The organism is Actinomyces sp. zg328 (genome assembly GCF_009829635.1).
Lineage (GTDB): Bacteria > Actinomycetota > Actinomycetes > Actinomycetales > Actinomycetaceae > Actinomyces > Actinomyces marmotae.
On sequence record NZ_VWPE01000001.1, the window covers coordinates 169,844 to 285,186 of the forward strand.

96 protein-coding genes and 1 pseudogene (1 of these 97 cut by a window edge) are annotated in these 115,343 nt (G+C 71.0%); 37 read left to right on the top strand and 60 right to left on the bottom strand.

All coding sequences use genetic code 11. The features are described from left to right. The first annotated feature begins 15 nt into the window (after positions 1–15). Complete coding sequence (locus tag GVV75_RS00715) at positions 16–351, top strand: DivIVA domain-containing protein (protein WP_159522135.1); 336 nt, start codon at positions 16–18, stop codon at positions 349–351. 16 nt (positions 352–367) lie between these two features. On the opposite strand, the gene GVV75_RS00720 is transcribed toward GVV75_RS00715, so the two are convergent. Then, on the bottom strand, positions 368–2,062 hold the full coding sequence (locus tag GVV75_RS00720; RefSeq protein ID WP_159813029.1) for a lysine--tRNA ligase: 1,695 nt from the start codon (positions 2,060–2,062) through the stop codon (positions 368–370). Between the two features lie 153 nt (positions 2,063–2,215). Here GVV75_RS00720 and GVV75_RS10200 point away from each other — a divergent pair, with 153 nt between their 5' ends. Continuing rightward, the gene (locus GVV75_RS10200) at positions 2,216–3,166 is read left to right on the top strand and encodes a hypothetical protein (protein ID WP_235904892.1); all 951 of its coding nucleotides are present in this window, start codon (positions 2,216–2,218) and stop codon (positions 3,164–3,166) included. Positions 3,167–3,250: 84 nt separating this feature from the next. Here the strand turns inward: GVV75_RS10200 and GVV75_RS00730 are convergent, their stop codons facing one another. The 11 genes from GVV75_RS00730 to GVV75_RS10205 all read right to left on the bottom strand — a co-directional run bounded on the left by GVV75_RS00730 (position 3,251) and on the right by GVV75_RS10205 (position 17,625). Next, positions 3,251–3,643, bottom strand: coding sequence for an aspartate 1-decarboxylase (locus tag GVV75_RS00730; protein WP_159625157.1), 393 nt, complete (start codon positions 3,641–3,643; stop codon positions 3,251–3,253). A gap of 53 nt (positions 3,644–3,696) precedes the next feature. Beyond that, the gene (gene panC / locus GVV75_RS00735) at positions 3,697–4,656 is read right to left on the bottom strand and encodes a pantoate--beta-alanine ligase (RefSeq protein ID WP_159813031.1); all 960 of its coding nucleotides are present in this window, start codon (positions 4,654–4,656) and stop codon (positions 3,697–3,699) included. A 114-nt stretch (positions 4,657–4,770) separates the two neighbouring features. Beyond that, on the bottom strand, positions 4,771–5,739 hold the full coding sequence (locus GVV75_RS00740) for a Rossmann-like and DUF2520 domain-containing protein (protein ID WP_236266015.1): 969 nt from the start codon (positions 5,737–5,739) through the stop codon (positions 4,771–4,773). Positions 5,740–5,752: 13 nt separating this feature from the next. Then, complete coding sequence (locus GVV75_RS00745) at positions 5,753–7,408, bottom strand: PH domain-containing protein (RefSeq protein ID WP_159813033.1); 1,656 nt, start codon at positions 7,406–7,408, stop codon at positions 5,753–5,755. Between the two features lie 116 nt (positions 7,409–7,524). After that, entirely contained in the window at positions 7,525–8,094 is a 570-nt protein-coding gene (locus GVV75_RS00750; protein WP_159624967.1) for a PH domain-containing protein, read from the bottom strand. 170 nt (positions 8,095–8,264) lie between these two features. After that, the gene (locus GVV75_RS00755; RefSeq protein WP_159717487.1) at positions 8,265–8,771 is read right to left on the bottom strand and encodes a DUF3180 family protein; all 507 of its coding nucleotides are present in this window, start codon (positions 8,769–8,771) and stop codon (positions 8,265–8,267) included. Next, positions 8,771–10,957 (bottom strand): 2-amino-4-hydroxy-6-hydroxymethyldihydropteridine diphosphokinase, encoded by a 2,187-nt coding sequence (folK, locus tag GVV75_RS00760; RefSeq protein WP_159717485.1) that lies wholly within the window; start codon positions 10,955–10,957, stop codon positions 8,771–8,773. The genes GVV75_RS00755 and folK overlap by 1 nt, the downstream gene beginning before the upstream one ends. Further along, positions 10,954–11,823, bottom strand: a complete 870-nt coding sequence (folP, locus tag GVV75_RS00765) for a dihydropteroate synthase (protein ID WP_159522119.1) — start codon at positions 11,821–11,823, stop codon at positions 10,954–10,956. The genes folK and folP overlap by 4 nt, the downstream gene beginning before the upstream one ends. 366 nt (positions 11,824–12,189) lie before the next feature. Further along, complete coding sequence (gene folE, locus GVV75_RS00770) at positions 12,190–12,762, bottom strand: GTP cyclohydrolase I FolE (protein WP_159522117.1); 573 nt, start codon at positions 12,760–12,762, stop codon at positions 12,190–12,192. After that, positions 12,759–14,879, bottom strand: coding sequence for an ATP-dependent zinc metalloprotease FtsH (ftsH, locus tag GVV75_RS00775; RefSeq protein WP_159717483.1), 2,121 nt, complete (start codon positions 14,877–14,879; stop codon positions 12,759–12,761). The genes folE and ftsH overlap by 4 nt, the downstream gene beginning before the upstream one ends. Before the next feature lie 136 nt (positions 14,880–15,015). Then, the gene (locus GVV75_RS10205) at positions 15,016–17,625 is read right to left on the bottom strand and encodes a hypothetical protein (RefSeq protein ID WP_236266016.1); all 2,610 of its coding nucleotides are present in this window, start codon (positions 17,623–17,625) and stop codon (positions 15,016–15,018) included. Positions 17,626–17,806: 181 nt separating this feature from the next. Here GVV75_RS10205 and GVV75_RS00785 point away from each other — a divergent pair, with 181 nt between their 5' ends. The 5 genes from GVV75_RS00785 to GVV75_RS00805 are packed head-to-tail and all read left to right on the top strand — an operon-like array spanning position 17,807 to position 26,167. Further along, complete coding sequence (locus tag GVV75_RS00785) at positions 17,807–19,576, top strand: hypothetical protein (protein ID WP_159813035.1); 1,770 nt, start codon at positions 17,807–17,809, stop codon at positions 19,574–19,576. Next, entirely contained in the window at positions 19,573–21,555 is a 1,983-nt protein-coding gene (locus tag GVV75_RS00790; protein WP_159813037.1) for an RAMP superfamily CRISPR-associated protein, read from the top strand. The genes GVV75_RS00785 and GVV75_RS00790 overlap by 4 nt, the downstream gene beginning before the upstream one ends. Continuing rightward, positions 21,552–23,273 carry an RAMP superfamily CRISPR-associated protein gene (locus GVV75_RS00795; protein ID WP_159813039.1) on the top strand — a complete coding sequence of 574 codons (1,722 nt, stop codon included), beginning with the start codon at positions 21,552–21,554 and terminating at the stop codon, positions 23,271–23,273. Before GVV75_RS00790 ends, GVV75_RS00795 begins: the two co-directional genes overlap by 4 nt. After that, positions 23,266–23,817 carry a hypothetical protein gene (locus GVV75_RS00800; protein ID WP_159813041.1) on the top strand — a complete coding sequence of 184 codons (552 nt, stop codon included), beginning with the start codon at positions 23,266–23,268 and terminating at the stop codon, positions 23,815–23,817. The genes GVV75_RS00795 and GVV75_RS00800 overlap by 8 nt, the downstream gene beginning before the upstream one ends. Before the next feature lies 1 nt (position 23,818). Next, on the top strand, positions 23,819–26,167 hold the full coding sequence (locus GVV75_RS00805; protein ID WP_159813043.1) for a TIGR03986 family type III CRISPR-associated RAMP protein: 2,349 nt from the start codon (positions 23,819–23,821) through the stop codon (positions 26,165–26,167). A 276-nt stretch (positions 26,168–26,443) separates the two neighbouring features. Here GVV75_RS00805 and hpt read toward each other — a convergent pair whose 3' ends face one another. From hpt to dacB, 3 genes are all read right to left on the bottom strand, one after another. Then, positions 26,444–26,998 (bottom strand): hypoxanthine phosphoribosyltransferase, encoded by a 555-nt coding sequence (gene hpt / locus GVV75_RS00810; RefSeq protein WP_159522101.1) that lies wholly within the window; start codon positions 26,996–26,998, stop codon positions 26,444–26,446. A gap of 227 nt (positions 26,999–27,225) precedes the next feature. Beyond that, complete coding sequence (locus GVV75_RS00815; protein ID WP_159813045.1) at positions 27,226–28,458, bottom strand: zinc-dependent metalloprotease; 1,233 nt, start codon at positions 28,456–28,458, stop codon at positions 27,226–27,228. Positions 28,459–28,499: 41 nt separating this feature from the next. Continuing rightward, a complete protein-coding gene (dacB, locus tag GVV75_RS00820; RefSeq protein WP_159522097.1) occupies positions 28,500–29,900 on the bottom strand; it encodes a D-alanyl-D-alanine carboxypeptidase/D-alanyl-D-alanine endopeptidase in 1,401 nt (466 codons plus the stop codon). 206 nt (positions 29,901–30,106) lie between these two features. Here dacB and GVV75_RS00825 point away from each other — a divergent pair, with 206 nt between their 5' ends. Continuing rightward, the gene (locus tag GVV75_RS00825; protein ID WP_073451538.1) at positions 30,107–30,598 is read left to right on the top strand and encodes an inorganic diphosphatase; all 492 of its coding nucleotides are present in this window, start codon (positions 30,107–30,109) and stop codon (positions 30,596–30,598) included. A 205-nt stretch (positions 30,599–30,803) separates the two neighbouring features. Here the strand turns inward: GVV75_RS00825 and GVV75_RS00830 are convergent, their stop codons facing one another. After that, on the bottom strand, positions 30,804–32,195 hold the full coding sequence (locus tag GVV75_RS00830; RefSeq protein ID WP_159813171.1) for a C40 family peptidase: 1,392 nt from the start codon (positions 32,193–32,195) through the stop codon (positions 30,804–30,806). A gap of 493 nt (positions 32,196–32,688) precedes the next feature. Between GVV75_RS00830 and GVV75_RS00835 the strand changes: the two genes are divergently transcribed. The 3 genes from GVV75_RS00835 (at position 32,689) to GVV75_RS00845 (ending at position 36,615) form a co-directional block, all read left to right on the top strand. Beyond that, on the top strand, positions 32,689–34,029 hold the full coding sequence (locus tag GVV75_RS00835) for an O-acetylhomoserine aminocarboxypropyltransferase/cysteine synthase family protein (protein ID WP_159813047.1): 1,341 nt from the start codon (positions 32,689–32,691) through the stop codon (positions 34,027–34,029). A gap of 28 nt (positions 34,030–34,057) precedes the next feature. Further along, entirely contained in the window at positions 34,058–35,356 is a 1,299-nt protein-coding gene (gene metX, locus GVV75_RS00840; RefSeq protein WP_159624989.1) for a homoserine O-acetyltransferase MetX, read from the top strand. Positions 35,357–35,559: 203 nt separating this feature from the next. Further along, positions 35,560–36,615, top strand: coding sequence for an alpha/beta fold hydrolase (locus tag GVV75_RS00845; RefSeq protein WP_159624991.1), 1,056 nt, complete (start codon positions 35,560–35,562; stop codon positions 36,613–36,615). 152 nt (positions 36,616–36,767) lie between these two features. On the opposite strand, the gene GVV75_RS00850 is transcribed toward GVV75_RS00845, so the two are convergent. From GVV75_RS00850 to GVV75_RS00865, 4 genes are all read right to left on the bottom strand, one after another. Continuing rightward, positions 36,768–37,337 (bottom strand): zinc transporter, encoded by a 570-nt coding sequence (locus GVV75_RS00850; RefSeq protein WP_159813049.1) that lies wholly within the window; start codon positions 37,335–37,337, stop codon positions 36,768–36,770. A gap of 251 nt (positions 37,338–37,588) precedes the next feature. Continuing rightward, positions 37,589–38,485: a DUF6318 family protein gene (locus tag GVV75_RS10490; RefSeq protein WP_328703528.1), complete on the bottom strand. Its 897-nt coding sequence runs from the start codon at positions 38,483–38,485 to the stop codon at positions 37,589–37,591. A 170-nt stretch (positions 38,486–38,655) separates the two neighbouring features. Beyond that, positions 38,656–39,489 carry a hypothetical protein gene (locus tag GVV75_RS00860; RefSeq protein WP_235925194.1) on the bottom strand — a complete coding sequence of 278 codons (834 nt, stop codon included), beginning with the start codon at positions 39,487–39,489 and terminating at the stop codon, positions 38,656–38,658. Between the two features lie 500 nt (positions 39,490–39,989). Then, complete coding sequence (locus tag GVV75_RS00865; protein ID WP_159624995.1) at positions 39,990–40,664, bottom strand: histidine phosphatase family protein; 675 nt, start codon at positions 40,662–40,664, stop codon at positions 39,990–39,992. A gap of 85 nt (positions 40,665–40,749) precedes the next feature. Here GVV75_RS00865 and dapD point away from each other — a divergent pair, with 85 nt between their 5' ends. Next, positions 40,750–41,721 carry a 2,3,4,5-tetrahydropyridine-2,6-dicarboxylate N-succinyltransferase gene (gene dapD, locus GVV75_RS00870; RefSeq protein WP_159522087.1) on the top strand — a complete coding sequence of 324 codons (972 nt, stop codon included), beginning with the start codon at positions 40,750–40,752 and terminating at the stop codon, positions 41,719–41,721. 92 nt (positions 41,722–41,813) lie between these two features. Here the strand turns inward: dapD and GVV75_RS00875 are convergent, their stop codons facing one another. The 9 genes from GVV75_RS00875 to GVV75_RS00915 all read right to left on the bottom strand — a co-directional run bounded on the left by GVV75_RS00875 (position 41,814) and on the right by GVV75_RS00915 (position 53,864). Next, complete coding sequence (locus tag GVV75_RS00875; protein ID WP_159522085.1) at positions 41,814–43,235, bottom strand: citrate synthase; 1,422 nt, start codon at positions 43,233–43,235, stop codon at positions 41,814–41,816. A gap of 164 nt (positions 43,236–43,399) precedes the next feature. Then, positions 43,400–44,605: a succinyldiaminopimelate transaminase gene (dapC, locus tag GVV75_RS00880; protein WP_159813173.1), complete on the bottom strand. Its 1,206-nt coding sequence runs from the start codon at positions 44,603–44,605 to the stop codon at positions 43,400–43,402. A gap of 143 nt (positions 44,606–44,748) precedes the next feature. Next, positions 44,749–45,102 (bottom strand): ferredoxin, encoded by a 354-nt coding sequence (fdxA, locus tag GVV75_RS00885; protein WP_159522083.1) that lies wholly within the window; start codon positions 45,100–45,102, stop codon positions 44,749–44,751. A gap of 173 nt (positions 45,103–45,275) precedes the next feature. Further along, the gene (locus GVV75_RS00890; protein ID WP_159813051.1) at positions 45,276–47,969 is read right to left on the bottom strand and encodes a VanW family protein; all 2,694 of its coding nucleotides are present in this window, start codon (positions 47,967–47,969) and stop codon (positions 45,276–45,278) included. A gap of 27 nt (positions 47,970–47,996) precedes the next feature. Next, positions 47,997–49,919 (bottom strand): translational GTPase TypA, encoded by a 1,923-nt coding sequence (gene typA / locus GVV75_RS00895; protein WP_159522080.1) that lies wholly within the window; start codon positions 49,917–49,919, stop codon positions 47,997–47,999. A 153-nt stretch (positions 49,920–50,072) separates the two neighbouring features. Then, on the bottom strand, positions 50,073–50,771 hold the full coding sequence (locus GVV75_RS00900) for a PH domain-containing protein (protein ID WP_159813053.1): 699 nt from the start codon (positions 50,769–50,771) through the stop codon (positions 50,073–50,075). Positions 50,772–50,878: 107 nt separating this feature from the next. Further along, the gene (locus GVV75_RS00905; RefSeq protein WP_175994061.1) at positions 50,879–51,886 is read right to left on the bottom strand and encodes an MsnO8 family LLM class oxidoreductase; all 1,008 of its coding nucleotides are present in this window, start codon (positions 51,884–51,886) and stop codon (positions 50,879–50,881) included. A 174-nt stretch (positions 51,887–52,060) separates the two neighbouring features. Continuing rightward, positions 52,061–52,618, bottom strand: a complete 558-nt coding sequence (locus GVV75_RS00910) for a biotin transporter BioY (protein WP_159522078.1) — start codon at positions 52,616–52,618, stop codon at positions 52,061–52,063. A 211-nt stretch (positions 52,619–52,829) separates the two neighbouring features. Beyond that, entirely contained in the window at positions 52,830–53,864 is a 1,035-nt protein-coding gene (locus GVV75_RS00915) for an alpha/beta fold hydrolase (protein ID WP_159813055.1), read from the bottom strand. A 3-nt stretch (positions 53,865–53,867) separates the two neighbouring features. On the opposite strand from GVV75_RS00915, the gene GVV75_RS00920 reads away from it, so the two are divergent. Continuing rightward, positions 53,868–54,437 carry an NUDIX hydrolase gene (locus GVV75_RS00920; protein ID WP_159813057.1) on the top strand — a complete coding sequence of 190 codons (570 nt, stop codon included), beginning with the start codon at positions 53,868–53,870 and terminating at the stop codon, positions 54,435–54,437. 123 nt (positions 54,438–54,560) lie between these two features. Here the strand turns inward: GVV75_RS00920 and GVV75_RS00925 are convergent, their stop codons facing one another. Next, positions 54,561–55,505 (bottom strand): patatin-like phospholipase family protein, encoded by a 945-nt coding sequence (locus GVV75_RS00925; protein ID WP_159813059.1) that lies wholly within the window; start codon positions 55,503–55,505, stop codon positions 54,561–54,563. A 293-nt stretch (positions 55,506–55,798) separates the two neighbouring features. Here GVV75_RS00925 and GVV75_RS00930 point away from each other — a divergent pair, with 293 nt between their 5' ends. After that, on the top strand, positions 55,799–56,896 hold the full coding sequence (locus GVV75_RS00930) for an oxidoreductase (protein ID WP_236266017.1): 1,098 nt from the start codon (positions 55,799–55,801) through the stop codon (positions 56,894–56,896). Between the two features lie 101 nt (positions 56,897–56,997). On the opposite strand, the gene GVV75_RS00935 is transcribed toward GVV75_RS00930, so the two are convergent. After that, the gene (locus GVV75_RS00935) at positions 56,998–57,414 is read right to left on the bottom strand and encodes a YchJ family protein (protein ID WP_159813061.1); all 417 of its coding nucleotides are present in this window, start codon (positions 57,412–57,414) and stop codon (positions 56,998–57,000) included. Beyond that, positions 57,411–58,769: a M18 family aminopeptidase gene (locus tag GVV75_RS00940; protein ID WP_159813063.1), complete on the bottom strand. Its 1,359-nt coding sequence runs from the start codon at positions 58,767–58,769 to the stop codon at positions 57,411–57,413. Before GVV75_RS00940 ends, GVV75_RS00935 begins: the two co-directional genes overlap by 4 nt. A 376-nt stretch (positions 58,770–59,145) precedes the next feature. Between GVV75_RS00940 and GVV75_RS00945 the strand changes: the two genes are divergently transcribed. Continuing rightward, positions 59,146–59,736 (top strand): GtrA family protein, encoded by a 591-nt coding sequence (locus GVV75_RS00945; RefSeq protein ID WP_159522070.1) that lies wholly within the window; start codon positions 59,146–59,148, stop codon positions 59,734–59,736. A 106-nt stretch (positions 59,737–59,842) separates the two neighbouring features. On the opposite strand, the gene GVV75_RS00950 is transcribed toward GVV75_RS00945, so the two are convergent. Further along, positions 59,843–60,565 carry a peptidyl-tRNA hydrolase gene (locus GVV75_RS00950; protein ID WP_159813177.1) on the bottom strand — a complete coding sequence of 241 codons (723 nt, stop codon included), beginning with the start codon at positions 60,563–60,565 and terminating at the stop codon, positions 59,843–59,845. 65 nt (positions 60,566–60,630) lie between these two features. Beyond that, complete coding sequence (locus GVV75_RS00955) at positions 60,631–61,878, bottom strand: hypothetical protein (protein WP_159813065.1); 1,248 nt, start codon at positions 61,876–61,878, stop codon at positions 60,631–60,633. Positions 61,879–62,060: 182 nt separating this feature from the next. Between GVV75_RS00955 and GVV75_RS00960 the strand changes: the two genes are divergently transcribed. Beyond that, complete coding sequence (locus GVV75_RS00960) at positions 62,061–63,227, top strand: M48 family metallopeptidase (RefSeq protein ID WP_159813067.1); 1,167 nt, start codon at positions 62,061–62,063, stop codon at positions 63,225–63,227. Positions 63,228–63,266: 39 nt separating this feature from the next. On the opposite strand, the gene GVV75_RS00965 is transcribed toward GVV75_RS00960, so the two are convergent. After that, positions 63,267–63,959, bottom strand: a complete 693-nt coding sequence (locus GVV75_RS00965; RefSeq protein WP_159522064.1) for a hypothetical protein — start codon at positions 63,957–63,959, stop codon at positions 63,267–63,269. A 1,199-nt stretch (positions 63,960–65,158) separates the two neighbouring features. Here GVV75_RS00965 and GVV75_RS00970 point away from each other — a divergent pair. From GVV75_RS00970 to GVV75_RS00990, 5 genes are all read left to right on the top strand, one after another. Then, a complete protein-coding gene (locus tag GVV75_RS00970; protein WP_159813069.1) occupies positions 65,159–66,952 on the top strand; it encodes an MBL fold metallo-hydrolase in 1,794 nt (597 codons plus the stop codon). A 102-nt stretch (positions 66,953–67,054) separates the two neighbouring features. Continuing rightward, a complete protein-coding gene (locus tag GVV75_RS00975) occupies positions 67,055–68,350 on the top strand; it encodes a variant leucine-rich repeat-containing protein (protein ID WP_159522060.1) in 1,296 nt (431 codons plus the stop codon). 99 nt (positions 68,351–68,449) lie between these two features. Continuing rightward, positions 68,450–69,310: a variant leucine-rich repeat-containing protein gene (locus GVV75_RS00980; RefSeq protein WP_159625024.1), complete on the top strand. Its 861-nt coding sequence runs from the start codon at positions 68,450–68,452 to the stop codon at positions 69,308–69,310. 172 nt (positions 69,311–69,482) lie between these two features. Then, a complete protein-coding gene (locus tag GVV75_RS00985; protein ID WP_159813071.1) occupies positions 69,483–70,655 on the top strand; it encodes a glucosaminidase domain-containing protein in 1,173 nt (390 codons plus the stop codon). 352 nt (positions 70,656–71,007) lie between these two features. Continuing rightward, positions 71,008–71,523, top strand: coding sequence for a tetratricopeptide repeat protein (locus GVV75_RS00990; protein ID WP_159813073.1), 516 nt, complete (start codon positions 71,008–71,010; stop codon positions 71,521–71,523). On the opposite strand, the gene GVV75_RS00995 is transcribed toward GVV75_RS00990, so the two are convergent. Further along, complete coding sequence (locus GVV75_RS00995) at positions 71,514–72,485, bottom strand: diaminopimelate dehydrogenase (protein ID WP_159813075.1); 972 nt, start codon at positions 72,483–72,485, stop codon at positions 71,514–71,516. The two genes, GVV75_RS00990 and GVV75_RS00995, sit on opposite strands and share 10 nt — an antisense overlap. Before the next feature lie 796 nt (positions 72,486–73,281). Here GVV75_RS00995 and GVV75_RS01000 point away from each other — a divergent pair. Then, complete coding sequence (locus GVV75_RS01000) at positions 73,282–73,986, top strand: sunset domain-containing protein (protein WP_236266018.1); 705 nt, start codon at positions 73,282–73,284, stop codon at positions 73,984–73,986. Between the two features lie 159 nt (positions 73,987–74,145). Here the strand turns inward: GVV75_RS01000 and GVV75_RS01005 are convergent, their stop codons facing one another. Beyond that, positions 74,146–74,331 (bottom strand): YegP family protein, encoded by a 186-nt coding sequence (locus tag GVV75_RS01005; RefSeq protein WP_159522048.1) that lies wholly within the window; start codon positions 74,329–74,331, stop codon positions 74,146–74,148. 446 nt (positions 74,332–74,777) lie between these two features. On the opposite strand from GVV75_RS01005, the pseudogene GVV75_RS01010 reads away from it, so the two are divergent. Then, positions 74,778–74,988, top strand: a pseudogene (locus GVV75_RS01010) (macro domain-containing protein); the annotation flags it as partial. Positions 74,989–75,351: 363 nt separating this feature from the next. Here the strand turns inward: GVV75_RS01010 and GVV75_RS01015 are convergent. From GVV75_RS01015 to GVV75_RS01025, 3 genes are read right to left on the bottom strand one after another with little or no spacing between them, the layout of a single operon-like run. Then, positions 75,352–75,984, bottom strand: coding sequence for an ATP-binding cassette domain-containing protein (locus GVV75_RS01015; protein ID WP_159625038.1), 633 nt, complete (start codon positions 75,982–75,984; stop codon positions 75,352–75,354). A 42-nt stretch (positions 75,985–76,026) separates the two neighbouring features. Beyond that, positions 76,027–77,193: an ABC transporter permease gene (locus tag GVV75_RS01020; RefSeq protein WP_159813079.1), complete on the bottom strand. Its 1,167-nt coding sequence runs from the start codon at positions 77,191–77,193 to the stop codon at positions 76,027–76,029. Between the two features lie 3 nt (positions 77,194–77,196). Next, positions 77,197–78,528 (bottom strand): ABC transporter permease, encoded by a 1,332-nt coding sequence (locus GVV75_RS01025; RefSeq protein WP_159717421.1) that lies wholly within the window; start codon positions 78,526–78,528, stop codon positions 77,197–77,199. Positions 78,529–78,702: 174 nt separating this feature from the next. Here GVV75_RS01025 and GVV75_RS01030 point away from each other — a divergent pair, with 174 nt between their 5' ends. After that, the gene (locus tag GVV75_RS01030; protein ID WP_159522039.1) at positions 78,703–78,909 is read left to right on the top strand and encodes a hypothetical protein; all 207 of its coding nucleotides are present in this window, start codon (positions 78,703–78,705) and stop codon (positions 78,907–78,909) included. A gap of 63 nt (positions 78,910–78,972) precedes the next feature. Here the strand turns inward: GVV75_RS01030 and ychF are convergent, their stop codons facing one another. Beyond that, positions 78,973–80,085, bottom strand: a complete 1,113-nt coding sequence (gene ychF, locus GVV75_RS01035) for a redox-regulated ATPase YchF (RefSeq protein ID WP_159522038.1) — start codon at positions 80,083–80,085, stop codon at positions 78,973–78,975. A 131-nt stretch (positions 80,086–80,216) separates the two neighbouring features. Beyond that, on the bottom strand, positions 80,217–82,154 hold the full coding sequence (locus GVV75_RS01040) for an alpha/beta hydrolase (protein WP_159813080.1): 1,938 nt from the start codon (positions 82,152–82,154) through the stop codon (positions 80,217–80,219). An 87-nt stretch (positions 82,155–82,241) separates the two neighbouring features. On the opposite strand from GVV75_RS01040, the gene rmuC reads away from it, so the two are divergent. Then, complete coding sequence (gene rmuC / locus GVV75_RS01045; RefSeq protein WP_159813082.1) at positions 82,242–83,537, top strand: DNA recombination protein RmuC; 1,296 nt, start codon at positions 82,242–82,244, stop codon at positions 83,535–83,537. Positions 83,538–83,589: 52 nt separating this feature from the next. Here the strand turns inward: rmuC and GVV75_RS01050 are convergent, their stop codons facing one another. Continuing rightward, positions 83,590–84,645 carry a 4-hydroxy-3-methylbut-2-enyl diphosphate reductase gene (locus GVV75_RS01050; RefSeq protein WP_235904879.1) on the bottom strand — a complete coding sequence of 352 codons (1,056 nt, stop codon included), beginning with the start codon at positions 84,643–84,645 and terminating at the stop codon, positions 83,590–83,592. Positions 84,646–84,697: 52 nt separating this feature from the next. Between GVV75_RS01050 and xseA the strand changes: the two genes are divergently transcribed. The 3 genes from xseA to GVV75_RS01065 all read left to right on the top strand — a co-directional run bounded on the left by xseA (position 84,698) and on the right by GVV75_RS01065 (position 87,408). Next, on the top strand, positions 84,698–86,008 hold the full coding sequence (gene xseA / locus GVV75_RS01055; RefSeq protein ID WP_201288677.1) for an exodeoxyribonuclease VII large subunit: 1,311 nt from the start codon (positions 84,698–84,700) through the stop codon (positions 86,006–86,008). 131 nt (positions 86,009–86,139) lie between these two features. Then, the gene (locus tag GVV75_RS01060) at positions 86,140–86,379 is read left to right on the top strand and encodes an exodeoxyribonuclease VII small subunit (RefSeq protein WP_159522035.1); all 240 of its coding nucleotides are present in this window, start codon (positions 86,140–86,142) and stop codon (positions 86,377–86,379) included. Between the two features lie 45 nt (positions 86,380–86,424). Beyond that, positions 86,425–87,408 (top strand): PfkB family carbohydrate kinase, encoded by a 984-nt coding sequence (locus GVV75_RS01065; protein ID WP_159522034.1) that lies wholly within the window; start codon positions 86,425–86,427, stop codon positions 87,406–87,408. 64 nt (positions 87,409–87,472) lie between these two features. Here GVV75_RS01065 and GVV75_RS01070 read toward each other — a convergent pair whose 3' ends face one another. Then, positions 87,473–88,261, bottom strand: coding sequence for an isoprenyl transferase (locus tag GVV75_RS01070; RefSeq protein ID WP_159522033.1), 789 nt, complete (start codon positions 88,259–88,261; stop codon positions 87,473–87,475). Positions 88,262–88,440: 179 nt separating this feature from the next. Here GVV75_RS01070 and trhA point away from each other — a divergent pair, with 179 nt between their 5' ends. From trhA to msrA, 3 genes are all read left to right on the top strand, one after another. Then, a complete protein-coding gene (trhA, locus tag GVV75_RS01075) occupies positions 88,441–89,178 on the top strand; it encodes a PAQR family membrane homeostasis protein TrhA (protein WP_159813084.1) in 738 nt (245 codons plus the stop codon). A 334-nt stretch (positions 89,179–89,512) separates the two neighbouring features. Then, on the top strand, positions 89,513–90,004 hold the full coding sequence (locus GVV75_RS01080; RefSeq protein ID WP_159522029.1) for a GreA/GreB family elongation factor: 492 nt from the start codon (positions 89,513–89,515) through the stop codon (positions 90,002–90,004). A gap of 92 nt (positions 90,005–90,096) precedes the next feature. After that, positions 90,097–90,795 carry a peptide-methionine (S)-S-oxide reductase MsrA gene (msrA, locus tag GVV75_RS01085; protein WP_159522027.1) on the top strand — a complete coding sequence of 233 codons (699 nt, stop codon included), beginning with the start codon at positions 90,097–90,099 and terminating at the stop codon, positions 90,793–90,795. Positions 90,796–90,959: 164 nt separating this feature from the next. On the opposite strand, the gene GVV75_RS01090 is transcribed toward msrA, so the two are convergent. Continuing rightward, positions 90,960–91,574 (bottom strand): LysE/ArgO family amino acid transporter, encoded by a 615-nt coding sequence (locus GVV75_RS01090; protein ID WP_175994064.1) that lies wholly within the window; start codon positions 91,572–91,574, stop codon positions 90,960–90,962. Between the two features lie 116 nt (positions 91,575–91,690). On the opposite strand from GVV75_RS01090, the gene GVV75_RS01095 reads away from it, so the two are divergent. Then, a complete protein-coding gene (locus GVV75_RS01095) occupies positions 91,691–93,514 on the top strand; it encodes an ABC-ATPase domain-containing protein (RefSeq protein WP_159813086.1) in 1,824 nt (607 codons plus the stop codon). A gap of 130 nt (positions 93,515–93,644) precedes the next feature. On the opposite strand, the gene GVV75_RS01100 is transcribed toward GVV75_RS01095, so the two are convergent. Continuing rightward, positions 93,645–94,199, bottom strand: a complete 555-nt coding sequence (locus tag GVV75_RS01100; RefSeq protein WP_159522021.1) for an NADPH-dependent FMN reductase — start codon at positions 94,197–94,199, stop codon at positions 93,645–93,647. Between the two features lie 329 nt (positions 94,200–94,528). After that, positions 94,529–95,068: an NADPH-dependent FMN reductase gene (locus tag GVV75_RS01105; protein ID WP_159522019.1), complete on the bottom strand. Its 540-nt coding sequence runs from the start codon at positions 95,066–95,068 to the stop codon at positions 94,529–94,531. Between the two features lie 236 nt (positions 95,069–95,304). On the opposite strand from GVV75_RS01105, the gene GVV75_RS01110 reads away from it, so the two are divergent. Next, positions 95,305–96,372, top strand: coding sequence for a hypothetical protein (locus GVV75_RS01110; RefSeq protein WP_159813088.1), 1,068 nt, complete (start codon positions 95,305–95,307; stop codon positions 96,370–96,372). 170 nt (positions 96,373–96,542) lie between these two features. On the opposite strand, the gene ilvA is transcribed toward GVV75_RS01110, so the two are convergent. The 4 genes from ilvA to GVV75_RS01130 form a co-directional block, all read right to left on the bottom strand. Continuing rightward, on the bottom strand, positions 96,543–98,129 hold the full coding sequence (ilvA, locus tag GVV75_RS01115) for a threonine ammonia-lyase, biosynthetic (protein WP_159813090.1): 1,587 nt from the start codon (positions 98,127–98,129) through the stop codon (positions 96,543–96,545). Positions 98,130–98,332: 203 nt separating this feature from the next. Beyond that, the gene (gene ilvD / locus GVV75_RS01120) at positions 98,333–100,198 is read right to left on the bottom strand and encodes a dihydroxy-acid dehydratase (RefSeq protein WP_159813092.1); all 1,866 of its coding nucleotides are present in this window, start codon (positions 100,196–100,198) and stop codon (positions 98,333–98,335) included. A 706-nt stretch (positions 100,199–100,904) separates the two neighbouring features. Then, complete coding sequence (locus GVV75_RS01125) at positions 100,905–101,312, bottom strand: FKBP-type peptidyl-prolyl cis-trans isomerase (protein WP_159524416.1); 408 nt, start codon at positions 101,310–101,312, stop codon at positions 100,905–100,907. A gap of 138 nt (positions 101,313–101,450) precedes the next feature. Continuing rightward, positions 101,451–102,434, bottom strand: a complete 984-nt coding sequence (locus tag GVV75_RS01130; RefSeq protein ID WP_159524417.1) for a Bax inhibitor-1/YccA family protein — start codon at positions 102,432–102,434, stop codon at positions 101,451–101,453. Positions 102,435–102,882: 448 nt separating this feature from the next. Here GVV75_RS01130 and GVV75_RS01135 point away from each other — a divergent pair, with 448 nt between their 5' ends. From GVV75_RS01135 to GVV75_RS01150, 4 genes are read left to right on the top strand one after another with little or no spacing between them, the layout of a single operon-like run. Continuing rightward, the gene (locus GVV75_RS01135; RefSeq protein WP_159717399.1) at positions 102,883–103,830 is read left to right on the top strand and encodes an ABC transporter ATP-binding protein; all 948 of its coding nucleotides are present in this window, start codon (positions 102,883–102,885) and stop codon (positions 103,828–103,830) included. A 26-nt stretch (positions 103,831–103,856) separates the two neighbouring features. Further along, entirely contained in the window at positions 103,857–104,693 is an 837-nt protein-coding gene (locus GVV75_RS01140) for an ABC transporter permease subunit (RefSeq protein ID WP_159813094.1), read from the top strand. Between the two features lie 10 nt (positions 104,694–104,703). Continuing rightward, positions 104,704–106,332, top strand: a complete 1,629-nt coding sequence (locus GVV75_RS10210) for a sensor histidine kinase (RefSeq protein ID WP_235905655.1) — start codon at positions 104,704–104,706, stop codon at positions 106,330–106,332. Continuing rightward, on the top strand, positions 106,314–107,063 hold the full coding sequence (locus GVV75_RS01150; protein WP_268891766.1) for a response regulator: 750 nt from the start codon (positions 106,314–106,316) through the stop codon (positions 107,061–107,063). Before GVV75_RS10210 ends, GVV75_RS01150 begins: the two co-directional genes overlap by 19 nt. A gap of 57 nt (positions 107,064–107,120) precedes the next feature. Here GVV75_RS01150 and pth read toward each other — a convergent pair whose 3' ends face one another. The 9 genes from pth to mfd form a co-directional block, all read right to left on the bottom strand. Beyond that, positions 107,121–107,717: an aminoacyl-tRNA hydrolase gene (gene pth / locus GVV75_RS01155; RefSeq protein WP_159524420.1), complete on the bottom strand. Its 597-nt coding sequence runs from the start codon at positions 107,715–107,717 to the stop codon at positions 107,121–107,123. A gap of 23 nt (positions 107,718–107,740) precedes the next feature. Continuing rightward, positions 107,741–108,346: a 50S ribosomal protein L25/general stress protein Ctc gene (locus GVV75_RS01160; RefSeq protein ID WP_159524421.1), complete on the bottom strand. Its 606-nt coding sequence runs from the start codon at positions 108,344–108,346 to the stop codon at positions 107,741–107,743. A gap of 213 nt (positions 108,347–108,559) precedes the next feature. Further along, positions 108,560–109,507: a type I 3-dehydroquinate dehydratase gene (locus GVV75_RS01165; protein WP_159813096.1), complete on the bottom strand. Its 948-nt coding sequence runs from the start codon at positions 109,505–109,507 to the stop codon at positions 108,560–108,562. Next, entirely contained in the window at positions 109,500–110,480 is a 981-nt protein-coding gene (locus tag GVV75_RS01170) for a Ppx/GppA phosphatase family protein (protein ID WP_159813098.1), read from the bottom strand. The genes GVV75_RS01165 and GVV75_RS01170 overlap by 8 nt, the downstream gene beginning before the upstream one ends. A 26-nt stretch (positions 110,481–110,506) precedes the next feature. Then, the gene (locus tag GVV75_RS10215; protein WP_159813100.1) at positions 110,507–111,085 is read right to left on the bottom strand and encodes a DUF501 domain-containing protein; all 579 of its coding nucleotides are present in this window, start codon (positions 111,083–111,085) and stop codon (positions 110,507–110,509) included. Next, positions 111,082–111,792 (bottom strand): FtsB family cell division protein, encoded by a 711-nt coding sequence (locus GVV75_RS10495; RefSeq protein WP_159813102.1) that lies wholly within the window; start codon positions 111,790–111,792, stop codon positions 111,082–111,084. The genes GVV75_RS10215 and GVV75_RS10495 overlap by 4 nt, the downstream gene beginning before the upstream one ends. Positions 111,793–112,039: 247 nt before the next feature. Then, positions 112,040–113,326, bottom strand: a complete 1,287-nt coding sequence (gene eno, locus GVV75_RS01185) for a phosphopyruvate hydratase (protein ID WP_159813104.1) — start codon at positions 113,324–113,326, stop codon at positions 112,040–112,042. 171 nt (positions 113,327–113,497) lie between these two features. Beyond that, positions 113,498–114,085 (bottom strand): hypothetical protein, encoded by a 588-nt coding sequence (locus GVV75_RS01190; RefSeq protein ID WP_159813106.1) that lies wholly within the window; start codon positions 114,083–114,085, stop codon positions 113,498–113,500. A 931-nt stretch (positions 114,086–115,016) separates the two neighbouring features. Continuing rightward, positions 115,017–115,343, bottom strand: the 3' end of a protein-coding gene (gene mfd, locus GVV75_RS01195; protein ID WP_159813108.1) for a transcription-repair coupling factor. 3,357 nt of this gene lie beyond the right edge of the window; 327 of the gene's 3,684 nt are visible here — the last part of the coding sequence; the start codon falls outside the window, past its right edge; its stop codon occupies positions 115,017–115,019.

Genomic DNA, 115,343 nt, shown 5'->3' on the forward strand with positions numbered 1-115,343 from the left:
CCCGATTGGATATCCGTGACCCCTACCGTCACCAGCCGCGACGTCCAACTCAAGTCCTTCAAGAAAACTCGTCTGAGGCCCCGCTACGCCGTCGAGGATGTGGAGGCAACGATGGAGAGGGCCGAACAGGCCCTGCGCTCCTGGGAGGCGAGGAGGGAACCGACTCTCCTGGCCTCGATGAGCGCCACCTCGGGTGGGGCGGGCATCCTGACCGCCGATCAACTGCTGAACGCCGTCTTCGACCCGCTGTGGATGCCCCTGCGGGCCGGATACGATCAGGAGGATGTCGATGAGTACCTCGACGAGGTGATCGATGCCCTCAAGGCGTGGGAGTCCGAAGCCTCGAGTTGAGGCGCCTCACGGGTGATCAGCCGCGCTTAACGATGGGGAAGGTGATGGTCTCCCGGATGCCCTGACCGGTCAGGGCCATCAGCAGGCGGTCGATGCCCATGCCCATGCCGCCGCAGGGCGGGAAGCCCTGCTCCATGGCCACCAGGAAGTCCTCGTCGAGGACCATGGCCTCCGGGTCGCCGTTGGCCGCCGCGAGGGCCTGCGCCTCGAAGCGCTCGCGCTGGACCACCGGGTCCGCCAACTCGGAGTAGGCGGTGCCCAGCTCGAAACCGCGCACGTACAAGTCCCACTTCTCCGTCAGCCCCGGCTTGGAGCGGTGGTAGCGGGTCAGCGGCGAGGTGTCCTCGGGGAAGTCGTAGACGAAGGTGGGGGCCCACAGGGAGTCGCCGACGGTCACCTCGAAGATGTCCTCGGCGATCTTGCCGGCCACCGCGTAGTCGTCGACGTCCAGGCCCAGCCTCTCGGCGATGCGGACGAGATCCTCGCGGGGGGTAGTCACGGTGATCTCCTCGCCGACGGCCTCGGAGATGGAGGTGTAGAGATCGATCTTGGCCCACTCGCCGGACAGGTCGTACTCGGTGCCATCCGCGAGTGTGACGACCTCCCCGCCCTCGGGCAGGCCGAAGGCGTCGCGGGCCGCCTGCTGGACGAGATTGCGGGTCAGCTCCGCCATGCCGTTGTAGTCCGAGTAGGCCTCATAGGCCTCCAGGGCGGCGAACTCCGGGGAGTGGGAGGAGTCGACCCCCTCGTTGCGGAAGTTGCGGTTGATCTCGAAGACGCGGTCCACGCCCCCCACGACCGCCCGCTTGAGGTAGATCTCCGTGGCGATGCGCAGGTAGAGGTCCATGTCGAAGGCGTTCATGTGGGTGATGAACGGGCGCGCGGCGGCTCCGCCGTGGATGACCTGGAGCATGGGGGTCTCCAGTTCCACGTAGTCGCGACGGTGGAAGTTCTCGCGCAGGGAGCGCACGACGGCGGCGCGGATGCGCACCATGTCGCGGGCCGCCGGGCGGGTGAGGAGATCGAGCTCACGGCGCCGCACCCGCTGCTCCTCGGACAGGGTGACGGCCTCGCCGGCCTCGTTGGTCCAGGTCTTGGGCAGGGGGCGCAGGGCCTTGGAGGCGATGCGCCAGGCGGGGACCTCCAGGGCGTCATCGCCCGCTGCGGCCAGGTCGGCGGCGTCGTGCTCCTCGCACAGGACCGGCTCGGCGAAGACGGAGAGCTCGCCGCGGCGGGAGGTGCCCACGTGGCCGTGGACGAAGAGGTGGTCACCGAGGTCGACGTCCGCCTTGAAAGCGGCCAGCGAGGAGTGGCCCTGGCCGGGCAACGACTTGGCTGACAGCATCGCCTGCAGGGTGGTTCCGGCGCCATCGGCCAGGGTAACGAAGCAAAGCTTGCCGGTGTTGCGCAGGAAGACGACGCGGCCGGCCACGCCCACGACGTCCTCGGTCTCCTCACCGGCGGCCAGGTCCGCATACTTGGAGCGGACGGCGGCGATCGTGGTGGTGATCGGGAGCTGGACGGGGTAGGGCTCCCAGCCCTCGGCGCGCAGGCGCTCGCGCTTGCCGGCGCGGATGGCGAACTGCTCACCGGGGCTCGGCTCGGCCTTGGGCTGCTTCGGCTTTCCCTGCGCGGGGGGCTCAGCAGCGGGAGTCGCAGGAGCGTCTGCCAGGGGGGATGCCTCGGGGGCAGTGGGGTTCTCGTCGATCACGGCCCGAGTCTACGGCTCCTCCACGCGCGCCGGACCGGGCCCGCACCGTGATCCGCGTCGAAGTCAGTCCGCGGGCCTGTGGATGAGTGGCGTCCTCCTCGGGAATCCACAACCAGCGGTTCCGAGTGATCGACGACCGCGCATGATGGATGGATGCTCCACACCGATTCAGCCACCAACGACGACCTTCCAGCGCTGATCGCCGCGGTCGAGGACCATTGGGGAGCCGCGCACCTGGACGAGCTTCCCAAGACGCTGGCCGACAAGGATCTCGTGAGCGCCGCAGTGACCGCTGGAGCCCTGAGCCTCGTATCGAGGACGCTTCTGGTCGCGCCGGGCGCCGATCACCGTGTCGTGCGCGCGAGACGGTTCCGCGGTCGCCTCACATGCGCCAGCGCCGCCCAGATCCTGGGCTACCCCCTCGATCACCCACCAAGCCGCACCCATATCGCCATCCCCGCTAATCACGGGTTCCGCCCCAGCCGGAGCCGTACTCTCGATGACGTCGTCCTGCATAGGAAGTCAACGATCACGCCGATCACCGTTGAGGGAGCCCCGCTGGTGATCCCGAGCGAGGTGGTGGCCTGCGCGCTGCGATGCCTCGACGAGCTGGAGGCGATCACGGTCGCCGATGCCGCCCTGGGCAGGGGTGACACCACCGTTGAGGAACTGCGGAATCTACTGACCAGTCGTTATGACGCCACCGCCCGGAGGCGACTGGAGGAGGTTGAGCCGAGGACGCGCTCCCCTCTGGAGACTCCTGTCCGAATCTGGCTGCGACGCGCTGGTTTCGAGGTTGAGTGCTGCGTGCCCATCGAGGGCGTTGGCGAGGTGGACCACCTCATTGACGGCTGGCTGATCCTCGAGGAGGACGGCTTCGAGTTCCATCGCTCTCAGGAGCAGTTCCTGGCCGATCGCAGGCGGGTCAGCGCGGCGGGGGCGCTGGGGTACCCAACGCTGCGACTCACGTACGAGGATGTCCGGGCCGGGGAGGAGCACGTGGTGAGGATCGTCAGCGGCTTCATGATCGGGTTGGCACGCTCACCACGCATCTCTCTTCCCAAGAACGTTGAAATTCTGCGGAAACGAGGGATCCAAATCTGAAGGGCGCGAGCTCGGATGTGCATTCACGCCCTGTTTGCACATGGGAGACTCCGAGCGCCTGTCCAGCGGTGGCGGCCGATCACACTATTCCGCGAGATTGCAACGTTTCGCTGCTGGAGCGAAAGAAGTGTCCCGGGGCTGAGCGTGCAGAAGCGCGCCGCGGCTGGTAGCGCGGGCCTCCCCATCGCTCATCCGCCCGTAGGCGATGAGGATGACGGCATCGCCCGGGCTGACCAGGTGGGCGTCGGCGCCGTTGACGCGGATCTGGCCGCTGCCGCGCTCGCCGGGGATGACGTTGGTGAGCAGGCGATCGCCGTTGGCGCCATCGCGGATGCCCGCCCCCTCATCTGGCAGGGGATCGGCGGCCTCCAGGAGCGCGGCATCCACCGTGATCGAGCCGACGCGGTCGAGGTCGGCCGGGGGGCACGGCGCGCAGTGGATCCTGGGGGTCATCATCGTCCGGGCGCGGGTGGTCACCGCGAATCAGCCGGGATGGCCGCGGGGGCGGAGGGCGCGGGCATCAGTGCCCTTCAGCGCGTCAGGGGCACGCGGGCGTTGTCGATGAGGCGGGTGGAGCCCACTCGGGCCGCGAGCGCGAGCAGTCCCTGGCGCGGCTCGCCCTGCGCCTGCTCCTCCCCCGTCTCGGGGCCACCGGCCAGCCCGAGCCCGGCGCCCGCCAGGTCCACGAAGGTCTCCGGGTCCACGATGGCGACGTAGTCGACCTCGACGCCGGGGGCGGCCTCGAGGTGGGCCAGCGCGGCGGCACGGATGCGCGACGCGCCCGCCCCCGCGTCGGCCGCCGCCCGGCCGGCCTCCAGGGCAGCGGACAGGGCGAGGGCCTGCTGGCGCTGCTCGGGGCCGAGGTAGGCGTTGCGCGAGCTCATGGCCAGGCCATCGGGCTCGCGACGGATGTCCACTGGCACGATCTCCACGGGCACGGCGAGGTCGCGGACCATGGCGCTGACGATGGCAAGCTGCTGGGCGTCCTTGCGCCCGAACATCGCCCACCTGGGGGCTGTCAGATGCAGGAGGGCGAGCACCACCTGACACACGCCGCCGAAGTGCGTGGGCCGTGAGCGCCCCTCCAGGACCGTGGCGATGGGGCCGGGGTCGATGCGCACCCGCGGCTCACCGTCCGGGTACATGACCTCTGGGGTGGGCGCGAAGACGATGAGCCTGCCCACGCGCAGGACGCCGTCATCCCTCGTGAGCGCGCCAGTGAGCCCGGCGACGTCGGCGTCGAGGGTGCGCGGGTAGGCGTCGAGGTCCTCTTCGGGGGCGAACTGGAGGGGGTTGACGAAGATCGTGACGACGACAGTGCCGGACTCCCCCACGCGGCGCGCGGCCTCGATGACGAGGTCGAAGTGGCCCTGGTGGAGGGCGCCCATGGTCATCACCACGGCGCGCGGCGCGGCGTCGCCCGCGAGGGCGTCGGCGAGCTCCGCGCGGGTGCGGGCCAGGACGGGGGACGGTACGACGGAGCCAGTCATGGCGCTCACACTACTGCGGACGGGCGCCCGAGCCGATCCCGCCCGGGCGCGCTTGGCAGAGGCCGGGCCGCTGACGGGGTGCGTGAGCCGGGCGCGAGCGGGCGCCCTTCCTCGTCAGGCCCCTGGCTCGCCGGCCTCCAGCGCGCGTCTGATGGCACCGGCCTGCTCGGCGCCGAGCAGGCCGACGGCCTCCCTGCGATCCACGGTGGCGCGGGCCAGCGCTCGGTAGGTGGCGGTGACATCGTTGAGGCCGCGGCCCGAGGAGTCCTCCAGCGCTTCGAGGGCGGTGAGGTGGCGGGTGATCGTGCCCGCGTCCCCCCGGGCGATGGGACCGGTCAGAGAGGACTCCCCCTCGTGGAGGGCCCCGTCGAGCGCGGCGGTGAGCAGCGGGCGAAGAGTGGTGGCGCCATCGGGGACGCCGGAGGCCTCCAGGGCGCGCACGGCCTGGGTGACGAGGGTGACGAGGTGGTTGGCGCCGTGGGCGAGTGCGGCGTGGTAGGCGGGGCGCGCGGATTCCCCCAGGACGAAGGGCTCGCCGCCGAGCTCGACGGCGAGGGCCTGGGCGATCGGCAGGACGGCGGCGGGCGCGGTGACGGCCATGGGGCATCCGGTGAGGCGGGCGATGTCCGTGGACCAACCGCTGAAGGTCATCGCCGGGTGGATCGCCAGGGGGATCGCCCCGCACAGGCGCGCGGGCTCGAGAATGGCGATGCCGTGCGTGCCCGAGGTGTGGACGACGAGCTGTCCCGGCTGCCAACGGCGCAGTTCGGCCAGGCCCTGGACGAGGGGCCCCAGGGCGTCATCGGGGACGGCGAGGAGGACGAGTTCGGCGCGCTCGACGATGCTCTCGACCTCCAGGATGGGCACGCCGGGCAGGAGCATCTCGGCGCGCTCGCGCGAGGCCTGGGAGACGGCGTGGACGCCGATGACCTGATGCTCGACGGCGCGCAGGGCCGAGCCGAGAACCGCTCCCACGCGCCCGGCGCTGATGACCCCCACCCCGAGGCGCCCGGGGCGGGCCGCTCCCCCTCCTGGAGAAGGGCCGGGGGACTCGGGGATGCCGGGTTCGGATGCGTCGCTCATGGCCAGGATCGTCTCACGACCTGGAGGCGGTGACGCGGGCGAGCCAGCGGTCGAGGCGCTCATCGTGGCCCCGCCTGGCCACCCGCGCGGCGATATGCGCCGAGAGCTCGGTGACATGCTGGGCGTCGAGGTTCGACAGGATGACGGGCACATCGGAGTCGACCATGTCGAATCGGAGGGTCGCCAGGCCGCGGCGCCGCGCGAGGGGCCCCTGGAGGACGCGGAAGGACTGGATGCGCTCGTAGGGGATGACGCTCACGCGCCGCGCCCATCGGTTGAGGCGCAGGATGACGCAGGTGCCGGTCAGGGCGATGGCCTTGCGGCGCCAGGCGATCGGGTTGAAGAGCCGGGCGCGGCGGGGCGCGCCGATGAAGCCGCGCTCCGTCGAGCCGATGGGCGCGGCGGTGGGACCGGCGCCGTCACCGTCGATGCCGGTCAGCGCCGCGGCGAGGAGACCATCGGGGTCGGGGGTCCCCAGGTCGGGCGCCACCAGCCACAGTGCCCGCAGGGCGTGGTCGCGCGGGCCGACGGGCAGCAGCCGTGTGGAGACCTTCCTCGCGCTTTTCGAGGCGGAGGGGGTGACGGCGCGGCCGGCGACGGTCGCGTCCGCGCGCCACCAGTCCTTGCCCCGCCACAGCACTGATTGGACGAGCCCGACGGCGTGCACACGGCCCGGGGGCAGCGTCGTGGAGGTGGCGTCGGTGAGGCCGTAGCGCACGCGGATGCCCGCGGGCGTCGCCGCCGCGCGGAACCCCCAGCCATGGGTGAGGGTGTCCCATTGCAGGGAGATGAGCGCCATGGGAAGCGTGAGGACGCCCATGATGACGGGCAGGGCGGTCAGGACGTCCGCTTCCTGCCGGAGGATGAAGAACAGCGCGATAGCTGTCAGGATGCCGGACAGGAGCACGGACACCGCGATCCCCGAGCGCATGAGGGAGCCGATGAGGACGCGGGGCTCGACGGCGTAGAGGGGGTGCTCGGTCTCGCTGAGGGCGCCCTCGGGCATCCGGGGCGCGCCCACGACGTCGTCGAAACCCTTGATCTCGGGGATTGAGCCGGCTCCCGCGCCGATGCCCGCGCCCGCCGGGGGGCCGGGTTCCACCGCCGTGGAGGCGCCCGCGGCGAGGTCGAGGATCTCCCGTCGCAGGGCCTCGAGCTGGCGGGTGCGCAGGTAGCCGATGAGAACCTTGGAATCCGCGCCGCCCGCGACCTCGACGGAGAGCTGTCCCAGACCGACGATGCGCCCGAGCAGCGGGTGGGTGATGTCGATGCTCTGGATGCGCGGCAGCCGGGCGATCCGCAGCTGCTTGGCAAGGATCCCTGAGCGCAGGTAGACGGCGTCGGCGTCGACGGCGTAACTCATCGCCCGCCAGGACAGGAACGGGATCATGAGGATCGTGAGCACGATCAGGCCGAGGATGATCCCAGCGCCGATGAGCCAGGTCGTGGGGTCTCCGCCGGAGGCCTGCGCGGCCCAGTCGCGCACGGTCTGGCTGTACTGGCCGGGGTCGACCTCGCGCAACTGGTGGTAGAGCTCGATAGCGACCTTGATGTCGTCCAGCGCCTGCCAGGAGACGATGGCGAAGACGGCGGCGACGCCCCTCCACCCGCGGACCAGCGGGGTGATGGGGTGGACGTGGCGCCAGTTCAGGCCCTTGGGGAGGCTCATGGCGCGCTGGCGCGCGCGCTTCGGCGCGCCGCCTCTCGCGCTCCGGCCGCGAGCGGGGGCAGCGGTCCTGGCCGGGCTCGGACCGCGGGAGGCGCCACCCGCCTTGGCGGCCCCGTTCACAGGCCGGCCATCCTCTCCTCGCCGCGCTCGGCGAGGATCTGGCGCAGGTGCTCGGCCTCGGCCACGGGCAGTCCGTTGATGGTGGCATCGGTGGCGGCGCTCGCGGTGTGGAGCTTGACCTCGGCGATGCCCAGGCGGCGCGCGATGGGCCCCTGGGAGGTGTCGACGTACTGCATGCGGCCGTAGGGGATGACGGACATGCGGCGCCACATGATCCCCTTTCGCCACAGGAGGTGCTCCCCGGCCAGGGCGTAGCCCATGGCCCGCACCTGGCGGGGGATCATCCACAGCAGGAAGGCGAGGATGACGATCGCGGCGCCGGTTCCCGCCCAGAACCAGGGGCTCACGAGGACCGCGGGGATGGCGAGTCCCGCGGCCAGGAGGAGCAGGAGGGGGAGGACCGCCATGACGCGGGCGGTGGCCAGGGAGGGCGAGACCGGGGAGAAGGAGACGCCCCGGGGGGCGAAGGGCCCTCCGGCGCCGGAGGCGGCGTCGGCGAGGCGGGAGGTCCTGGGCGCGGCGGCCCGGCGCTGATTGGCAGGGCCTGGGATCGGTTGGGCGGTCATGCGGCTCCTCGTTCTCACAGGAGTATCCATCATGCCCGAGGCCCGGCAGTGGCTCTCTCCTCCCGCGGGAGGAAACACGGCGAGCCCGGTGGCGCCCACAGGGCCGGGGGCCGGTAGCGGGGGCCGACCGGTGGGATCCGGGCGTTGCCCGTCATCCTCTAGCGCGGTGTTCAGGCGGCGGCCCCGGGGGTGGCGGCTCCGCCCGATCGCGCGGGGCCGGTGGAGTGGTCATCGTCATCGTCGGATGAATCGATGGCGCACCAGTGCTCCACGAGGAGGCCGACGCCGCACCAGACCGCGCAGGCGGCCAGGCAGAGCCCACTAGTGAGGGCCAGGTCGCTTATCGCCGGTGAGGCTGGAGCGAGGAGCGCGCAGGCCAGCCCCCCTGCGTAGACGCCGCCGATGCAGGAGCCCGCCAGCGCGGAGGCCTGCGCGCCGGCGGCGGTCGCCGCGGCGCCGGTGGGGGTGATCCAGGTCGCCTGCCTGGCGCGCAGGCGCCTCACCGCGAGCCCTGCGACGAGGATGACCATGGCGATGACGAGGCCTGTCGCCGCGCCCCACGCGGTGAGGGCCGGGATCCAGCCGCGGCTGCGCAGGATGAGATCAAGGGCGACCAGGGAGAGGACGGTCGTCGTGGCGAAGCACGCGAGGACCGTCGTCCAGCGCGTGCGGCGCATCAACTCCCCTGCCTGCCTTGGCCCAGGACGTCCTCCCAGCCGGAGGAGGCCGACCAGGTGTGGTCATCCGAGCGCTGGGAGCCCTCGACCCCGCTCCCGCCCTGCGGCGTCCTGCCCGGTTGGCCGGGCCGTCCCGGCGCGGCCCCGCTGATCGGCTCGGCGATCTGCGGGGTCTGATCGACGAAGGGGCTGGGTGCGGGAGGGGCGGGCGGCACCGGCACGGAGGGGGCGCCGGGCATCCCGGGGCCGAGGGGCGCGGCGTCGGCGATCGAGGGGCCCTGGGCGAGGGCTTCCTTGACCATGGCGGCGGGGACGGTTTCGCTGAAGGGCTCCTCCTCGTCCCCCACCGGGGCGGCCGACGGCGCGGACAGGAGGTCGGGGACGCCCTGCGACCGCGGGGCCCGCTCGCCGGATCCGGCCCCCTGCGAGGAGCCCGCAGGGGTGTCGGCGGGCACGTACTGGCCGGTGGGGAGCTTGGGCAGGGCGTCGGAGTCGACCCAGTCCAGGGCGAGCCAGCGGATGCCGTCGCGGTCCGGGGCCTGCTCCGCCAGGGCGGCGACGCTCTGGCCGTCGATCTCGGCGAAGGCGTCCGCCTGGGACCAGGGCAGCAGCACGAAGGAGCGGCTGGCGGCGCGCGGGTGCGGGAGGGTGAGTTCGGGATCGTCCGAGCGAAGGTCGGAGTAGGTGATGACGTCAGCGTCGAGGGTGCGCGGTCCCTTCGGCTCCAGGCGCACGCGCCCGGCGTCGGCCTCCAGGCGCTGGCAGAGGGCCAGGATGTCCTTCGCGGGCAGGCTCGTGCGGGCGAGGACCACCGTGTTGAGGTAGTCGGGCTGCTCGGCGGCGCCGGGCTCGGTGACGGCGGCGGTGCGCGCCAGGGGGGCGATGGCCGTCACCTCGACGCCCTCGGCGCCCTGGAGGGTGCGGACGGCGCGTCGCAGGCTGGGGACGACCTCACCAAGATTGCCCCCCAAGGCGATGACGACGGGCACCGGGGTGGCGGGTGCCTCCGCGAGGGGGTCGACGACGGGCTCGGCGGGAAGCGGGACCGCATCCGCGACCGCGGCGTGGCCGGGCTCAACAGCGTGGTAGTGGGGCGCGGTGGAGGAGCCGGCTCCAATGGGGTAGTCGGCGCCCTCAGCGCCCGCGGCGTGGGCCGGGGAGTCGAGGCGATCGTCGTCGGGCCGGGCGTGCGCGTCCATGCCGAGCGGGGCGGGCGCGGCGTGAGGGGCCGCGTCGTCGATGAGGGTCATGGCCCCGGCATCGTGGGTGGTGGCGCCCTCGAAGCCCACCCCCTCGGTCCAGGTCTCGTGGGAGTCCTCGCCCAGAGCGCCTCCGACGGGCTCGGCGTGGTTGACCGGGGCGGCGGCCCAGGGCTGGTCCGCGGGGCCGGCCTGGAGGGGGACGGCCTGCCCCGACTCGCCCCGCGGGGCATCGGGCGCCTCGGCGTGACCGGCGGAGTCGGCCGACAGCCCGGGCGCGCTGAAGTCCTGGGCGAGTGGGGCCTCAGGCGCGCCGGGCCAGGAATCGCCGGCGGCGTCGAGCCGACCGGTGAAGGCGCCCGGGAAAGGGGGCGCGTCGTTGGCCGGCTCAGCCGCGTGCGCGCCGGCGGGCGCCGAGGAGACCGACGGCGCGGACGGCAGCGGGAGGCCCGTGGGCAGTGGGGGCGCCGAGGCGCTGGCGGCGGCCGCGTAGGGGGCCGCCGACGGCGCGCTCGCCACGACCGGGGCACTGGCCACCGCGGGCGCGCTCGCCACGACGGGCGCGCTCGTCGCCGAGGAGAGCACGGATGCCGCCGCCTCGGACAGGCGCGAGATGGAGACGGAGACGTCGTCGAAGGCGACTTCGAGGGGCGCGTTGGGCTTGTGGATCGTGACCTCCACGGCCATGACCCGGGGGAAGGCGAGGACCGTCTCACTGATCCGCTCGGCGAGGGTCTCCAGGAGGGCCACGGGCTCGCCCTCGATGAGTGCGACCACCGCATTGGCGACCGCGGAGTAGTCAACGGCGTCGTTGAGGGAGTCGGTCACCGCGGCGACGGCGGTGCCGCGCGGGCCGAGGTCGAGGGTGATGTCGGCGGTGAAGATCTGCCCCTCGGAGCGCTCGAAGGGGAGGACTCCGTGGTAACCGCGGGCGGACAGGCCGGTGAGGCGGATCCTGTCGGAGGAGGAGGTGGTGACGGTGCTCATCGGGGGTCCTTCCAGAGGGAGGCGGTGCGGATGGCATCCCGGTTGGCCGGGATCTCGTGGACTCTCACGGCCCAGGCCCCGGCTGCGGCGGCCAGGGCGGTGGTGGCGGCGGTGGCGGCGTCGCGCCCCGTGGGCTCGGCATCCGGCGGCGCGGCAGCGGCGAGGAAGCGCTTGCGGGAGGAGCCGATGAGGACGGGCAGGCCCAGATCCTCGCGCAGGCGGGCGGTGGCGGCCAGGAGTTCCCAGGACTGCGGGTGGGTCTTGGCGAAGCCCAGTCCGGGGTCGACGACGATCTGGGAGTCGCGCGCGCCCGCGGCGGTTAGGGAGTCGAGGCGCTGGCGCAACTCGGCCTCCACCCCGGCGACGACGCCGTCGGGGTAGTCGGTGAGCTCATTCATGGTCTCCGGCGTGCCGCGCATGTGCTGGCAGATGTACACGGCGCCGGAGGAGGCCACGAGGGGGTGCATGGCCGGATCGGCCAGGCCCCCGGAGACGTCGTTGATGATGAGGGCGCCGGCCTCAAGGGCGGCAGCGGCGGTGGAGGCGTGGGTGGTGTCCACGGAGATGACGGCCCCCTCGGCGGCGAGCGCGCTGATAACCGGCAGGACGCGCTCGGCCTCGTCGGCCGGGGTGATGGGGGCGGCGCCGGGGCGGGTGGATTCCCCGCCGATGTCGAGGATGTCCGCGCCCTGAGCCAGGAGCTCGCGCGCGTGGGCGATGGCGGCCTCGGGGGTGGACCAGCGGCCGCCGTCGGAGAAGGAGTCCGGGGTGACGTTGACGATCCCCATGAGGAGGCACCGGTCATCGGCGAGCGAGCCGGGCAGAGGCTCCGGCCTGAGTCGGGGGGCGTCCTGATGCGCAGTCACCGCCCCAGGCTAACGGGTCTGAGCCGAGATGGGCTGTTTCAGCGACCACTGTGAGCGCCGGCTCGCCCTGGAGGGCGCTCGCGGGTGGGTGGCGGGCGGGCGTCCATCAAGAGGCCGAGACGAGCCCGCCGAACCCCTCAATCGCAGTATTCCCAAGGATCTCACGCGCTTCTAACGCCGACGGCGCCCGATCATCCGCTGGGCGGAGGAGTTGAGCGCCCCATGAGCGTTATCGAATCGCAGCACGTCACCACGTCAGCGGGCCCCGTCGTCGAGGCCGAGGCGCGATGGGGGGATCAAGATCGGGGCCTCCAAGCACGATAAGTCCTCCTTCGGCCAAGCGATCCTCTCCAGGTTCCGCGCCGCTCAGTGCCTCCCGCCCTGGATGAGGCTCATCGCCTCGGCGCGGGTGGCGGCCTTGCGCAACTGGCCGCGCACCGCGGAGGTGACGGTGTTGGTCCCGGGCTTGCGCACGCCCCGCATCGACATGCACAGGTGCTCGGCCTCGACGACGACGAGCACCCCGGAGCACTCCAGGCGCTCCACGAGCGCGTCGGCGATCTGGGCGGTGAGCCTCTCCTGGACCTGGGGTCGGCGCGCGTAGCCCTCGACGAGCCGCGCCAGCTTGGACAGCCCCGTGACCCTCCCCCGCTCCCCGGGCAGGTAGGCGACATGGGCGACCCCGTGGAAGGGCAGGAGGTGGTGCTCGCACACGGAGTACATGGGGATGTCGCGCACGAGGATCATCTCGTGGTGACCGACCTCGAAGACCCGCTCCACGTGCTTACCCGGGTCCTCATCGAGCCCCGAGAAGAGCTCGGCGTAGGCGCGGGCCATCCTCTCGGGGGTCTCGCGCAGGCCCTCCCGGTTCGGATCCTCGCCGACGGCGATCAGCAGGTCGCGGACGGCACGGCGCACGCCCTCGGCGTCGTAGGTCATGCGCGGGGGCCCTCGGAGCCGAGCGTGGGATCGGCATGCGTCGCCGTGCCCGCCCCGGCGGCGAGGCGGCGCGGGAGGCGAGATCCGGCGAAGGAGCCGGCGACGCCCTCGGGCAGGACGAGGCTCTCATCGGCGGACCACAGGGGCCGCTCGGGCTGCTTGATGACGGGGTCGAAGATCTCCTCCAGGTCCTTCTCCAGGAGGGTCTCCTTCTCCAGGAGCTGGGTGGCCAAGTCCTCCAGGACATCGCGGTTGCGGGTGAGGATCTCCCAGGCCTCCCGGTGGGCGGCGTCGAGGAGGGCGCGGACCTCGGCGTCGACCTGGGCGGCGACCGCCTCGGAGAAGTCCCGGTTGGTGGCGGACAGGCCCAGGACGGTCTCGTTCTCGGTGGTGCCGAGCTTGACAGCCCCGACACTGCGGGTCATGCCGAAGTCGGTGACCATGCGGCGGGCAGTGCCAGTGGCCTTCTCGATGTCGTTGGAGGCGCCGGTGGTGGGATCGCGGAAGACGATCTCCTCCGCCGCGCGCCCGCCCATGGCGTACACGAGCTGGTCGAGGAGCTCGTTGCGGGTGGTGGAGTACTTGTCGTCCGCGGGCATGACCATCGTGTAGCCCAGGGCCTTGCCTCGCGGGAGGATCGTCACCTTGGTGACGGGGTCGGAGTAGGCGCCGGCGGCGGCGCACAGGGCGTGGCCGGCCTCGTGGTAGGCGGTGACAGCCTTCTCATGGTCGTTCATGACGCGAGTGCGCTTCTGGGGGCCGGCGATGACGCGGTCAATGGCCTCGTCCAGGGCACGGTTGTCGATGAGCTGCGCGTTGGAGCGGGCGGTGAGCAGGGCCGCCTCGTTGAGGACGTTGGCGAGGTCGGCGCCGGTGAAGCCGGGGGTGCGCTTGGCGACCTGGTCGAGGTCGACGTCGGCGGTCATCGGCTTGCCCTTGGCGTGGACCTTGAGGATGGCGGCGCGCCCGGCCATGTCGGGGGCCTCCACGGAGACCTGGCGGTCGAAGCGACCGGGGCGCAGGAGGGCGGGGTCGAGGACATCGGGCCGGTTGGTGGCGGCGATGAGAATGACGTTGGTGGCGGCGTCGAAGCCGTCCATCTCGACGAGGAGCTGGTTGAGGGTCTGCTCGCGCTCATCGTGGCCGCCGCCCATGCCGGAGCCGCGGTGGCGCCCGACCGCGTCGATCTCGTCGACGAAGATGATGGCGGGGGCGTTCTCCTTGGCCTGGTCGAAGAGATCGCGCACGCGGGAGGCGCCGACGCCGACGAACATCTCAACGAATTCCGAGCCGCTCATAGAGAAGAATGGCACTCCCGCCTCGCCGGCCACGGCCTTGGCCAGCAGGGTCTTGCCCGTCCCGGGAGGGCCGTAGAGGAGGACGCCCTTGGGGATCTTGGCGCCGACGGCCTTGAACTTCTCGGGCTCGGAGAGGAACTCGCGGATCTCCTCGAGCTCCTCAACGGCCTCGTCCTCACCGGCGACGTCGTCGAAAGTGACGTCGGGCATTTCCTTGGACCCGATCTTGGCCTTGGACTTACCGAAGCCGAGGGGGCCGGACGAGCCGCCGGAGACACGGCTCATGAGGAACCAGAGCAGGCCCAGGAAGAAGAGCATGGGCAGCGTGATCTGGATCAGGGAGCCCCACCAGGAACTGGTGGGGACCACCGAGTTGAAACCGCCGACGGGCGCGGCCTTCTGAACGAGCTCGTCGACCTGCTCAGCCTGGGCATCGGTGTAGGTGAACTGGACCTTGTCACCGACCTGCCGATCCTGCTGGCCGGGAAGCTTGGCCTTGGCGGTGTAGGGGGCGGCGAGGTCAAGCTCGACCCGGTTGGTGCCGTCGATGACGGTGATCGACTTGATGGTGGTGCCATCACGGAGGATGGCCAGGCCGTCGGAGGTGTCGATGGCGCGGTAGCCGCTGAGCGAGGAGAAGAGGGCCCAAAGGAGAACGGCGACGAGCACGATGGGGGCGGCCCACATGAAGGGGCTGCCAAGGGCGCCCTTGCGCTTGCGGTTCTTCTTGTCGCCGCGACCGGAGGGGTCGCGGCGGTCGCTGTTGCCGCCCCGCCCCCCGGAGGGAGTGAACTTGGGGCTTTGGCCAGGCTTCTTCATGGGCGGTGCGTCCCTTCAACGTACCCGGAGCGTCATTCTGGTCCGACGCTATCCCATGAGGCTGCGGATCACCTCACCCGCTTCCCTTCCGTTCGCGCCGGGCGTGGGTGGGAATGGCTCTGTAGCCGCCCGGCTCTCAGGCCCGGCGGCGCGCGCAGGCGAGGCGGCGCGCGGCGACCACCTGCCCGTCGGCGTCGCGCACGAGGTCGTCGGGCCACACGAGGTCCGTGCGGTCGGGGTAGTGCTCGGCGACGACGCGGCTGGTGACGTAGAGGACACCGGGGCGCGCATCGGGCAGGGGCGGGTCGATTCCCTGCCAGGTGGCGCCAACGACGAGCGGGAGGGCGACGGCGGCATCCGGGTCGTCGGGGCGGGCCGGGTCGACGACGGTGAGGGCCTGCCGGCTCGGCTCTGACAGCAAAAGGCGGGGCACCGTGCCCGAGGCCGGGAAGCGCACCGGAGTCGTGCCGTCACCCGGGTCGACGACAACGTCGTGCGGGGTGAGGTTGATGAGGGTCACCGGTTCACTCATGCCAACTTCCTCCCAGTGTCCTTGCTGAAGCCCGGTAATGGCACCGCTCAGGACATCAATGTCGCGTAGCCACGAGGAGGCGGGAGCCTCGGGCAGAGATTCGTTGATCTGTTCGCGAAGCTTTGCCGCTGCGGCCCCGAGCAGGTCGTCGAAGTCGCAGGGCTCCGCGTACTGCTTGAGGGTCCGGCAAGTCGCGTCCTCGAGGCTTCCGGCGCCTTTCGGGTGGTTGATGGTGAGTTTGTTGCGCACGCGATAGAGGAGGCGGAGCAGTCGCGGGAGTTGCTCAGCCTTGGGGTTGGCGGCGAGTTCGGCTTCACCCTCATCGAAGTTCTTACTCGCCACCGCCAGGACGGTGCCATTGCGACTGCCGGACTGCATCCCCTCGAAGATCAGCTCACCGATGATGGTGGCGATCCTCGCCTGCGCTTCTGACGGCGTCTTGCCGATGTGCTCGTGCGCCCAGTTAAGGACATCGGAGATGACTGGCGCACGATCGGGGATATCTCCCTTGTCGGCGTTCACCGCTGCGATGAGATCGCGGGCGAGGCGACGCGCAAGGCCGGCGCGCTGACGCATCGGCGGGTCCCCGAGGTCGAGGAGCCGGGCGGCCGTGTGCAGGTCGAGCCTGTCGACACAGTGTTGCGCGGCCTGAAGTAGCACGCTCCTGACATTCTGGGCGAGCCCGATCTGGTGGAGGACCGGGACGGGTCCCTCGGACTCTGTCTTGGTGGAGATGAGGAAGACGGGGACTCCGTGGCGCGCGCCGTACTCCTGGGCGGCGGTGAGGAGGGAAACGGCAGCTGGCTTCTCCCCCGTGGTGGTGACGACGACGGCGGCGGGCGTCTCATCACCCCGCTGCTGGTCGAGCCAGCTGACAGCGCTGTCCCGCAGGGCTTTCATCACCTGCGAGACCTCCTCGGCGGGGCGAGCCTGGCCATCTCGGGCGGAGAGCGCCTCCCCGTAGCAGCGGGTCTTCGACAGGCTGGTCATGAACTTGCCGTGGCCGTCCGTGATGCTGGCCGCGTCCTGGAGCACCTGCCGGCCGGTTGGCTCGGTGTCGTAGGAGCCCACGATGAACGCCGTCGCCTCGAAGGTGCCGTCCCTGAGGAGGGCCGTGTCCTGGACGCTCTGGGGGATCCCTGCGGTAAGGAGGACGCGGAGGATGCTGGGACGGCCGTGCGGCGCGGATTCCGTGTACCGGTAGACGGGCGAGCCCTCGGCAGCGAGATAGGCGATCCTGCGGGAGGACCAGCGCAGCCAGGTTGGGCGCTTGTACTCGGACAGCTTCGTCTCCACGAGTTGCCGGTACTGCTCTCCGCCGACGGTGAGGTCATGGGTGCCTTGTTGCCCAGCGTCCACAAGATCAGGGTCCGTCACCCCTGCCTTGGCTGCCCAGGCCCGGATCGCCATCGCGGCTCCGAGGTCTCCTCGTGCAGCGTCGCAGTGCACGAGAAGGGTGAGGTCGGGCAGGGAGGTCTCCTCCCCGTCCGTGAGCTCTCCGGATGCCCGCCGGATCGCCGCCTGGGCATCCTTGACGGTCTTGTTGCTGATGGCGTTCGGGTCCTGGGTGATGTCCGGAACGAGGCCGGGCAGACCGAGTCCCATCATCCAGCCTCGGGCCGCGTCGGCGTGGTTGCTCCAGTCGATGGGAACCGCGTCGTGGCCGGATCCGGGAAGGAGAGGGGTCCACTGGTCGGGGTGGGTTGCGGCGGCGGCGCCAGCCACGCTCATAAGGACCGAGTTCGAGCCGCCTGCCAGCGCCAGGGCAACGTGCCCCTCGTGCCCGCCGATGGCGTATTCGAGTTTCTCATGGTCGCATGCGCTGGGGTTGAGTCCGTTCTCAAGGACGAGCGCGTCGAGAACGTGCAGTTCGCGCCCCTTCAACAAGGCAAGGCCACCGGATTCGCACGACCTCGCCAACGCCTGGCAGACCGCCAGCGCCAAATCCTCCGTGGAGCCCCTGCCCCCTGCGGCACCGATGACGAGCACCTTGAGCGGCTCACCCTTAGCCTCCTGGATCCCGGCGGCGGCCACCAACTCCTTGCGCAGCGGGCTGAGAGCCCCGTCGGTGAACCAGTCGCCGCCGTCGGTCAGGCCGAGCAGCCTGGCGGCCCCATGACCGTCAGCGGCCCGCAACAGGCTCAGACGCTCAGAGCCGTCTTGTCTCGGCTGAAGCCCGAGGTCGGCGTTGCCCACCACGTGTACGAGCAGCATCACTCATCTCCCACATCCGCGCTCGCGGGCTCCCTGACGCCACGCAGCCGCGCGGCAGAACTCTCTCACACACGCGGCCCGCAGGCGCCCCCAGAGGTGGTTTCGGCGCTCTCCTCACACACCCGCCAGCAACGTGACATACTGCACACACCTATCCCACCCCTCCCTACAGAGGAGCACCATGCACCTGGTCATGCTCGAGACGAACGGCAACCAGCGTTACATCTTCTCCTCACCGCGCCTGCGGGAGAGTATCGGAGCCTCCTACCAGCTGACGCGGTTGAGGGAGTGGACGGAGGATGCCCTTCGTGACACCGGTGTCTCAGCCGACTGGCGGTGTGTGCACCCCCCTGCCCAGGACAGGGACACGGAAACGGACACGCAGTGGGTCTCCCGCTCCTCCGGAAAGGTCATCCTCCGGGTCGACACGCAGCCACAGGCCAGGCACATCATCGGGCACGTCACCCGCCAGGCCCTTGCCCAGGCGCCAGGCATGGACGTCTCCGGGGTCATGGTGAAGATGGTTGGTGACCACCTCACCGCCACAGACCTCAAGGCCGTGCACGCCCGGGCCGCCGAGTACGCCCTCTCCCGCCCACCCGCGCTCGCCCGTTTCTCCCAAATACCCTTCCTCGCCCGCGCCAAGGACTCCGTTCTACCGGCGGCACCTCCTCTGGGCGTCAAAGGCGAGGCACAGACGGACCAAGAAGAGGCTCTGTCCCTCCCCGCTCGGGTCAAACGGCACCTGGCGCTGACGTCCAAGGAGAACCTGCTCGACCGGGTACGGGAAGGTGGCCTGCCCGATGACCAGCTCGCCCGGGACGTTCCGAAGCTGGAGAGCCTGCTCCAGCCGCAGGCGTCCGAGGACTCCTCCGCCCTGTCCAAGATCGCCGTCATTCATATCGACGGCAACGGCGTCGGCGCCATCATGAGCCATCTCGATAAGGCGATGGAGCGGGTGCCGCCCGGTGACTTCACGGACGTCGTCGGCTGCGAGCGGAACGATCCCGACGCCCTGCGGTGCTTCCTCCTGACGGTCAACGAACACCTGGACACGGCCGTCGGACAAGCCTTCGTCGACGCGTGTCAGGACGTCGCCACCTGGGCGCAAGCCGACGCCGAGGCAGCTGGACGGGAGAACACCGCTGTGCCTGTCGTCCCCGTCATCCTGGGTGGCGACGACGTCACCGTCATCACCAGCGGCGACTACGCCCTGCCCTTCGCCGCCGCCTACCTCAGGCATTACGAGCGCCGCACCGGCGAGGACAGGCTGCTGCGTCACCTCAGTACCCTCGACGACGTCGGGCCCCACGACGCCCCGATGACCGCAGCCGCCGGCGTCGCCATCACCGGCCGCAACTACCCCTTCCACATCGCCTACGACCTGGCCGAGCGACTGGTCGCCATGGCCAAGACAGTCGGCAAGGCATCTGCTCCCACGCGCTCAACGCTGAGCTACCACGTCCTGTTCGACTCCACGGTGCTCGACGCCGAGCAGCTCCTGCGCTCCTACGAGTCCTTCACCACCCGCCCCTTCCTGCTGCGTGACGACGCTCAAGACCGCGAGGGCCAGACATCATGGCCCACGATCTGCCAGCGGCTAGGTGCGTTCCGGGAGCACGTCTCAACGGAGGCGGAATCGGGCGCGGGATACTTCCCCAGGACGCGGGCCACGCGCATTCGCCGGATCCTGTCCGACGCCGCACAGGCGAAGCAGGCGGGTGACAACGCCCGCGCCGAGGGCCTTCGCAAGAGGGCCCAGAACGAGTGGGAGGACGCAAAGACGGTCCTCGGCTCTGACCTCACCAAGGCTATCGGTGACATCCGCTCACTCTTCGACCTCCTCGAGCTCGCCGACCTCCTCCCCGACTCCTACCTCTCCTACCTCAGCAACCCCATGCCCGACGTGGAGCCCTCCACCGTCACACGTCCCGCGGAGGACCACGCATGAGCAACCAGGCAGCCCCTGAGATTCCCGTGACCATCACCTTCCACTCCGACTGGGGAGTGTCCACCGGGGCAGGTATTGCGGGCGGTGTGAACGCCGTCGTCGAGAAGGACGAGCGAGGTCGGCCGGTAGTACGGGGCACCGTCATCACCGGTGCCGTGCGAGAGCAGGCCTTCGTCGTCGCCGAGGCTCTCGACGGCGCTGCGACCGGGGCCTGGCAGTCCTTCATCGAGGCGCTCTTTGGTAAGGCTGAGCGTTCCCGCCTCGTCTCCTTCAGCGATGTGCGGCTACCCGACAGCGGTTCCTCGGACACAACGGACACAACAATCCATGAGGTCGTCTCTTTGTCCGTCGATCAGGACACGGGGACAGCGAAGAAGGACCACCTGCGCTTCTTCGAGCGCGCCAGGGCCTGCACGCTTCACGGCACTGCCACCCTGGTGGACACTGACACCTTCGGGCATTCGGTGCCATGGACCGACGACCAGCGCCAGGCCGCTGAGTTCGTCCTGGCTCTGTCCGGTCTGCTCGTGCGAGCCATAGGTTCGCACCGCTCCGACGGCGACGGGCTGTGCGACGTCCGCATCGGTCCGGCGGCCGCCGTCGAGGGCCGTAAGGCGGCGGAATCCTGGTGCGGCAAGCAGCTGCAGAACTCGGCTGATGCCCCACCCGAGCCCCCGGCCCCAGACGTATCCGCGGCCGAGGCTCCCGTCATCTGCGCCGAGGCCCGGCTGAGCCCCCACGGGGCGAACGGCGGGGTTCTGTACCAGGCGAGCCTTGACCTCGTGCTGCGCTCCCCGGTCATCTCCTATGAGGTGCCCTTCTCCAGCGAACTGAGGTCCTTGGACTTCGTTCGCGGAACGGCTCTGCTGCCGCTCGTCCACCGCCGACTGCGCAAGGCCTTCGGCTCCCAGGAGCTCGTACGTGACGCCGTCGTCAACGGCGACCTCCTGGTCTCCGACGCCACCGTCGTCGTCGACGGGGTTCAGGGCCTGCCGGTGCCACTGGTGCTCTCCAGTCCCAAGGTGGCCACGGCAGCGTCTGCCACTGTTGAGGAGCGTGATACCGACGACGCCGCCGCACCTCGCCCCCGCACCGCCGTGCTCAACAGGTTGCGCTCCGGAGAGCCGGCCGAGCCCCACAAGCCTCTGCGCAGTGGCTACGTGTTCCCGGGCCTCGTACCCGCGGGGTCGGGCCACACCGGTGGCCTAGCGGGAGCGATCGGCGCGCCGGCACTTCTCGGTCGCCAGTCCAGTGCCCACAACCCCCTCACCGGTGCGGCCGCCTCCGGACAACTGTTCCTCACCCGCGCCCTGCCCGCCGGACTGCGCCTGCGCGCCACCGTCACCTTGAGCGAGCGCCTGCACCAGGTGATACAGGGGCGGATCACCGAGGTCTTCCCCACCAAGGGGTTGATGGAACGGGTGGGCTCCAGGCGGCTGAGCGGCACCTACGGCCGTGTCCACTGCACGCTGGGAAGCCTTGAGCCGGCGGCAACGGCGACCGCGCCGGAGTGGGAGACGGACGGCACCACGACCCTGTGGTTCACCTCGGACGTCATCACCCGCTCGCAATGGCTCGGCCCGGGCGGCCGCGTGGAGGACCTGCTCAGGGCCTTCAAGGACGCCGGCGCCCACGTGGCTCTCGTTGACCCAAAGGGCGAGAACTTCTCCGCGGGGATCCGTCACAGGCGCGTCGACTCCTGGGCGGGGGCGGACCGTCAGCCGCGCGCCACCCGCGCGACCATCTGCGCTGGCAGTGTGCTGCGGGTGCGTCCTGCCGACGGGGCTGATGCAGCTGCTGTGATGGCAGTACTTGCGCGCCTGTCCGCCCTCGGCGTCGGCGAGCTCACCGCCCAGGGTTTCGGGCGCTTCGTCGTCGCCCACCCACTGTTGGCGAAGGAGAGCCTTGCCCTGGCCCCATTGGACCAAGCCGACATGATCGGGCCCGGTCCGCGATCGACGCGCCAGGAGGAGCGATGAGCATCACCCGTTACGAGATGACCATCCACCTGGTCACCGAATCTCCCCTGCACTCGGGCGGTATCGACGAGGTTGTCGACCGCTCGCGCCCGGACAGTGAGCGTGTTGCCGTCCCGCGGCGCTTCGCCCGCGACGGCAAGGGCCACCCCGTCCTCACCGGGCGTTCTGTCAAAGGCGCGGTGCGGGCCGCCTGCGAGGAGTACCTCCACAGTGACGCCGGTGCCGCTGTGAGGAAGCAACTCGGCAGCGACTGGGAAGGCCTGTGGGGCACGACATCGAGCGGGAAGCCCCGGGCGGCCACGCTCACTTTCCACGCCGTCGACCTGGCTGAGGCAGCGCAGCGCAAGGACGGGTCCGCCTGGAAGTCCGGAACCGCTGACGCGCCAGAGACTCATCCCGTGGCGCAGAGCATTGCGCTGGCGACCCGCACCGGGATCGCCGTGAACCGCTACTGGGGGGCCGCAGGTGACACGGCACTGTTCGAGCACGAGTACATTCCCGCCGGATGCCCCCTGACCTTGACCATCACCGCCCAGGCCGGCAGGACGTCGACAAGTGACAAAGGGACGCAGCCGGAGGCGGATGGTCCTGAGCCGGCAACGGAGAGCCAGGTTGAGCAGCTCTTCGCCCTCATCATCGGTCTCCTGGAATCGGGACGGGTCGCTTTCGGTGGGCGCCGCAACGCCGGGTGGGGACGGGTCCGGCTGGACGCGGATGAGCCCACGTGGACCCTCACGCGATCAAGGTTGGGGACGCGCGAGGACCTGCTGACGTGGCTGGGCGGCGGCGAGAACGTGACCAGCGCGATTGATCCGGTTGACTGCACGGAGTCGGAGCGCATACGCATCACGATCAGTTGGGACAGCCCGACCGGGATCCTCGTGGCCGAGCCTCGCCCTGAGAAGAAGGCGGAGGACGACACGCCCGCCCACAAGGGCGCCAAGGGCCAGGCTGACGACCAGCAGGAGATGATCTACACCGAACCCTTGCGCAGCGGCCCTCATTCCACCGCACCGTTCGTGCTGCCGGGGTCATCCGTGCGCGGAGCTCTGCGTTCCCGTGCGTCCCGGATCGCCCGGACCGTGCTGGCCGCACAGCAGTCCACCCCCATCGACGACTGGGCGGAGCGAGGGGTCCATGACCAGCTCGCGGCTGATCCAACTCTGGTCAGAGACTTGTTCGGCTCAACGGACAGGCGCGGCGCGCTGAGAGTGCTGGACACTCTGGCCAGCGGCCAGACGACGCTGCGCAAGGTGGTCCACAACGCCGGCGACCGCTGGACCGGCGGGGTCGCCGAGGGCCTCTTGTACGGTGAGAAGGTCCCCGATACGAGATGGAAGGATCTTGTCCTTGAGCTTGATCCCAGGTCACTGCCCGGCCCGGTTGACCGCCGCCGAGCGGCCTGGTGCCTGCTGGGCCTCACGCTCGCCGAGCTCGCCACCGGCGCTCTTCCTCTGGGCAGCCGCGGGACCCGAGGCCTCGGGCAGATACACGTGACGCGCGTGCGCGTTGATGGCGGAGCCGACATCGTCGGGGAACCCTGGGACTTCATAGACCCGGGCGGCGACGCGGCAGATCGGGACGGCGCCGAGGTCGTCTCGATCGCCAGCCAGGTGCTCAAGCGACTTCGAGCGCTGATGATCGAGCCGAACCCGGACGCCAACTGGACCGGTTGGAGCTCATACCTGTGCGAGACGAAGGAGTCCTGCCGTGACTAAGGCAAGCAATCTGAACCTGCCGCCGCTGCAGTCCGGCAGGTGGAGCCACGACTGCTTACCCGCCGGCGGACTCGAGGATGTTCTGAAGCGCGCGGATAAGTGCTCAGATTCTGAGGGCCGGAAATGGCAGGGGATAGCGTATACGACTGCCGGAGCACGAGCGGTGCGCGCCGCGTCGAGTAAAGGGCTTAGCGCCACCGACGGGACACCGGTAGTGCTGGAGAGCGTCTACGAGTTGCGGCTGTGGGCTCTCGTCAAGGATGGTGACGCTGGTGTCCTTGCCCACGAGCTGCGGTGGCTCAATGGTTGGGGAACGGCGGAGATCGTCCTCCGCTGCGCGGGAGATCCTCCCACCGACACTACTGTTGCGGCGCCTCAGCCTGAACGGGACACCTGTTGGTACCGCCCCAACTCATATCTCCAGCACGGTGCGAAAGCGCCGTTCGGCGCCTCCGACAAGATGACAAGCGTGGAGATCTTCACCGAGAACGATTACGGCAACGTCGTCTTCGTCGACGAACTCATGACGGGAAAGTGGGCGTGAGATGAGCAGTAAGAACAACACCCCGAAGCCCGGGTCACCCAGGAGGGCTTCGAAAGCCCCCGACCCCCAATCCCAGCCCCAGACTACGCCGGGAACTGTGCCTGGCCCTCGTAACGCGCAGGCGTTCCCGAACTTCAAACCGTTCCACTCGGCGGTCAATCGGATTCCGGTGCTTCGGACTCGGTCTACGAACGAGGCCGCTTCAGGAAACCTCTCCCCGGACCTCTTCGCCGACTCTCCTGCGCTCGGCCACGACCACCTGCACCCGGATCGCTGGTCCGGGTCGATCGACGTGGAGATGACAGTGCGCACACCGCTCGTCTTCGGTGCGCAGACGGAACATGACGGGAAGACCTACGTCAACGTGCCTGTCGACGACGCGGACAACCCGGTCATCGCGCCCACAATGGTCAAGGGGATGATCTCTCGCGCGTATGAGGCCCTCACCTGCTCCCGGTTCCGGCTCTTCTGCGGCCATGATGAGCCCCTCACTTACCGTGCGGATCCTGCGATGGCCAGCCCCCTCATCGCGGGACGCATCACCACGGGCTCCGATGGACAGCTTGCGCTCGAACTCCTCAGAGGACGTCATGGCGACAACGACATCGGACTGATTCGCGACGACCCCGAAAAAGGGCTTGGCACGCTCATCCTCGAAGGACATCCCATCACACTCGGCCCCGGGCAGAAGGAGCCAAGCAGCCAGCAGGTCTGGATCAGATTCCGCAACCTCCTCAAGCACGGACAGAAAGTTGGGGTTAAACTCACCCCTTGCAACGACTGTTGCATTGTCACACAGGTCTACAACCTCAGTTCCAAAGAGTTTGAAAGGTTCTTCTCGCTAACGCCGGAACAGGACGCAAAATCCTTCCTCGCCATCGGATACGTGTGCCGAACCGCACAGGATGCACACGACAACCATCCCCCATCGAAAGCCCTGTACGCCGACAAACATTACGAACGCTTCTTCTTCTCGGTTAGCGACAGCGGCAAATTCTCGCCGGAACACAGAATACTCACCAGCAGCGTGCTCAAAGCTTACGAGCGAGTGATTAATAGTTACCGGTCAGAGCACGCCTCTCTGGAGGGAAAGCCCAACCAACGCGTTCTCAATCGCGCATCGTCCGGTCCTGAGCATCTGGCCCCACGAGACGGCGACCTCGTGTTCGTGCGCCTCGATGATGAGAGCGGCGAAGTCGCCGAGATTCTGCCAACGATGGTGGGACGCCGATCCTACGACCGCTCTCCGCGGGAACTCGCCGAGGAGCAGGATGTGCTCCCTCTGGCGAAGGCAGCGGAGGCGTCTCCCGCCGACCGCCTCTTTGGTTACGTCGTTAATTCCCCGGAAGATGGAGCCTCAGGCGGGGATGTTGCTGCGCGCGGCAGGATCGTCGTCGGTCCTGTCGACAGCACCGGAGCACTCGTGTCGACCAAGGAGAAGCAACTCGCTCCTCTCCTATCGCCCAAACCGTCGTCCGCCAGAAGATTCCTCACGGACAAGGACGGGCTGACTCCCAAGGAGACGGACGAGAAACCTCTGCGACGAGACCAGTACTTCACTGACGGACAGCTGCTGGGGGCAGCGGCATACCCCGTGCACCGTCGGCTCCTGGAGGGAGAGGACCTCGACTCCGATGGTTTTCCCAAGCAAGCCACCACAGCCGCCTCACTAGGCGGTCAGCAGCAGAGCAATGACTCGGTCCGCCTCACGGCCGGCTCGTGGCTCGCGTCTGGCAGCGTGCTGCGCTGCACGGTGAACTTCACCAACCTGTCCTGCGATGAGCTCGGCGCCCTGGTGTGGGTGCTGACGCCGGAGAACCTTGTCCCGCCGGAGGAGCGAACCACGGGTGAAGGGACGCAGTCTCCGGTCGGTTACCTGCGCATGGGTCTGGGCAAGCCCCTCGGGCTTGGGACTATCGAGGTCCGTATCGCCAAGGACGGCCTGCGAGCCGTCTGCGGGGACGATCTCGCGGGTCTATATGCGCGCCTCGATGGCTGCCTCGGTCAGGAGAAGTGCACATACCCCCTTTCCCACTTCCCGCTGCCGAACGAGGACACGCTCCGAGAAGAGCCCTGGGTACGAGCCCTTCAGCGTGCCGCCTTCGGCTACACAGGCGAACCCCCGGTTCGCTACATGAGTCTGGACGAGAACAAGAAGAACAACCAGACAGAGAGTGGAAACCAGACAGATAGTGGAAATAGGGACCCCAAGCCAGGACGCGGTCTCGCTCCCACAGACCTGTGCGCGGAGCCACCGGAGCCGATCGACATGGGTTCAGCGCCACAGCAAGGTCAGCGGAGCCAGCAGAGGCAGCGGGGCCAGCAGGGAAACCACCACAAAAGGAGGTAAGCAGCCCCGTCAGCCGGCCCTCCGCCGTCGTCCCCATCCGTCCTGACGCCACATGCCAGGTTGGCGGGACGCCACACGCCGGGTTGGATCGACGCCATCCGACGGATCGGCCCGCCTCCGAGATCGCCCTCGACTCCGGCCTACCGCAGGTCCGAGCGGCGATGGAGGTCGATCCACACCTCCTGCTCGACGGCGCCGTGCCAGGGACTCGCTCGCGGCCGTGGCCACGGCTCGTGTCAGCCCGCGCCCCCCGGGCTCAGCTCTCGCGTCTCAGACTCAGTTCTCGTACACCTCGGGCTTGAGCAGCCCGATGAAGGGCAGGTTGCGGTACTGCTCGGCGTAGTCCAGGCCGTAGCCGACGACGAACTCATTGGGGATGTCGAAGCCCACGTACTTGACGTCAACCTCCACCTTCATCGCCTCCGGTTTGCGCAGGAGCGTGGCGATCTCCACGCTCGCCGCGCCCCTGCTGGACAAGTTCCCCAGCAGCCAGGACAGGGTGAGCCCGGAGTCGATGATGTCCTCCACGATGAGCACGTGGCGGCCGGTGAGGTCCGTGTCGAGGTCCTTGAGGATGCGCACGACGCCCGAGGACTTCGTGCCCGAGCCGTAGGACGACACGGCCATCCAGTCCATGGGCGCGCTGCGGCGCAGGCGCCGCGACAGGTCCGCCATGACGTACACGGCGCCCTTGAGCACGCCCACCAGCAGCAGGTCCTCGCCCGCGTAATCGGCGTCAATCCTCTCTGCCATGTCATCCAGCCGGCTCTCGATCTCCTCGCGCGAGATCAGCACCTGCTGGAGGTCGGTTCCCATATCGGCGGCTTCCACGCCCTCATCCTCCATCTCCGCGTCGATGGTCCGCCCGGGAGTGGGCGACGACGCAGGCCAAGCCTGCCAGATCAGCGCGCCGCGGGGCCCGCCCCAGCGGTCCCTTCGCCACCGATCCGTGACCATCTGGCTGGTCAGAGAGGGGATCAGGCGCCGTTGGCGGCGGAGCAGGGCCCGCCCCAGCGCCCCCGCCCGGGATCCGCTCGGACCCAGCCGGACCCGTGGGCTCAATGAGGGCCTCCCCCGACCCGCTCCAACCAGGCCTCGGGACTCCCCAGCTCCGTCGCCGTCGGCAGGGCCCACGGCGACGCCCACGCCCGGTTGAGACCCTCGTGGCCCGCCCTCTCGACGACGGCCCGAGCGAACCGCGCCGCCCGCGCGCTGTCGAGGAGCCGCTCACTGGCGAGGCCGGCGAAAGGGCCGCGTCCATGGCCCTGCCCGATCCCCCGCCCCTCCCCCTGCCCGGGAGCCGGCGCGGGGTCGGTGTCCAGCACCGCCCGGAGCACATGCACTGAGGGGACCCGCGCGGGGGTGACGCCGTCGAGGGCGGCCCGTGCGTGCCCCTCCAGGAACGCGAGGGTGGCGCGCAGCTCCACCAACCCCGCCAGCCCGGGCTGCCCGACCAGCCCCGCAGCCTCCCCCGGCCGGGCAGCCCAAGCCACCGAGGCGATCCCCGCCAGGCGCCCGCCCCGGGGCCAGGCCTCGACGACGGCGCCCAGCGCCTCGCGCAGCCGCGCCACCAGGTGGTCGGCGAGCCAGGGGGCTGCGGCGAGCTGGACGGCATGAGCGGTCTCATGCATCGCCACCCAGGTGGCGAGGTCGGCAAGATCGAGGCCGTGGCGGCGCTGGAGGGCGAGGACGTTGGGGGCGACGAGGAGGAGTCGTGGCCGCTCGGCGCCCGGGCCTCCCGTCCGGGCCTCAGCCACCGGCCCCGCGCCGGTGGCGCCGGTGGCACCGTCGCCGTCGGTTGCGCCGGTTGCGCCGGTGGCGCCGGTGGCGCCGGTGGCGCCGGTGGCGCTGCCAGTGCCTCGACCGCCGTCGGCGCCACCGGCAGCCGCCGCGGCCGGGATCGCGGGCAGCACCTGACCCAGCAAGCGCGTCGAGAGGGCCCCGAGGGCGGCGCCCGCCTCCCACGCGGCGGCCCGGCGAACCACGGGGCCGGCAGGGGGCGCGGGAAGGCCGTCGAGAAGCCGGGCCAGGAACCCGGCAGTAGCGCGCACGAGGCCCGCGCGGTCCACGACGAGCACCCGCCCACTGCCGGCATCCCGGGCCGCCCGGCTCAGCCCCGTCATCTCACCGACCCGTTCCGGGGCCTGCGCGGCACCGCGCCGCAGCAGCTCCACCACGGCGCTGAGGGAGGCCCGGGGCGCGCTCGGGCCACCTCTGGGCGCCATGGTCCGGGCGGCGATCTCAACGCGGCTCCAGTCCACCAGCCCCCGCGCCGTCGACGGGGCGCCCACGGGGCCAGGCTCTTCGCGCCGTGTCCCCAGCGCGGGAGCCATCAACTGCCCGCCAGGGGCACCATGAAGTCCTCATCCATCGCGGCGCGGGCGCTGCTCAGGCCACCGGAGGGGAATCCATCGATGATGACGGAGAAGACCAGGAGGCGGCCGTTGGCGGTCACCACGGTCCCGGCGAGGGAGGCCGTCTGGTCCAGCGAGCCGGTCTTGGCGCGCACGGTGCCGGCGCCGGCCTGGGAGACGAGGCGGTCGTTGAGCGTGCCATCGAGGGCCGCCACGGGCAGATCGGCGATGAGGGCGCGCCCCGCCGTCCCGCCGTCGGGGCCAGCGGCCCGCAGGAGGATATCGGTGAGCAGACGGGCCGGGATCTTGTTGCCCTTGGCCAGGCCGGAGCAGTCCTTGAGGGTGACGCCCTCCATCGAGATCCCATCGGCCGCCAACTGGGCGGCGACCGCCTCGGTGGCGCCAGCGAAGGTGGTCGGCTTGCCCGCGGCCGCGGCGACGAGCCGGCCCTCGACCTCTGTCATCGTGTTGTCCGAGGCCTTGAGGGAAACCCCAAGGACGTCCACCAGCGGCGCGGAGGAAACGGAGGCGAGGTCGGTGGCGCCGTCGACGGCCCGGCCCCGGGACACGCCCGAGACGGTGATGCCGGCGGCCTGCAGGTGCTTGGAGAAGGCCTGGACGGCGTCGTTGGCAGGGTCGGCCGGATAGGAGCGGGCCGACTCGTGGGCCCGCACGTTGATCATGATCGGCTGGATCGGCGCGACGAAGGACTGGTTGCCGTCCTCCCAGTCGCTGGACCACTTCTGGTCCTCGGGGAAGAGGGTGTCGTCGAGGGCGACCGCCACGGAGGTGATGCCCTGAGCCTTGAGCCTCTCAGCGGTCGAGCGGGCGAGGTCCCCCAGTCCCGCGCGTCCGATGACGGCGTTCGGGTCGCCCTTGTCCTCGGCCATGAGAACGTCCCCGCTGCCGATGATGGTGACGGTCGGGGTCCCGCCCGGAGCCTCTGAGAGGACGGTGCGGGTGCTCAGCGTGTGGTCCGCCCCGAGGGTGCGCAGCGCGGCCCAGGCGGTGAGGAGCTTATTGGTGGAGGCCGGGGTGAGTGGGGTTCCCGAGCTGACGCCGGCGATCTGCCGCCCTGTGGTGACGTCGACCACGCTCACGGCGGTCGACGCCCCGGCGACGCGGGGATCGGCGGCGAGGGCGGAGGCATAACCGGCCACGGCTCCGGCGTCGGGCATGGGGGCGGAGGAGTCGTAGGGGGCGGCGGTGGCGCCCGCGGCGCCGTCGAGGGAGGCCGCGGTGGGAAAGGCCGCGGGGCGGCCCGCGCCGGTGATGGTCAGGGGCCCGGGCACGATGTCGAGGGCGTCGGCGACGCCGTAGTAACCGCCGACTACCAGCAGGGTCGCCGCGGTGAGGGCAGCGGTCGTGATGCGGCGCACCGCGCCTCCGATCTGTCGCCAGGTGGGCTGCTCGAACTTGCCGGCGCTTGACAGTCCGCTGGGATGCGGACGGGAGGCGCCGTCGTGGTCCACACTAGTGCCATCGTGGCCAGCCCTCCCAGAGCTGCGCCGCCCCGTCCGCAGCCGCGGGGAGTGCCGGGCCCGCCCGGGATCCCAGCGGATCGCACAAGAGTGAGGAGCACAGCGTGGAGTTCGACGTCACCATCGAGATCCCCAAGGGGAACCGGAACAAGTACGAGATCGACCACGAGACCGGCCGCATCCGCCTCGACCGGATGCTCTTCACGTCCACCCGGTACCCGGACGACTACGGCTTCATCGATGAGACCCTCGGCGAGGACGGCGACCCGCTGGACGCGCTGGTCCTCCTGGAGGAGCCCACCTTCCCCGGCTGCGTCATCCGCTGCCGCGCGCTGGGCATGTTCCGCATGCGCGATGAGAAGGGCGGCGACGACAAGGTGCTGTGCGTTCCCGCGGCGGACCAGCGCGCGTCCTGGCGCACGGACATCGAGGACGTCAGCGAGTTCCACCGCCTGGAGATCCAGCACTTCTTCGAGGTGTACAAGGACCTGGAGCCGGGCAAGAGCGTGGAGGGCGCCCACTGGGTGGGGCGCGACGAGGCCGAGGCCGAGATCCGCCGCTCCTACGAGCGCGAGCAGCAGCACCGCGCCCACTGACACTGATCCACTCCCCCTATAACCGAGACCGGTCGAAAATAGGAGCGAGACCGGTCGAAATCACTGACGAGACCGGTTCGGCGCGGCCATCGCGGCCATGCCGAACCGGTCTCGCGTCTGTTTTCGACCGGTCTCGCTCGTGATATCGACCGGTCTCGCGTCTGTTTTCGACCGGTCTCGGTTGGAGGGGAGGGTGGGCGGGCGGTCAGAAGCGGACGACGTAGGGCATGACGCCGGAGTAGCGCATGCCGGTCACTCGCACGGGGACGCCGAAGGTCGGGGCCTCGATCATCTGGTCGCCTCCGAGGTAGATCGCCACGTGGTAGATCCCCGACTGCGTCCCGTCCGAGGACCAGAACACGAGGTCGCCGGGCCGGGCCTCATCGATGGGCACCCGGGTCCCCTCGCCGTACTGCACCCGCGAGGAGTGCGTGAGATAGACGCCCGCCGCCTGGTACGACAGCATCACCAAGCCCGAGCAGTCGACGCCGTCATAGCTCTCACCACCCCAGACGTAGGGCACGCCGAGGAAGGTGTACGAGGTGTCGATCGCCGTCTGGGCGACGTCGACGGCGGGGGCCGGCTCAGGAGCGGGGGCCGGCTCAGGCTCAGGAGCCGGCGCGGGCTCCGGCTCCGGCGCGGGCTCCGGCTCAGCCTCAGGAGCCGGCTCGGACGCCGGCGCCTCCTGGGCGGCCTGCGCGGGAGGAGCCGCCTCAGTCGTGGTCGGCGCGGCCTCGGTGGTGGCGGGCGCCGTCGTCGCCCCGGAGGCCGGCGCCTCTGAAGAGGGCTGGGAGGGCGAGGCGCCGGGCGTCGGCGGCGCGGTCGGCGCGGGGGACGCCGAGGCCTGGGCCCGCTTCTCCTCCTCGGCCTTGCGCGCGGCCTCCTCCGCCGCGGTCTTGGCGGCCGCCTCCTCGCGCGCCTGGCGCTCGGACTCAAGGCGGTCCTGGTACTGGGTCTCCAGTTCGACGGTGGTGTTGCGCTGCGTGGCGAGTTGGGAGATGAGGGTCTCCCGCGTGGACTTCGCGTCGGAGACGGCCGTGGAGGCCTTGCTCACCTCGGCATCGGCCTTGGCCTTGAGATTCTTGGCATTGGTCGCGGCGGTCTCCTTCTCGGCCACCTTGGCCTGGGCGATGCTGCGCATGTTCTCGGCCACCGCCTGGTGCGCCCGGAAGTTCTGCAGGTCGGCGCTACGGTTCTCGCCCACGCGGGTCAGCGCCACCGAGGTGTCGGTCGCGTCGGCCAGCGACTCAGAGGACAGGTAGGGGCTGAGGGCGTCAAGGGGGTTGCCGCTGTTCTGATAGGTCTCGACGACGGCGGCACCGAGGCTGGAGCGGGCGGTCTCGGTGTCCGCGGCGGCCTCATCAGCCGCGGTCTGGGCGTTGGCGGCGGCGGTGGTGGCGGTCTTCAACTCCGCGGCGGCCTCGAGGTAGTCCTCATTGGCGGAGGCCGCCTTGATCCGTGAGGCCTGGAGGTCGGACTTGAGCTTGGCGAGCCGCGCCTCGAGCTCGGCGATCGACGACGACGTCTGGCTCTCCGCCTTCCTCGCCTTGTCAATGTCATCCTGGTCGACGGTGTCAGCAAGGGCGCTGGGAACCATCGCGACGGCCAGAGCGGTAGCGGCGGCGAAGGCGCGTGCCGCTCGGAACGAACGGTGTCTAGGGCTCACGGATCCTCCAGGGTCTGACATTCCCGTGTCATGAGTCGCACGGCGATACACCCGAAACACTAGCCATCACGCACCCCCATGAGAACAGTGACCACTAGTTTCACATTGGTAACACCCGTCCCGCCCATCTCACAAACCCCGGAATCCTGCGGATCACACACCCTTACCCACATCCCAGTGACCTCACTCACAATCACATATCGTGATCATGCTGTGACCAGGCCGGAACCGCCGCGCTCCCGCGATCCGGACGCGCTTGCGCGCCGCGCCACCGCCGTGGCACCTTTCGAGGCATGTCCTGCCGCCTCACCCGCCGAATGCATCACTGACGCGCACGCCGCCACGCCGCCGTCGGCCCACGTGCGCGTCCCCGCCCCATCAGGGCTAGAGCAGACACGCACCGGCACCAGTGAAGGATCCCCCGATGAGCAACGCGGCGACCACCCCCGACACCCTCGCCTCCTGGCGGTTCGAGACCCTCCAGGTCCAGGCTGGCCACGCCCCCGACTCCGACACCGGCGCCCGCGCGCTGCCGGTCTACCAGACCTCCTCCTTCGTCTTCCCCAGCGCCACCGAGGCGGCCGACCGCTTCTCCCTGGCCTCGCTCGGCCCCATCTACACGCGCCTGGACAACCCGACGAACGCCGCCGTCGCCCAGCGGATCTGCGCCCTGCACGGAGGCACCGGCGCCCACCTCGTGGCCTCGGGCAGCGCCGCCACCACGCTGACGATCCTCACCCTGGGCGGCGCGGGATCGAGCGTCATCGCCTCGCCGTCGCTCTACGGCGGCACCATCAACCTGCTGACCACCGCGCTTCCCCGCCTCGGGATCACCACCCGGTTCGTCGAGGATCCCTCCGACGCCGCCGCCTGGGAGGCGCTGGCCGATGAGACCACCGTGTGCTTCCTCGGCGAGTCCATCCCCAACCCCAAGGGCGACATCCTCGACATCGAGCCCATCGCCGAGGCCGCGCACCGCGTGGGAGTACCGCTCGTCGTCGACAACACGGTGGCCTCCCCCTTCCTCACCCGGCCCTTCGAGTGGGGGGCGGACATCGTCGTCGAATCCGCCACGAAGTTCCTGGGCGGCCACGGCTCCTCGATCGCCGGAGTCATCATCGACGGCGGGGGCTTCGACTACGCCGCCCACGCCGAGCGCTTCCCCGGCTTCAACGAGCCCGACCCGTCCTACAACGGCATCGTCTTCGCCCGCGACCTGGGGGTCGGCTCGCCGCTGGGCAACGTGGCTTTCGTCCTCAAGGCGCACACGCAGGGCCAGCGCGATCTCGGATTCGCCGCGAGCCCGCTCAACGCCTTCCTCATCGCCCAGGGCGTGGAGACCCTCTCGCTGCGCATGGAGCGGCATGTGGACAACGCCCTGGCCGTGGCCCGTCACCTGGAGTCCCACCCCGCGGTGAGCCAGGTGCGCTACTCCGGCCTGCCATCCAGCCCCTACTACGAGCTGCACCGCAAGTACTGCCCGCGCGGCGCCGGATCGATCCTCACCTTCGACCTCGCGGGCGGCCGAGAGGCGGGGAGCATCTTCATCGACGCCCTCCAACTGTTCTCCAACGTCGCCAACATCGGGGACGTGCGCTCCCTGGCCATCCACCCGGCGACGACGACGCACTCACAGCTCGACGACGCCGGCCTGGCGGCGGCGGGGATCAGCGCGGGGACGGTGCGCCTGAGCATCGGAATCGAGCACATCGACGACATCATCGCCGACCTCGACCGCGGCCTGGCGGCCCTGAGCCCGCGCTGAGCGCCGGCCCCGCCCCAAGGAGAGCGCCATGACTCAGTCGGCCCCGCCCGCCCCGCCCCAGCCGGCCCTTCCGGATCCCGGCCCGCCCCAGCCGGCCCTTCCGGAGCCCGGCCTTCCGGATCCCGGTCCGCCCCAGCCGGCCCTTCCGGAGCCCGTCACGGCCGGCGTGGGGACGGCCGCCTCCAAGCTCGTCGACCGCGCGGCGGGCTCCCCCACTGGCGCCTGGCGCACCGGGGACGACCCGGGGCACCGCCGCTTCCTGGAGATCGGGGACTTGCCCCTGGAGTCCGGGGAGACCCTGCCGAACACGGTTCTGGCCTTCGAGACCTGGGGGGAGTTGAGCGAGGCGCGCGACAACGCCGTCCTCGTCCTGCACGCCCTGACCGGGGACTCCCACGTCACCGGCGAGCCCGGCCCCGGGCACCCCACCCCCGGCTGGTGGGACAGTCTCGTGGGACCGGGGCGCGCGATCGACACCGAGCGGTACTTCGTCGTCGCCGCCAATATCCTCGGCGGCTGCCAGGGCTCCACCGGGCCCTCCTCACTGGCCCCGGACGGGCGCCCCTGGGGATCGCGCTTCCCGTGGCTGACCACGCGCGACGCCGTAGCCGCCGAGGCCCGCCTCGCCGACGCCCTGGGGATCGAGGTCTTCCACCTGGTCGTGGGCGCCTCGCTGGGCGGGCACCGCGCCATCGAGTGGGGGGTGGGGCGCCCCGAGCGGGTGCGCAACCTCGCACTCGTGGCCACCGGCGCCTCAACGACGGCGGATCAGCTCGCCTGGTGCCACCTCCAGGAGCTCGCCATCGTGGGCGATCCCTACTTCTTCGACGGCGACTACTACTCCCACCCGGTGGGGCCGGTGCGCGGGCTGGCGCTGGCGCGAGCGATCGCGCACACCACCTACCGAAGCGCCGCGGAGCTCGACGCCCGCTTCGGGCGAGCGCACCAGGGCGCGGAGGATCCCGCCGTCGGCGGGCGCTACCAGGTGGAGTCCTACCTCGATCATCACTCAGGCAAGCTCCTGGCCAGGTTCGACGCCAACTCCTACCTCATTGTCACCCATTCGATGATGGTCCATGACGTCGGCACGGGTCGCGGCGGGATCCCGGCGGCCCTGGCGGGGGTCACGGCCCGCACGCTCGTGGTCGATGTGTCCTCCGATCGCCTCTTCCCCACCTGGCAGGCCGATGAACTCACCGAGGGCATCCCGGGCGCGCGGCGCGCGACCATCGACTCCCTTCACGGCCATGATGGCTTCCTCATCGAGGCCGATCAGATGGACGCCGTGCTGCGAGACTTCCTTGAGGGCGCCGAGTCGGGGAGTTGAGAACGGCGGGGCGCCCGGGAACCGGCTCTCGCAGGCCGCGTCTTCGGCTAAGCTGATCTCATGAGCCAGTGCCCGTCCAACGCCGGGGCCGGCGGCCCGGGCTCCCCGGTCGGCTGGTCGGCGCAAGGCGCGCCCGGCACGGCGAGCGCGGGGACGACAGTGCCCGGCGGCCCGGTACGGCCCCCGCGCGCGGCGGGCGCGAAATGACCGGGCGGGGAGCCGCCGACGGCTGGGGCCCTGACCACCTCGGACCCGGCTTCCAGGCCCGCACCCTGGAGCTGCTGTCGGATGAGGAGGCCGACGGCGCCGTCGCCACCCTGGTGCGGCATGTGCCCGCGGAGGACCCCCTCGCGCTGCCGGGCACGCCCACAACCCCCTCCTTCGCCTGGCTCTACCTGCACGGATGGAACGACTACTTCTTCCACACGCACCTGGCGCGGGAGATCTCCCGGCTGGGCGGGGCCTTCTACGCCCTCGACCTGCGCCGCTACGGGCGCTCCTTGCGCAAGGGGCAGATGCTCGGCTGGACGACGTCGCTCGACGACTACGATGAGGAGATCGGCCAATCCCTCGGCATCATCCGGGCCGAGCGCGGGGACGGGATCGACGTCGTCGGCTACGGGCACTCCACGGGCGGGCTCGTGGCCTCCCTGTGGGCGGACCGCCACCCGGGGGCGCTGCGGGCGCTCATCCTGGCCTCCCCATGGTTGGAGATCCAGGGGGCGGCGCCGGCCAGACTCCTCGGCCAGCCGGTGCTGCGCGCCCTGGCGCGCCATGATCCTCGCCGCCCCCTGCCGACGCCGAGCCTGCCCGCCGAGAAGTGCTTCCGCGTCACCGATGGCTGGGACGAGCGCGACGGCGAGCCGGATCCCGCGTGGGTCGACGACCCGTGGGTGCGCGGCTGGCGGATCAACGACGAGTGGGTCCACCGGCCCGGCGCGCCAATCCGGCCCGGATGGTTGCAGGCGATCCTCGCCGGTCAGGCCCGGGTGGCGGCAGGGCTCGACATCCGCTGCCCGGTGCTGTCGATGGTGTCGGCGCGCTCGCGCCTGGGGGTCACGTGGACACCGGACTCGCGTCGGACGGACACGGTGATCGACGTCGACGCGACGGCCCGGCGCTCCCTCGCCCTGGGGTCGCTCGTCACCGTGGCGCGCTTCGACGGCGCCGTGCACGACCTCATCCTCTCCGCACCTCCCGTGCGCGAGCAGGTCCTGGGCGCCATGCGCCGCTGGATGACCGCATACGTCCTGCGCTGACCTCCCCCCCCCCGCTGTCATCGAGACCGGTCGAAATCACGAGCGAGACCGGTCGTTATGAGGAGCGAGACCGGTCGAAAATGATGTCGAGACCGGTCGATATCACGGGCGAGACCGGTTGGTGTCAGGGGTGAGATTGGTTTAGGGGTGGGTTAGTGGTTTTGGTGCTCTTCGGCGTCGTCGGTGAGGTAGGGGACCAGGCGGCGGATGTTGAAGGGCGGGGCGGTTTGGGTGGTGGTGATGTAGCCGTCGACGGGTTTCCAGGTGGTGGTGCCGGTGGGGCGGTAGCGGGCGGTCCAGGTGGTGGTCAGGGTGACGGTGACGTTGTTGGCGGTGGTGGCGTATTGGTGGGTGATGGTGTGGTGGGGGTAGGGATGCCCGGGGTCGGTGGTGGTCGTGGTGGTGCCATCCCCCCAGTTCCAGGTGTAGGTGGCGGGCGTGGCCTCGATATCCACGCGGGTGGGGCCCACGGTGGTGGATAGTGTTCGGGTGCTGGGGTTGGTGTGGGCGATCAGGGGCATGTGCAGCAAGATGGTGTCCCCGGGTGGTTGGAGGGTGATGCCCGAGCTCTCGACGATGAGGGTGGCCACGTCGCGGGAGATCAGGACGATCGGCGCCGGGGCCGGGGCCAGGGCCGGGGCGGCTGGTGCTGGTTGGAAGCGGCACGCGCCGCTATTGTTGCCCTGGGCGTCTTGCCCGTCGCAGATGTAACTGCCTTCCACGGGTATGGTCTGGGGCTGTCCGGCCGAGACCACCACTGCTGGCCCGCCCCCATCGTTCCCGCCGGTCGACGACGGGGAATCGCTTTGGACGACAACCTCCTCCGCCGTCAATGATTGAGTGACAATAGTATTTCCGGATCCATAACTGTCAATCTGCCTTGCGGCGCCAGCATTATCAGATCCCGCAATAATGGGAGGAGGTGAGGTCAAGAATAAGCAGGAGATCACAAGAAGGCTCATTGTTTCCATCATCATTCTGTGGATACCTCGCCAACATGCCAGGCGTCATTGTAGTATCGCAAGGCGAGGAATAAGGTCTTCTCTTCCGCCGGTTCCACTACGACTGTTTCGCCCTTTCTAATAGACGTCGACTCGGTACTCTTCATTGTGGCCCTGACTCCGCAGTACTCCTTTCCCTCTCCTGGTGAGATATATTGAAATTCTGTGAGTTCCAGTTTCCAGGGATTGCTCCAGCCTCCCTTATCGTGAAGATCGGTCATCGCATTGATCGCAGAGGCGCAGAATGTGCATCTGTCTTCGCTCATGGCGGCTAGGTCTGTGGTGTCGCCGGTGATGAAGGCGTAGCGGTAGAGTTCGATGAAGTGCACGGCGGCGCTTACGGCGCCTTGTTGGGTGTTTTCGGTGGCCTCGGGTGGGGTGGGGGGCTTGGGCATGGCCAGGGCGGTGGCTCTTTGAGCGGCCAGCTCGGGGCTGAGTGAGGGGGTCGCGCTGGCACTGGGAGTGGCCGCCGCGCTGGCGGGGGTTTCGGTGTGTTGGGTGGGCGACGTCGTCGGAGTGGTCGGCGCCGGGGTGGGGTCCTTGGCGCAGGCCGTCAGGATCAGTAGTCCTGGGGCCAGGGCGCAGCAGGCCAGAAGGACCAGAGCGATGGGGTGCGCCCAGCGCGTTGTCAGCGCTTGGAGGCTCTGGCGCCGCCGGCCGGGTGGGTGAGGGGCGGCGCCGCGTCGTCGGGGTGCCATGGGGGCATCGGCATGGGAGGAGCGAGGCTGCGAGGGTTCGGCGCTGACCTGGTGGTGCCGAAAGCGGGGCGCGGGGGTCATGGGTTCTGGGGCCTTCCAAGCGAGGAGTCGATGCGGTCGTGGACCAGGGCAAGCGCGAGGCCCCAGGTCGGCCCCAGACGACGGCGGCATCGCCGTCGGGCCCCAACCCTAGGGCCCTACCCACCCCCGGCGCTAGACCCCACCGCCAATCTGTGGAAAACCCCCACCAACCCCACCCCACCAGCACCGCCCTGCGGACAACCAACCGGTCTCGCCCCTAACAACGACCGGTCTCGCCCGTGTTTTCGACCGGTCTCGGTTCAGGGGAGAGGGGGCGGATCCGGGTTCGGGCTGAAGCGCGGCCAGGTGGAGGTGTCAACGGGGTAGCCGTTCGCCGCCGCGTGATCCAGCCAGCCCTGGGGCAGCCAGGTGCGGCCCACCACCTGCGGGTGCTCGGGCATGTACAGCACCGACCACAGAACGAGGACGAGCTCGGCCCATTGGCCGCGCAGCTTCCAGCGCGCGGTGCCCTTGGCGTTGCTCGCCGCCATGACGATCTCGCCCGGGCCGGTGGAGGCCACCTCCTGAACCTCGTGGTAGCCCACCGGCATGATGCCCTCGCCCGTTCCGATGTAGATGCCGTGCGTGGACACGGTCACGCGGGCGTTGGCCAGGTGGCGCCATTTCTCGACGGCGTCCGCCGCGGCGGCACGGCGCCTCCTCTTGTTGACCACGGCCTGCCCGCCGAAGAAGGCGGCGGTCAGCGCCAGCCCCACTGGCCCGCCCGCGAGGAAGAACCCCCTGGACGGGTTGTAGGTGGCGTCACCGCGCCGCCACATGAGCAGCTCGGCATCACAACTGGCCAGCATGCACTCCCCCGACCCGAAGGAGCCGCGCACGGGGTCGATGATCGGCGAGACAGGGTTGGGGCGGCGCCCGGCGCGAGCGGCGGTGAGAACGGCGGCGGTGTTCCACCACACGAAGTCCTGCCCAGTCCAGCTCGGCCTCGCGGCGGCCCTCTCCGCCGCGAGGCGCTCCGAGGCGGCCTGGGCCTCGCGGGCGTCGACAATGTCGAAGATCTCGCGGACCTTGATGGTGACGACCTCGTCAGTCTTCGGCGGTCGGCGGATGAGGCCCCTTCTCGGCCCAGCCATCGGGGCACCGGCCGCATCGGGCTCCCTCTGCGCGCTATCGGGGCCGCTCGCGATCCTCGGGCGATCTGGGCTCCCCGGGGCCACTGGGCTCCCGGCGCTCACGGGCCTGAACGACGGCGGGGCCTCCTTCGGACCGCTCGCGCCTCCCGGGAGCCCTGGGCCTCTCGCGCTCGCCGCGTCGTCGGATGAGGCGCCGCGGCGAGCGACGCCGTCGCCCGCAGGAGCATCCGGGCCAGCCGCGCTGGTCGCGGCTCCCGGGGCCCCAGCGCCGTCGGCATTCGCAGCGCTGCGAGCGCTGTCCGCGCCATCAGCGCCGCGAGCGCCGCGAGCGCCATCAGCGCCGCGAGCGCTCCCGCCACTCGACGCGGGCCTGGCGCTGCCACCGCTCCCAGGACCGCTGACGCCCGCCTCGACGGCCTCATCGGGGCGCGTCCCGGAGCCGTCCCCGAGCTCGCCCCCCGCCTGCTTCCCCGCTTTCTCCCCCTGCGTGTTCTGAGAGGTCACGCTGCTCCCTTCTCACTGGCGGCGGAGGTTCCGGGAACCATGTCCTCAGCCACATGCAGGAGCTCGCCCGCGGGCTCCCAGTAGTCCACGCCTACGAGCGTCCCGCCGTCGAAAGTGAGGGAGGTCAGCGAGGCGAGCGCGCACTGGCGGCGCCGGGGATCGTGCGCCAGGGGGCGCCCCTCCACCCAGAGCCGCGTGGCCCACACGGGCAGCTGGTGGGAGACGAGCAGCGCCTCGCGCCCGCGCGCGAGGGGCAGCGCGGAGCGGATGGCCCCGCTCATGCGGGTCACGAGCTCGGCGTAGGGCTCGCCCCAGGACGGGCGCAGGGGGTTGGTGTAATACAGCCAATGGCGCGGATGCGCCAGCACCCAGCGGTTGCGGTTGACGGCGACCCCCTCGAAGTGGTTGCCGGCCTCGATGAGGCGCTCGTCCGTCGTCGCCTCCAGCCCGTAGGCCCGCGCGGTGGGGGCGCCGGTCTCGACGGCGCGCTCCAGGGGGGAGGTGATGACGGCGGCGATGTCGTGATCGGTGGAGCGCAGGACCTCCGCGACGCGCTCCGCCATGCGCTGACCGAGTTCGGAGAGGTGGTAGCCGGGCATGCGCCCGTAGAGGACGGCCTCGGGGTTGTGGACCTCGCCGTGACGCATGAGGTGGATCGTGGTGCGCTCCATGGATGCGATTGTGCCACCCGGGCGCGCCCGGCCCGGATACCGGGAGAGCCGGGCCGTGTCGGGGGGCCTCCCGTAGGGTAGGGCCATGACAACGCGAAGCGCCTGGGGCCTCGGCCTGGCCACCGTCACCGACGACGGCTCCACCCTCGATGTCTGGTACCCGCGGCCGGTCCTCGGCGAGGAGCCCGAGGACGGCCATGCCGATCTGCTCGCCACGCTCTCCGCGATGGAGACCAAGGATGAGGCGCGGGGGGTCCACACCACGGTGGTGCGCACCTGGGTGGATCTCGACGACTCCCCGCGGACCGTCGCCGGCTCCTACTTGCGCCTCCATGTGCTCTCGCACCGCTTGGCCGAGCCGAACACGGTGAACCTGGACGGAATCCTGTCCCACCTGCCCAGTGTGGTGTGGACGGCGGTGGGCCCCTGCGCCGCGGAGGGCTTCGAGGCCACCCGCATGCGCCTGCGCCGGGCCCTGGGCCACCCGGTCCAGGTGCATTCCGTGGATAAGTTCCCGCGGATGGTGGACTACGTGGTGCCCACGGGCGTGAGGATCGCCGACGGCGCCCGCGTGCGCCTGGGCGCGTACCTGTCCGAGGGCACGTCGGTCCTGGCATCGGGCTTCGTCAACTACAACGCGGGCACCTTGGGCCGCTCCGTGGTGGAGGGGCGCGTCTCGCAGGGGGTCCTCATCGGAGACGGCTCCGACATCGGCGGCGGCGCCTCCACGATGGGGATGGTCGCCGACGGCGGGCTGAGGCGCGTGAGCATCGGCGAGCGCTGCCTGCTGGGCGCCAACTCGGGCCTGGGCATCCCGCTGGGCGACGACTGCGTCGTGGAGGCCGGCCTGTTCATCACCGCCGGGACGAGGGTGTCAGTGATGCCGTCAGGCGGCGTCGTCCCCGGTGGGCACGGCCTGTTCCGGGAGCCGCGCGTGGTGGCGGCCCGTGAACTCGCCGGCGCCTCGAACGTCCTGTTCCGCCGCAACTCGCAGTCCGGCGCCGTCGAGGCCCTTCCCCGCGGCGGCAAGAGCATCGAACTCGGGGCCGCGCGCTAGCCGGCCCCCGCGGCCTCAGCCGCGGCGGGCGGCCGCCGAGCGCCAGTGGGGGATCGAAGGAGGGAACCTCCCCGCCGCCCGGGAGGACCGACTCACACTTTGTTGACGCGGTCGAGCGCGCGCTCGCCCGAACGGGTGGCGGGGTAGACGGCGTCGGAGTGCTTGCGGCGGTGGATGGCCACGTAGTGCCGCTCGGTGGCGCCGGTGTAGACCTGGCGGGGACGACCGATGCGCTTGGCGGGATCGGAGATCATCTCGCGGTACTGGGCGATCCACCCGGGCAGGCGCCCCAGGGCAAACAGGGGCGTGAACATCTTCGTGGGGAAGCCCATCGCCTGGTAGATGAGGCCGGTGTAGAAGTCCACGTTCGGGTAGAGGCGGCGCGAGACGAAGTACTCGTCGCTCAGGGCCGTCTCCTCCAACTCCATGGCGATCTGGAGCATTCGATCACCGGAGTCGCTGCCCAGGCGGGTGAGCACGTCATGGGCGGTGGCCTTGACGATGGCGGCGCGCGGGTCGTAGTTCTTGTAGACCCGGTGGCCGAAGCCCATGAGCCGCACGCCGTCCTCCTTGTCCTTCACCTTGCGGACGAACTCGGCGGTGCTCATGCCCGAGGCCTGGATCGTGTCGAGCATCCGCAGGACGGCCTCGTTCGCGCCGCCGTGCAGCGGACCAGACAGGGCCCCCACGCCCGCGGCCACGGAGGCGTACATGTTGGCGTCCGCCGAGCCGACGAGCCGCACCGTGGAGGTGGAGCAGTTCTGCTCGTGGTCGGCGTGGAGAATGAGGAGCATGTCCAGGGCCTTCACGATCGCGGGGTCGATCTCGTAGGACTGGTAGGGCATCCCGAAGGTCAGGCGCAGGAAGTCCTCCACGTATCCGCACTTGGGGTCCGGGTAGACCAGGGGCAGGCCGATGGCGCGCCGGGCGATGTAGCTGATCATCGTCGGCATCTTGCTCAGCAGCAGGACGGTCGCGAGCTCGCGCTCGTAGGGGTCGTGCGGGTTGAGGGTGTCCTCGTAGTAGGTGGCCAGGCCAGAGATGCCCGCCTGGAGGATCGCCATGGGGTGCCCGGAGGAGGGGAACGCGGTGAAGAAGCTGCGGAAGTCCTCATGGAGGAGGCGGTGGCGGGCGATGCGCCGCTCGAAGCGCTCGAAGGTCTCGGCGTCGGGGAGCTCGCCGTTGATGAGCAGGAAGGCGACCTCCAGGAAGGAGGAGGACTTGGCGAGCTCCTCGATGGGGTAGCCGCAGTAGCGCAGCACGCCGGCGTCGCCGTCGATGTAGGTGATCCCGGAGGCGCACGAGGCCGTGTTCGTGAAGCCCGGGTCGAGGGTGACCATGCCGGTGGAGGCGAGGAGCTTGCCCACGCCCAGACCGTCAGAGCCCTCGGTGGCGTAGGCGCGGGGGAGCTCCAGGCGGCGGTCCTCGATGGTGAGGATCCCGACGGCGTCGCTGTCGTTGAGGGACCGCGGCTCGGCGGCGGGGGCGCTGGCGGCGGGGCTGGTGTCGGTCATGTCGGTCTCCTCCCTGTTCGGCGCTCCGCGCGGGCGGGCGCCTCGAGCCGGTGGGCCTGGTGCCACGGGGTCCGCCTCACTGTAGCGATCGCGCTGTCACCTCCCCGTCACCTCTGAGGATGGGCCGGGCCCCCCACGGCGTCGCCCCGGAGGCGGGCGACCGCTCAGGGGCGGAAGAGCGCGGCCGCATGGGGCGACCGCAGGCGCTCGCAGGCGGCCGCCACGCGCTCGTCGGTGCCGGTCAGGCTCATGCGGACTCGCCCGGCGCCCGCCTCCCCGTAGAAGTCGCCGGGGGCGACGACGATCCCAAGCTCGGCGAAGGCTCCGACGAGCTCGTAGGAGCCCCGGGCGGCGGCCCCCTCGGGCAGGCCGAGCCACAGGTAGAGGCCCGCCACGGATGCGGGATCGCCCACGAGGCCGGCTGCTGCCGTCGCCTCGACGAGCGCCTCGCGACGGGCACGATAGGCCTCGCGCTGGGCGGCCACGTGGGCGTCGTCGGCCAGGGCAGTGGCCATGGCGGCCTGGACCGGCGCGGGCGGGAGCATCCCGGTGTGCTTGCGGATCTCGGTGACGGCGCCCACGAGCACGGGGTCCCCGGCGAGCAGGGCGGCGCGGTAGCCGGCGAGGTTGGACTGCTTGGACAGGGAGTACAGGGCCAGCAGCCCGCTCATGTCCCCGCCCGTGGCGCGGGGGTCGAGGAGGCTGGGGATGGCCTCGGAATCCCAAGGGGCCTCCCAGCCGAGTTCGGCGTAGCACTCGTCGGAGACGACGACGGCGCCGCGCTCGCGCGCCCAGGTGACGATCCGCGCCAGTTGGTCGACGCCGAGCACATGACCGTCGGGGTTGCCGGGGCTGTTGAGCCAGATCATGGCGATGGGGCGGTCGGGGGTGCCCGCGCCGTCGGGGAGGTCCCAAGTGGCGGGATCGGCGTCAGTGTCGACGGGGATGGGCGTGGCCCCGGCAATGCGGGCGCCGACGTCGTAGGTGGGGTAGGCGGCGCGGGGGTGGAGGACGAGGTCGCCGGGGCCCGCCCCGAGATGGAGGGGCAGGAGGGCGACGGATTCCTTCGAGCCGATCGTGGGGATGACGTGGGCGTCGGTCAGACCGGTGACGCCGCGGCGGCGGGCGGCCCAGTCGATGATGGCCCCGCGCAGCGCGGGAGTGCCGACGGCGGCCGGGTAGCCGGGGGCGTTGGCGGCGGCCGCAAGGGCCTCGCGAACGATGGTCGGAGTGTCGTCCACGGGGGTGCCGACGGCGAGGTCGACGACGCCTCCGGGGTGCTCGGCCGCGCGGGCCCGGTAGGGGGCGAGCGCATCCCAGGGGAAGTCCGGGAGGGCGAGCGGGCGGGGCAGGGCGCGGGGCCGGTCCATAGAGGCGTTCACCCCGGCATTGTCCTCCAACCCTCAGCGAGTTCGTGCTTATATCGACCGGCCCGCGCCCCGCCCACCGAAGTCGTCACCGGAGACGCGAAGCCGACGATGACCGCGCGGGCGCCTGTCAGGGCGCGGCGGCCTCAGTCGAGACCGTGCTCGGCGCGGTAGTCCTCGTTCTGCGGGGGCAGGGCGGCGACCATGGGGTCGTCATAGTCCAGGGCGCCGGTCTTCTGGGCACCGCCGGGCGAGCCGAGGCCGCGCAACTCGAAGAAGTCGATATTGGCGCGGGTGTAGTCCGCCCACTCCTCGGGGACGTCGTCCTCGTAGAAGATCGCCTCCGTGGGGCAGACGGGCTCGCAGGCGCCGCAGTCCACGCACTCGTCGGCGTTGATGTACAGGCTCCGCTCGCCCTCGTAGATGCAGTCCACCGGACACTCGTCGACGCAGGCACGATCCTTGACATCCACGCACGGCTGGGCGATGACGTAGGTCATGGCGGGGTTCCTCTCGACTAGGGCCCGGCGCCGCTCACCGGCGGCGCCCGATCAAGCCCAAGTATTGTCCCGCCCGGGCCGAATCCCCAAGACGACCGCATAGTGGCGGCGAGCACGCCCGCGCGGGCGTCCAGGACCGCTCCCAGTCGCCCCCATCCGACGGCGCGATACGCCTAGTCCTGTCGGCCGAAGCCCGCCTTGGCATCGGGCGTCGGCTGGGGCACGGCCTCCTCGGCGGGGGGCGCCGCCTGGGCCTGAGGAGCCGGGGGCGCCGGAGCGGCCGGGGGCACCGGGGCGGCGGCCGCGGGGCCGTCCGACGACCCGCCGGACGGCGCCTCCTGGCCCTGCGGGCTCGTCTGGGAGGAGGGGCCCGGGCCCTGGGACTGCCCGGCCTGAGCGCTCGGCGGATGCGCTGGGGCGCCCCCGCCGGAGCAGGTCACGGCGTTGTCAGGGTCATAGGTGGTGCGGAGGGTGTCCTCGGTAACGGTGCCGTCCGGGGCCTTGCGGCTGCGGGTCACCGTGATGGAGAAACCGCCCTCTCCCCCACCGTAGGGCTCGCAGCGGGGGCCGGAGCGGTTGACAGTGCGGATGGGGGTGTAGCCCTGCTTCTCACCGGAGACGATCGAGACGTCGTAGTGACGCGTGGACCACAGGCGCACGTGCACCTTGCCGTCCACCACCCAGGCCTGGATGAGCGCGTGATAGGGGGTCGAGTTGGTGAACTTGACGTCCTTCTCCGGGGACCACAGGGTGGCCTCGCGCCCCGCCGGGTAGCGATCGAACCAGTAGGAGTGGGGATGGTGCTCGACGTCGTCCATCCCGGCCTCGTAGGCGGCGTTGAACACGGTGGTGCCGATCTGGGAGAGCCCGCCCCCGAACGCCTCGGTGTGGACCCCGTCGAGAATGACCCCGGAGGAGGTGAAGCCGTGCTCGGCGTCCACGGGCTCCAGGGACTCGTTCGTGGAGAAGGTAGCCCCCGGCTTGACGATCTTGCCGTTGAGCGCGGCGGCGCCCGCGATGAGGTTCTGGGTGCGGGCGGCGTCCTCGTAGTAGTCGGTGGCGTACTCGCCGACGATCTCCTTGATCCCCCAGTCCGCCTCAGCGGTGGTGGAGGAGGGCGCGGAGGAGGTCATCGGCAGGACGACCGCGCGCTGGGAAGACCCCACCTGGGTGCTGCCGATGGTGATGATCTGGGTGGACAGCGCGGTGGTGTCGATGGCCAGGCCGTCGACGGGCGCCACGTACTGCGGTCTGGCGTCGGCGCGGCCCTCGATGGTCCACCCGGACTCGACGGCGGCCCTCTCGATCTGGGAGCCCATCGCCGCGACCACCGCCTGGCGCAGCGCGTCAGGGTCGAGGGTGGTGGACAACTCGCCCGTCTTGGCGCTAATGCGCAGCATGGGGGCGAGCTCCTGGGGGCTCAGGGTCAGGGAGCCGGTGGCGGGAGCGGCCGTCGTCGCCGCATCCGCGGTGACCGTCACGGGCGCGGACAGGACGGGGGCGATGACGCTGTCGGCGTAGGACTGGGCCTGCTCGTCGGTGATGGCGGGGCTCGTGGTCCCCTCGACGAGGGCGATGGTGGAGGCCCCCAGCGGCCAGTCCGAGGACAGTCCGCTGACCGAGGCCTCGACGTCGACGCCGGTGCCGGCGCGGCTCGGCGAGACCACGGGCTTGGTGCCCCGCAGGGAGATCTCGGCGTTGACGGTGCCCGACGAGAGCTCGTCCAGGTGGCCGTTGAGGCTGCGGGTCAGGGCGGCCGAGTCCACGGAGGTGGCGGCGGGCACCGAGGCCCCGCCGAGGCGGTCGATGATGGTGAGCGGGTTGAGGGTGAAGCCCGTCAGGCGGCCGACGCTGGAAGCGGCGTCCACGCTCACGCCAGAGTCCGCGGGCGTGATCTGGGCGGACTTATCGCCCGCGGTGACTGTGACCGGCTGGGCCAGGCTCTGGGCGAAGGACTGCTCGACGGCGCTCCTCGCCTCCGATGGGCTCATCCCCCCGACGCTCACCCCGCCGACGGTCGAACCATCGGCGAGGGCCTGGGTGGTCCAGATCGCCGAGCCGAGCCACGCCGTGGCGACGAGGGCCCCGGCGGCGATCATGAGGCGCCGGGGGTTGCGGACGGGCCCCTTGGCCAGGCCGAGGAGGGCGGCAGCTCGGCCGGCCCCCTCATCCTCACCGGGGCGATCAGCGGCTCGGTCCCCCTGGGTATCAGCGCCGGCCTCGGAATCCGCCTCCTCGACGGCGATCTCCGGGGTGGCGGTCTCGGGCAGGGCATGGATCGGGCGTGCGGCCGCACCGGCATCGCCCGGGGCTTCGGCACCGGCCGGCGGGACAGCGGCGCGCGCTCCCGCGGCGACAACGCCCAAGGCGGCGGCAGCGACGGCGGCGTCGGAGACCCCGGCCAGGTCGGCGGGCTCGGCGTTCTCCCCAGCGGCCGCGCTTCCGGCCTGACCCGTCTGAGCTCCGCCGCTCTCAGTGGGCGCGTCCGAGGGCGCTCCCTCGGCGTCGTCGGCGGGCTCGGCGCCGCCGTCGGCCGCGGTCCTGGCGCCCTCCTCCACCTCCCCGGGGGCGACGGCCTTGGGCAGGACGACGCCGATCCGGTCGGCCAGGGTGGCGATCGCCAGGGCGCTCGCCGCGATGGCGGCGTCGGCCGGCAGCACGGCATCGGGGACCGCGCCCCCGGCCTCGGGGGAGTCAGCATCGCCAGCGTCGGGCGCGCCCCCCTCCGCGGGCGGGGCCTCGGCGAGGGCATCGCCGTCGAGCGCCGCCTCGCCCTCGGCCGCCTCCGCAGCGTGGTCGGGGGTGGCGGCATGCAGGGCCTCCAGCGCAGCAGTGGCCTCGTCAGGGCTGGTCACGGCGTCATTCATGAGGGAACCTCCAGGGAAGGGCGGTCATCAGGACTGGGAACGACGGCGGCGAGCCGCCTCCTTGAACCGCTCCTGGGAATCAAGAATCACCTTACGAATGCGCACGGCCTCAGGGGTGACCTCCACGCACTCGTCATCAGCGGCGAACTCGAGGGCCTCCTCGAGGGTGAGCCTGCGGGGCGGCACGAGCCCCTCAAAGGAGTCGGCGGTGGAGGAGCGCATGTTGGTCTGCTGCTTCTCGCGCACGACATTGACGTCCATGTCCTCATTGCGGGGGTTCTCCCCCACGACCTGCCCCTCGTAGGTCTCCTGAGTGGGCTCCACGAAGAAGGTGCCGCGGTCCTGGAGGCGGATGAGGGCGTAGGCGGTGACGGCGCCCGCACGGTCCGAGACGAGGGATCCCGTGGTGCGCGAGACGATCGGGCCGGCCCAGGGCTCGTAGCCCTCCGCGATGGAGGAGGCGATGCCCGTGCCGCGGGTGTCGGTGAGGAACTGGCTGCGGAAGCCGATGAGGCCGCGCGCGGGCACGAGGAACTCCATGCGGATCCAGCCGGTGCCGTGGTTGGTCATCGTCTCCATGCGGCCCTTGCGGGCCGCCATGAGCTGCGTGACGGCGCCCAGGTGCTCCTCGGGGACGTCGATCGTCATGCGCTCGACGGGCTCGTGCCGCTTGCCGTCGATCATGCGGGTCACGACCTGGGGCTTGCCGACGGTGAGCTCGAATCCCTCACGGCGCATCTGCTCCACCAGGATCGCCAGGGCGAGCTCGCCGCGCCCCTGGACCTCCCAGGCGTCCGGGCGGGAGGTCGGCAGGACGCGCAGGGAGACGTTGCCGATGAGCTCGCGGTCGAGGCGGTCCTTGACCTGGCGGGCCGTGACCTTGGCGCCCTTGGTGCGCCCGGCCATCGGGGAGGTGTTGATCCCGATGGTCATGGAGATGGCGGGATCGTCGACCGTGATGAGGGGCAGCGGGCGGGGATCCTCGGGGTCGACGAGGGACTCGCCGATGGTGATGTCCTCGATGCCCGCGATGGCCACGATGTCACCGGCGTGGGCCTCCTCGGCGGGCTTGCGGTCCAGGCCCTCGGTGACCAGCAGTTCGGAGACGCGCGCGTTGGCCAGGGTGCCGTCATGGCGGGCCCAGGCCACGGCCTGCCCCTTGCGGATCGTGCCGTTGTGGATGCGCAGCAGCGCCAGGCGGCCCAGGAACGGGGAGGCGTCCAGGTTGGTGACGTGGGCCTGGAGGGGAGCGCCCTCGTCGTAGGAGGGTCCGGGGATCCGCTCGATGATCGTGCGGAAGAGGGGCTCGAGGTCCTCATTGGCGGGCAGCTCGCCGTCGGCCGGCTGGGCGGTATCCGCCCGGCGGGCCTTGGCGGAGGCGTAGATGACGGGGACGTCGAGGACGGCGTCGAGGTCGATGCCCGGGTCCTCGTCCGCGAGGTCCGAGGCCAGCGAGAGCAGCAGGTCGGTGGACTCCGAGACCACCTCGTCAAGGCGGGAGTCGGGGCGGTCCACCTTGTTGACCACGAGGATGACCGGCAGGCTCGCGGCCAGGGCCTTGCGCAGCACGAACCGGGTCTGCGGCAGGGGCCCCTCAGAGGCGTCCACGAGGAGGACGACGCCGTCGACCATCGACAGGCCGCGCTCGACCTCGCCACCGAAGTCGGCGTGGCCGGGGGTGTCGATGACGTTGATGGTGATGCCGTCCGGCAGGCCGGCCTCGACCGCGGCGGGGCCCGCGTAATGGACGGCCGTGTTCTTGGCGAGGATCGTGATGCCCTTCTCGCGCTCAAGCTCGCCGGAGTCCATGACCCGCTCAGCGGTGTTCTCCTGCGTGGCTCGGGCGCCGAACGCGCCCGCCTCCCAGAGCATCCCGTCGACAAGGGTGGTCTTGCCATGGTCGACGTGGGCGACGATGGCGACGTTGCGCAGGTCCTGGCGCACGGTCATGTGTGGGCTCTTCTTCCGTCTGGGGAGCGCCCGGGAAGGACGCGGTGCCAGGTCGACACCGCGCGCGAGGCGCACAGCGGGCCAAGGCTAGTCGCGCGCCCGCCCGGCGCGCCATGGCGAGGGTGACACCGCTCCTGTGCTGCCGCTCACGGCCTACACCAGGACCAGGGTGACGGCCACGACGACGGCGATCGCAGCGATCGATATCACAGCGATCGCGCCCGGGTTGCGACGGGCGGCGCGCTCGCACGAGGACGCCGCGGCGCCGGAATCACCCCCCGCGCCAGTCACGCCGGCGCTCTCAAGGCGCGCGCGGTAGGCCTCGATGAGGTCGGCGGCGCGCTCCGCGGTGAGGGCCAGCACGATGGGGCGGCCACGACCGTGAGCGCCATCCAGGCCGCGGCCCCCGGCTCCAGGGAGGAGTCCCTCGCCGCCCGCCGGCGCCGGGCGCTCCCCGACGGCGGCGCGCGACCGCTCGATCTGCCGGTTGACGCCGATCGACAGCCCGCCCTGGCGGGGCGCGGCGGAGACGGGGACGCGGGCGCCGTCGCAAGTGATGATCTCCAGGCCCCAGCGGCCACCGCAGCGCTGGTAGGCGCCCCAGCCGACACGGTGGGTGGCCAGGAGGTTGCGCACGGTCAGGCCGCGCTCGTCGAGACGCAGCTCGGGCTGCCACCACAGGGCGTAGGCCGCGGCCGTCGCGGCCAGGGCGCAGGCCAGGGCGATGAGGAGGGGCCGGGCACCGTCGTTGATGCCGATCGTGACCGCGAGCGCGGCCCCGAGTCCCGCCACGAGGAGCGTGAGGGGGCACCCAAACCGGGGGCGGATGATGACTGTGGGAACCGTGATCATGCGCCCATCCTCCCCCTCCCCTCTCAGCGAGACCGGTCGAAAATAGGAGCGAGACCGGTTCGCGGACCGGTCTCGCTCCTATTTTCGACCGGTCTCGCTCATGGGGGTCAGGGGCGCCAGGCGGAGGCGAGGAGCTCGTAGGAGCGGCGGCGGGCGGCGGCGTCGTAGATGTAGGACAGGACGAGGACCTCCTCCAGGCCCCAGCGCTCCTCAAGATCGCGCAGGCCGGTGACCACGGTCTCGGGCGCCCCCACGAAAGACAGGCGCATCGCCTCCTCGACAGCGCCCTCCCTCCCGGCCGCCAGCGCCCGCCAGCCCTCCGGATCCTCCAGCGGCGGCTCCAACGGTCCCGGGGCGCCGGACACGAGCCGCGCCGCGCAGGCCATCGCGGTGGAGAAGAGGCTGCGCGCCTCATCATCGCTGGGCGCGACGGCAGCGTTCACCGCCGCGGCCACGCGCGGGGCCTCAATGGTGGCCGTCGGCGCGGAGGCGTCGAAGACCGACCGGTAGGTGGCCACGGCCGCCTCGGCCTGCGAGGGGGCGAAATGCGAGGCGACGACGAAGGGCAGGCCCAGCGCGCCGGCGACCCTCGCGCCGTTGACCGAGGATCCGAGTACCCAGACGGGCGTGCGGGTCCCCTCCCCCGGGACCGCCCGGACCCGGCTCCCCGGACCGCCCGGCTCACCGTGACCCACGTAGCCCAGGATGTCGGTGATGCTCGATGTGAAGGCGGCGGGGTCCGCCGGGCCCCGCCGCAGCGCCCCCGCTGTCAGCGCGTCCGTGCCGGGCGCGCGCCCCAGCCCGATCCCGACCCGCCCGGGGTAGATCGTGGCGAGCGTCCCGAACTGCTCGGCGACGACCAGGGGCGGGTGATTGGGGAGCATCGAGCAGCCGGCCACGCCGATCCGCTCCGTCGCGGCGAGAACCTGGCCGAGCAGGATCGGGGTGGCCGAGGACAGGTAGAGGGGGGAGGCGTGGTACTCGGTGACCCAGTATCGGGCGTAGCCGGCCCTGTCCGCCGCGCGCGCCAACTCGCGCATCTCGGTCAGGGCGCGGCCCCAGCCGCGTCCGACGGCGGAGGGGACGGGGTCGAGGACGGACAGCTCGGCGCTCATGGCGGAACGATAGTGCCCCGGCCGGGACAATACGTGGGTCGGAAGGCACAGCGCGTCAACTCGCGTCCCCCAGGCTCGCCCCGCGCCGGGCCCGCGCTGTCCCCCGCCCCGCGCCGGGCGCGCGACCGGCCCGGGCGTCGATCACCCGGGCCGGTCGTGGAGTTGACGGCGCGCTCAGCGGCGCTTGGCGGTCACCACCGTCATGAAGGCGGACTTGAGGACGTCGCCGATGATGAAGGGCGTCAGCCCCAGGGCGACGGCCTTGCCCCAGCCCACCCCCAGGGCGATCTTGAGCCAGATGACCCCGGGGACGAACACAGAGCTCGAGGCGATGAGCATGAGGGCGAAACGGACGGGAAGGCCGGCGTCCGACCGCGCGACACGGCCGGCGAGCCCCGCGGCCAGGGCGTAGCCGAGGACATAGCCAAAGGAGGCGGTCACCCCACCGCTCCAACCGGCGAGGACCGGCGCCCCGACGGCGGCCAGCCCCGCCAGCAGGAGGGAGGAGGCGATGCCGCGCCGGCTGCCGAGCACCGCGCCGACGCCGAGGGCGGCCAGGGAGCCCAGGGTCACCGGGACCGGGGTGAAGGGCAGCGGTAGCGAGACCTGGCCGATGAGGGCGAGGGCGGCGGTGCCCAGGACGATGAGGGCCGCCTCGCGCGCGGCAAGGGCGAGGTGGGAGGCGGGCGTGGCAACGGCCGCACCGGCCGCTGGCGAGGTCTTATTGATCATGGGCCCACGGTATGCGGGCGCTCTCCGAGCGGGATACCCCGGACCCACGCAGCCTCACCCCACTCCATCTTGTGCGATTCCCACAAAAGGAGCGAAATTTCAGGAGACGAGCTCGCGAGCACGGGAAGGGTGGCGCCCGCCGTCGCGCCCGGGCGCTACCGGGGCACCACCAGCGGTGCCGAGCGCGCCCCGGTGGCCGCTGAGCGGGTCCTCAGACGACGCGCGCGATCCAGTCCAGGATGTCGCCCATCACCTCGTCGCGGTTGGTCTCGTTGAGGGCCTCGTGGCGCGCCCCCGGGTAGAGGCGCAGGCCAAGTGGGCAGGCCCCGGCCCTGGCGTAGCGCCGCCCCACCCAGCGAGGCCCCTTCCCCATCGCGCCCACAGGGTCCTGGGCCCCTGACAGCAGGAGGATCGGCAGTCCCGCCGGGGTGGCGTTGAAGATGGCGCGGTTGGAGGCCGCGCGCACGAGGTCGACGAGGTCGCGATAGAAGGCGTTGGTGTAGTCGAATCCGCACAGGGGGTCGGCCACGAAGGCGTCAACAACCGCCTCGTCCCGGCTGAGCCAGTCGTACCGGGTGCGGCCCGGGGAGAAGGGCTTGCTGTAGGGCCCCAACACGAGGGCGTCGAGGATCCTCTCCCGCCGGCGCGGCCCCCGCGCCAGGCACAGCGCCCGGGTGACGGCGGGGCCGATGGCCGCGAGGATCCCGGCGCTCCCGGTCGTGCCCACGAGGATGAGACCGGCGATGGCGGCGGCGGGGTCGGCCCCGGGACCTGCCCCGAGCCTGGGGGCGAGCACCCGCGCCAGGATGGAGCCCCAGGAGTGGCCTATGAGGATGACCGGGAGCCCGGGGAAGGCCCGCCCGATCCAGCCCCGCGCCTGGGCGAGGTCGGCGAGGATCCTCTCGGCGCCGTCGGCGTCGGCGGTGTGCCCGCTCTCATCCGGGGAGGCCATCGTCAGGCCGTGCCCGCGGTGGTCGTCGGCCACCACCGCGTAGCCGGCCTCCACGGCGCGGCGGGCGAAGGCCCCGTAGCGGGCGGTGTGCTCGCCCATGCCGTGGACGAGTTGGATGACCGCGCGCGGCATCGGCGCGCCGTCCTCATCGGCCGCGCCATCGGCAGGCGCCCAGACGCTGAGGGCGAGGCGGCGGCCGTCGTCGGCGGTAATCCACTCCCGGGCCTCGCGCGCGATCCCGGCCTCCCGAGGGGCCCGCCCCGCATCCGCACCAGGCGATCCGCTTATGGTCATTCCATGAATGTACCCCGCCCGACCCCGCCCGCTCAGCCCTTCGCCCTGATCCCCGCCGCCTACCTCCTCCTGCTGCGCGAGGCTCCCGGGCAGGGGGCGCCCTCGCTCCGCACGCGGGTGCTCCTGCAGTTGCGGCGCGGCACCGGCTACATGGATGGGCACTGGGCCTGCGGGGTGGCCGGGCATGTGGACGACGGCGAGCCCGTCACCCGCACGGCCGCGCGCGAGGCCGCCGAGGAGGTGGGGGTCACTGTCGAGCCGAGCCTGATCGAGCCGCTGACCACGCTGCACCGCTCGAACGACGTGGGCGGGGCAGCACTGGAGCAGCGCGTCGACTTCTTCTTCACCGCGCGCTCCTGGACGGGCGAGCCACGGATCATGGAGGGCGCGAAATGCGCGGGCCTGGAGTGGTTCGCCCTGGCGGACCTCCCCGATCCGGTCCCGCCGCATGAGCGTGCCGTCCTGGAGCGGCTCGCCACGGCTCTCGACGGCGGCGCGCCTGTGCCCGCGATCCTGCCCTTCGGCTTCGACGGCGAGCGGATCGCGCACTACGGGGTGGCGCGCCCGCACTGAGGGAGGGGGCGGTCGCGTGAGGGCGCGCCCCCATGAGGGGGCGGTCGCCGTCAGCCGGCGCCTAGTCGCGGACCCAGCACCGGAGAGCCCGGCACCGGCGGGCCCGGCACCGGCGGGCCCAGCTCAGAGTCCGAGGAACGCCCTGATCGCGGGCATCTCCCGCCGGGCCTGAACGAGTCCCGCCTCGAAAGCGGTGGTGAGGCGGTCGTAGCGCAGCTCGCCGTTGGCGATGTCCATGCGGTCGGGGCAGAACAGGTAGGCGCTGCCCTCGGCGCAGCGCCGCTCAATGTCCTCCAGGGCGGCGTTGTAGCGACGCGGGCGGCTGATGAGGGCCTCGGCGGCCAAGGGGTACTGCCGCAGGAGCCGCCGGTAGACCTCGGGGCGCTTCTCCTCGGGCTTGCGGTAGCCGGCGGGGCGGGTGGAGATCACCAGGAGGCGCTCATAGCCGTCGGCGAGCGCGGCATCGGTTGCGAACCCCCCGGTGGGCCCGAGAGCGCCGTCGAGGTAGGGGGCGCCGTCGATCTCGACCACGGGCATGAGCACCGGCATGGACGCGGAGGCCTGGGCGCGGGCGAGGAGATCCGCGGGGGTGGGCATGTCGGAGCGGTGGAAGTAGGCCTGCTCACCGGTGTCGCAGCGGAAGGCGCCCAGGACGAGCTCGGCGTCGGAGGCCTCGAGGGCCGGCCAGTCAACGGGCATCTCCTCGTCCGGGGCGGAGGTGCGCTGGTAGATACGGTCGGAGTTGAAGTAGCCGCGCCCGCGGGCGAAACTGCCCCAGCCACCGGCGTCACCGAGCAGCGGCATGGCGAGGTAGGCCTCGCGGGCGCGCCAGGTGTCGCGGGTGATCATGTTGACGGCGTTCGTCGCGCCGGCGCTAATGCCGCCCACCCATCCGAACTCCAGGCCCTCCTCCAGCAGGGCGCGCACGAGGGCGCCGGTGTAGGCGCCGCGCATGCCGCCCCCCTCGAAGACAAGGGCGACGTCGTCGATCCGGGCGGTCACGGGAGCGGGGGCGTGCAGGGGATGCCCGTAGGGGTAGTAGCCGGACTGCGGATTGCGGGAGGTCACGGCATCACGCTACCCCTCCCACCCCTCCTCATCGAGACCGGTCGAAAACAGACGCGAGACCGGTCGAAATGAGGATCGAGACCGGTCGAAATGAGGATCGAGACCGGTCCGGCCCCCTATCCAGGCACCCTGTTCCCATGTTCCCCCAGAGAAGAACAGCGCTCCCCACCTCGCCTTTCCCCCGCGCTTGGGGCGCAGAGGGCCGTAGCGTCACGGCATGAGCACTCCAGCCCTCCTCTCCCCCCCTCCAGATCGGCCCACTGACCGCCCGCAACCGCCTGTGGCTGCCACCCATGTGCATGTACAGCGCTCAGGAGCACGACGGCGTCGCCACCGACTGGCACGTCCTGCACTACGGGACGCGCGCCGTCGGCGGCTTCGGCACGGTGATCGTCGAGGCCACCGCGGTCACCCCTGAGGGGCGGCTGTCCGAGTTCGACCTGGGCCTGTGGGATGACGCCCAGATCGAGGGGCACCGCCGCATCGTCGCGGCCATCCACGACGGCGGCGCACTGGCCGGGGTGCAGCTCGGGCACGGCGGCCGCAAGGCGGGCACGCCCCCGTGGCGGCCGGATGCGGCGGGCGCCCGCGCGGGGACGCTTCAGGGCTGGGACCTCGTGGCGCCCAGCGCGATCGCCTACCCCAGCGAGGGGCACGCGGTCCCGCGCGAGCTGGACGAGGCCGGGATCGCGCGGCTCGTGGAGGCCTTCGCCCAGGCCGCGCGCCGGGCGGCCGCCGCCGGTTATGACCTCATCGAGATCCATGGAGCGCACGGCTACCTGCTCCATGAGTTCCTCTCGCCACTGTCCAACACGCGCTCCGACGCCTTCGGGGGCGATGAGTCGGGCCGCCGCCGCTTCCCGCTCCAGGTGGTCGCCGCGGTGCGCCACGCCATCGACGACGCCGGGAGCTCGGCGGGCACTATCGACGGCGCTGAGGCGGGTGCCCCGCGGGCGCTCGGCATCCGCCTGTCGGCCACCGACTGGGCCGAGGGCGGGCTCACCGGCCAGGACACCGCGCGCTTCGCGGTCGAACTCGCGGCCGCCGGCGTTGACGCAATCCACGTGTCCACCGGTGGCAACGTGCCCGGGACGGTGCCGGTGGGCCCTGGCTACCAGGTGCCCTACGCCGCGCAGGCGCGCGCCGCCCTGGCGGCCTCGGTCGCCGACGGCGGGCCGGGCGCGGGTGTCATCGTGGTCGCGGTGGGGGTGATCGACTCCGCGGCGCAGGCCGAGGCGATCCTGACCGCGGGCGATGCCGACGCGATCGCAGCGGGCCGCCCAGCCCTGCGGGACCCCTACCTGCCCGTGCGCTGGGCCCATGAGCTGGGTGTCAACGACTGGCGCGAGGCGGGGCTGCCCGTCCAGTACTGGCGCGGCGCCTGGCGGTGAAGGCCGGCCGACGGCGCGCCGCCCCCAGGGGCGGGCGGCGCGCCGAACCGGTCTCGGCGCAGTTTTCGACCGGTCTCGGTCCTAACAACGACCGGTCTCGGTCAGAGGGCGGTCTCGTAGAGCCAGCGGCCGGCGCGGCGGATGAAGCGGCCGCGCTCGACCAACTCGTCCTCCACGACCCCGCCGCGCCCGTCCCAGGCCCGGTAGCGGGCCACGAACTCCACGATGCCGGTCTCATCCGCCGCTCCCCCGCCGACCGTCTCCACGATCCGCAGGCCCAGCCAGGCCGTTCCGGGGTGGCAGTACGGCCCGGGCGGGCGCGTGCGCGGGTGCCAGGTGCGGAAGATGTGGTCCTCATCACCAACAACGAAGGCCGAGTACCGCGAGCGCATGAGGGCCTCGGCGGTGGGGGCGGGGGTGCCGTCGTGGATCGGCTCGCAGCACGCGCCGAACACCGCGCCGCTCCCGCAGGGGCAGGGGTCGGAGGGGCGCGCCCCGGCGGTGCGCACGCCGCTCATGCCCCGGCCCAGTAGACGGCGAGCGCCTGGGCCAGCCATGGCCCATCGACGACGGCGCACATCTCCCGCTGGGAGTGCATGGACAGGATCGGCTGGCCGACATCCGCGGTGGTGATCCCGAGGCGCTGAGCGGTGATCGGCCCGATGGTCGTCCCACAGGGCACGGCGTTGTTGGACACGAAGGCCTGGTGGGGCACACCCGCAGCCGCGCAGGCCCGCTCCCAGAGGGCCTGACCGATCGCGTCGGTGGCGTAGCGCTGCTGGGCGTTGATCTTGAGGACGGGCCCGCCGCCGAGCACGGGGCGCACGACGGGGTCGTGGAGCCGGTCGTAGTTGGGGTGCACGGAGTGCGCGGCGTCGGCGCTGAGGCAGGTCGAGCGCGCGAGCATCGCCTCGTGGGCCTCGCCGGTGATCCCCAGCGCCCTCGCCAGGCGCCGCAGGACCTGCTCGAGGAAGGGGCCGGCCGCGCCGGAGCGGGTGCCGGAGCCGACCTCCTCATGGTCGTTGGCGATCAGGACGACGACGTCGCCCGGGGCCGTGCCGCCGGCCGTCCGCCCGCCCTCGCCTGAGCACAGGGACTCCAGCGCTACCAGTGACGCGATCACGGAGCTGAGGTCATCCAGGCGGGAGGAGGCGATGAACTCAGCCCGGCGGCCGAACCGGGCGGGGACCTCGGTGGGATAGGTGAGGACGTCGTGGCCGGCGAGGTCGCCCCGCTCGATCCCGGCGATCTCGCACAGGTGGGCCTCGACGTCGTCGGCGGCGCCCAGGGCCCAGATGGGGGCCAGGTGGGCCTGGCGGTCGAGGTGGAGGGAGTCGTTGACACCGCGGTCCAGGTGCGGGGCGACCTGGGCGACGCGGGCGATCGGTCCGGTTCGCACGAGGTGGACGGCTCCGTCACGGGTGACGAGCCTCCCGGCCAGGCCGAACTCGCGGTCGAGGAAGGAGTTGAGCAGGGGCCCGCCGTAGACCTCTGCCCCGATGAGCGCGAAGCCGTCGCGGCCCATCTGGGCCGCCGGCTTGAGCATGAGGGCGGGGGAGTCGGTGTGCGAGCCGACGATCCGGAAGGCGCTGTCGCGCCCCGGAGCCTCGGGCAGGACCCAGGCGGCGATGGCGCCGTCGCGGACGGCGTAGCCGCGCCGAGGCGTGTCGGGCCCCCAGGGCTCGGTCTCGTCGAGGGCGGTGAATCCGGCGGCGGCCAGTCGCCGCGCGGCCTCGGCGGCGGCGTGGTAGGAGCTCGGGGAGGCGGACACGTAGTCCATGAGCTCGCGGGCGTAGGCATCGACGTCGTGGAGCGCGCCGCGCGCGGTGGCCGCGGTTCCGGTGGGGGCGGGCGGTGCGGGTGTCTCTGGCATGGCCGCATCCTCGCACCGATGATGAGCCGGCGCGGATGAGGACTTTGTTCCAGTCGGCACGGCCATCATTCCTCCGCATGTGCCGCCAGACGCTCCCGCGAACGTCACCGCCTCACAGACGAGGCTCTTGGCGGGCGGTGGCGGTCCTGTCTGAGGCGGCGGGAGCGGGGCTCGCCCGAGCCGCGCACCGAAGTCCCTCATCCTTCGGGCGGAGGGCGCGGATCCCGCTATCGGCCTGGAGGAGTTGGTCGCGGGGGCGCGGCTGGGCGAGACTGGGGCGGCATGGTGAGCGCCGCGAGCCACGGCTGGCGGCCCAGGACGGCTGGCGGCCCAGGACGGCTGGCGGCCCAGGACGCGAGCGCGAGGAAGGACTGGTATGTCGAGCACGAGGCCCGAGACCGCCGTCGAGACGGGAAAGCCGAGCGCCGCGCGCGAGTCGGCCGCCCCCCTCAGCGGCCCGGCGGCCCCCGACGCGCCCACGACTCGCGCCTCGCGCGCTCCCGAGCGATTCGCCCGCTTCACCGGGGCCGTCCATCGCTTGATCCCGGCGGCACTGCGGCGGCTGGTCCCCGAGACCTTCATCGGCTACGCGGTCATCAACGGCTCGGCCTTCCTGCTCGACATCGCCTGCCTGAGCGTGTTCTACAACCACTTGCACTGGTGGTACTCCTTGGCGGTGACGGTGGGCTACGTGATTGCCGGGGTGTACTCGCTCCTGCTCAACCGCTGGCTCAACTTCCAGTCCCATGAGCACCTGGCGCTCCAGGGCGGCCGCTACTTCATCGGCCTGATCAGCCAGTACGTGATCTTCATCCTGGGGCTGTCCAGCCTGCTGCACTGGGTAGGGGTCAACGCGCTGGTGGCCCGGGTCGTCTCCGCTTGCTGCGAGGGCCTGTACCTCTACGTGTTCGTGCGCCTGTGGGTGTTCCGCGACTCGGCCCGGGACAAGGCCCCCGCCTCGGCCTGAGCAGCGGGGCTGGGCCAAGCCGGCCGGGCCGAGCCCGACCGGGACCCGAGCCCAACCTGGGCCTCCTCGGCCCGCCGTCTTCCCACCCCCTTGGCGCGCCCGCTGCTCACCAGTGGGCGCGCGTGGTCTCCGTGGGGCCGTCGAGCTCGGTGAACCCGGCGTCGACGACGCTCACGGGCCTGCTCGCCGCCTCCCATGCGGCGCGATCCGGGCGCTCGATGCGCACCCGGTAGCCGTCGGCCGCCCAGGCCTCCCGCAGTGCCTCGGGCATGCCCGCGCTCTCCCAGGCGAGCTGGGCGGCGTGGGCGGCCTGGGCGCAGAGCTTGCCGGAGGTCATCTCATGCAGGGGCGTGACCTCGATGGTCACCAGCGCCCCCGACGACGCCGATCCCACCCCCAGGGAGATCCTCTCCGGCGCGCTGGCGGGGTCCTTCTCAATGGCGGCAGTCATGGCCGCCGGCGGGGGCGGGAGGGCGGCGCCGTCGGGGAAGTGGGTGCCCTCCACCTGGGTCTTGGCCAGCGGCGGCGGGAGAGGCCGGACGGGGCCGGGGACGAAGGCCCGCGCGGCGGCGCTGCCCCACCCCAGTGGCCCGTCCTGCTCCACGGTGAGGCCGGGGAGCTCTTGGACCTCTTCCCAGCGCTTGCCCCGGGCGCGGCGCACGAGTTTGCGGATGCGGCCGTCGCGCCAGTGGTCGACGGCCTCGGCCCAGGGCCCGCCGGGGGCGCTGCGGGCATCGGCTAGGAGGCGGACGACGGCGCGGGCGGCGGCCTCGGCGACGTCGATCGACCGCGGCGGGGTGACCTTGTCATAGCGCACGGCGATCTGCATCGCCCAGGGGGTGGCGTGGTCCGGGCGCCCGGTGATGGAGTGGCGCCCGTCCGGGGCCGCGCCGATCACCAGCCGCCACCCGCGCCGGCCCGGGCGCGCTCGCCGCTGGCGACGATGGCGCCGCGGAAGCGGCCCAGTATCCACACCACGAGCGCCAGGACGAAGAACCCGCCGACGAGCGAGCCGATCCAGGCCAGCCAGTCGTCCTTATTCGGATCGAGGAACCTGTACATGGGGTGGCCGTTACGGCGGGCGTCCCACATGTACAGCAGGATGTAGGGCAGGAGGGCCATCGTCCAGGTCACGGGCGTGGAGAAGCGCAGGAGGTTCTGATTGCGCCCCACGAGGACCCAGTCCAGGGTCATGGCGGCGGGCAGGGCCAGGTGCGGGATCCAACTGATGGGCCGATCGAAGCCGCCTTTCATGATCAATCCGAAGACCAGCCCGGTGAACACCGCCATGACGACCGCCAGGCCCCGCGCCCACTGGCCGAACGCGCGCAACCCCAGGCTGAAGGCGCCCGCGCGGCCCACGAGCGGCTCAAGGAGGGCTCCCGCCACGATCACGAGGACAACGGCGTTGCTCAGGGTGGTGAAGAAGCGGAGTTGCCCGAGGACGAGGGCGTGCCCGCCGACAATCCGGTCGGCGCGCAGCACCGGATCGAGCTGGAGCCAGAGCCCGTAGCCCGCGAGCCCGGTGATGGAGGCGCGCCAGATCCAGGCGAGCATGACGGCGTACCAGGAGGGCCCTAGACGGGCGGGGAGCGGTTGGAGGCGCTGCGGGGCCGGGGCACCCATGGGAGGTTCCGCGGGCATCATCGGTGGCGCCTGCTGGTAGGGCGGTGGCATCGCGGGCCCCGGGGGCTGCGGGTAGGGCGCGGGCAGGGCCTGGTAGGTGGGGTCCTGCTGGGCGACAGGAGGCAGGTAGGCGGTCTCCGCGGGCATCTGAGGCGCCCGAGGGAGCCGGGGTGCCGGGTCGGGGTAGCCGACCATCCCGGACAGGACGGCGTCGCGGGGCAGGGCCATCGTCTGGGCGAGCGGCGCCTCGGCGGGGGTGGCCGCGCCGTCGGGAGCGGCATCGGCGCCGCTGGAGCCGTGGGCGCCGCCCATGACGCCATAGCCCTCGATCCCCTCATCAGCGGAGAAGACGTCCGTGGCGACGGCGTCGGCGGCCTCGTCGCCGAGCGCGCCCGCCTCGCCGGCGGAGGGCATCGACTGGGTCGCCTGGCCGGGCCAGGAGCCGTAGGGCCGTGGGGCCCCTGGCGACTCGCCGTCGGGCCGTGGGCTTAGGTGCTCAGCTCGGTTCTCGCTCATGGAAGGGATTGTCGCGCGCCATCGCCGTCGGCGCCATGGCGGGCGCGCGGTGACGGGGAGCGCGCCCCTGCGCGACGGTCGTCTTGGCGGCGGCGCGCCCCTCTCCCAGATCGAGGCGCGCCGGTGGCGCATCCACCTGCGGGATGACCACTTCATCCGCGAAGCCCATTACGGTGCCGCGTATGACACAGCAGTACGTCCCCTGGGCGCCGTCCGGCGGTCCCCTGGGCGCCCAGGCCCCCCGACCGGTCCAGCCACCGGTGGAGCCCCCCACCCTGTTCAATGGGGCAACCATCCACGGGTGGTTCGGGATCCGCGCGTTGCGCCATCCCAAGGAGCTCCCCCTCGTGGCCGTCTGCGGGTTGGTGACGCTGGGCGCCTACGCCTCATGGATCGGCCTCATCGCCTGGTTGATCGCGGACCCTGAGCCCACCGGGGCCAGGGCGACGGCGCGCTCGCTCATCATGAGCACCATCGGCCAGTACATCCTCCTCGTCCCCCTCCTGCCAATCCTCCTGTGGGTGGTGCGCGCCATCCTGTACGCGCAGCAACGCTCGCGGGCGGTGCAGATGAGCTTCACGCAGTTCCCCGAGGGGTACCGGATGGTCGTGGAGGCCGCGCACAACTTCGGGCTACGGCGCGTGCCGGACGCCTACGTGGTGCTCGGAAGCGGGAAGATCAACGCCTTCGCCGCCGGGCACGGGTTCCGCCGCTACGTCGTCGTCTACTCCGACCTGTTCGAGGTGGGCGGCTCGGCGCGCGACCCGGAGGCTCTGCGCTTCGTCATCAATCACGAGGTGGGGCACCTGGCCGCGGGCCACGTCTCCTTCCTGCGCCTGGCCATCACGACGCTGGGTATGCAGGCCCCGCTCATCGGGCCGGCGCTCAGCCGCGCCCAGGAGTACACGGCGGACAACCACGGCTACGCGGCGTCTCCGCAGGGGGCGCCGGGGATCATGGGGATCCTCGCCGCCGGGAAGTACCTGGGGCCGCAGGTCAACTTCCACGCCCTGGCGGATCGCGCCGTGACGGAGCGGGGCTTCTGGCTCCACATCGCCTCCTGGCGGGCCAGCCATCCGGTGCTGACCTGGCGCGCGCACGCCCTGCGGGACCGCAGTCGGCCGGGCAGGCTCATGGTCCGCCCGAAGCAGGGCGTCCTCGCCGGGCCGATCAGCCCCATGGGCCGTGAGTCCAGCAAGTCGTGGCCGACGCCGGGGCAGGTCCTGGCCTTCATGGACGCCACGCGGCCGCGGGTGGCCGAGGAGCAGTTCGGGCGCTACCCGGGGGTGGAGTACGAGGCTCCGCGCGACGCCGTGCGCCTGGCCGATCCCCGGCCGCTCGGCCGCTGACAGCCGCTGACAGCCGCTGACGCCGGGATGCCCGGCGGCTCAGGCCGCGCCGTCGGGCGCTTCACCCTCCGGGAGCGCCTGGGGCTCGCGGACGAGCAGCGCGCCATCACCGGTGGGGAAGGTGATGCCCGCGTAGTGAGGGCGCTGCTCCACCTTCTTGAAGCCGGCGGCGAGATGGCTGGCGACGACGGCGTGCTCACTGGCCTCGACGAAGGCCCACAGTGGGGCGCCGGGGTCCGCGGCGTCGACCGCCTCGGCGAGGCCCTCGAGAAGATCGCGGCCGATGGGGCGGGTCCTGGCGGCGGGGTCGAGGATGAGACCGGTGACCATCCAGGAGGCCTCCCGGCCCTCGTCGGGGTCGGCGGGAAGGACGAAGGCGCCCGCGAGGGCCACGGAGATCGCGGCGTCGAAGTCGTCACGATGGGCGGGGTCCTCCAGGGAGGCGAGGACGAGCACGGGGATCGATTCGATCATGCCGGGCGCCGCCTCCAGCGCCTCCTGGATCGTGGTCCCGCGCAGCGCCAGGAGCTGGGCGACGCGGTGGGTGTCGCGGGCGTCAGCCTGCCAGAGCATGAGGCGTCCGTCGGCCAGGGCGGCGGCGAGAGCCGGGTCGGTGGGGGCCGCGAGGGCTCCGGGGGCGTCGCCCGGGCCCGCGGCGGCCTCCCCGGCCAACTCAGCGGCCGCCGCCGCGAGGATCCCGTCGATGGGCCCGGAGGGCGTCGTGTTCGTCATGGCCTCAGCCTAGACAGGCGCCGGGGCCCGATGGCGAGCCGCGGCCGGCCCGCGCCCGGTCGTCCGGGCGTCCGGGCGTCCGGGCGTCCGGGCGTCCGGGCGACGGCATCGAGGCCGGCAAGCCCGACCACTGGGGCCCAAGGACCGCCACCCCAAGCCAGCCACCGCGGCGCGCGCGGCCCCCGGCCCACGAGCGAGCACGAGCCAGCACGAGCCGCCCCCCGGGATACCGCCTCACCCCACACAAACCGCCTCACCCCCGGGATACCGTCTCACCCCCGGGATACCGTCTCACCCCCGGGATACCGTCTCACCCCACACAAACCGCCTCACCCCCGGGATACCGCCTCACCCCACAGAAACCGCCTCAAACTGCGAGAATGAGGGCGCAACGCCGGGCCGAGACGGTATCTGGAGACCGAGACCGCAACGCCGGGCCGAGACGGTATCCCCGGGCCCAGACGGTATCTGGAGACCAAGACCGCAACGCCGGGCCGAGACAGTATCCCCGGGCCCAGGCCGCGAACCCGGCACCCCGGGGGGCCAGCGGCGCCACATCTGGCCCACCGCCACATCATCACCCCGCGCGCATGATCCGAAACGGCTCCCTCCACGACCCACAACCAGCCACACCACTACCCACCGCCGCTTGGCACACCACATAGGGGCACCCCTCAGCCCCGAGCCCGATGTCACCTGCCAACCCGCCAACGGCCAGACCTCGGGCTCCGTCATCGAGAAGGACGGCCAGGAGTGCCCGCTGTCCCCCCTTCGGGCTTCGACAGGATCTGGTAGTAGGAGCACGATTCGGCCGGCCCGCCGCGCATGGCGGGACTCAACACCACCGTCGTCGTCACCGCGCGCGGGCTCCGGGCGCGCAAGAGCACCGCGACGCTCTCCGGCCCGACCGCCCCTCGGGTCTAAGGCACACGAGGCGAACGGCGGTCAGCCCGCGAGCCCCAGCGCCTCGCCGAGGAGGTCTCCGCACATCCCACGCCGCGCCCATCAACGCGAATCTCACACCGGTCCTCCTGACCTCACGGTTGGCCCCAGAGATCGCTGGAATCACGGGGATTCACGACTGGTGAGGGCAGTCGGCGCGGATATCCTCTCCTAGCGCCACGCTCCCAGACCCGGCAGTGGCGCGCCTCCCCTCTCCGCCCTCCCCAGGCGGGGCCGGGACTCCCGAGGAGACTGATATGGCTCTGCCCGATCCCATTAGCCAACCAAGATCCCAAGGCGCCCCCAGACGCGCCCTGCGCTGGGCCCTCCGCGCCATCGCGCCGATGCTCGTCGGCGCCGCGCTGGCGGCCGCCGGCTCGGCCCCCGCGCCCGCCGCCGCCTCCGGTCCCCTGCCCGCCTCCGATCCCCCGCCCACCGCCGGTCCCGCGCCCGCCGCCGCCTCCGCCTCTGCCTCCGATGAGTCGATCCACATCCTGTCCTTCGTGGATTCCGACGTCATCGTGCTGCAGAGCAACGGGCGCTTCGCGCTGGTCGACTCCGGGGAGGACAAGGACTACCCCCGCGGGGACGATCCCCGGTACCCACTGCGCCCCGGCGTGACCCAGGGGGCGCCGGATGAGGACGCCATGTGGGCCTACCTCGACGAACTCGGCGTCAACTCCACCAACCTGGAGTTCTACATCGGCACCCACGCGCATTCGGACCACATCGGCACGGCTGACACCGTCATCGAGAAGTTCCACCCGAAGCGGATCTACACCCCCGAGTACTCCGACGCTTGGATAACCAGCAAGAACAACCTCTGGGACAACCAGTACGTCTACGACCGGATGATCGCCGCCGCCCGCAAGGCCCAGGCGGAGCACGGCTCCGCCCTCATCCAGCACCTGGTCCCCGGCGCCCCCGTCACACCCGACCCCAGCGCCCCCACCACAGCGTCTCCCACCTTCGACTTCGGGGACATGCGAATCGAGATCGTCAATTACGACGAGTCCTACAAGCAGCCCCCCTACATCTACGACGCCAACGAGAGCGCCTGGGGCGTCAAGGTCACGGCCCACGGGCGCTCGGCGTTCCTGGCATCGGATATCGAGAACTTCTACGGAGACGAGGACCGCCTGGCCCCGCTGATCGGCGACGTCGATGTCCTCAAGCTCGGCCACCACGGCTCCATCTCCTCCAACAGCGAGGGCTTCCTGACCACGCTGCGCCCCAAGATCGCCTTCCAGACCGGGCGCTTCCAAGCCCTGGCACCCGCCACCCAGCGCACCCTGGACCGCCTCGGCACCAGGTGGTACTCAGCCGATGAGCTCCGCGCCTCCGGGCACATCAGCTTCGTCGTCGCCCTCGCCGACGACGGCGTCCACCTCTCCGACGTCGACGCCACGAGCGGCGGGCTCGTCCTGCGCACCCGTCAGGCGAGCAGCCCCCACGCCGCGGCCTACCGGAACGGCGTCGCCACCCCGCTGACCGGTTGGAGGAGGATCGGGGAGGACTACTACTGGTTCTCCGACAGCCCCTACGCCACCGAGAGCGGCTGGGCGAGCTGGAAGGGGGCCTGGTACTACCTGGGCGCCGACGGCGCGATGAAGACCGGCTGGCTGAAGGACGGAACCACCTGGTACTACCTGGGCCCCGACGGCGCAATGAAGACCGGCTGGCTGAAGGACGGCTCCTCCTGGTACTACTTCGCCCCTGATTCGGGACGGATGGCCGCCAACCGATGGGTGGCCAGTGGGACCGCCTGGTACCACCTCAGCGCCTCGGGCTCCATGTCCACGAGCAGGTGGATCCAATCAGGCGCCGCCTGGTACCACGTGGGGGGCAGCGGCGCGATGTCCACCGGCTGGCTGAAGGATGGGACCACCTGGTACTACCTCGACCACTCCGGCGCCATGCGGGCCAACGACTGGCTCAACCAAGGCGGCGCCTGGTACTACCTCACCAGTTCCGGATCCCTGGCCACGGGCAGAGTCATGATCGACGGCGTGGCGCACTCCTTCTCCCCCTCGGGCGCCTGGCTCGGCTAGGACCCACAGCCCTGGGCGGCGGGCCCGGCGCCTGCGGGGCTGTCTTCCGGCGCGAGGGACGCGGTACCGTGGCCTCAGTGGAGAACCCCTACAGGAGATCTCATGACCGTCCTTGATCCGATGTCGTGCGCCCCTGCCGACCTCGCGAACCCTGCGATCACCCAGATGGATCTCGCCCGGATTGCCCAGTTCCGCCCGGATCTGCATCCGCTCGTGCGCGAGCACCCGGCCTGCTACCCAGAGCTCGCCACGTGGATCGAGCAGCGGGCCGCCCTCCTGGAGTCCGAGCCGGCCGAGCAGCCGAGCACTGAGGAGGCGTTGTCGGACGATGACGCCGCGGCAGACTCCACCCGGGCCTGCGAAGCATCGGCAACGGCCTCGGAACCATCGTCGCCCTCAGCCACAGGCACTGCCTCGCCAGCGACGGCCTCGGCCGCGCCGATCAGGGACGCCATCTGGGTCGCCGCCTCACCCGCGCGGGCGAGCGACTTCGAGCCCATCGAGCGCCCGACGCCGGGCAGGCCAGCCGCCCTGGCCTCCCCCGCGTCGGCGGACGACACGGCGACCCCGGTCGGCAATATCGCCTCGCCCGCCGTCGCCTCGGCGCATTCGGCCCGCTCGGCGCGCTCCGCCCCCAGGATCATCCCGCCCGCCTCCGCCCCGGAGATCATCACCGCGGTTCCGGGCCTGGCGGTCCCCGCCGCCTATGAGCCCACTGCCGCTACGGCGACACCCGGCGCCCCCAGCAGTGACGAGGCGTCGTCGTGCCCTAGTGCCGATCCCGCGAGGGGCAGCGCGCCCCAGACCTCGCCTGAGCCCCTCATCCCCGCCTCCGCGGTGCCCTCGGCGATCGACCAGCCCGCCTCCGGGAGGCTCTTGCCAGGAGACGAGGACGGGACCGCCTCCCTCTGGCGCCGCCTCCTGCTGTGGGCCGTGCCGGTGCTGGCCGTCCTGTGCCTGGTCTCGACCTTCCTGCCGATCGTCACCATCACCTTCGACACGGGGACCTGGTCCTTCAACTACTGGAACGGGGACGGCGTCCAAGAGGCGCTCATGCTCCTGGTGGTCTTCATCGTCGCGACCGGCATCGGCCTCGCCGCGATCATCACCCCGCGGCGGTCGCGGCTGATCCTCACGGGGATCGCGGGCACCGTATCCGCCCTGCTGGCGACCAGCGACGGCTTGCGGAACATCATCCGATTCTCCGGGGACGTGCCGGACATGAAGGGGGCCACGGGCGCCTCCGTCGGCTCCGGCGCGATCCTCCTGGCAGTTGGCGGCGTGGTCCTCCTGCTCATCTCGGTCCTCCACCTCGCCTGCGCGATGCGGGGCGAGCCGGGCGCATGGGCGGGCCAGGGCGATCAGGCCTCGTCCGCTCACAGCGGCCACGAGGCGTAAGTCCTCGCCCCGCGCGCGGCGGATGGGGATCCCAGCCCATGCGCCGCACCGCCATCCCCGCTACGGTATCCCTACATCAACCACCTCCCAGGAGCCCGCATGACGGCCATCGACCCCTTGTCCTGCACACCTGCCCACCTCACGAATCCTGCGATCGCCCCGGGGACGCTCGCTCAGATCGCACAGCACCGCCCCGACCTGCGGGCGCATGTGCGCCAGCATCCCGCCTGCCCGCCTGATCTCGCCGCGTGGATCGACCAACAGGCCTACCAGCAGCCGCACTACCAGAGCGCGCCCGCCCAGTACGGCACCGCGCAGCCCCAGGCCAGTGCTGCGCTGGGCGGTGCCGCGATCACCAGGGCATCCTCGAACTGGAGCACGATCGTTCTCATCGCCATTCCGGTGATCGGGCTGCTCGCGATCATCGCGTCCTTCCTGCCCGCTGTCTCCACGACGTTCGGCTCCCAGAGCAAGACCGCCAACTTCTGGGATTACGACAACAAGAGTTACGACGTGCAGATCCTCTGCGCCAGCCTCCTGGCGATCTCGGCGGGCATCTGCGCGTTCTTCGTGAGGCAGTTCCCCGTTGTCCTCGGCGGCGGGGTGGCGACAGTCGTGGGCGGGATTTGGAACGGCATCAGCTGGCTCAACGCCAACTCGGAGATCTCCGACGCCCAGAAGACCATCAAGCAGGCCAAGACCAGTTATGGCAGCCTCGGCGGCTCTTTCGAGGTTAGCAGGGGCGTGGGCATGTACTTGCTGCTTATCGCGGCGCTGTTGCTCCTGGCCTGCGGAGCGGCGATGATCGTCGCCGGGCTGCGACTTCGACCCGGCGCCGGGATCGCAAAGGGCGCCAGCGGTTACGGCGGGCACCCCGGCGCCCACATGCCCACCGGACCACAGACGGAGCCGGGCGCCCAGCCCTCGCCGTACCAGCAGCAGGGCCCCACCTACCAGTAGGTCCTTTTCGCGCCACAGATACCGGCCCCGTCTCCTTCAAGCGAGACGGGGCCGATATCGTCGTCCGCTGGGTGGCCCGAGAGCACTGGGAATCCACTGACATAATGGGACTCATCCATCCCTGGAGTCACACCTGCCCCACGCTCGTGCTCCTCGACTCGAAAGGCCCTTCATGCCGTCTCGTGCCCTCTCATCTGCCGCATCGCTCTCCCTAGCCATCACGGCGCTCGGCGGTGCCGCCATCCCCGTCAGCACGGCCGCCGCCGCGCCACCCGCCGGCGCTGCCCAGGCTCAGACCACCGGATGGGTTGCGAGGGGCGGCCAGTGGTACCACTTCGGTCTCAATGGGGTGAGGACGGTCGGCTGGCTGGAGGACGGCGGGCGTTGGTACTTCCTGCGCGCCGACACCGGCGCGATGGCCACCGGCTGGGTCAAGGACGACCACACCTGGTACTACCTCTACGGCTCGGGAGCAATGGCCACCGGCTGGATCAAAGACAACAACACCTGGTACTACCTCTACGGCTCGGGAGCGATGGCCACCGGCTGGATCAAAGACAACAACACCTGGTACTACCTCTACGGCTCGGGAGCGATGGCCACCGGCTGGATCAAAGACAACAACACCTGGTACTACCTCTACGGCTCGGGAGCAATGGCCACCGGCTGGATCAAAGACAACAACACCTGGTACTACCTCTACGGCTCGGGGCCGATGGCCACGGGCACCGTGCCCGTCGACGGGCGCGTCTCGCGCTTCGCCGCCAATGGCGCATGGCTGGGCTATGCCGATTTGACCCCGGTGCTGAGCGCGCCGTCGTCGAGCCGGGAGGCGCTCATCTCCTCGATGGCGCGCGCCTACCGCTCCTCCGGCAGGCCCTACCCGTCGTCGGCGCTCAGCGCTGGGGGCGCGCCCACGATCGAGGCGTTCGCGGGGATCATCTATGACGAGGCGACGTCGGAGGGGGTGAGCCCCGAACTGCTGTTCTGCCAGGTGATGAAGGAGACCGCCTGGCTGCGCTTCGGCGGTGATGTGAGTATCGGCCAGTTCAACTTCGGGGGCCTGGGGGCTACGGGCGGCGGCGCCCGCGGCGCCTCCTTCGCGGATGTGAGGACCGGCCTGCGCGCCCAGGTGCAGCATCTGCGCGCCTACGCCGATCCCTCCGTCTCGGCGTCCTCACTTGCCCACCCGGTGGTGGACCCGCGCTTCTCCTATGTGCGCAAGGGCTCCGCGCCGTACGTGCAGTACCTGGGGATCAAGGAGAACCCGGCCCATGTCGGCTGGGCTACCGACCCCGGCTACGGCACGAGCCTGGCCGAGATGATGCGCGCCTACTTCGGCTGATCGGCTCCGGCGCCACCCGTCGGCCCGCATCATCCAGCGGGGCCGGGGGCACGGCGCGGGAGCGGGCCTCGGCGGCGCCGCGACGGCGCCGATCGGCGTGGACCCGGCATTGAGGGACCTGGGATTGAGGGACCTGGGATTGAGGGACCTGGGATTGAGGGACCCAGCATTGAGCCGGCATAGCATGCTCTGTGAGAGGCGGCGCGGTGCCATCGAGCCGTCTCACTCGTCGTGGTGGGAGGGGAAGGAAGCGCTCATGGGCGTTGAGGGGCCAGGCGGCGCGCGGAGGCCAGCCTCCGGCGGGGGCTCTGCTGAGGCGACCGCTCTCGTTGATGCGCTGCGCGATGCGACGGTGGCTGGTCGCCCGCAGGAGGCGATCTCGCTCGCGGGCGCCGTCGCTGAGTTGGCTCGGGAGCTGGGGCCTGAGGACCACCAAGTGCTGGGCGCGCGCTTCCATCTGGCCCGGGCCCACCGCGCGGCCGGGGATCCGGCGTCAGCGGTGACGCTACTGGAGCAGGTGGTCGCCGGGACCGAGAGGCTGCTCGGGCCGGAGGCTCCCCAGTCGCTCACCGCCCGCAGCGCCCTGGCCGGCGCCTGCGCGGACGCGGGTCGGGCGCGCGAGGCGGTGGCTCTCCATGAGCGGATCGTTGACGACGCCGCGGGGCTGCTGGGCCGGGGGCATCCCGATGCGCTGTCGGCGCGGAACAATCTCGCCCGGGCCTGCGAGGCGGCCGGTGACACGCCTCGGGCGCTCTGCCTGTACGAGGCGCTGGTGCGCGACGCCGAGGCCGTGCTCGACGCCGCGCACCCTTACCTCGCCCTGTTCCGCCGCAACCGTGATCGGCTGCGGCCTAGTGCTCAGAGGTAGTGGGCGCGGAGTTCGGCGGGGTCCTTCGGGGACAGGTCGGCGAGGGTGACGTCGAAGACGGTGCGCGCGCCGGTCTGGCCGCGAGCGGCCATGCGGGCGGCGGCGCGCCCCATGGCGACCACGACTGCGCCGGTGAACTCGGGGTTCGAGTCGAGAGCCAGTTCGAAGGTGATGCGCTCGGCCACGCCGTCGGAGGTCAGGCCGCGGCGGATAACGGTGCCGCCGTGCGGGATGCCGGCGTGCTTGGCGGCCATCTCCTCGGCGGAGATGAAGGTGACGGTGGTGTCGTAGTCGGCGAAATAGTTGGGCATCTCGACGATCTCCTTCTCGATGCGAGCGAGATCAGCGCCCTCGGCGGCCACCACGTAGCAGTCGCGGCGGTGCATGGAGCGGGTGGTGAGTTCGACGTCCTCACCGGCCTTGACGGCGTCGACGGTCTCGGCGACCGGCAGCGTGTACTGGCGGGCGTCGAGCACGCCCTCGATGCGGCGCACGGCGTCGGAGTGGCCCTGGGAGACGCCGGGGCCCCAGAAGGTGGTGGTGGTGCCGTCGGGGAGGACCGAGTCCCCCAGGACGCGCAGCATGGAGAACAGGCCCGGGTCCCAGCCCGTGGAGATGATGGCGAGGTGTCCGGCGCCCTTCGCGGCGGCGTCGACGGCGGCGAAGTAGCTGGGGATCTCGGCGTGGGTGTCGAAGGAGTCGACGGTGGTGAAGTGAGCGGCCGCGGCGGGGCCCTGCTCGGCGAGGTCGGTGGCCGATCCCCCGCAGTTGAGGCAGACGTCCACCTTGTCCGCCCAGGCGGGCATGTCGTCGACATGGGCGACGGGGGCGCCCTGGGTGGTGACCGAGGCGGGATCGCGGCGGGTGAAGACGACGACGAGCTCCATGTCCTCGCTCTTCGAGATGGCCTGCTCGGCGCCCCGCCCGAGGTTGCCGTATCCGTTGATCGCGACTCTGATCATGAGTCCTCCTAGGAGTTCGTCGTGCCGTCCCTTGGCGTTCGGGCCACGGCTCGGGCAGGGGCCCGGCCGGGGACCGCAGAAGCGTAGGCATGAGCCACATGTCCGGCGCATGACGATCGCCCTGCGGACGCCGGCGCCCCCGCGCCGCGGTCTGAGACTGCGGATACGGGCTCAACTCGCACGTACCGCCTCATCCCACACATACCGCCTCAGCCCACACATACCGCCTCAGCCCACACATACCGCCTCAGCCCACACATACCGCCTCAGCCCACACGTACCGCCTCATCCTTGTAGTTTGAGGGCGTAAGGCCGGGACGAGACGGTATCTGCGGGACGAGACGGTATCTGCGGGCGCAAGGCGGCGTCAGCGCAGTGGTCGTCTCCATACACTCAGGCCCCGCCGGTTCGCGAGGGTCCCGGAGGGGACGCGTGTTCCCGGGCGGGTAACCGGCACGGGCTCCCTCATCAGGCGGATCACCGCATGGGAGTGCCGTACACTTCCTATGAGAGTCCTCTTCTCCGCATTCCCCATCCCTGATTTCCCACGGCATGGTCGAGATTACGGCTCTTACCCGCATGTTCCGCCATCGGAGGCGGCGCACGGGTCACCATATGGAGGAATCCCATGAATCACCTTCGTCGATCGGCCATCGGGGCGATCTCCGCGCTCTCACTGCTGGGAATGGTCATCCCAGCAGCTGTCGCGGATGAATTCCCCTACCCTGCGCCCTCTCCCACAGCCGGTGCGACGGTTCCTCAGCCCGCGCCCGCACCACCGATCCGGGACGGGTGGGTGCAAAGCGGCGACAAGTGGTATTTCTACGAGGCAGGCCTGCTCAAGACCGGGTGGATCGCTCAAGGCGGCGCCTGGTACTACCTGATGCCCGACGGCGCGATGGCCACAGGCTGGGCGCACGATGGCAAGGCCTGGTACTACTTCGATTCCACGGGCGCGATGCAGTACGGCAGGTGGCTGGAGTCGGGCGGCGTCTGGTATTACCTGCTCCCGTCTGGGGCGATGGCCGCCAGTCAGTGGGTCGCTCAGGGCGGCGCCTGGTACTACCTGAAGGCGGACGGGACGATGGCCACTGGCTGGGTCCAGGACGGCGGATCCTGGTACCACTTCACGCCGGCCGGCGCGATGGAGAGCGGGACGTGGATCAGCTCGGGGAGCAACTGGTACTACCTGACGGCGTCGGGCGCGATGGCGACGCGCATGTGGGTGGGCGATTACTACCTGAAGGCGAACGGGACGATGGCCACTGGCTGGGCCCAGGCTGGCGACACGTGGTACCGCTTCAGCGGGAATGGACGACTGGCGGGCCGCTACAACCCGGGGACGTACACGTGCCCGAGTTGGGCGCCGATCAAGGGCAATGCCGAGTCGAAGATCTATCACCGGCCCGGTCAGGGCTCCTACAACCGGACGAAGGCTGAGGAGTGCTTCGTCAGCGGCGCTGACGCGGAGAACGCCGGATATCGCGCCGCGAGGAACTGATCTCCCAGATCAGAAGAGGCCGCGGAGCACGGCACGCTAATAGCCCGTGCCCCGCACCATGAGCCGGGGAGACGACCGGGGCGCGCGGAATCACTGCTCCGCGCGCCCCGCTGTCCTTGCCGATTCGTTGCCGACTAGGAGAAACCGACCGCTTCCGCCTCAGCCCTCGGTGAGGTCCTGGACCGTTGCGTCGGCGGCCGCGCGCTGGACAGCCTCGGTTCCCTTGACCGCAGCCGCCTTGGTCTCATAGGCCTGCCCGGTGGCGACGATCTCGCCGTTGCCGGCCTTGAGGCGGAAGCGGAACTTGCCGGCCCCGTCCTCGTACACCTCGAACTTGCTCGCCATCATCTTCTCCTCTGGCTCATGGACACCTTAAAACGAGTATGACACGGCGGGCCGGTCCCGTGAGGCAACTCGCGGCACCCGGAGAGTCTCGCCCCACGCGGCGACGACGTCGCCCCCTCGCGATGGCCCCTCGTGACGGGGCAGCGCATTGGAGCGACGCCGGAGGCGCGGCGCATGCGCAGGCCGATCCGTCGTCGCGCCCCGTAAGCGGATCGGCCTTCCCATCGGGATGCCAGGACAAGAGGGCCCGCGGGATTCTCGCCAGCAGTACCGGCCCGGAGGCGCCTCCCACACGTTGAAGCGGAACTGCACCTTCGCAGCCCCTGAGTTGGTGGTCTTGGGCTGTCTGGGCGGGCTGGGTGTGGTGGCGGGCCAGCATGTGGGAGCGGATCGGGCGGGGAGGCCAGTGCCGGATCGCTCAACCGGGTCCTTGATGCCGGGGCCGGGGCGGCGGGGTGGACGGCGCCATTCACCGTGCTGCCGGGCCGCGCCTGTTGCAGGCCTGCCGCGAGCTGTGCGCCACCGAGCTGCCGTACGGGCTGCCGGTGGGTCAAGGCCGTGGCCACACCCGGCTTCGACCTGTCCGCCCGCTGGGTCATCCACGCCGATGGCCCTAACCGGCACGCCGGCCAGGGCGACCCCGCCCTGCTGCGCGCTTTCCGGGTGGTTCTGGACACCTGAGCGGCCCAGACGGCGTCGGTGGCGTGTCCGCCATCGCGCCCCGCAAGCGGATCGGCCTTCCCGTCGGTGTCCCAGGATAAGAGGGCCTACGGGATTCTCGTCCAGAGGTACCGGCCCGCAGGCCGGGCCCCTCCTGCTTCCCTGACCTCGGAAGCAGGCATCTGGCATAGGCCGTGCGCCCGCCGGCCCGCGCTCAACGCCGCAAGAGGCCGCGCCCCGACGCGGCAGTGAAGCGGGACGCGCCGGAACAGCGCAACCAAATCGCGATGGCACCCGGAGAACATCGTCCGGGGCATCGGTATTTGGCCGGCCATTCCGGCGCGCAACCTCCCAATGCGCTTACTGGCGCACCAGGTTTCGGTTCTTCAGTCGGAAGACCACATCCGCCTTCTTCGACAGCTGCGCCGAATGGGTCACCACGATGACACACTTATCCTGCTCATGGGCGAGGCGCTTCAGGATATCGATCATCTCCCCGGCCGTCTTGCCGTCCAAGTTGCCGGTCGGCTCGTCGGCCAAGATGACGGGCGACTTCGAGGCGAGGGCACGAGCGATGGCCACGCGCTGCTGCTGCCCGCCGGAGAGCTTCATGACATTCCGCTTCGCCTCATCCTCAGAAAGGCCTAGTTCAAGGAGTGAGTCAATCTTCGCCTTCGGGTCAACGAGCTTCACGTTCTCCAACGGCGTGAGGTAGTCGATGAGGTTGTAGTTCTGGAAAACCAATGAGACGTTGTGCTGGCGATGGTAGGCGTACCCCCGCTTCGCCACATCCTCACCATCAAGGAGGATCTTGCCCTGGGAGGGGGCATCGAGGCCGGCAAGCAGGCCGAGGAGGGTGGACTTGCCCGCACCGGAGTTTCCGATGATGGCGTAGAACTTGCCCGACTTGAATTCGGCGTTGACGCCATTCAGGACGCTCTTCTTCACATCCTGATAAACAAAGCCGAGCTTTTCGAGCTTCAAAGTGGTCATGACAATTTCTCCTAAAATCTCAAAGTGAACGCGCGGGAGCGCTCAACTCATCTTCGCCAGAATTTGTTTCGGCTGCAACCGCAGGATCGGGATCATCGCGATCAGCAGCGAGGCCACCACGATCGCGAGCACTGCCACGAACGAGAATGCGGCTGCCGCCACAAGCGCGCCCGCTGGCACGCTCACGTCGCCAACCGCGCTGGTGCTGACAGCGTCCAGCACGTAGTTGGAGATGAAGTACCCGATGACTTCACTGATGACAAGGCCAACGAAGAAGCTGGGGATCGTCAGCATCAACAGCTCAGCGATGAACTGAGCGAATAGACGCCGCTTCGAGTGACCGATCGACAACAGGACGCCGACCTCATGAATGCGTGAGCGGGTCCAGAAGGCCAGAACGAAGATGAGGATGGCCGCGCCCGCGGCGAGCACCGCCCACAGCAGACGTGAGATCAGCGTGGTCAGACCGGCCACGGAGTCAAGAACACCGGCCACGGCCGAGGTATTGTCCTTCAGGTTAAGGCCCTCCGCGAGATTCGCCTTGGCTTCCTTCAGTGTCATATCCAGGTGTTCACGCGAGTCCGTGTAGAACGTGGCGGTACTGACGGCGTCTTTCCCGGCGAGCTGTTGAGCGCTTCTCAAATCCGTGTAGATCGGCGTCTCTTGCCCGCGTTGCGCGTTCTCAGTGGTCTTGTAGATCCCAACCACGGTGAGCTTGACGGTCTCTTCATTCTTCTTCAGCGTCAGCTCGTCGCCGACCTTCAACTTATGCGAGGCCGCATCAGAATCGGAGAGGACCGCACCTCTGCCATCGCGAAGCTTGGCGATGGCGTCGTCAGCTCCCTCCGTGAGCTCGAGCTCTTTCTGCTCGAAGGCCTGAAGCCGGGACAGGTCGCTGACCCCCACCACCGATTGGAAGTTGCCATCCGCGTCCTCCGCCGAGGATAGGAGCGTGAAGTTGTGGCCGACCACGTGCGGGGTTGAGAGCAACGAATCAGCGGCATCCTGGTTAAAATCACCGGCGGGGGAGGTCACCGTGAAACCGGGCGTGACCTGGTTTTCAGCGACGGCGGTGACGGTGCTCAGGGTGCTCGTGATAACTCCTTGCAACACGAACACAGCCGAGATCAGCGTAATGATGAGAGCAAGGACGAGGCTCTTCGTGCGTCGCCGAGCGATGGCGAAGCGTGCTTGTTGCCAGAACGTCATTGACTATCCAATCTGCGTGAGGAGCCGCTTGGGCTTCTTCATCAGCATCGGGAAGGACGCGATGAGAGTGGCCACAATGATGAGTACGACGCCGGCAATGCCGATCGTGATGAGGTGACTCGGCTCGATGGTCACCGTCACGTGATCGATCGTCTTCTGGAAGGTCGACGTGGTGTAGTCGGCCCCCAGGTTGTAGCCCCCACGTATACGGCTGGCAGCTTGAGATGACGCCCTCGACACGATGTTGTTCCCCAAGGCCTGCGCGACCAAGTGGGCAGCGCCGAATGAGGTCCCCAGGGCTAGGACGAATACTATGAGGTTCTCAGTGACGTACTGGGCGAAGATCTTCGTCTTGCTCACGCCGACCGAAAGCAGGATTCCTGTCTCCTTGCGGCGCTCATTGAGCCACAGGAAAAGCACAAGGGCAAGCGCGGCGACTGCGAAGATGGACGTGCCAATAAAGGTAGCTCGCAGCAACGAGTTGATACCGGTCAGCGCAGCGCCGATGCCACCGAAGATGTCGGAGTTCTTGTGGACCAGATAGCGGTTCCAATCAAAAGGAAGCTCCCGCACCTGCTTGATCACCTTATCAAGGTCGCCGACACTCTTGACGAAGAAGACGGCATCGTGGTAGTACTCGTTCTCCGGCGTCAAACCGAAGAGCGAGCGAGCGGTATCGAGATCGGTGAAGAGAGCGTTCTGGTAGAGCTCCGTGCGCGAAGTCGCCCTGCCGTTCCCCTCACCAGTGAACAGCCCCACGATCTCAGATTCGACGGTGGCATTTGAGTGGAAACGATTCTCCGCGTCGTGCTCGTTAGCCTTGAACGTGACCTTGTCACCGATCTTGAAACCGTTCTTCTCCGCGAACTCCTTGTGCACAAGGATCTTGTGGTGATCATCCTCTTTGAGATGACGGCCCTCAACGAGCGTGAACGTGCCCGCACGGAAAGCATTGTCCAGGTCAGAACGGTTGACAGGATTGAGGGGGAGCGCCTTGCCGAATTGCTCCTCGTTCTTCTTGGAGTAGTCATTGGCCTGGCCAGGGAGACGGAAAATCTCAGCGTTGACCACGTCAGCGACCGCGGAATTCATGTTCACCACATATGAGGTGATCCCCTCCAGCTTGGCGACCTGCTCAACCATCGCGCGCGTGACCGTTCCGCCGCCGCGCGCGGTCCCCAGGTTCGTCGCCCGATTGTTCTCAAGCAGGAACCCCGAAAGCACCTGGGAGTTGAGCTCATCACCCGTCTTAGCGACCGATTCACGCACCGCGAATGTCGACAGAAGCAGGGTGGACGCGGTGAGGAGAACCAAAAAAATGGTTAACGATTTCACCAGCTTACGAGTGGCATGAAGCCATGCTCGTCTAAGAAACGACACCAGAAATGTACCTTCCACAACTAGTTCCGATATTGATCGGCCTCATTATAAGGTACAAGTCTATGAACCACCTATGAGCGGGCAATGATCTGCCATAGAAATAAGCGATCACAGTGTGCGCTGGAACACGTGAAGTATTTCTTCAACCCCGAACTCCGCACTTACACGAGGTGGCGTCATGCACACCACAAAGGCGTCATCCTTATCATGCGACAAAGCATCGAGATCGTCAATAATGGCGTCAAGGATCCGCCCCTGCACCCCGATCGCGATGCCACTGCCCGTCAGCGGGCATTGAATCGTCACATGCGAGGCGCAGCGGCACCGCCGAACTGAGTCCTCTCCACGCCCATCGATGGCGCGCGGCCGTGAGCCATATCCTCACGGCCTTTCATCGGCCTACTTCTTAGACGTGAGCCCGCTGCGGAACTCGACGACATCGCCGTCGGCCATGATGTAGTCCTTGCCCTCCATACGGACCCTTCCGGCGGCGCGGGCATCGGCCACGGAGCCGTACTCCATGAGGTCTTCGAAGGAGACGATCTCCGCCTTGATGAAGCCGCGCTCGAAGTCCGTGTGGATGACGCCGGCGGCCTGGGGCGCCGTCGCTCCCTTGCGGATCGTCCAGGCGCGGGCCTCCTTCGGCCCCGCCGTCAAATATGTTTGCAGGCCCAGGGTGTCGAAGCCGACCCGCGCCAACTTGTCCAGGCCGGACTCCTCCTGCCCGTTCTCACGCAGCATTTCCGCGGCCTCCTCGGGTTCCAATTCCACGAGTTCGGCCTCGAACTGGGCATCGAGGAAGATTGCCTCGGCAGGCGCCACCATCGCCCGCAACTCATCCTGGCGGGCCTCGTCGACCAGCCCGGCATCATCCATGTTGAACACGTAGATGACCGGCTTGGTCGTCATGAGTTGGAAGGAACGAAGCGCCTCCTCATCCACACCCGCCTTTTCCGCGGCGCCTGAGACCACGGCGGCGGACAGCATTGTCCCCTCCTCCAGGATCGCCAGCGCTGCCTTCGCCGTCTCCAGCACCACCGGATCTGTCTTCCTGCCGCGCACCTCCTTCTCCAGGCGCGGGACCGCCTTCTCAAGGGTCTGGAGATCGGCCAGCACGAGTTCGGTGGCGATCGTCTCGATGTCCGAGGCCGGGTCCACCCTGCCGTCCACGTGCACGACGTCCGGGTCATCGAAGGCCCGCGTCACCATGCAGATCGCGTCCGCCTCACGGATATTGGCCAGGAACTGGTTGCCCAGCCCCTCGCCCTCGCTCGCGCCGCGCACGATCCCTGCGATGTCCACGAAGGAGACCGTCGCAGGGACCTCCCGCTCGCTGTGGAAGAGCCCCGCCAGGCGCCCCAGCCGCTCATCGGGCAGGGGGACGACGCCGACATTCGGCTCGATCGTCGCGAAGGGGTAGTTGGCGGCCAGGACGGTCGCGCGGGTCAGGGCGTTGAACAGGGTGGACTTGCCGACGTTGGGCAGTCCGACGATTCCGATAGTGAGTGCCACGAGCCGAGTCTAAACGCGCCCACTGACACGCTCGCGCCACCGGCGCCCAACCCGCGGCTCGCCGTCCCCGTCCCGCGCCGCCGACGACGCCGTCGCAGCCTCGCCGAAGCCCGGAGGAGCGGCGCCTCCCCTCAGGCCAGCGCGAGCGCGAGGTCCTGGATGGCGATCGACCACGTCGGGAAGAAGCCGCCGATCCGATTGCTCACCAGGGCGATCGCGAGCGTCCCCGCCACGCAGGCCAGCGCGAGCACGACCAAGCGCGCGCCCACCGGGCGGGCGCCCCGCAGGAGGGCGCGGGCCTTCTTCAGGCGACCGGGGTCGGGCGAGGCCACCGGCGCGCTGCCCTCAGCATCCTCCGGCGCCTCCAGCGAGTCTCGCGATTCCCGCGCGCCCCGGGGCTCCGGCCTCTCCGCCGCCGCCTCCGCGGGCTTATCTGCCGACTCCGCCTCCGCCGGCTCATTCGCCTCCGCCGTCTCCGCCGGCTCATCCACCGACGCCGGCTCATCCGCCTCCGCCGAGGGCTCAGCCGAGCGCGCGCGGCCCGGCAGCAGGCCACCCAGGCCCCGCAAGCGGCGCAGCGGCCCCGGGAAGCTTCCCCCGCGCCACGGGGCGATCGCCGCCACGCTCAGCGCCAGCGCCACAATGCACATGAGGATGATCACCCCGATCCCCCGGATGCCGGTGAACACCTCCCGGAAGCTCCCCCAGGCACCCGTATCGGCCCCGTCTCCGGCACCCGTCGCGGACTCCCCTCCGGACAGCCCGTGCGTCTGCCGGGCGGAGGAGGGTTCCTCAGCGGTCGGCTCCGACAGCGGCGCATCAGCGGCCACCGGGGACTTCAGTTGCTCGCCCCACCAGGACAGCGCCGTCGGGAAGGTCTGGCGCCACAGGGTGGCCGAGTGCCCGCCGGTCTGCGGGGTCACCATCTCCAGGGTGTCCGTGGACGGCACCGCCGAGGGCAGATCCCTGCGCAGGTCCGCGGTGCCCGTGTCATCCTTCGCGGCCATCTGCCACATCCGCAGGCGCTGGTGGGCGCGGGTGCGCAGGAGGGTGCTCAGGGTGTTGGCGCTTTTGAGTTCACGGTTTGTGGACATCGCCCCGGTGAAGGGGACATCGAAGCCGGACATGGCGACCACGTAGCCGAAGGCGTCCGAGCGCATGATCGCCGTCCAGGTCGCGCAGAAGGCCCCTGAGGACACGCCGCCGATCGCCCAGCCCGAGCGGTCCGGGCTCACGTTGGGGAAGGAAGCGCGCACGACGGCGGGAATATCGTCCTGGACCCACGTGCCCACCTGGGCGTGCCCGACGACATCGGCGCAGTCGGGCATCGCGGTCTGGCGGCTGTCGGCGCTCAGATTCGGCATGACGAGGATCGCGGGGGGCATCTTGCCAGAGTCGATCGCCGCCTGCATCGCCGAGGCCACCTTGAGGGCGGTGGTGACGCCGTCGGGACTCCCGGGATCACCGTGGAGCATCATGAGCACGGGGTAGGTCCGGCCGTCATTCGGCGAGTACCCGCGCGGCGTCCATGCCCAGACCTCCTGGGTGACGCCGCTGCGCCGCCCCGTCACGGTGGCCTTCGAGAAGCCCGTGTAGTCCGAGCCGCCCTTGATCGGCGTGAAGGCGGCGGCGTCGGCGGGCATGGGCGAGGGCTGGCTGGTGGGGATCGACGTCGGCTCCTCGGGGAGGGAGAGCACGGCCGGCCCACCGGCGAAGGAGCCCGATCCTCTGACCTGGGCGAGAACGTCCCCAATGGTCCGCACGAAGCCGAGGTGCGCGTTGGCCCGCGCGCTGACGGCGCCGACCACGAGAACCTGGGTGAGGACGACGGCGAGCAGCGCTCCGAGGAGCGAGGCGCGGGGGAAGCGGCGCCGCCCCGGGCGGATCCGCGCCCAGAGGAGAACGGCGGTGGCGAGCATGACGATGACGGCGACGATGCCGATTCCCTGCACGAACGAGGGGGCCACGACGCTGATCTCGGAGATCCCCACACGTTCCAGGCGCGTGGCGGCGGGGCCATTCAGGGATGCGGCCAGCGGTGCGGATACAACGAGAGGCAGATCAGGCACGGGGCACATGATGCAACACCCGCACCGCGACGAAGGGGGACCTTACGGCCTCTCATTCGTGTCAGATCCCTGTGGTGCCATAGGTCCATGACCGATACCCTCCCCCACCTGGCAGCCCTCATTGTCGCCCTCATCGTTGGCCTCATAGTGGGGTTGATCACTGGGGTCGCGCTCGGCAGTGCCCGGGCGCAGGCCCGCTCCGCCACCCTCGCCAATGGCGATGACACCACCTCCCGGCTGCGCGCCGAGGCCGCCGGATGGCGCGCCCGCGCCGAGGAACTGGAGTCCCGCGCCCAGATCGCCGAGGAGCGCTCTGATCGGGACGCCTCCGTTCTACGGGCTCTGGCACCGGTGAGGGCCCAGCTCGAACGGGTCGGGGCGAGGGTGGAGGAGATGGAGCGCCAGCGCGCCGCCCAGCACGCCACCCTCACCGAGCAACTGCGGGCCGGCGCCGCCTCCGAGAAGGAGCTGCGCCGGGCCACCACCGCCCTGGAGGGGGCGCTGCGCTCCCGCAGCGCCCGGGGCCTGTGGGGCGAGGTGGAACTCTCCCGCGTCCTGGAGGCCTCGGGGATGATGCGGCATGTCGACTTCTCCGAGCAGCGCGGCCTGACCGGCCTGGCCCCTGCCGGGGCGCGCGGCGCCGGGGGCGGTGCCACCGGCCGGCCCGACGTCGTCGTCCACCTGCCGGGGAAGGCGCACGTGGCAGTGGACGCGAAGGTGCCGCTCGATTCCTACCTGCGGGCCTGCGGCCTGGACGGCTCGCGGCGCGCCGCGGCTAAGACCGTGGATTCCTCGCGGGCCGAGGATGGGGCGGGCGAGGCGCGCGGCATCTCGCCGGATGAGCGCGGCCGCCTCCTGCAAGCCCACGCCAAGGCCCTGCGCTCGCATATTGACGCCCTGGCCGGCCGCCACTACGACCGCTCACTCGAGGGCTCGCCCGAGATGGTCGTGCTCTTCATCCCCGCTGAGCCGATCCTGTCCGCCGCGCTCGACGCCGATCCCACGCTCATGGACCACGCCCTCGATCGCGGCGTCGCCCTGACCACACCGGCCTCCCTCCTGGCCCTGCTGCGCACCTGCGCCCTGGCGTGGGCGCACACGGCGGTCAATGAGGAGGCCGGCGAACTCCTGGCCCTGGGGCGCGTCCTCTACCAGCGTCTGGAAACGGTCGCCGATCACCTCACCGCCCTCGGCAAGGCGCTGACCCGCTCGGTGTCCGCCTACAACAGGGTGGTGGGCTCCGTGGAGTCCCGTCTGCTCGTGACCGCCCGCGGCTTCGAGTCCCTGGGTGAGGGCCTTCCCAGTCCCTCCCCCATCGGCTTGGAGGACGCCCAGGTGCGCTCCTTCAGCGCCCCCGAACTCACGGGCGGGCAGGATGAGTAGGGCCCTGCGCCCCGCTCCCCCTCACCGGCCCACTGGGGAGCGTTGCCGGGCGTCAGCAGGTGTGGTTGGCGACGGGCTCGCGCCGGCGATGCTCCGGCGCGGAGTCCCCGGCAGCGGCCTTGAGGTCGGCGCGCAGGTTCTTGGGAAGGGAGAAGGTGATCTTCTCCGTGGCGGTGCGTACCTCCTCCACGTCCGTGAAACCCAGGGCCCCCAGGTGCTCGATGACCTCGCGCACGAGGATCTCGGGCACCGAGGCGCCGCTGGTCAGGCCCACGGTGCGGGCGCCGTCGAACCAGGCGTCGTCGATCTCGCGCGCGTAGTCCACGCGGTAGGCGGCCGGGGCGCCCGCCTCCAACGCCACTTCTTTGAGGCGCACCGAGTTCGAGGAGTTCCCCGATCCCACCACGAGCATGACGTCGGCTCGCGGCGCGATCGCCTTGACCGCGGCCTGCCGGTTCTGAGTGGCGTAGCAGATGTTGTCCGTGGGCGGGTCTATCAGCTCGGGGAAGCGCTCGCGCAGGAGGCGCACCGTCTCCAGGGTCTCGTCCACCGACAGCGTGGTCTGGCTGATCCAGGCGACCTTCGAGGGGTCGCGCACCACCACGCGGTCCACCTCCTCGGGGCCGTTGACCACCTGGATGCGCTCGGGCGCCTCTCCCTGCGTGCCCTCGACCTCCTCATGGCCCGTGTGGCCGACGAGGATGATGTCGTAGTCGTCACCAGCGAAGCGCACCGCCTGCTTGTGGACCTTGGTCACCAAGGGGCAGGTCGCGTCAATCGTCTGAAGGAGGCGGGCCGCGGCCTGCTCGTGCACCTCCGGCGCCACGCCGTGCGCGGAGAAGACGACGCGCGCGCCCTCGGGCACCTCATCGGTCTCGGAGACGAAGATCGCGCCGCGCTTGGTCAGGGCCTCCACGACGTACTTGTTGTGGACGATCTCCTTGCGCACGTAGATCGGCGTCCCATAGTGGGCCAGCGCCTGCTCGACGGCGTCGACCGCCCGGTCCACGCCGGCGCAGTAGCCGCGCGGGGCGGCCACGAGGATCCGCTTCGCCCCGCCCGCGGGCGGGATCACGGGGGCGGTGGGGGGCGCGGGAGAATCTGTCACGGTCTCACTGTGCCACAGCGCCGCCCCGGCCCCCAGGCGGGAGCGTGGCACAGTGGTGCATGTGACACAGCCCCCCGCACCGGGCCAGGCCCGGCCGCTCGCCCGCCTCGCCCGCGAGACCACCGCGGAGAACCCGTGGCCCCTGCGCCTGCTGGCAACGAAGATCGAGGAGTACGTCTCCAAGATGACGCGGGTGTGGGTGGAGGGGCAGGTGGTCCAGCTCAGCCGCCGCCCCGGCGCCGGCATGCAGTTCCTCACCCTGAGGGACACCGACGCCGATGTCTCCCTCTCCGTGTCCCTCTACACGCGCACCCTGGCGGCCATCGACCGCGCCCTGCCCGAGCCCCTGGACTCCGGTGCCCGCGTGGTGGTCCAGGGCCGCCCCACGTACTGGACCAAGCGCGGCACGCTCCAGCTCCTGGCCGAGGACATCCGGCTGGTCGGCGTCGGGGACCTCCTTGCGCGCATCGAGCAGCTGCGCCGGATGCTCGCCGCCGAGGGCCTGTTCGACGCCGAGCGCAAGCGCCCCCTGCCCTTCCTCCCCCGGCGGGTCGGGCTCGTCTGCGGGCGCGGTTCCAAAGCTGAGGACGACGTCGTGGTCAACGCGCGCCTGCGCTGGCCGGGCCTGCCCTTCGAGATCCGTGAGGTCGCCGTGCAGGGCGCGAGCGCCGTGCGGGAGGTGACGGCCGCGATCCGGGAGCTCGACGCGATGGAGGGGATCGATGTCATCGTCGTGGCGCGTGGCGGCGGTGCCGTCGAGGACCTGCTGCCCTTCTCCGATGAGGGGCTCGTGCGCGCGGCAGCCGCGGCCCGCACCCCGCTGGTCTCGGCGATCGGGCACGAGACCGACTGCCCCCTGCTCGACCTCGTGGCTGATTACCGCGCCTCCACCCCCACCGATGCCGCCCGGCGTATCGTGCCCGACCTCGCCCAGGAGACCGTCGGCCTGGACAGCGCCCGAGCCCGCCTGCGGGAGATCCTCGCCCAGCGGCTCGACGCCGAGCAGCGGGGGCTCGATCAGGTGCGCGCCCGCCCGATCATGACCGATCCCTCCGTCATCATCCGCGACCGCCTCACCGAGCTCGACACCGCCCGCGAGCGCATCCGCCGCGGCCTCGACCACGCGCTGACGCTGGCCTCCTCGGACCTGAGGGCGGAGCGGGCACGCCTGACGGCGCTGTCCCCGCAGGGAGTGCTCGATCGCGGCTACACGATCCTGCGCCGCCCGGGGGGCGCCGTCATCACGAGCGCGGAGGATGTCAAGAAGGGCGATCTCATCGAGGGGATCCTCGCCTCTGGGCGGCTCGTCGCCCAGGTGGTGGGCGCCACGAAGCCCGCCTCGCAGGTCCCCACGGCCGACTGAGCCGACGGGGCGGCCGCCCCCTCATCCTTCAAGGCTCGCGCCGAGCGGGCCTCGGGGCGCCCCCGCCACTCCCTCCGCGACTTCTCCGCGATACCGCGCTTCTGGGCCCACTGACGTGCGAGAATCACGCCATGAGCCTGAGCCCCGACTCCCCCGTCTCCGGCGACGACGTCGCCACGCTCTCCTATGAGCAGGCCCGCGAAGAACTGATCGGCGTCGTGCAGCGCCTGGAGGCCGGTCAGGTCCCGCTGGAGGACGCGCTGTCCCTGTGGGAGCGGGGCGAGGCCTTGGCCGCCCGCTGCCAGGCCTGGCTCGACGACGCTCGCGCCCGGCTGGCCGCCGTCGCGTCCCCGGATCAGGATCAGGGCTGACCCCCCGGCCCACCAACCGCCGTCACTGGAGCGAAGGAGCCCATCATGACCACTGCTACCGCTGAGAACGCCGCTGTCACCCCCTCCGCTCCTGGACCCGCCGGGACCGCGCTCGTCATCGGGGAGGCACTGGTCGACGTCGTCATCCACCCCGGCGCAGAGCCGGTGGACATCCCGGGCGGCTCGCCGGCAAACGTGGCGCTCGGCCTGGCTCGCCTTGGCCGTGACGCCGAGCTCGACTGCTGGATCGCCGACGATGAGCGCGGCCGCGCGATCCGCTCACACCTGGTCTCCGACGGTGTGCGCCTCACCCCAGGTTCGGACGGCGCCGAGCGGACCTCCACAGCCCAAGCGACCATCGGCGAGGACCGGGCGGCTACCTATGTCTTCGACCTCGACTGGAACCCGCCCTACCCGGCCCCCGCTGAGCCGCCGATCCTCGTCCACACGGGCTCGATCGCGGCGATCCTGGAGCCGGGCGCGCTGACGGTGGAGCAGGTGCTGCGCGACTTCCGCGCTTCAGCGACCGTCTGCTATGACCCCAACGCCCGCCCCCAGCTCATGGGAGAGCCCGGCGAGGCGCGCGCGATCGTGGAGCGCCTCGTGGCCCTGTCCGATCTGGTCAAGTGCTCCGATGAGGACGTGGCCTGGTTCTACGGCATCGATGAGGCCGACGATCACGCCCTCGAAGGCGTCCTTGAGGGCTGGCTCCGGATGGGGCCGGCGATCGTCGTCGTCACCCGCGGCAAGCGTGGGGCGCTGGCCCTGACCTCCTCGGGGCTGCGCTTAGAGGTGCCCGCGGACCCGGGCGTCGTCGTGGCGGACACGGTGGGCGCGGGCGACTCCTTCATGGGGGGCCTGGAGGACGGCCTGTGGTCCGAGGGGCTCGTGGGCGCCCATCGGCGCGAGGCCCTGCGCGCGATCGACGCCGACGCGCTGGAGCGGGTGGTGCGCCACGCCTCGCGCATCGCGGACATCACCGTCTCCCGGGCAGGAGCCAACCCGCCCACCCGCGCCGAACTCGCCTGAGCCCGCGAGATCGATCCGGGCGCCGCGGAGCCGTCAATGAGCCCCGGTCCGCGTCGAGTGCCCTTCAGCGCCCCATGCGGCGCTCGCGCCCGGCATAGTCGCGCAGGGCGCGCAGGAAGTCGACGCGGCGGAAGGCCGGCCAGTTGACCTCGCAGAAGTAGAACTCAGAGTGGACCGACTGCCACAGGAGGAAGCCTGAGAGCCGCTGCTCGCCGGAGGTGCGGATGAGCAGGTCGGGGTCGGGCTGGCCCTTGGTGTAGAGGTGCTCGGTGATGTCCTCCTCGCTCAGGGAGGCAGCCACCTCCTCCAGGCTCGCCCCAGCGGCGGCGCGCTCGCGCAGGATCTCGCGGACGGCGTCGGCGATCTCCTGGCGCCCCCCGTAGCCGACGGCAATATTGACCTCCATCCGCCGATCCGCCTCCCCAGCCTGGCCGGGCTCAGCGCCAGAAGCGGTGGTGGCGACGGCGGCGCGCAGTCGCGCTGCGACCTCGGCGGGCAGGAGGTCAACGGCGCCCACGAGGCGCACCCGCCACCGGCCGCTTCCCGACAGGTCCTCCACGGCCTGGGCGATGATGTCGAGCAGGGGGGCGAGCTCGGCGGGATCGCGTGAGAGGTTGTCCGTGCTCAGCAGCCACAGCGTGACCACGGTGACGCTCGCGTCGTCCGCCCAGCCGAGGAACTCCTTGATCTTGTCCGCCCCGCGCTTGTGCCCCTGGGAGGCGCCAATCCCCAGGGCCTTGGCCCAGCGGCGGTTGCCGTCGAGGATGACGCCGACATGGCGGGGCGCGCGGGAGGAGTCGAGGCGCGCGGACAGACGGCGCTCATAGAGCTGGTAGAGGAAGCCGTCCGCCATGTCTCTCCTTCGCATGCGCGCGCGGGCCCGGCCGTCTGGGGCGCCGGGATGCGCCGTGGAACCAACGTTATCGCGCGCGCCGCCCGCGGGCGGCGGTCCTTCCTCCCCACTCGAACCTACGGTACCGTAGGTTCGGGCGCCGCCCCCGATACCCCCATCGGCGCCCGCCAGGAGGTTCCATGCGCGCAGACGCGGATCCGCGCCGTGACGCGCCTGAGGCCGCCCCGCACCAGGAGCGGGCCACTGGCCGCCGACCCGCGCGGGCGCCGGCCCTGATCACACCCATCAAGCCCAGGCTGCGGGGCTGGATCCACGCGATCACGGCGCCCTTGGCCCTGGCCGCCTGCATCGTCCTGACCGCTCTGGCCGACGGCGCTGCCCTGATGTGGTCCAGCGCCGTGTACCTGGTGTGCTCACTGCTGCTGTTCGCCAACTCGGGCCTCTACCACCTGGGCAAAGGGCGCTTCCCATGCTCAGTCTCCGGCGCCCTGCAGCGCGTCGACCACGCCAATATCTACCTGCTCATCGCCGGGACCTACACGCCCCTGTCGGTGGCGCTGCTCGACGCGGCGACGGCGCGCCTGGTGCTCGGCATCGTCTGGGGAGGCGCGGCGGCCGGGATCGTCATGTCCCTCATATGGACGGGCGCCCCGCGTTGGCTGAGGACGGCCCTGTACATCGCCCTGGGCTGGGTGGCGATCTGGTTTCTGCCCTCCTTCTGGCGCTCGGGAGGGCCCGCGATCGTGTGGCTGCTCATGGTCGGGGGGCTGGCCTACACGGTCGGCGCGATCGTGTACGCGCGCAAGCGCCCCGACCCCCTCCCCGGCTGGTTCGGCTTCCACGAGGTGTTCCACGCCTGCACGGTGGTGGCATGGGCCTGTGATGCCGTGGCCTGCTACATCGCGGTTCTCGGCTGATCCCAGTCAGGCCGGGAGCACGGGGCCCCGGCCGCCACAGGCGCGACGCGCGCCCACAGGCGCCATCCGCGCCGAGCGGTGCGCGCTGCCCGCACCGCTGGGAGCGAACGGCACCACTGGGCGCGAAAAGCGCCTGTCGATGAGCCGCCACCACCGATCTCGCGAGCCGCGAGCCCGGCTGGCGCTCGATTCCCAGGGCGCTCGCAGGCGCGGAGGGGTAGACTCGCCCCTCATACACGCCGCCCCGGGCGCCCACCGCGCATCGGGGCATTGCCACGGCACCGTCGTCGGCGCGTCACCGATCAACCAGATCACCACAATCGAGGAGAACCCCATGGCCGCGGACACCGAGAAGCAGGGAACCTGGCTGACCCAGGAGGCCTTCGACCGCCTGAGCGCCGAGCTCGAGCACCGCAAGGGCGAGGAGCGCAAGGAGATCGCCCAGCGCGTCGAGGCGGCCCGACAGGAGGGCGACCTGCGGGAGAACGCCGGGTACCACGCCGCCCGCGAGGAGGCCGCCCTCAACGAGGCCCGCATCATCGCCCTGACCGAGACGCTGGAGAACGCCCAGATCGGCGAGGCCGCCGACGATGGCACCGTCTCCGCGGGCACGATCGTCACCGCCAAGGTGGCCGGCAAGGAGCAGCGCTTCGCCCTGGGCGGTCAGGAGATCGCCGAGGACGTCCCCGAGGGCGTCAAGGTCTTCTCCCCCGACGCCCCGCTCGGCAAGGCCCTCATGGGGCACGCCGCGGGTGAGAAGGTCTCCTACGACGCCCCGAACGGCAAGAGGATCACCGCGGAGATCCTCAAGGTCGGCCGCGTCTGACACCGCGCCGCCGTTCATTCCCGCTCCTCGCCTTGAGCGAAGGGAGCGGGGATGGGGCGATTCGGCCAGCAGCGGGGCGGTAGCCTTCTCCTATGAACACTCCGTCCCGCAATCACGTCATCCCCGGCCGCGAGGAGCCCGTGCTCCCCGAGCCCGGCAGCCACGTCGTCCTCGGCGCTCCCCTGACCGGCCCCTGGCCCGAGGGCACCGAGGTCCTCTACCTCGCTGGCGGCTGCTTCTGGGGCGTGGAGCGGATCATGTGGCGTCAGCCCGGCGTCGTCGCCACCTCGGTGGGCTATATGGGCGGCACCACCCCCAACCCCACTTACCAGGAGGTCTGCACAGCGCGGACCGGCCATGCCGAGACCGTCCTGGTGGCGTACAACCCGGCGGTCGCGGGGCGCGGCGGGGAGGCGCTGCTGCGCGCCTTCTGGGAGAACCACGACTCCACCCGGCTCAACCGCCACGGCAACGACATCGGCCCCCAGTACCGCTCCGCCGTCTGGACGACGACACCCGAGCAGTACGCGGTGGCGATCGCCACTCATCAGGCCTTCCAGGGCGAGTTGAGCCGGCTCGGGCTGAGGCGCTCCGTGACGACGATCGATCCGGCGTCGGCGCAGTACGCGGAGTTCGGCGGCCCCTACTACCTGGCGGAGGACTACCACCAGGGCTACCTGGAGAAGAACCCCGGCGGCTACTGCAACCACGGGCCCAATGGCGTCACCTGCCCCGTGGGGATCGCGAATCTCCCCTCGCAGGTGGATGTGCTGCCCCCGCAGCAGGTGTGAGCCGGAGAAATGGCGCGGTTTGAGGATTCCTTTTTCTGACACCTAGACACATCCCAGATAGTCGCAGGTCAAAGCGGTACACGCTCGCCTGTCGCTCGCGCGCAGGCCGATTCGACCCCGAGCAATCCTCAAAGCGCGCCATTCCGGCGAGCAGGGGCGCCGGATCAGGCGCCGGTGGCGAGGCCCCAGGCAACGAGGAGCATGACGACGCCGACGAGCGCGTCGACGATCCTCCAAGTGCGGGGGCTCGCGAGCAGCCCGGACAGCGCACGCGCCCCGAGGCCGAGCCCGGTGAACCAGATGACGGAGCCGGCGATGGCCCCAGCGGCCGCCCACCAGCGATCGGGGCCGAAATGGTTGGTGACCGTGCCGAGCATGAGCACGGTGTCGAGGTACACATGGGGGTTGAGCCAGGTCAGGGCGAGTGTTGTGAGGGCCACTGAGCCCGCGCCCCGCGAGGCGGCCTCCTTCAGGGCGCCGGGCCGCAGTGCCGAGCGGAACGAGTTGATCGCGAACAGGACCAAGTAGGCGACACCTCCCCAGCGCAGGGCCTCCAGCACCCAGGGAGCCAGGGCGGACACGGCCCTGATCGCGCCCGTCCCCACGGCGATGAGGATGGCGTCGGAGAGGGCGCAGATGAGGATGACGAGCCCGATGTGCTCACGTCGCACGCCCTGGCGGAGCACCCAGGCGTTCTGCGCGCCGATGGCCACGATGAGCCCCAGCCCCGTGCCGAGTCCGGCGAGGGCGGGGGCCAAGCAGGAGGGCAGCCCAGTCATGGTCCGGGATGGTAGAGGATGCGGGCGCCCGCGGACCGCGCCCACTCGCATGGCGGTCAGCGGCGAGGACCACGCGCGCTCAGGCGCCGCCCCACGCCATGTGCCAGGATCAGCCCATGAGCGATGACAGGCACTCGGGCGGGAACGGACACCGCGCCAGGCACGACGGCGGCGATCGGCGCGGGGGCGACCGCGGTTATCGGGGCGGGCGCCGCCGCTACGACGACGAGCCGCGCGACGGGGAGTTGAGCGACCTCATCGGCCACCTCCACGCCCTGGACGGGCGCGCCTACCCGGCCTACCGGGCGATCCTCGGGCGCTACCTGGCGCCCGAGGGATGGGCGCTCCACATCGACCGGGTCCAGGCCGACCCCTATGCCCCGCCGACGCGCATCCGGGTCACCGCGCCCGCCTCCCTGCCCTCGCTGGCGCTCCTGGCGCGAGAGGGCCTACTGGCGACGGCGGACCGCCGCCTCGCGCTCGCTGATTTCCTCACCCGCGAGATCCACGCGGGCTTCAAGGGCACCGCCCTGTCCATCGCGGCGCCCGGCCAGGAGATCCTGGAGCGCTCCGCCGTCGTCCTCCTCCCGGCCGCGACCGGCGCTGAGGACGCCGGGGCCTGGACCATCGAGGTCCGCGCCCGCATGGCCCTTCCCGCCCAGGGCCGCTCCATCCAGGGCCATGAGGCCGCCAGGATCGTCGGCCGGGATCTCGTCCGCGAGATCGAGACGGCCCTGAGCCTCACGGGCGCGCGCGCTGAGCGACTCCTCGCCCATGTGGAGGCCCTGGAGGACCACCGGGCCCTCACGGCGGCGGTCCGGGAGGCGGGCTGGGTTTCCTTCCTCGCCGATGGCTCCCTCCTGCCGCGCCGATCCGGGGTGAGCGATGAGCCGCTGCGCTCGGGCGGCGTCGCCCTGAGAGCACCGGAATCCCTGGCCGCCACGGTCGTCCTCCCCCATGCCGGGGCGGTCCGCGGCACGGCCGTGCCGAAGGGCGTGACGGTGATCGTCGGCGGCGGCTACCACGGCAAGTCGACACTGCTGGCGGCGATCGAGAGGGGCGTCTACCCGCATGTGCCAGGCGATGGGCGCGAACTCGTGGCCACCGTCCCCGACGCCGTCAAGGTGCGGGCCGCCGATGGTCGGGCCGTCACTGGCGTCGACCTCACGCCCTTCATCTCCCACCTGCCCGCGGGCCGGGACACGGCCGCCTTCACCACCCGCAACGCCTCGGGATCGACCTCCCAAGCCGCTGCGATCGTCGAGGCCATCGAGGCGGGGGCCACGGCGCTGCTCCTCGATGAGGACACCTCGGCCACGAACCTGCTCATCCGCGACGCGCGCATGCGCTCGCTCGTGGCCGCCGAGCGCGAGCCGATCACTCCGCTGGTGGACAGGGTGGGGGCGCTGTCCTCGCGCTTGGGCGTCTCTACGGTCATGGTCATGGGCGGTTCCGGCGACTACCTGGACGTGGCCGACCATGTCCTCCTCCTGGACTCCTACGAGTTGCGCGACGCCACCGAGCAGGCGCGAGCCGTCGTCGTGGAGCAGCCCCGGGAGGGGACCGCGCTGGAGGACTTCCCGCTCGGCTCCGGCCGCGTCCCGGCCCCCGCCCCGGCGCGCGCTCGGCGCGGTCCGATCCGCACCCGCGCCCGGGGGACCGACGCTCTGACCCTGGACCGCGAGGAGGTCGACATCTCGGATGTGGCCGGGATCGTGGACCCGGGCCAGGCCGAGGCGGCGGCCCATGCCCTGCGCGCCCTGCTGGAACGGCGCTTCGACGCCGCCTCCACACTGCGCGAGTGCCTCGATGACCTGGAGGCCCTGCTCGACGACGAGGGCCTGGACGCGCTTGACGAGGGCGGGGCGTTCCTCGTACGGCCCCGGATGGTGGACGTGGCGGCGGCCGTCAACCGCTACCGGCCGCTCGAGGTGGGCTGACCGAGCGGGCACCGCCCAGTCCCCTGCCCCCCGGGAAGCGGGAAGCGGGCCCGGTGATCTCGCGGTCACCGGGCCCGCTCGCGGGCAGGAGCGCCGTCTGAGCGCGGTGGTCCGGCTCAGGGGCTCGCGCTCAGCGCAGGGTGGCCAGGGCCTTGTCCTGGGCGACGAGGGCCTGGACGAGGCTGGCGGCCTCGCCGTCGTGGAAGGCCGCGGGAGCGAAGGCGCCGCCGGAGAAGTCCGTGGCGAGGTGCAGGTTGACCTGGGCGCTGACGACGCCGGTGGTGAAGTTGGCCAGGATGGCGCGCAGGTGCTCGATCTGGCGGTGGCCCGCAGAGTAGGAGTAGCCGACGAGGCCGACGGCGCGGTTGGCGAGCACGGAGGGGGTGATGAAGTCGATGGCGTTCTTCAGGCCGCCGGGGACCGAGTGGTTGTACTCGGGGCTGACGATGATGAAGGCGTCGAATCCGGCCAGGGCCTCGTTCCAGGCGACGGCGGCCGGGTCCTTGGCCGGGGCCGCCATGGGAGGAAGCTCCTCGGCGAAGATGGGCAGGTTGAAGGAGGCGAGGTCGAGGATCTCGGCCTGGACGCCCTCGGCCTCGTTCGCCTTGGAGGCGATCCACTCGGCCACGGAGGCCCCGGCGCGGTTGGGGCGGACGGATCCGAGGATGACGGCGATCTTGGTCATGGCAACTCCTTGGCTTCTCTGGGTACCGCGCGGTACTTGAATTGTTAAGTATTCTAGGCCTTAGCGCCCACCCTGAGCACCTCCGAGACCATGACTCGCACCACAGGCCGAAGCGCCACCGCCTCCCACAGGCGCTCACACCCACCCAGGACCCCCGGCACCACCAGACCACCAGCGCCATAAGAGCCGAAAACGCCCCTCGCGCGGACCAGCAAGCGCTGGTCCGCGCGAGGAGCGCGACGCCCAGGGGGGCTGATCGCGGCGCTTCACCCTCATGTCAGGTCACCGGGATCCGCGCGGTGTGATGCGTCAGGGACAATCAGGGCGCATCAGTTCGTGGCGGCGACGATCGCTCGGACCATCGCCGGGACCTCCCCCTCATGGAAGGCCGCCGGGGCGAACTCGCCGTCGGTCCAGTCGGTCGCGATGTGCAGGGCGACGTGCGGGCCGACGACGAAGGAGTTGAAGGACGCCAGGACCTGGCGCAGGTGCTCGATGGCGCGCAGGCCGAGCTGGTAGGAGTAGCCGACCACGCCGATCGCCTTGCTCTCGAGCACGGAGGGGGCGAGGTAATCAATGGCGTTCTTCAGAGCCCCGGGGATCGAGTGGTCGTACTCGGGGGTCACGAAGATGACGGCGTCATAGGAGCCGAGCCTCTCGTTCCAGGCCACCCCGGCGGGGTGCTGGGGCATGGCGATGGCCGGCGGGAGCTCCTCGGCGAAGAGAGGGAGTTTGAAGTCGGCCAGGCGGAGGACCTCGGCCTCGACGCCGTCGACCAGGGCGGATTGGGCGGCGACCCAGTCGGCGACGGCGGCGCCGGCCGAGGCGGGGCGGATGGAGCCGTGCACGACGGCGATGCGGGTGGTCATGAGGGGCTCCTTGCGGGAACGGCGAACACTTAGAGTGTTAGCCGATAAGTTCGGCACCATCTAGTTGATACGCGTATCAGTGTAGCGGTCTGCCCCCACTTGTCAAAGCCTCATCGCATGGCACGAAGACCACACATAAGCTCGTCGTGACCCACATGTCCCGAGGTGCTCCGGTTCGATGCCCTGTTGGGGAGGGCTCAGCCGCGGGCACGCGCTGTCGGCCTAGCGTCGTCCACATGAGCACAGTGAGACCAGCACGACACTATTCCCACCTCCGGCGCCCCTCCGCCCGATCATCACGCTCGCGGCGGTCCGCAGGCACCGCATCCCGCCAGGCGCCACCGCATTCCTCCCCGCCCGATCCGTTCCTGCCCGAGCTGTCCGTCCGCGACGCCGACTGGCTGCGCGCGCAGATGCTGCGCCAGGTCTGCCTGCGCTTCCCCGGGAGCCGGCTCGACTCGCCCGTCTCACTGCGCACGCCCCAAGGCGCGAGACTCGTCCTGCACCGGATCGCCGCATGCCTGGCCCGCACGGAGCGGGAGCTGTGGGAGGAGGCCGTGGGCCATCACATCAGCGGGCTCATGGCTGCCGTGCGCCCCGACGGCACGCCGCGCGAACTCGAGGACTACTCGGATGAGGAGGTGCTGGGGGCCCTGCGGCTGCGGCTGGTGCCGCCCAGCAGGGGCATCCCCGCCGAGGCCGATGAGCCGGAGATCGCCCCGGGCCTGCGCCTCACGCGCGTCATGGACATCGGCGGGCTCCTGATCTCCCAGCCCTCGGCCCGCCTCTATGAGCGCCTGGGCGAGGAGCGGGTGGACGCCGCCGCGCTCGCCAACGCCCGCATCGTCCTGGACAGGACGGAGCACGTGGGCGACGGCGAGGGGATCCATCTCATCGGCTCGGACTCGATGCTGACGGCGGCACTGGCGATGAGCCTGACCGAGGTGTGCCAGCAGCGGAACGTCCCGCATCCGCCCGACGGCTTCGTCCTGGCGCTGCCCGAGCAGGAGTCGCTGGGAATCCTGCCTCTGGCCGAGGGCATCGATGAGACTCATCTCAGCGCCCTGCTGACGTGGTCGCTGACTCGGTGGGGGCACGCGGAGCACCCGCTGTCAGCCCTGCTCTACCACGTGAGCGCCGATGGCGCCTGGTCACCGCTCATGGCGCCGGGGCCCTCCATCGAGCGCCCGCTCATCACCTTGAGGGATCTGCCCGAGCCGATCTGGCGCCACTTCGCATGGTTCTTCACGCCCTACGACGAGTACCCGCCGGAAGCCATGCCCGGCATGGCCTTCGGGCTATGAGCGTGCACCCGGCGGTGCTGGGCGAGCGGCGGGGTCCGCGCGGACGGTGGGGTCCGCGCGGGCCGCAGTGGCGGCACTGGCCGTGCCGGTCGCGCAGGCCGCACTGGCCGCGGCGGCCGCAGTGGCGGTACTGGCCGCCCTGGCTGTGTCAGCCGCCCTGGCCGCCGGCCTCAGCGCGCCAGGAAGAAGGCGGCGGCGGGGTCCTCCGTCTCCTCGTGGTAGGCGTAGCCGAGGCGATTCATGTGCTCACGCAGCTCGCGGGCCTCCGCCTCCGGGCTGAGGCCGCGAACCCCCACCTGGAAGGCGCACAGGATGCGGCCGTAGTCGGCGCCGTCGGTGCGGTAGTGGAAGAGGGTGACGTTCCAGCGAGTGCCGAGCACTTCGAGGAAGTGGACGAGCGCCCCGGGGGACTCGGGAAACTCGAAGCTGAAGAGCCGCTCGGTCAGCCCGGCCGGAGCCCGCCCCCCGATCATCGAGCGCACGTGGACCTTGGCGAGCTCGTCGTCGGTGAGGTCGACGACGCCATACCCGGCCCTCTCCAGGTCCGCGACGATCTCGGCACGCTCCTCGCGCCCGCGGCTCAGCCCCACGCCCACGAAGATGCGGGCGGGGCCGGGCTCAAGGGATCCGTCGAGGCCCGGTGCCGCCCGGTAGTTGAACTCGGTGACGCTGCGCCCGCCGAGGATCCGGGCGAAGCGCAGGAAGGAGCCGCGCTCCTCGGGGATGGTCACCCCCAGGATCGCCTCGCGCTGCTCACCGATCTCGGCGCGCTCGGAGATGTAGCGCATCTGGTGGAAGTTGAGGTTGGCCCCCGAGACGACGCACGCCAGGCGCTCCCCGGCCAGGCCGTGCTCGGAGGCGTAGCGCTTGAGGCCGGCCAGGGCGACGGCTCCGGAGGGCTCGGAGATGGCGCGCAGGTCCTCGAAGAGGTCCTTGACGGCGGCGGAGACCTCGTCGGAGGAGACGGTGATGACGTCGTCGAGCAGTTCGGAGCACAGGCGGTAGGTCTCATCCCCGATGCGGCGCACGGCCACGCCCTCGGCGAAGAGCCCCACCCGGCCGAGCGTGACGGGCGCGCCCTGGGCCAGTGCCGCGGTCAGGCAGGCGGATTCCTCATGCTCGACACCGATGACGCGCACATTCGGAAGGAGTTGCTTGATGAGCACGGCGACGCCGGAGGCCAGGCCTCCCCCGCCCACGGGCACGAAGACGCGGTCGAGCCCGGCATCCTGCTGGATGATCTCCAGACCGATGGTCCCCTGACCGGCGATGACACGGGGATCGTCGAAGGGGGCCACGTAGGTCAGGCCGTCCTCGTCGGCCAGGCGCTGAGCCTCAGCCTTGGCGGCGTCGAAGTTGTCGCCGTGGAGCAGGACCTCCCCGCCCAGGGCGGCAACGGCATCGACCTTGATGCGGGGGGTGACGGTCGGCATGACGATGAGGGCGCGGCAGCCGAGCAGCGCCGCGGAACGGGCGACGCCCTGGGCGTGATTCCCCGCTGAGGCGGTCACCACGCCACGAGAGCGCTCGTCGTCGGAGAGCATGCGCATGCAGGTGTAGGCGCCTCGGATCTTGAAGGAGTGGACCGATTGCAAGTCCTCTCGCTTGGCGGCCACCTCGCAGCCCAGGCGCGCCGATAGGGCGTCCATGCGCTGCAGGGGCGTGTGCTCGGCGGCCTCGTAGACGGGGGCGCGCAGGATCGCGCGCAAGTACAGGGAGGCGTCCCACGGAGTATCGGTGCCGTCAGGTTCGTTCACGCCGTCAGCCTAGAGGAGTCGGCTCGCGGCCCCGTCGGCACCACCAGTCCGTGGGCGCCGCGCGGGCGGCCTCCGACTGGCGCGAATCACCCCGAGCAGTGCTGTTCGCACCCACAGGCGCGTCCTACCCGCGCCAGTGGGGGGAAACAGCACCACTCGGCGCGGATGGCGCCGCTGGAGCGCACCAGGGGCCCGCCCGAGCCTCACATGCCGAGCTTGCTGAGGTCCCGCACGGCGCCGAGGTCGGCGGATGTGGCCAGCATGGCGTAGGCGCGAAGCGCTGCGCTCACACGGCGCGGGCGCTCCTCGTGCGGCGTCCAAGCGGCGTCGCCGCGCGCCTCCTCGGCCGCGCGGCGCAAGGCGATCTCATCATCGGACAGGCGCACGGAGATGGAGCGGCCCGGGATGTCGATGTCGATGACGTCCCCCGTGCGCACGAGCCCGATCAGCCCGCCCGCCGCGGCCTCCGGCGAGACGTGCCCGATGCTCAGCCCCGACGTGCCGCCGGAGAATCGGCCGTCGGTGAGCAGCGCGCACTCCTTGCCCAGGTGCATGGACTTGATGTAGGTCGTCGGGTACAGCATCTCCTGCATGCCGGGGCCGCCGCGCGGGCCCTCGTGGCTGATGATGACGACGTCGCCGGCCTTCACCTTCCCGCCGAGGATCCCCTCGACGGCGGCGTCCTGGGATTCGAAGACCACGGCCGGCCCGGAGAAGGTGAGGATGGAGGCGTCCACCCCGGCGGTCTTGACGATGCAGCCCTTCGTCGCGATGTTGCCGAAGAGGACGGCCAGGCCACCGTCCTGGGAGAAGGCGTGCTCACGGTCGCGGATAGCGCCGGCAGCACGGTCGGTGTCGAGCTGCTCCCAGCGCGAGGCCTGGGAGAACATCTGGGTGGTGCGCACGCCGGCGGGAGCGGCGAGGTAGCCGGTGCGCACGGCGTCGGAGACGGTGGCGCCGGGGCGGGCGATGTCGTACTCGTCCAGGGCGTCACGCAGGGTCGAGCCCAGGACGTTGGTCGTCGTCGTATCCAGCAGGCCGGCGCGGTCGATCTCCCCGAGGATGCCCATGATGCCGCCGGCGCGGTGGACGTCCTCGATGTGGATGAGGTTCGTCGACGGCGCGACCTTGCACAGGTGCGGAACCTTGCGGGAGAGGCGGTCGATGTCTGCCATGTGGAAGTCGACCCCGGCCTCGCGGGCCGCGGCCAGCAGGTGAAGGACCGTGTTCGTGGAGCCGCCCATGGCGATGTCCAGGCCCATGGCGTTCTCGAAAGCTGCCTTGGTGGCGATGGAGCGCGGCAGGACGGTGGAGTCGTCGCCCTCGTAGTAGGCCCGAGTGATTTCGACGATCTGGCGGCCGACGGCATCGAAGAGCTCGCCGCGATCGGAGTGCGTGGCCAGCAGCGTGCCGTTCATGGGCAGGGCCAGGCCCAAGGCCTCGGTGAGGCAGTTCATGGAATTGGCGGTGAACATGCCCGAGCAGGAGCCGCACGTGGGGCAGGCCAAGCGCTCAATGGCGGAGATCGTCTCATCATCCACGGTGGGGTCGGCGGCATCCATCATGGCGTCGATGAGGTCGAGCTTGCGGGTGGTTCCGTCCGCGGCCGTCATCTTGCCCGACTCCATCGGCCCGCCAGAGACGAAGATCGCGGGGATGTTGAGGCGCAGCGCGGCCATGAGCATGCCGGGGGTGATCTTGTCGCAGTTGGAGATGCACACCAGGGCGTCAGCGCAGTGGGCGCCCACCATGTACTCCACCGAGTCGGCGATGAGGTCGCGGGACGGCAGGGAGTAGAGCATGCCGTCGTGGCCCATGGCGATGCCGTCGTCAACGGCGATCGTGTTGAACTCCTTGGCGATGCCGCCGGCCGCCTCGATCTGACGGGCAACGCGGCGGCCGACATCGCGCAGGCCGACGTGCCCGGGGACGAACTCGGTGAAGGAGTTGGCGATGGCGATGATGGGTTTGCCGAAGTCGGAGTCCTTGACGCCGGTGGCGCGCCAGAGCGCGCGGGCGCCGGCCATGTTGCGGCCGGATGTGGAGGTGGCGCTGCGGTACTGCGGCATAAGGGCTCCTGTTCTCGGCTCGGCAGGGCCGAAGACGATGACGCGATGCCCAGATTAGCGGCCACCATGTCATATCGATGCGAATGGTCACTGTGCGGTCCGCGCACGCGCCTCCCGCGCGCCGGGCCACGGCACTCACTTCCTCCCTGGCTCCTCTCCACGCGCCTCCCGCGCACCGGGCGCCACCCCAGCAGGGCGACACGCACGTAAGAGAGTCTCCCTCGCCGCCAAGATCCGCATGATTCCGCGGTTCCGCCTCGCCGAATCCCGCAGCGGATCCTCTCCCATGTGCATCCAGGGGGGTGGTTGCACATGGGAGAGGAGCAGCCCGCGCGAGCCTTCGGGAAGAACCCCGGAATCATGCGGTTTCCAGCGCCTGCCAAACCATCTGAGCGTGCGAGGTGCCTCGGGCGAGGCTGGCAGTCGCACGGAGCGTGGGGCGTCCAGCTGACGCGTGGTCGGGGGCTCGACGGGCATCAGGCCGGTCAGACACTCCATGGGCCGCCCACGTACCGCCGCGAAACCCCGTGCCGCCAGGGATGACGAGGGAACGGCGATGCGATCCCCCGGGGGCGCCAGCAGGGCGCCCGGGACGCTCTCACGCGCCCGGGCCCCTGATGACGCGCCCACCCTCCGCCCCGGACCGGTCTCGCTCCTAATTTCGACCGGTCTCGGCGAGGGGGAGGGAGGGAGGAGTGGGCGCTGCTCACATGACGCCGAGGATCTCCGTGACGAAGACGAGGGTGGCGCCGCCCTTGATGCCGGCCTGCGGCACGCCGCGCTCGCCGTAGCCGAGCTCGGCGGGGATCGACAGCAGGACGCGCGAGCCGACGCGCTGGCCGACGAGGCCGTCGTCCCAGCCGCGGATGACCATGCCAACGCCGATCTGGAAGCTCAGCGGCTGGCCGCGGTCGTAGGAGTTGTCGAAGACGTCGCCGTTCCAGGACTGGCCGAGGTAGTGGGCGACGATGGTGTCGCCGGCCTCGACGACCTGGCCTTCACCAGCGTCGAGCACCTGGACCTGGAGGCCCGCGGGGGCATCCGGGCCGGGGAAGGTGAGGACCGGCTTGGTGCCCTTGGCACCCTCAACAGTGGGCATGTTCGAGTTGATCATGCGCGCCAGCCTACGCGATAAGCCCCGAGGCTGACTGATCGGGGCACCGCCTCCGCGCCGGCCGCCCATGCGGCGGGGCCGGCCGGGTCATGCCCGGCCGGCCCCGCGCCCCCGCGAACGGGGAGGACTCTGAGAGGATCAGTCGTCGTAGAAGATCGCCAGGATCCGCAGGATCTCGACGTACAGCCACACGAGGGTGACGACGAGCCCGAAGGCCCCGGCCCACGCGTAGCGGGTGGGCAGGCCAGCCTCGACGCCCCGCTGGATGGACTCGAAGTCCATCGCCAGGCTGAAGGCCGCCATGACGACGGCCAGCAGGCCCACGATGATGCCGAGTGGAATGCCCGCGATCTCCAGGGAGCGCAGGCCGAAGGGCCCGCCGGCGTCAGAGAACAGCATGACCCCGAGGTTGAGCAGGCAGAAGACGAGGTAGCCGCCCATGGCGAGCATGAGGATCCGCTGCGCCTTGCCGGACAACCGGAAGCCGCCGAACTTGTAGGCGCCGAGCATGACGGCGAACACCGCGACGGAGGCCAGCACCGCTTGGATGACGATCCCGGGGAAGCGCGCCTCCATAACGCCGGAGAAGGCGCCGAGCATGGCGCCCTCGAAGGCCGAGTAGGCCAGGATGAGCGCGGGCGAGGGCACCTTCTTGAAGGAGTTGACCAGGCCCAGGGCGAGGGCGCCGATCGCCCCTCCGACCATCAGGAGGTAGCCGACGGGGGCGGTGGAAGGATTGGTCGCCAGGATCCAGGAGACGGCGCCGACGGCGAGAATGACCGCGAACATCGCGGCCGTGCGCATGATGACGTCGTCGTAGGTCATGCGGCCGCGGTCCACGTTGGTGGCGGCCGGGGCCCCGTACTGGGCCTCCATCCGGTCGAGCTGGGCCGGGGTGACCTGGCCGTAGCCCGCCTGCTGGGGAGCGCCGTATCCCACCGGCTGGCCGTACTGCGCCTGCCCGTAGGGCGCGGCCTGGCCGTACTGCTGGGCCTGGCCGTACTGGCCCGGCTGGTACCCGGGCATCGCGGGGTAACCGGCGGGGGTGGTCTGGGGCGTCGCGACGGCGGTGCGCGCCCCTCCGTTGAAGGCCGGGTTTCGATCGAAGAAGGGGTTGCTCAAGGGTATGTCCTCTCTGGACGGGGACTGCCGACGGCGCGGCCCTACTTGGGCCCTCCATCTCAACACCCCCATCCTGCCGCACATTCCCCTTCCCGGTCGACCGCCGCCCCGGGCAGGAGTACCCACCTCCGCCGCGCCCCTCGCGCCCTGGCCGCGCCTCCTCGCGCCTTGGCCGCGCCTCCTCGCGCCTTGGCCGCGCCTCCTCATCGAGCCGCGTCTCCTCCTTGAGGAGGAGACGCGTCCTCCGCGGGTCCTGCCCCACTCCCCTCGCAGGATCATCCCGCGCGCCGATGGGCCGGCGAGGGCCGTTGACTAGCCTGGTGCCACGCCGTCGGGACGAACGCAGTCACCTCTCCGGCCCCGACGGCTCCCATGGACCCCGTCGGGCAGCGCGGGCCGCACGGCCCGCGCGGCGATCAGCCCCCCCCAACCTAAGGAGCCAGGAACCATGATCGAGGCACGTGGATTGACGAAGCGCTACGGCGACAAACTGGCCGTGGACAACATCTCCTTCACCGTCGAGCCCGGCACCGTCACCGGCTTCCTGGGCCCCAACGGCGCCGGCAAATCCACCACGATGCGCATGATTATGGGCCTGGACAAGCCCACCGCCGGCACCGTGACCGTCGCCGGTAAGAAGTACAAGGACCTGAGCGCCCCCCTGTGCTCCGTCGGCGCCCTCCTGGACGCCAAGGGACTGCACGGATCGCGCTCGGCCCGCGCCCACCTCACGCAGCTGGCCGTCTCCAACGGCATCCCCACCAGCCGCGTCGACAAGGTCCTGGACATCACAGGACTGACCCAGGTGGCCAAGAAGCGGGTCAAGGGGTTCAGCCTCGGGATGGGCCAGCGGCTGGGCATGGCCGCGGCCCTCCTGGGCGACCCCGGCATCCTCATCTTCGACGAGCCCGTCAACGGCCTCGACCCCGAAGGCGTCATCTGGGTGCGCCAGACCTGCCGCGCCCTGGCCGCCGAAGGACGCACCGTCTTCATCTCCTCCCACCTCATGAGCGAGATGTCCCAAACCGCCGACCACCTCATCGTCATCGGCCGCGGACGCATCCTCACCTCCGGCCCCGTCAGCGAGGTGATCGCCTCGGCCACCACCGACACCGTGCGCGTGGCCTCCCCCCAGGCCGCGGACCTGGCCACCCTGCTCGCCACTGAGAACATCCCCACCCAAACCCCCGAGCCCGGCGTCCTGACCCTCACCGACGCCCCCGCCGCGCGCGTCGGAGAACTCGCAGCCGCCCACGGCATCACCCTGCACGAGCTGACCACCATCAAAGCCAGCCTCGAAGACGCTTACCTCGAGCTCACCGGCAGCGCCACCGAGTACAGCACCACCCCCGCCCAGGCCAACCAGCCCACCAAGCGCGCCGCCCACCGGGCCTGACCCCGCCGACCCCAAGGAGAACCCCCATGACCGCCCCCAGCACCCCCGGCGCAGCGCGGCGAGCCACCCGCGCCCAGCGCATCAACGGCAAGCAGACCTTCGGCCGCGCCCTGCGCTCGGAATGGCTCAAGCTCCGGACCCTGCGCTCGACCTGGGTCACCTCCGCCATCACCATGATCATCACCGTCCTCTTCGGCGCCGGCATCGCCATCGTCTTCAGCAGATCATCGCAATCCGATCTGACCGCCCAGGCGGCCGACACCATCATCGCCGGGACGTCCTTCGGGCAGATCGCCGTGGCCGTGCTCGCCGCCCTGATCATCACCGGTGAGTACGCCTCCGGCCAGATCCGCTCCACCCTGACCGCCATCCCCCACCGCTCACAGGTTTTAGCGGCCAAAGCCCTGGTCACAGCCGCCTTCTCCTTCCTCCTGGGGGCCGTGTCCATCCTCCTGGCCTGGGCGATCTCCGCTCCGTTCATCGGGGACCACGCCGTGTCCCTGACCAACGCCGAGTACGCCGGCTACATCTGGGGGGCCGGCCTCGGCTTCGCCGCCATCGCACTGATGAGCCTGGCCCTGGGATTCATCTTCCGCTCCACCGCTGGGGCGATCTCATTGGCGGTCGTCCTCCTGTTCGTCATCACCATCCCCCTTAGCCTCTTGTCGGCGCGGTTCGAGTGGGCGAAGAATCTGGCCGAGCTCCTCCCGGGCAACGCCGTGCTCGCCCTGACCGACCCCTTCTCGCGGGCCCGGTCCTGGAGTGGCTTCCTCGACCACTGGCAGGCCGCCCTCGTGGCCTGCGCCTGGTTCATCATCCCCATGATCATCGCTTACGTGATCTTCTCCCGGCGCGACGCCTGATGACCGCCCGATGAGCGCGACACCCCTTAACGAGCCCGCCGCGGCCCTCCCGGAGGCCGCGGCGGGCCTCGCCTCCACCGGGCCCGAAGCCGTCCCGGAAGCCTCGCCCCAGTCCCCCTCCCCCAAGGGCGGCCAGGGACGAGCCCCCTGGCGCCCGCGCGCCACCGGGGCGCCCGTGCCGCCGATCGTGGTGGACCTGCTCATCACCGTGGCGGTCGCGGGGCTGGCCCTGACGCTCACCCCCAACGCCCTCATCGTCCCCAAGGCCCTCGGCGCTGGCTCCACCGCTCAGCCGTGGCTGCCGTTCTCCGTCGCCATCTCAGCGCTGTGCCTGACTTGCCTGCTCCTCAGGCGGCGGGCCACCCGCCTCGCCTGGGCCCTGGTGACCCTGGCGCTGCCGATCCACCACATCGGCATGCTGCTCCTCTGGCTGGACGACCTCCGCGCGGCCCCCGTCCTCGACATCGTCCCCAACTTCTTGCTGCCGGCGGCCTCGATCATCCTCGGGACGATCGCCGCCCGCTCTCCCTTGCGCCACGGTTGCGGCGCCGCCCTGATCACGACCCTGATCGCCATCATCAGCCAAGCCGGATTCGACGCGGTGATCAATCGGATGGACCCGGTTGAGATCCTCTCCTCGCGCGTGATGATGCATAACTCCTTCGTCCTTGTGGTCTTCAACCTGGGCGGCGTGGTGGTCGGCCTGACGATCCACACCCAGCGGGCCCGGCTGACCCGTGAGCGCGAGCGGTCCAATCGGATCGCCCTGGAGAGGGAGCAGGCGAGCCTCCTGGCGGTCTCCGCTGAGCGCTCCCGCATCGCCCGCGAGATGCACGACGTCGTCGCCCACTCCCTGGCCGTCATGGTCACCATGGCCGACGGCGCGGCGGCCGCGCTCGACCGGAATCCCGAGATGGCCCGGCAGGCCATCGCGGCACTGGCGGAGACGGGCCGCGGCGCCCTGGCCGACACGCGCAGGCTCGTCGGCGTGCTGCGCGAGGACCCGCAGGTCGGCGCCCTCACGACCCGCGCCACCGGCGGGGCGGGCGGCTCGACCGACATCGACGGCAAGCGCATCAAGGACCTCCCCGTCCCCGAGTTCGCCCCTCCCGGCACGGTCGCGCCACGCGAGCCCACGACCGCCGTCGCCGACCTGCGGCGCGCCTCCGCGGCCTACGCGGACGGCGCTACCGGCGATGCCGTCCCCATGAGACCGGCCCCCGAACAGGCGGATCTCCAGATCCTCGTCGACCGCTTCGCCTCCGCGGGAATCCCGATCACCTACTCCTGGCGGGGGCGCGACCTTCCTGAGGACCGGGGCCTCCAGATGACCCTCTTCCGCCTCGCCCAGGAGTCCCTCACCAACGTGCTTCGATACGCTCCCACCACGAGCAGGGTGAGCGTTGACGTCGAGAGGCACGTCGGGACCGCCGTGCTCACGGTGGACAATGAGGCCGCCCCGGGCACCACCCCCATGCACGGCTCAGGAAAAGGACTCATCGGCATGAGGGAGCGCGCCGCCGTCTATGGTGGGAGTGTCCAAGCGGGACCCCACGCCTCAGGATGGCGCGTGCGCGCGGTCCTGCGCTGGGATGAGGAGGATCAGGAGGGATCCACGCCATGGCAGATGCCCATGTGAACGGGGCCGATGTGGCAGAGCGGACCGACCCCACGCCCCAGGCGGCATCACCGGAGGGCTCCGGAGCCACGGTGCGCGTGGTCCTGGCCGATGACCAGTCCCTCATGCGCATGGGCTTCCGCATGGTCCTCGACGCCGAGGACGGCATCGAGGTCGTCGGCGAGGCCGCCGACGGCGCGGCCGCCGTCGCCCAGGCCCGGGCCCTCAAGCCGGACGTCATCCTCATGGACGTGCGCATGCCCGGCATGGACGGCATCGAGGCCACCGCGAGGATCACCGCCGAGTGCCCGCGCACGCGCGTCCTCATCCTGACCACCTTCGACCTCGACGAGTACGCCTTCGCGGGCCTGCGGGCGGGGGCCTCGGGGTTTCTGCTCAAGGACACCCGGCCCACCGAACTCGCGGAGGCGATCCGCACCGTGGCCGGCGGGGAGGCGGTGGTCTCGCCCCGCATCACGCGCCGGATCCTGGAGATGTTCGCGGGCGACCTGCCGAACTCGGTCAGCGCCCCCGACTCCGAGGACCCGCGCCTGACATCGCTGACCCCCCGCGAGAGGGAGATCCTCATCCTCATGGCCCAGGGCATGAGCAACCAGGAGATCGCGGACGAACTCATCGTCTCCGCGACCACGGTCAAAACCCATGTGGGCAACATCCTGGCCAAGCTGGACGTGCGGGACCGGGTGCAGGCCGTCGTCGTCGCCTATGAGACGGGGCTCATGACGTCCTGAGTGAGTCAGGGGCCGCGGCGGGCCCCGAAGCCGCCCGCCGCTCTCTCCCCTTCCCCCTCAGGCGGAGTGGAGCCTGAGTTGGGCGGCGTCGAAACCGAGGATCACCAGGCTCTCGACGGCGTCGGCGGCTTCCTCGCAGGTGACCGCCCAGTCGGAGCGCTCACGCGCCGGGAAGTCCGAGAGCACGAAGTCGGCCGGGTCCTGGCGGCCAGGCGGCCGGCCGATACCCACGCGCAGGCGGGCGTAGTCGCGCGTGCCCAGGGCCTGGGAGATCGACCGCAACCCGTTGTGCCCGCCCTCGCCGCCGCCCCGCTTAAGCCGCATCTCATGGGGGCTGATGTCGAGCTCGTCGTGGATGACGAGCAGGCGCGCGGCGGGGTCGACGCCGTAGAACCGCGCGAGGGCCTTGACCGGGCCGCCGGAGACGTTCATGAAGGCCTCCGGGCGGGCGAGGATGACGCGCGGCCCGGGCGCGCCGCCGGGCAGGAGGCCGAGGCGGGCCTCAGCGACGCGGGCGCGGGCCTTGTGGCGGGAGAGCCGAGACCCGGTCCGCCCCGCCAGTACGTCGATCACCATATGACCGATGTTGTGGCGGTTGTGGGCGTACCGGGCCTCGGGATTCCCCAGCCCGACGATGAGCCAGGGGTCACTCATGGGTGATCAGCCGCGCGTGCGCGTCACTCGGCGGCCGGGGCGGCCTCGGAGCCGGCCTCATCCCCGGCGGCGTCGCCCGCATCGCGGGCCGTCGGGATCGTGACGTTGACGACGGCGAGCTCGGCGTCGGAGATCGCCTGGACGTCCTTGGGCAGCGCCAGGTCGGCCACGGTGATGATGGTGCCGCCCTCAACGCCGGTGATGTCGACGTCGATGGCCTCGGGGATGGCGACGGCCGGCGCGGTGACCTCAACGTGGTCGAGCTCGATCATGTGAATGGTGCCGGGGGCGGGGGTGCCGATGACGTTGACCGGGACCTCGACGTCGACGCGCTCGTTGCGGTTGACCAGGAGGAAGTCGACGTGCTGCACGCCGGGGCGGATGGGGTGGCGCTGGATGTCCTTGGCGATGGCGAGCAGGTCCTCGCCCTCCAGGTCGATGTTGATCAGGGCGTTCTCGTTGCCGCGCAGAGCGAGGCGAGTGGCGTGCTCCTCGAGGAGGATGTGGCGGGGCTCGGAGCCGTGGCCGTAGATGACGGCGGGGCACCGGCCATCGCGGCGGGCCTGGCGGGCGGCGCCCTTGCCGGAGCCGGTGCGGACGGTGGCCTTGAGGGTGATGGCGTTGGACATCTGGGTCTCCTGGGGAGGGCGGGGCGCGCCCCGCGCGTCGGTGGTCCGGCGCGACGACGCGCGACACGCTCCGGTGCCACCACGTCGATCACGGATGCACGCGCTCGCGCGTGTCCCTCGCCGGGGTTTCGGGCCAACATTACGGCACGGCGCCGCGCGCGGGCCAGGCGGGAGCCGGTGAGGCGGGCCACCCCGGGAGTCTGGGGACGGGGCTCAGCATCCGTCGGCCTGTGGAAAACCGCCCGGTTTCGCTCTTGTTTTCGACCGGTCTCGGTGGGAGAGGGGGAGGAGGGCGGCGATGGTGGGCTGGCCAGGGGCGGAGGCCGCGGCGGGATCGGCGCTGAGGGTGGCGAAGGTGAGGGCGGAGCCGTAGCGCCAGCCCTCCAGGCGACTGCGCCGCCCCCGCTCCCCCATGGAGATGACCGCCACCGGGATGCTGAGGGAGGCCCGGGCCCGCGCCGCCACCTGGAGCGCGCGGTCGACGTCCTCCTCGCTGCGCGGCATGACGGCGATCTTCGCGCAATCGGCGCCGCCGGCCTCCATCCGCTCCAGCCTGTCCAGCATCTCCCCGTCCGGCGGGGTAGCGGTGAAGTCGTGGTTCGAGGCGACGACGGCGATCCCCTCCTGGTGGGCCCGCTCGGCCAGGGCGGGCAGGGCGCCGGTGGACAACTCAATGTCGAGCGCGTCAGCGATCGCGCGCCCGGCACGATGCTCGGCCTGGAGATCGATGAGCGCCTCCAGGGCCTCAGCCTGCTCGCGCGGATCCATGGCCGCGCCACCGCCCTCGCGCCGGCTGCGCGCGGTTGCGAGCAGAGGCGTGCCGGTGGGGGCCAGGGCCGCGGCGACTAAGAGGATCGCCTCATGCCAGAAGGCGACCTGGGCCTGCGGGCTGGCGGCCCACGGCGGTGAGAGCAGGTCGAGCCGGAGCTCCACGAGATCCGCTCCCCCGGCCGCGGCCGCAAGCGCCTGGGCGAGCGCGGAGCCTGAGCCCCCGGCGCCACCGGCGCCCCTCATGCCATCGATGGTGTCGGCCGTCGTGGCCACGGCGATGACCACGCGCTCCCCGCCGAGCTCGGCGGCCCCGATCCTCGCGGGGCGCGAGCAGAGCGGCGAGCCGGGCGGCGGGGTCCTGCCTCCCCCCGGCGCGGGAGCCTCAGTCACGGCGCTGGTCCGCTCGATCGGCCAGGGACAGGGCGATGCCGTCGAGGATGTCGGTGAGTGAGGTGACCGCGGACTCCAGGGGGCGCCCGGCCTCACCCGTGCGCTCGGCGACCCGGCCGATGACCTCGGACCACACGAGGGCCCCCGCGGCGATGACGTCGCGCCGCCCTGGGCGCAGGTAGTCCCAGGACTCGCGCTCGGCCGCCGTCGAGCGAAGGATCGCCTCGCAGGAGGCCAGCACGGTGCCCAGTGGCAGGCGGGAGCCGTGGATGGAGTCGGGCTCGAAGTCGGTCAGGCTCAGGGCGTGGGCGGTGATCGTGGTGATCGTGCCGGCCAGGCCCACGAGCTCCTCGGTGGCGCCCAGGTCCATGACCTCCTCGGCGCGGTCGAGGAGGTCGCGCACATGCGCCCGGGCGGCGGCCTCGGCCGCGCTGGTGACGCCGTCGGCGAGGTAGCGCTCGGTCACGCGCACGGAGCCGGTGTCCAGGGAGATCGCCGCCTCGGGCGCCCGCGCGCCGAGGACCAGCTCGGTGGAGCCGCCGCCGAGGTCGACGACGAGGCGCCGCGCCCCGCCCCGTGCGCCCAGGAGCGAGCCGGCGAAGGACAGGCGGGCCTCCTCCTGGCCGGAGACCACCTCGGGCTCGATGCCGAGGCGCTGGCGGACGCCATTGACGAAGACGTCCCGGTTGCTCGCGTCCCTCGTGGCGGAGGTGGCGACGAAGCGCGTGCTGCGAGCGCCGGTGGCCCGGATGCGCTCGGCGTAGTCGGTCACGACATCCAGGGTGCGTTCGAGGGCCCCCTCATCGAGGCGGCCGGTCCTGTCCACGCCCTGGCCGAGGCGCACGATCGTGGAGCGCCGTTGGACCCGCTCCAGGTGCCAGCCGGTGGGTCCGCCGTCGGGGTGGGCGTCGGCGATGAGCAGGCGGATCGTGTTGGTGCCGCAGTCGATCGCGGCGACGCGGTTGGGCGCCATGGGTCCTCCGGACGGGGTTGGCAGTGTCAGCAGCTGCAGCGGCGATCGTCCCACAGGCCGCGCTCGCGCAGGGCCTCCAGGGTGAGGTCGCCGATCGGGTTGATGCCCGGGCCGGCGGCCAGGGCGTGCCCGAGGAGTGCGTGGAGGCATTTGACGCGGGTGGGCATGCCGCCGGCGCTCACTCCCTCGATCTCGTGGGGGGAGCCGAGTTCGGCGCGGGCGGCCAGGTAGTGCCCGTGGGCACGCCGGTAGGCGTCGGCGAGAGTCTCGTCCCGACCGAGGCGGGCGTTGAGGTCCTCCATGAGGTGCTCGGCCTCGAGGGTGGAGCAGCCGCGCACGGCGGCGGGGTGCGTGAGGTAGTAGCTGGTGGGGAAGGGCGAGCCGTCAGGGAGGCGGGGCGCGGTGCGCACGACGGTGGGGCGGCCGCACACGCAGCGCGCCGCGATGGAAACGACGCCGCGGGGCACGCGCCCGAGCTGCTCGGCCAGGGCGTCGAGATCGGCCTGGGATACCGACGGTGGGGATGGGGGCGCGGGGTTCTCGCCCGCCGTCGTGCTCTGCTTCGACCGGGCCTGCGCGCTCCGGCCCGTCTGTTCCGCGCTCATCTCGTGGCCTCCGGGGTAGCGGGCGCCGCGGGGGAGGCGCTCGGGCTCGCGGAGGGGCCCGCGGCCGGCGGCGCCGCGCCACCGGCGACGGCGGCGGACTCCGTGAGGGCGTCGTACCAGGGGGCGCGGGTCTCCTCCTTGGCGGCGGCCCGCGCATCGGCATCGGCCCGCGCCTGCGCCTCGTTGGCGCCGACGACAACGTAGCTCCTCTCCCCCGGCATCACGTAGGAGAGGCGCTCGCGCGCCTGGGAGCGCACGTAGGCCTCGTCCTGCCACCGGGCCGCCTCCTGCTCAAGGGCGGTGGCGGTGACCCTGGCGGCGTCGATCTTCTGGGTGACGGCGTCGTACCGGGCGCGCTGCGCCAGGTAGTGGTTGAGGGTGGGCAGGACGACGACGAGCGCGACGACGAGCACGGTCGCGAGCACGAGCAGGCGGGCGGGCAGGGCGAGCCCCTTCGGGCCGCCAAGGCGCAGGACCATGGGGGTCGGCACCGGCTCGGCGGCGGCCCGGGCTGAGCCGCGCTCGGGCGTCGCGCTGGGCCGTTCTGGGTGGTCGGGGCGCTCAGGCCGTTCAACGCGGCGGGGACGAACGGCGTCGCCGGTCTCGGTGAGGCGCCCGGGCCCGATGCTGCGGACGGTCGTGCGCGGGGCGGGGCGCGCCTCGGAGCGGGCCCTGGGACGGGCGGGGGTCGGGCGGCGCGGGCTCATGGGGCGATCCTGCCGCAGGGCCGGGCCTCCTCCAAGCCGGCGCACCCGGGAGTGGCACGGGCCATGGCGCGGAAGGCGCACGGGGCCGCGGATCGAAACGGGGCCTACGGGACCACGGATCGAAACGGGGCCTACGGGACCGCGGATCGAAAAGGCCTCGCGCGGGCCAACGGTCGCTGGCCCGCGCGAGGCGGGGGGGTTTCAGATCGTCATGATCCCAGGCCGGGCGCCGCGCCCGGCCCCGGGATCAGGCCTTGAAGCGCGGGAAGGCGGAGGCGCCGGCGTAGACGGCGGCCTCACCCAGGGACTCCTCGATGCGCAGGAGCTGGTTGTACTTGTTGATGCGCTCGCCGCGGGCCGGGGCGCCGGTCTTGATCTGGCCGGAGTTGGTGGCCACGGCGAGGTCGGCGATGGTGACGTCCTCGGTCTCACCAGAGCGGTGGGAGGTCATCGACTTGTAGCCGGCGCGGTGGGCCATCTCGACGGCCTCAAGGGTCTCGGTGAGGGAGCCGATCTGGTTGACCTTGACCAGCAGGGCGTTGGCGGCGCCGAACTCGATGCCCTTGGCCAGGCGCTCGGGGTTGGTGACGAAGAAGTCGTCGCCGACGAGCTGGACGCGGTCACCGATCTTGTCGGTCAGGGCCTTCCAGTCCTCCCACTCGTCCTCGCTCAGCGGGTCCTCGATGGAGACGATCGGGAAGTCGGTGATGAGCTTCTCGTAGTAGTCGACCATGAAGGCGTTGTCGCGGGCCTCGCCCTCGAACTGGTAGGTCTTGGTCTTCTCGTCGAAGAACTCGGTGGAGGCGACGTCCATGGCCAGGGCGACGTCGGCGCCGGGCTTGTAACCGGCCTTCTCAATGGCCTCGACGATGAGCTCGAGGGCCTCGCGGTTGGAGTCGAGGTTGGGGGCGAAGCCGCCCTCGTCGCCCAGGCCGGTGGACAGGCCGCGGCCCTTCACGACGGCCTTGAGGGAGTGGTAGACCTCGGCGCCCATGCGCAGGGCCTCGCGGAAGGTCTTGGCGCCGATGGGGGCGATCATGAACTCCTGGATGTCCACGTTGGAGTCGGCGTGGGAGCCGCCGTTGAGGATGTTCATCATCGGGACAGGCAGGACGTGGGCGTTCGGGCCGCCGACGTACTGGAAGAGCTCGAGGCCGGCGGAGTCGGCGGAGGCGGCGGCGGCGGCCAGGGAGACACCGAGGATGGCGTTGGCGCCGAGCTTGCCCTTGTTGGGGGTGCCATCCAGGTCGATCATGAGCTGGTCGAGGCCGCGCTGGTCGGCGGCGTCGTAGCCGATGATCTCGGGGGCGATGGTCTCGTTGACATTGGCGACGGCCTTCTCGACGCCCTTGCCGAGGTAACGGCCCTTGTCGCCGTCGCGCAGCTCGACGGCCTCGAAGGCGCCGGTGGAGGCGCCCGAGGGGACGGCGGCGCGGGCGAAGGAGCCGTCCTCCAGGAGGATCTCGACCTCGAGGGTCGGGTTGCCGCGGGAGTCGAGGATCTCGCGGGCGTGAACGTTCTCGATGAGGGCCACTTGGTGCTCCTTTGTCGTGTGAACCGATCGGGGTGATCCGGATGCGAGCCCAAGCCTACCGGGACGGGCGGATCCCCACGAGGGCCATGGTCCTCGGATGGGCGCCGTTCACGCCGGGCGAGAACGCAGGCCGCGCCCGGAGCCGGGCGCCGGGCGAGAACGCGGGCCGGGTCAGCGCGCGGCCGGCTTCCGCGCGCCGGGCTCCGGTGAACCGGGCTCTGCCACGGAGGGGTCGAGGATCCAGGGGCGGGCGCTTGAGTAGCGCGGGGAGACCTCGAGATCCGCGGCGTTGTTGATCCGCTTGATGTCGCTCAACGCCTGCGCGGCCCGCGAGGCGTCGATGCCGCCCTGGTCGGGCTTGGAGATGACGCCGTACAGGTAGGTGGCGCGCATCGCCCGCCGCGCCTGGGCGGAGTACTCACCCTTGCCGACCTGGTCGTTGAGCAGGAGGTCGATCTGCTCGTCGCTCACGGTGAGCCCCTGGGCCGCGCTGACCTCCTCGATGAGGTCGGCCGAGACCAGGAGCGTGAGCGTCTTGGCGACGGGCCACTTCAGCGGCTTGAGATCTTTGGCGGCCCTCTGCAGGTCCTTCTCCGTGATCGTCGTCGAGTGCGTGGCGCCGTCGAGCCCCGTGTAGGAGGAGGTGGCGGCGATGCCGGGCTGGGCGGAACAGGCCCCCAGGGCTGAAGCGCCGAGCAGGAGGGCCGCGGCGGCGGTGAGCAATCGGGGCGCGCGGGAGGCGATCCGGGGAGTGGTCACGGTGCTTCTCCTGTTCTCACGGCGAGTCACCAAGTCATCGTATCCCCGAGTGGAGCCGTCTGCACCGACCGGTGCCATCCACACCGAGCGGAGCCATCTGCACCGAGCGGAGCGTCCTGCCCGCACCAGTCGGTGAAACTCGCACCACTCAGGGCCAAGCGCACCACTCGGCACCAGGCGCACCACCCGCACCGACTGGCACCATCCACACCGACCGGTGCCATCCACACCGACTGGTGCCATCCACACCGACCGGAGCGTCCTGCCCGCACCAGTCGGTGAAACTCGCACCACTCAGGGCCAAGCACACCAATTCCACCGACTGGCACCATCCACACCGAGCGGAGCCATCCACACCGAGTGGAGCGTCCTGCCCGCACCAGTCGGTGAAACTCGCACCACTCAGGGCCAAGCGCACCACTCGGCACCAGGCGCACCAATTCCACCGAGCGTCGCCACCCACACCGACTGGCGCCACCCACACCGACCGGTGCCATCCACACCGACCGGTGCCATCCACACCGAGTGGAGCGTCCTGCCCGCACCAGTCGGTGAAACTCGCACCACTCAGGGCCAAGCGCACCACTCAGGGCCAAGCGCACCAATTCCACCGAGTGGCGCCATTTACACCGACCGGAGCCATCCACACCGAGTGGAGCGTCCTGCCCGCACCAGTCGGTGAAACTCGCACCACTCAGGGCTAAGCGCACCACCCACACCGAGCGGAGCCGTCTGCACCGAGTCGCACCGTCTGCACCGAGCGGAGCCGTCTGCACCGACTGGCGCCATCCACACCGAGCGGAGCGTCCTGCCCGCACCAGTCGGTGAAACTCGCACCAGTCGGGGCCAGGCGCACCAGTCGGTGAAACTCGCACCACTCGGCGCCACCCGCACCACCCACACCACCCGCACCGACCGGGCCCCGGCTCGATCAGCGGCGACGGCGGTAGGCGGTGGCCTCGGCCTCATAGTCGGCGTCGCCGGCCACGACTGCGCGCAGCAGCACCTCGGCCCAGCGCAGGAGAGCCTCTCCCTCGATCGGCCCGCCGCCCATGCGCGCCGCCCCCGGCGCGGGCACCACGATGGTGCGGGTGGCGGGCTTGATCGTCGTGCCCGGGTAGAGGCGGGTGAGCCTCATCCGGCCAGATTCGGGCAGCTCCACGGGCGCGAAGCGGATGGACTTGCCTTGGGCCACGATCTCGCGCACGCCGAGACCGGCCGCGAGCGCGCGCAGCCGGGCCAGCGCGGCCAGGCGCGT

Bases quoted from the DNA above. Each gene is read 5' to 3' on its own strand.
- GVV75_RS10200 (WP_235904892.1), top strand. From the start codon at position 2,216: ATGCTCCACACCGATTCAGCCACCAACGACGACCTTCCAGCGCTGATC.
- panC (WP_159813031.1), bottom strand. From the start codon at position 4,656: ATGACTGGCTCCGTCGTACCGTCCCCCGTCCTGGCCCGCACCCGCGCG.
- GVV75_RS00740 (WP_236266015.1), bottom strand. From the start codon at position 5,739: ATGAGCGACGCATCCGAACCCGGCATCCCCGAGTCCCCCGGCCCTTCT.
- GVV75_RS00745 (WP_159813033.1), bottom strand. From the start codon at position 7,408: ATGAGCCTCCCCAAGGGCCTGAACTGGCGCCACGTCCACCCCATCACC.
- GVV75_RS00750 (WP_159624967.1), bottom strand. From the start codon at position 8,094: ATGACCGCCCAACCGATCCCAGGCCCTGCCAATCAGCGCCGGGCCGCC.
- GVV75_RS00755 (WP_159717487.1), bottom strand. From the start codon at position 8,771: ATGCGCCGCACGCGCTGGACGACGGTCCTCGCGTGCTTCGCCACGACG.
- folK (WP_159717485.1), bottom strand. From the start codon at position 10,957: ATGAGCACCGTCACCACCTCCTCCTCCGACAGGATCCGCCTCACCGGC.
- folE (WP_159522117.1), bottom strand. From the start codon at position 12,762: ATGACCTACGACGCCGAGGGCGTGCGCCGTGCCGTCCGCGACCTGCTG.
- ftsH (WP_159717483.1), bottom strand. From the start codon at position 14,879: ATGAAGAAGCCTGGCCAAAGCCCCAAGTTCACTCCCTCCGGGGGGCGG.
- GVV75_RS10205 (WP_236266016.1), bottom strand. From the start codon at position 17,625: ATGCTGCTCGTACACGTGGTGGGCAACGCCGACCTCGGGCTTCAGCCG.
- GVV75_RS00785 (WP_159813035.1), top strand. From the start codon at position 17,807: ATGCACCTGGTCATGCTCGAGACGAACGGCAACCAGCGTTACATCTTC.
- GVV75_RS00790 (WP_159813037.1), top strand. From the start codon at position 19,573: ATGAGCAACCAGGCAGCCCCTGAGATTCCCGTGACCATCACCTTCCAC.
- GVV75_RS00795 (WP_159813039.1), top strand. From the start codon at position 21,552: ATGAGCATCACCCGTTACGAGATGACCATCCACCTGGTCACCGAATCT.
- GVV75_RS00805 (WP_159813043.1), top strand. From the start codon at position 23,819: ATGAGCAGTAAGAACAACACCCCGAAGCCCGGGTCACCCAGGAGGGCT.
- GVV75_RS00830 (WP_159813171.1), bottom strand. From the start codon at position 32,195: ATGGTTCCCAGCGCCCTTGCTGACACCGTCGACCAGGATGACATTGAC.
- GVV75_RS00835 (WP_159813047.1), top strand. From the start codon at position 32,689: ATGAGCAACGCGGCGACCACCCCCGACACCCTCGCCTCCTGGCGGTTC.
- metX (WP_159624989.1), top strand. From the start codon at position 34,058: ATGACTCAGTCGGCCCCGCCCGCCCCGCCCCAGCCGGCCCTTCCGGAT.
- GVV75_RS00845 (WP_159624991.1), top strand. From the start codon at position 35,560: ATGACCGGGCGGGGAGCCGCCGACGGCTGGGGCCCTGACCACCTCGGA.
- GVV75_RS10490 (WP_328703528.1), bottom strand. From the start codon at position 38,485: ATGCCGCCGTCGTCTGGGGCCGACCTGGGGCCTCGCGCTTGCCCTGGT.
- GVV75_RS00860 (WP_235925194.1), bottom strand. From the start codon at position 39,489: ATGGCTGGGCCGAGAAGGGGCCTCATCCGCCGACCGCCGAAGACTGAC.
- GVV75_RS00865 (WP_159624995.1), bottom strand. From the start codon at position 40,664: ATGGAGCGCACCACGATCCACCTCATGCGTCACGGCGAGGTCCACAAC.
- dapD (WP_159522087.1), top strand. From the start codon at position 40,750: ATGACAACGCGAAGCGCCTGGGGCCTCGGCCTGGCCACCGTCACCGAC.
- GVV75_RS00875 (WP_159522085.1), bottom strand. From the start codon at position 43,235: ATGACCGACACCAGCCCCGCCGCCAGCGCCCCCGCCGCCGAGCCGCGG.
- dapC (WP_159813173.1), bottom strand. From the start codon at position 44,605: ATGGACCGGCCCCGCGCCCTGCCCCGCCCGCTCGCCCTCCCGGACTTC.
- fdxA (WP_159522083.1), bottom strand. From the start codon at position 45,102: ATGACCTACGTCATCGCCCAGCCGTGCGTGGATGTCAAGGATCGTGCC.
- GVV75_RS00890 (WP_159813051.1), bottom strand. From the start codon at position 47,969: ATGAATGACGCCGTGACCAGCCCTGACGAGGCCACTGCTGCGCTGGAG.
- typA (WP_159522080.1), bottom strand. From the start codon at position 49,919: ATGACCGTGCGCCAGGACCTGCGCAACGTCGCCATCGTCGCCCACGTC.
- GVV75_RS00900 (WP_159813053.1), bottom strand. From the start codon at position 50,771: ATGATCACGGTTCCCACAGTCATCATCCGCCCCCGGTTTGGGTGCCCC.
- GVV75_RS00905 (WP_175994061.1), bottom strand. From the start codon at position 51,886: ATGAGCGCCGAGCTGTCCGTCCTCGACCCCGTCCCCTCCGCCGTCGGA.
- GVV75_RS00910 (WP_159522078.1), bottom strand. From the start codon at position 52,618: ATGATCAATAAGACCTCGCCAGCGGCCGGTGCGGCCGTTGCCACGCCC.
- GVV75_RS00915 (WP_159813055.1), bottom strand. From the start codon at position 53,864: ATGACCATAAGCGGATCGCCTGGTGCGGATGCGGGGCGGGCCCCTCGG.
- GVV75_RS00920 (WP_159813057.1), top strand. From the start codon at position 53,868: ATGAATGTACCCCGCCCGACCCCGCCCGCTCAGCCCTTCGCCCTGATC.
- GVV75_RS00930 (WP_236266017.1), top strand. From the start codon at position 55,799: ATGTGCATGTACAGCGCTCAGGAGCACGACGGCGTCGCCACCGACTGG.
- GVV75_RS00935 (WP_159813061.1), bottom strand. From the start codon at position 57,414: ATGAGCGGCGTGCGCACCGCCGGGGCGCGCCCCTCCGACCCCTGCCCC.
- GVV75_RS00940 (WP_159813063.1), bottom strand. From the start codon at position 58,769: ATGCCAGAGACACCCGCACCGCCCGCCCCCACCGGAACCGCGGCCACC.
- GVV75_RS00945 (WP_159522070.1), top strand. From the start codon at position 59,146: ATGTCGAGCACGAGGCCCGAGACCGCCGTCGAGACGGGAAAGCCGAGC.
- GVV75_RS00950 (WP_159813177.1), bottom strand. From the start codon at position 60,565: ATGCAGATCGCCGTGCGCTATGACAAGGTCACCCCGCCGCGGTCGATC.
- GVV75_RS00955 (WP_159813065.1), bottom strand. From the start codon at position 61,878: ATGAGCGAGAACCGAGCTGAGCACCTAAGCCCACGGCCCGACGGCGAG.
- GVV75_RS00960 (WP_159813067.1), top strand. From the start codon at position 62,061: ATGACACAGCAGTACGTCCCCTGGGCGCCGTCCGGCGGTCCCCTGGGC.
- GVV75_RS00965 (WP_159522064.1), bottom strand. From the start codon at position 63,959: ATGACGAACACGACGCCCTCCGGGCCCATCGACGGGATCCTCGCGGCG.
- GVV75_RS00970 (WP_159813069.1), top strand. From the start codon at position 65,159: ATGGCTCTGCCCGATCCCATTAGCCAACCAAGATCCCAAGGCGCCCCC.
- GVV75_RS00975 (WP_159522060.1), top strand. From the start codon at position 67,055: ATGACCGTCCTTGATCCGATGTCGTGCGCCCCTGCCGACCTCGCGAAC.
- GVV75_RS00980 (WP_159625024.1), top strand. From the start codon at position 68,450: ATGACGGCCATCGACCCCTTGTCCTGCACACCTGCCCACCTCACGAAT.
- GVV75_RS00985 (WP_159813071.1), top strand. From the start codon at position 69,483: ATGCCGTCTCGTGCCCTCTCATCTGCCGCATCGCTCTCCCTAGCCATC.
- GVV75_RS00995 (WP_159813075.1), bottom strand. From the start codon at position 72,485: ATGATCAGAGTCGCGATCAACGGATACGGCAACCTCGGGCGGGGCGCC.
- GVV75_RS01005 (WP_159522048.1), bottom strand. From the start codon at position 74,331: ATGGCGAGCAAGTTCGAGGTGTACGAGGACGGGGCCGGCAAGTTCCGC.
- GVV75_RS01015 (WP_159625038.1), bottom strand. From the start codon at position 75,984: ATGACCACTTTGAAGCTCGAAAAGCTCGGCTTTGTTTATCAGGATGTG.
- GVV75_RS01020 (WP_159813079.1), bottom strand. From the start codon at position 77,193: ATGACGTTCTGGCAACAAGCACGCTTCGCCATCGCTCGGCGACGCACG.
- rmuC (WP_159813082.1), top strand. From the start codon at position 82,242: ATGACCGATACCCTCCCCCACCTGGCAGCCCTCATTGTCGCCCTCATC.
- GVV75_RS01060 (WP_159522035.1), top strand. From the start codon at position 86,140: ATGAGCCTGAGCCCCGACTCCCCCGTCTCCGGCGACGACGTCGCCACG.
- GVV75_RS01065 (WP_159522034.1), top strand. From the start codon at position 86,425: ATGACCACTGCTACCGCTGAGAACGCCGCTGTCACCCCCTCCGCTCCT.
- GVV75_RS01070 (WP_159522033.1), bottom strand. From the start codon at position 88,261: ATGGCGGACGGCTTCCTCTACCAGCTCTATGAGCGCCGTCTGTCCGCG.
- trhA (WP_159813084.1), top strand. From the start codon at position 88,441: ATGCGCGCAGACGCGGATCCGCGCCGTGACGCGCCTGAGGCCGCCCCG.
- GVV75_RS01080 (WP_159522029.1), top strand. From the start codon at position 89,513: ATGGCCGCGGACACCGAGAAGCAGGGAACCTGGCTGACCCAGGAGGCC.
- msrA (WP_159522027.1), top strand. From the start codon at position 90,097: ATGAACACTCCGTCCCGCAATCACGTCATCCCCGGCCGCGAGGAGCCC.
- GVV75_RS01090 (WP_175994064.1), bottom strand. From the start codon at position 91,574: ATGACTGGGCTGCCCTCCTGCTTGGCCCCCGCCCTCGCCGGACTCGGC.
- GVV75_RS01095 (WP_159813086.1), top strand. From the start codon at position 91,691: ATGAGCGATGACAGGCACTCGGGCGGGAACGGACACCGCGCCAGGCAC.
- GVV75_RS01100 (WP_159522021.1), bottom strand. From the start codon at position 94,199: ATGACCAAGATCGCCGTCATCCTCGGATCCGTCCGCCCCAACCGCGCC.
- GVV75_RS01105 (WP_159522019.1), bottom strand. From the start codon at position 95,068: ATGACCACCCGCATCGCCGTCGTGCACGGCTCCATCCGCCCCGCCTCG.
- GVV75_RS01110 (WP_159813088.1), top strand. From the start codon at position 95,305: ATGAGCACAGTGAGACCAGCACGACACTATTCCCACCTCCGGCGCCCC.
- ilvD (WP_159813092.1), bottom strand. From the start codon at position 100,198: ATGCCGCAGTACCGCAGCGCCACCTCCACATCCGGCCGCAACATGGCC.
- GVV75_RS01125 (WP_159524416.1), bottom strand. From the start codon at position 101,312: ATGATCAACTCGAACATGCCCACTGTTGAGGGTGCCAAGGGCACCAAG.
- GVV75_RS01135 (WP_159717399.1), top strand. From the start codon at position 102,883: ATGATCGAGGCACGTGGATTGACGAAGCGCTACGGCGACAAACTGGCC.
- GVV75_RS01140 (WP_159813094.1), top strand. From the start codon at position 103,857: ATGACCGCCCCCAGCACCCCCGGCGCAGCGCGGCGAGCCACCCGCGCC.
- GVV75_RS10210 (WP_235905655.1), top strand. From the start codon at position 104,704: ATGAGCGCGACACCCCTTAACGAGCCCGCCGCGGCCCTCCCGGAGGCC.
- GVV75_RS01150 (WP_268891766.1), top strand. From the start codon at position 106,314: ATGGCAGATGCCCATGTGAACGGGGCCGATGTGGCAGAGCGGACCGAC.
- pth (WP_159524420.1), bottom strand. From the start codon at position 107,717: ATGAGTGACCCCTGGCTCATCGTCGGGCTGGGGAATCCCGAGGCCCGG.
- GVV75_RS01160 (WP_159524421.1), bottom strand. From the start codon at position 108,346: ATGTCCAACGCCATCACCCTCAAGGCCACCGTCCGCACCGGCTCCGGC.
- GVV75_RS01170 (WP_159813098.1), bottom strand. From the start codon at position 110,480: ATGGCGCCCAACCGCGTCGCCGCGATCGACTGCGGCACCAACACGATC.
- GVV75_RS10215 (WP_159813100.1), bottom strand. From the start codon at position 111,085: ATGAGCGCGGAACAGACGGGCCGGAGCGCGCAGGCCCGGTCGAAGCAG.
- GVV75_RS10495 (WP_159813102.1), bottom strand. From the start codon at position 111,792: ATGAGCCCGCGCCGCCCGACCCCCGCCCGTCCCAGGGCCCGCTCCGAG.